57 protein-coding genes, 7 pseudogenes and 1 other annotated feature (1 of these 65 running past the window's edge) are annotated in these 115,343 nt (G+C 59.5%); of the genes and pseudogenes, 21 read left to right on the top strand and 43 right to left on the bottom strand.

All coding sequences use genetic code 11. The annotated features are described in order from the left end of the window. Positions 1 to 652 carry the start of an FAD-dependent oxidoreductase gene (locus AAGS40_RS29770; RefSeq protein WP_345817802.1) on the bottom strand. It extends 932 nt beyond the left edge of the window, so only the first 652 of its 1,584 coding nucleotides appear in the window; the start codon lies at positions 650 to 652; its stop codon lies off the left edge, out of view. A 476-nt stretch (positions 653 to 1,128) separates the two neighbouring features. Between AAGS40_RS29770 and AAGS40_RS29765 the strand changes: the two genes are divergently transcribed. The 3 genes from AAGS40_RS29765 (at position 1,129) to AAGS40_RS29755 (ending at position 4,243) form a co-directional block, all read left to right on the top strand. Then, entirely contained in the window at positions 1,129 to 1,338 is a 210-nt protein-coding gene (locus AAGS40_RS29765) for a hypothetical protein (protein ID WP_345817801.1), read from the top strand. Positions 1,339 to 2,841: 1,503 nt separating this feature from the next. Beyond that, the gene (locus AAGS40_RS29760; protein WP_345817800.1) at positions 2,842 to 3,201 is read left to right on the top strand and encodes a hypothetical protein; all 360 of its coding nucleotides are present in this window, start codon (positions 2,842 to 2,844) and stop codon (positions 3,199 to 3,201) included. Between the two features lie 655 nt (positions 3,202 to 3,856). Next, positions 3,857 to 4,243, top strand: coding sequence for a hypothetical protein (locus AAGS40_RS29755; protein WP_345817799.1), 387 nt, complete (start codon positions 3,857 to 3,859; stop codon positions 4,241 to 4,243). A 2,244-nt stretch (positions 4,244 to 6,487) separates the two neighbouring features. Here AAGS40_RS29755 and AAGS40_RS29750 read toward each other — a convergent pair. Together AAGS40_RS29750 and AAGS40_RS29745 are read right to left on the bottom strand one after the other, a co-directional pair. Continuing rightward, positions 6,488 to 7,390, bottom strand: coding sequence for a winged helix-turn-helix domain-containing protein (locus AAGS40_RS29750; protein ID WP_345817798.1), 903 nt, complete (start codon positions 7,388 to 7,390; stop codon positions 6,488 to 6,490). A gap of 370 nt (positions 7,391 to 7,760) precedes the next feature. Continuing rightward, the gene (locus AAGS40_RS29745; protein WP_345817797.1) at positions 7,761 to 8,180 is read right to left on the bottom strand and encodes a hypothetical protein; all 420 of its coding nucleotides are present in this window, start codon (positions 8,178 to 8,180) and stop codon (positions 7,761 to 7,763) included. A gap of 762 nt (positions 8,181 to 8,942) precedes the next feature. Here AAGS40_RS29745 and AAGS40_RS29740 point away from each other — a divergent pair. Next, a protein-coding gene (locus AAGS40_RS29740) for an IS3 family transposase (protein WP_345817796.1) occupies positions 8,943 to 10,192 on the top strand; the annotation gives its coding sequence in 2 pieces (ribosomal slippage) (positions 8,943 to 9,309 and positions 9,309 to 10,192; 1,251 coding nt in all). 648 nt (positions 10,193 to 10,840) lie between these two features. On the opposite strand, the gene AAGS40_RS29735 is transcribed toward AAGS40_RS29740, so the two are convergent. From AAGS40_RS29735 to AAGS40_RS29690, 10 genes and pseudogenes are all read right to left on the bottom strand, one after another. After that, a complete protein-coding gene (locus tag AAGS40_RS29735) occupies positions 10,841 to 11,053 on the bottom strand; it encodes a hypothetical protein (RefSeq protein WP_345817795.1) in 213 nt (70 codons plus the stop codon). Positions 11,054 to 11,570: 517 nt separating this feature from the next. Continuing rightward, a complete protein-coding gene (locus AAGS40_RS29730) occupies positions 11,571 to 29,591 on the bottom strand; it encodes an S-layer family protein (RefSeq protein WP_345817794.1) in 18,021 nt (6,006 codons plus the stop codon). 366 nt (positions 29,592 to 29,957) lie between these two features. Further along, positions 29,958 to 30,116, bottom strand: a pseudogene (locus AAGS40_RS29725) (IS3 family transposase); the annotation flags it as partial. A 125-nt stretch (positions 30,117 to 30,241) separates the two neighbouring features. After that, positions 30,242 to 30,679, bottom strand: a pseudogene (locus tag AAGS40_RS29720) (AGE family epimerase/isomerase); the annotation flags it as partial. A 360-nt stretch (positions 30,680 to 31,039) separates the two neighbouring features. Further along, positions 31,040 to 31,498, bottom strand: a complete 459-nt coding sequence (locus AAGS40_RS29715; RefSeq protein ID WP_345817793.1) for a hypothetical protein — start codon at positions 31,496 to 31,498, stop codon at positions 31,040 to 31,042. Position 31,499: 1 nt separating this feature from the next. Then, positions 31,500 to 32,393, bottom strand: a complete 894-nt coding sequence (locus tag AAGS40_RS29710; RefSeq protein ID WP_345817792.1) for a peptidylprolyl isomerase — start codon at positions 32,391 to 32,393, stop codon at positions 31,500 to 31,502. A 205-nt stretch (positions 32,394 to 32,598) separates the two neighbouring features. Next, the gene (locus tag AAGS40_RS29705) at positions 32,599 to 46,497 is read right to left on the bottom strand and encodes a hemagglutinin repeat-containing protein (protein ID WP_345817791.1); all 13,899 of its coding nucleotides are present in this window, start codon (positions 46,495 to 46,497) and stop codon (positions 32,599 to 32,601) included. Between the two features lie 1,248 nt (positions 46,498 to 47,745). Beyond that, positions 47,746 to 49,494, bottom strand: coding sequence for a methyltransferase domain-containing protein (locus AAGS40_RS29700; RefSeq protein ID WP_345817790.1), 1,749 nt, complete (start codon positions 49,492 to 49,494; stop codon positions 47,746 to 47,748). A gap of 88 nt (positions 49,495 to 49,582) precedes the next feature. Then, entirely contained in the window at positions 49,583 to 51,421 is a 1,839-nt protein-coding gene (locus AAGS40_RS29695; protein ID WP_345817789.1) for a peptide transporter, read from the bottom strand. Between the two features lie 552 nt (positions 51,422 to 51,973). Then, positions 51,974 to 61,636, bottom strand: coding sequence for an ESPR-type extended signal peptide-containing protein (locus AAGS40_RS29690; RefSeq protein WP_345817788.1), 9,663 nt, complete (start codon positions 61,634 to 61,636; stop codon positions 51,974 to 51,976). Between the two features lie 1,064 nt (positions 61,637 to 62,700). Here AAGS40_RS29690 and AAGS40_RS29685 point away from each other — a divergent pair. After that, complete coding sequence (locus tag AAGS40_RS29685; protein ID WP_345817787.1) at positions 62,701 to 62,991, top strand: hypothetical protein; 291 nt, start codon at positions 62,701 to 62,703, stop codon at positions 62,989 to 62,991. Positions 62,992 to 63,628: 637 nt separating this feature from the next. Here AAGS40_RS29685 and AAGS40_RS29680 read toward each other — a convergent pair. The 6 genes and pseudogenes from AAGS40_RS29680 to AAGS40_RS29655 form a co-directional block, all read right to left on the bottom strand. Then, complete coding sequence (locus AAGS40_RS29680) at positions 63,629 to 64,648, bottom strand: IS110 family transposase (RefSeq protein ID WP_345817786.1); 1,020 nt, start codon at positions 64,646 to 64,648, stop codon at positions 63,629 to 63,631. A 90-nt stretch (positions 64,649 to 64,738) separates the two neighbouring features. Then, positions 64,739 to 65,853, bottom strand: a pseudogene (locus AAGS40_RS29675) (IS3 family transposase); the annotation flags it as partial. 2,386 nt (positions 65,854 to 68,239) lie between these two features. Then, a complete protein-coding gene (locus tag AAGS40_RS29670) occupies positions 68,240 to 69,262 on the bottom strand; it encodes a replication initiator protein A (protein WP_345817785.1) in 1,023 nt (340 codons plus the stop codon). Positions 69,263 to 69,308: 46 nt separating this feature from the next. Beyond that, on the bottom strand, positions 69,309 to 70,190 hold the full coding sequence (locus AAGS40_RS29665; RefSeq protein ID WP_345817784.1) for a ParB/RepB/Spo0J family partition protein: 882 nt from the start codon (positions 70,188 to 70,190) through the stop codon (positions 69,309 to 69,311). Further along, a complete protein-coding gene (locus AAGS40_RS29660) occupies positions 70,187 to 70,999 on the bottom strand; it encodes an AAA family ATPase (RefSeq protein ID WP_345817783.1) in 813 nt (270 codons plus the stop codon). The genes AAGS40_RS29665 and AAGS40_RS29660 overlap by 4 nt, the downstream gene beginning before the upstream one ends. A gap of 976 nt (positions 71,000 to 71,975) precedes the next feature. Beyond that, entirely contained in the window at positions 71,976 to 72,296 is a 321-nt protein-coding gene (locus AAGS40_RS29655) for a hypothetical protein (RefSeq protein WP_345817782.1), read from the bottom strand. Positions 72,297 to 73,146: 850 nt separating this feature from the next. Here AAGS40_RS29655 and AAGS40_RS29650 point away from each other — a divergent pair. Both AAGS40_RS29650 and AAGS40_RS29645 read left to right on the top strand, forming a co-directional pair. Further along, positions 73,147 to 73,941 carry an EAL domain-containing protein gene (locus AAGS40_RS29650; RefSeq protein WP_345817781.1) on the top strand — a complete coding sequence of 265 codons (795 nt, stop codon included), beginning with the start codon at positions 73,147 to 73,149 and terminating at the stop codon, positions 73,939 to 73,941. A 537-nt stretch (positions 73,942 to 74,478) separates the two neighbouring features. Continuing rightward, positions 74,479 to 75,390 carry a winged helix-turn-helix domain-containing protein gene (locus AAGS40_RS29645; RefSeq protein ID WP_345817780.1) on the top strand — a complete coding sequence of 304 codons (912 nt, stop codon included), beginning with the start codon at positions 74,479 to 74,481 and terminating at the stop codon, positions 75,388 to 75,390. A gap of 525 nt (positions 75,391 to 75,915) precedes the next feature. Here AAGS40_RS29645 and AAGS40_RS29640 read toward each other — a convergent pair. From AAGS40_RS29640 to AAGS40_RS29610, 7 genes are all read right to left on the bottom strand, one after another. Continuing rightward, positions 75,916 to 78,654, bottom strand: a complete 2,739-nt coding sequence (locus AAGS40_RS29640; protein WP_345817779.1) for an EAL domain-containing protein — start codon at positions 78,652 to 78,654, stop codon at positions 75,916 to 75,918. Positions 78,655 to 78,913: 259 nt separating this feature from the next. Beyond that, positions 78,914 to 79,657, bottom strand: coding sequence for a hypothetical protein (locus AAGS40_RS29635; RefSeq protein ID WP_345817778.1), 744 nt, complete (start codon positions 79,655 to 79,657; stop codon positions 78,914 to 78,916). Positions 79,658 to 80,284: 627 nt separating this feature from the next. Beyond that, positions 80,285 to 82,006 carry a ShlB/FhaC/HecB family hemolysin secretion/activation protein gene (locus AAGS40_RS29630; protein ID WP_345817777.1) on the bottom strand — a complete coding sequence of 574 codons (1,722 nt, stop codon included), beginning with the start codon at positions 82,004 to 82,006 and terminating at the stop codon, positions 80,285 to 80,287. Positions 82,007 to 82,509: 503 nt separating this feature from the next. Next, positions 82,510 to 82,791 carry a hypothetical protein gene (locus AAGS40_RS29625; protein ID WP_345817776.1) on the bottom strand — a complete coding sequence of 94 codons (282 nt, stop codon included), beginning with the start codon at positions 82,789 to 82,791 and terminating at the stop codon, positions 82,510 to 82,512. 545 nt (positions 82,792 to 83,336) lie between these two features. Beyond that, entirely contained in the window at positions 83,337 to 84,968 is a 1,632-nt protein-coding gene (locus tag AAGS40_RS29620) for a ShlB/FhaC/HecB family hemolysin secretion/activation protein (protein WP_345817775.1), read from the bottom strand. An 800-nt stretch (positions 84,969 to 85,768) separates the two neighbouring features. After that, positions 85,769 to 86,005 (bottom strand): LPXTG cell wall anchor domain-containing protein, encoded by a 237-nt coding sequence (locus tag AAGS40_RS29615; RefSeq protein WP_345817832.1) that lies wholly within the window; start codon positions 86,003 to 86,005, stop codon positions 85,769 to 85,771. A gap of 349 nt (positions 86,006 to 86,354) precedes the next feature. Further along, positions 86,355 to 86,648 carry an H-NS histone family protein gene (locus AAGS40_RS29610; RefSeq protein WP_345817774.1) on the bottom strand — a complete coding sequence of 98 codons (294 nt, stop codon included), beginning with the start codon at positions 86,646 to 86,648 and terminating at the stop codon, positions 86,355 to 86,357. 513 nt (positions 86,649 to 87,161) lie between these two features. On the opposite strand from AAGS40_RS29610, the gene AAGS40_RS29605 reads away from it, so the two are divergent. Continuing rightward, positions 87,162 to 87,374, top strand: a complete 213-nt coding sequence (locus AAGS40_RS29605) for a hypothetical protein (protein ID WP_345817773.1) — start codon at positions 87,162 to 87,164, stop codon at positions 87,372 to 87,374. Positions 87,375 to 88,415: 1,041 nt separating this feature from the next. On the opposite strand, the gene AAGS40_RS29600 is transcribed toward AAGS40_RS29605, so the two are convergent. The 8 genes and pseudogenes from AAGS40_RS29600 to AAGS40_RS29565 all read right to left on the bottom strand — a co-directional run bounded on the left by AAGS40_RS29600 (position 88,416) and on the right by AAGS40_RS29565 (position 95,177). Next, a complete protein-coding gene (locus AAGS40_RS29600) occupies positions 88,416 to 88,862 on the bottom strand; it encodes an SET domain-containing protein (protein WP_345817772.1) in 447 nt (148 codons plus the stop codon). Positions 88,863 to 90,170: 1,308 nt separating this feature from the next. Continuing rightward, positions 90,171 to 91,082, bottom strand: a pseudogene (locus AAGS40_RS29595) (SMC family ATPase); the annotation flags it as partial. A gap of 101 nt (positions 91,083 to 91,183) precedes the next feature. After that, a complete protein-coding gene (locus tag AAGS40_RS29590) occupies positions 91,184 to 91,642 on the bottom strand; it encodes a hypothetical protein (protein ID WP_345817771.1) in 459 nt (152 codons plus the stop codon). A gap of 27 nt (positions 91,643 to 91,669) precedes the next feature. Next, positions 91,670 to 92,425, bottom strand: a complete 756-nt coding sequence (locus AAGS40_RS29585; protein ID WP_345817770.1) for a hypothetical protein — start codon at positions 92,423 to 92,425, stop codon at positions 91,670 to 91,672. Positions 92,426 to 92,523: 98 nt separating this feature from the next. After that, on the bottom strand, positions 92,524 to 93,021 hold the full coding sequence (locus AAGS40_RS29580; protein WP_345817769.1) for a hypothetical protein: 498 nt from the start codon (positions 93,019 to 93,021) through the stop codon (positions 92,524 to 92,526). A 242-nt stretch (positions 93,022 to 93,263) separates the two neighbouring features. Beyond that, a complete protein-coding gene (locus AAGS40_RS29575) occupies positions 93,264 to 93,716 on the bottom strand; it encodes a hypothetical protein (RefSeq protein ID WP_345817768.1) in 453 nt (150 codons plus the stop codon). Then, the gene (locus tag AAGS40_RS29570) at positions 93,716 to 94,105 is read right to left on the bottom strand and encodes a hypothetical protein (RefSeq protein WP_345817767.1); all 390 of its coding nucleotides are present in this window, start codon (positions 94,103 to 94,105) and stop codon (positions 93,716 to 93,718) included. Before AAGS40_RS29570 ends, AAGS40_RS29575 begins: the two co-directional genes overlap by 1 nt. Before the next feature lie 607 nt (positions 94,106 to 94,712). Continuing rightward, a complete protein-coding gene (locus AAGS40_RS29565; RefSeq protein ID WP_345817766.1) occupies positions 94,713 to 95,177 on the bottom strand; it encodes a hypothetical protein in 465 nt (154 codons plus the stop codon). Positions 95,178 to 95,976: 799 nt separating this feature from the next. On the opposite strand from AAGS40_RS29565, the gene AAGS40_RS29560 reads away from it, so the two are divergent. From AAGS40_RS29560 to AAGS40_RS29530, 7 genes are all read left to right on the top strand, one after another. Continuing rightward, complete coding sequence (locus tag AAGS40_RS29560) at positions 95,977 to 96,201, top strand: hypothetical protein (RefSeq protein WP_345817765.1); 225 nt, start codon at positions 95,977 to 95,979, stop codon at positions 96,199 to 96,201. A 156-nt stretch (positions 96,202 to 96,357) separates the two neighbouring features. Beyond that, positions 96,358 to 96,888 carry a DUF1173 family protein gene (locus AAGS40_RS29555; RefSeq protein ID WP_345817764.1) on the top strand — a complete coding sequence of 177 codons (531 nt, stop codon included), beginning with the start codon at positions 96,358 to 96,360 and terminating at the stop codon, positions 96,886 to 96,888. 47 nt (positions 96,889 to 96,935) lie between these two features. Further along, on the top strand, positions 96,936 to 97,286 hold the full coding sequence (locus tag AAGS40_RS29550) for a DUF1173 family protein (protein ID WP_345817763.1): 351 nt from the start codon (positions 96,936 to 96,938) through the stop codon (positions 97,284 to 97,286). A gap of 241 nt (positions 97,287 to 97,527) precedes the next feature. Continuing rightward, the gene (locus AAGS40_RS29545; protein ID WP_345817762.1) at positions 97,528 to 97,827 is read left to right on the top strand and encodes a hypothetical protein; all 300 of its coding nucleotides are present in this window, start codon (positions 97,528 to 97,530) and stop codon (positions 97,825 to 97,827) included. Between the two features lie 525 nt (positions 97,828 to 98,352). Beyond that, positions 98,353 to 98,484, top strand: a complete 132-nt coding sequence (locus AAGS40_RS29540) for a hypothetical protein (protein ID WP_345817761.1) — start codon at positions 98,353 to 98,355, stop codon at positions 98,482 to 98,484. A 30-nt stretch (positions 98,485 to 98,514) separates the two neighbouring features. Further along, entirely contained in the window at positions 98,515 to 98,655 is a 141-nt protein-coding gene (locus AAGS40_RS29535) for a hypothetical protein (protein WP_345817760.1), read from the top strand. Between the two features lie 79 nt (positions 98,656 to 98,734). Next, positions 98,735 to 98,875: a hypothetical protein gene (locus AAGS40_RS29530; protein ID WP_345817759.1), complete on the top strand. Its 141-nt coding sequence runs from the start codon at positions 98,735 to 98,737 to the stop codon at positions 98,873 to 98,875. A gap of 217 nt (positions 98,876 to 99,092) precedes the next feature. Here AAGS40_RS29530 and AAGS40_RS29525 read toward each other — a convergent pair whose 3' ends face one another. Continuing rightward, complete coding sequence (locus AAGS40_RS29525; RefSeq protein ID WP_345817831.1) at positions 99,093 to 100,217, bottom strand: integrase domain-containing protein; 1,125 nt, start codon at positions 100,215 to 100,217, stop codon at positions 99,093 to 99,095. A gap of 1,261 nt (positions 100,218 to 101,478) precedes the next feature. Between AAGS40_RS29525 and AAGS40_RS29520 the strand changes: the two genes are divergently transcribed. From AAGS40_RS29520 to AAGS40_RS29505, 4 genes and pseudogenes are all read left to right on the top strand, one after another. After that, a complete protein-coding gene (locus tag AAGS40_RS29520; RefSeq protein WP_345817758.1) occupies positions 101,479 to 102,498 on the top strand; it encodes a PRTRC system protein D in 1,020 nt (339 codons plus the stop codon). Next, positions 102,495 to 102,878, top strand: a complete 384-nt coding sequence (locus tag AAGS40_RS29515) for a hypothetical protein (protein ID WP_345817757.1) — start codon at positions 102,495 to 102,497, stop codon at positions 102,876 to 102,878. The genes AAGS40_RS29520 and AAGS40_RS29515 overlap by 4 nt, the downstream gene beginning before the upstream one ends. Before the next feature lie 233 nt (positions 102,879 to 103,111). Beyond that, entirely contained in the window at positions 103,112 to 103,351 is a 240-nt protein-coding gene (locus tag AAGS40_RS29510) for a hypothetical protein (protein ID WP_345817756.1), read from the top strand. 151 nt (positions 103,352 to 103,502) lie between these two features. Next, positions 103,503 to 104,866, top strand: a pseudogene (locus AAGS40_RS29505) (IS3 family transposase). 356 nt (positions 104,867 to 105,222) lie between these two features. On the opposite strand, the pseudogene AAGS40_RS29500 reads toward AAGS40_RS29505, so the two are convergent. Then, positions 105,223 to 106,199, bottom strand: a pseudogene (locus AAGS40_RS29500) (IS3 family transposase); the annotation flags it as partial. Beyond that, positions 105,802 to 105,918 (bottom strand) — a sequence feature (AL1L pseudoknot). (Overlaps the previous pseudogene by 117 nt.) 78 nt (positions 106,200 to 106,277) lie before the next feature. Between AAGS40_RS29500 and AAGS40_RS29495 the strand changes: the two are divergent. Together AAGS40_RS29495 and AAGS40_RS29490 are read left to right on the top strand one after the other, a co-directional pair. Next, positions 106,278 to 107,641 (top strand): IS3 family transposase gene (locus AAGS40_RS29495; protein WP_345817755.1). Its coding sequence is split into 2 segments (ribosomal slippage): positions 106,278 to 106,752 and positions 106,752 to 107,641, totalling 1,365 coding nucleotides; the frame shifts between segments, so codons are not numbered across the junction. A 603-nt stretch (positions 107,642 to 108,244) separates the two neighbouring features. Then, entirely contained in the window at positions 108,245 to 108,433 is a 189-nt protein-coding gene (locus AAGS40_RS29490) for a hypothetical protein (protein WP_345817754.1), read from the top strand. A gap of 428 nt (positions 108,434 to 108,861) precedes the next feature. On the opposite strand, the gene AAGS40_RS29485 is transcribed toward AAGS40_RS29490, so the two are convergent. The 7 genes and pseudogenes from AAGS40_RS29485 to AAGS40_RS29455 all read right to left on the bottom strand — a co-directional run bounded on the left by AAGS40_RS29485 (position 108,862) and on the right by AAGS40_RS29455 (position 115,011). Continuing rightward, entirely contained in the window at positions 108,862 to 108,957 is a 96-nt protein-coding gene (locus AAGS40_RS29485) for a helix-turn-helix domain-containing protein (protein WP_345817830.1), read from the bottom strand. A 209-nt stretch (positions 108,958 to 109,166) separates the two neighbouring features. Beyond that, complete coding sequence (locus AAGS40_RS29480; protein ID WP_345817753.1) at positions 109,167 to 110,738, bottom strand: IS66 family transposase; 1,572 nt, start codon at positions 110,736 to 110,738, stop codon at positions 109,167 to 109,169. A 30-nt stretch (positions 110,739 to 110,768) separates the two neighbouring features. Further along, positions 110,769 to 111,116, bottom strand: a complete 348-nt coding sequence (tnpB, locus tag AAGS40_RS29475) for an IS66 family insertion sequence element accessory protein TnpB (RefSeq protein ID WP_345817829.1) — start codon at positions 111,114 to 111,116, stop codon at positions 110,769 to 110,771. Further along, a pseudogene (locus tag AAGS40_RS29470) lies at positions 111,116 to 111,409 on the bottom strand (transposase); the annotation flags it as partial. The gene tnpB and the pseudogene AAGS40_RS29470, both read right to left, overlap by 1 nt. Before the next feature lie 343 nt (positions 111,410 to 111,752). Beyond that, a protein-coding gene (locus tag AAGS40_RS29465) for an IS3 family transposase (RefSeq protein WP_345817752.1) occupies positions 111,753 to 113,002 on the bottom strand; the annotation gives its coding sequence in 2 pieces (ribosomal slippage) (positions 111,753 to 112,636 and positions 112,636 to 113,002; 1,251 coding nt in all). 21 nt (positions 113,003 to 113,023) lie between these two features. Next, a complete protein-coding gene (locus AAGS40_RS29460) occupies positions 113,024 to 113,182 on the bottom strand; it encodes a hypothetical protein (protein WP_345817751.1) in 159 nt (52 codons plus the stop codon). A gap of 635 nt (positions 113,183 to 113,817) precedes the next feature. After that, positions 113,818 to 115,011 carry a replication initiation protein gene (locus tag AAGS40_RS29455; protein ID WP_345817750.1) on the bottom strand — a complete coding sequence of 398 codons (1,194 nt, stop codon included), beginning with the start codon at positions 115,009 to 115,011 and terminating at the stop codon, positions 113,818 to 113,820. Positions 115,012 to 115,343 lie beyond the last annotated feature (332 nt).

The raw sequence follows: 115,343 nt of genomic DNA, 5'->3' as shown, positions 1-115,343 counted from the left end.
TCGCGGATCCGCCTCCGATGGTTGCCAGCCGCTGCCCCACTGTCTTCAGCGCGCGCAGCCACCAGATGATCCATTCCGCGGCATTCAGATTCTCTGGAATCATGTGATAGAAAGTGCCCGTATCGCGAAGCTTCGTCAGCGCCAGATGGCTCAGGATGCCCTCGGACGATAGCGCATTCCAGAAGCCCATTTCCCACAGCGGCTTTCCGCGAAATTGTGCAAACCGGCGGATTCGCCGGTAGTCGTCTTCCCCGAGGCCGTCGATCCATGCCTGATCATCCGGCTCGCGAGCCATAAGAAGCATGATGCCGCGCCTGAGCAACTGCAGGGAATCAAGTCCGTTTTCTTCCGGAGGAAGATCATAACTGGGCGCGTCCACCTCCTCTGCCTCGGGGCCACTGAAGTCAATCAGTTCAATGTCCAGTTCGTTGCAAAGAGCGGCGAACCGCGGTTGTAGCGTCGGCTCGAAGCGCATGGGCCCGTACTCGGCAACAAAACCGTCCATCTCTTCGGTTTCAATGCGTCCGCCCCAACGGTCAAGCGACGCCTCCAGCAATAAAACGCGACGGCCTAGCTCTGCCAGTCGCCAGGCACAATAAAGGCCGGAGATGCCACCACCGACAATGACTACTTCATGAGAATTTGAATACATATTAAAAGCTTGACCTCACTGACATCCGCATCACCCCGCGCAATGCGAACCATGCCGAGCGCGCCATCGTTTCATATTTCCCGTCCTGACCATATCGGAAGTTATCCCATCAAGGATATTTTCCCGGCCGTGTCGTGCATCAAGGCCCGAGACGGAGCATCGTGCGACAGGGAAATCGCACCGCAGATTCCAGATGCTCACGCTTGCGGATGACGAACGTTTATGCACGCAGCCGGATTTTGAGGTAAGCCTTTGATTCGATGCGCTCGCTCCTGAACGCGAGGCGTGTAGCGCATCTGGAAGATGCTCGACATGGCTACCAGACATCCGCAGTGACAACGAACATCTCGGACAGACGCGGTACCGCTCGAAGCATCCCGCCCTCAACCTCTGAAGACAATCTTTGCAATGATTTTTATTCGTTATTTGTTATGAGATAAAAATAATCGGGCGGGAAGTGGATCCATACTCGCTTCATGAACACTGGAATCGACCACATTGAGGGTCCGCATGGCCCCATTCTTCCTGCCCGCGCAATCAGCCTGGCGGTCAGCGCCATTCGCAGGGCGCAAGGGAAACTGCTGCCGCGCGATTGCGCACCCAACACGCCCCAATGGTTCAGCGTGATGGAAGATTTCGCTCTCGACGTAACGAGGGCATTGGACGCCATGGATGCAGAACAGTAGACGGAGCGCACCGGCCACGGGCTGGCCTGGCTAACATCGCTGCGGACAGTCCACTGATTTGTCTGTGCCTATGCTGCGCGGTGCTGCAGGCGGCACCTTGTAAGCAGTAACTGAGCTCAACCGCATACCCGCCATTCCTGCTTATGAAATGTTGTGACCCGGGCCTGGCACGCGCTCTTCTGAGGGCATAATAATTTTGTCGGCAAGCTTGCTGACAGTGCCTGTTGCAGGGCGCACTGGCGGCCCCGCCTCCCTCCAGGTTCCGGGGCCGCTCCCATCGACGGCACAGTCAGGTCGATCAACAACCGCACTCGCAATCCCCCTGAAGATTTGTATGTCGCAACGGAACGGGTTCTGGGCCGCGTCTCGCGTATCCAGCTGCGCTCGACGTGCCTGCGCGACAACCGCTGCCCGCAGAGTTCCCCGCCGTAGCATGAACCGCTCGCCAACGGCGCGGTCAACTCCCCCTTACATGGCAAGCCCTGCGGCCGAATAGTGAAATAGTTATGGCGCGCGAGCGAACAGGCAGCGATCGCGCGAGCATTTATGCAGCACCCGTCGCCATGCCCCATCCGGACACGCACCTCGCGCCCTTTCGGACACAATGCGCCGAATTTGCCAGCGAAGCCAAACGCCCGGTGTACATGCACCTGCCTTGGACCGTCCTGACAGGCAGGCCAGGAGTAAACGTCAGGACCTCCGCCAGGCTCCCGACCCAAGCTGTCTCCATATTCTTGCAGTCAACTGGGGGCCTCCCCCTTCCGCTGCCGGTGCTCCCGCACGAGCCACCCAACGCCGGGTTCATCAGATCGGGCCAACATATTTCCCAACTCGGTAACAAGCTGCCTGCATGTCTATTGTCATCTCCGCCATTGCTGCCCCTGGCTACCCTTTGCTATTCGATCTCAAGGCGAAGATCGCGCGCAGCGTCCAGCACCGCCACCGTGAGAATGGATACTTATCCTCTTACCCGACGAGGCCGTCACGCGCTGTCTTCAACACTGCGTGACAACGTCTCCAATCGACTGGGACCGACCTAACTGGCTCAGGAACGACCTGCCCGCCCGATCCATGCCTTTCCATCAAATGACGATGAGGGCATGACGAGACCGGCTCAAGGCAACTGTCCACTATGATCAAACCCTATTTTCAGATCCGTCCAGACAGTTCAATGTCAGATTGAAGTTTTTTCTAATGATTTGAAAACCATGCAATCGATGTGGACGACGACCCGAAAAAAGATAGATAAAGCATGGCCAGTCTAAAGTCGCTTTCGATGTGAATTATGAAGGCTCTTGCTGAATTCCTCGCAGCAGGCAGGCTCACCCGCGAGGCTGCGCAGTCATTCGCAGGCAATCGGACGCCCCGGTTGTCGATCGGCAGAGGTATGCGACGTGTCAAGTCCATGACCGGGAACGGCCTCACAACTAATCACATAAATTTCATCTGATCAGGGCCAGGATATGCTTAGGCATCGGCATACCAATATCTTTTTGAACGATCATGAGTCAGCAACCTTCCTTCAATGGATTGCGGCCGGTGTTCGAAATCGGAGGTCGCATCCTCTTTAACGCCGACACCAGGGAACTCTCTGATCTGCGCGGCCATTGTCCACGGCAGTCGTTATCAACGGAGCAGGCTGGTCTACTCTTTTGTCTCGCCAGATCGCCGTTTATCATCGTGCGTTACAACTGTCTGGACCGTTCAGCCGTCAGTGCTGCTACCCAACTCAATAACACCCGTACAGTGCACGCGCTGAACAGAGCACTTTGGCAAATCGATCCGGCCTGTGCCCATATCCGGGTGATTCCGCGTCTCGGCTATGTCCTTATCGCAACGGCCATGCAGCGTAGCAGAACCTGATTTGAGGAGCCCATAACGCATCCTTTGCAGTTGCCGGATGTATGCGGAATTGCGGAGAGTTACGGACAACCTGTTGTAGAAGGAGTTGCAGCGCCCTGATGCCATGTCGAACGGTATGTTCGGGCTAGCCTGCGAAACTTTCCGACACTTCCGACGCCGGGAAAATAATGGCGGCGTCGAGACATTGGACGGCGTTAGTGGCATACTTTTGGCCCTGCCGTTTGGGTACAGCGAATCCATAAGAACAAGCCCGCTTCCAGACTGCCTGCCGTACCTATCAAAACAAAGGAAAACAGGAGATGGCGATCAGATATATTCTCTTGCCGCGTTTGACATTCGGTCGGCGGCCCACGTTGCCAAGGTCTGCGTAGAACCAGGCGGATATTCTGCTGCGCGCCTGTTTCCTTATCTCGCGGTCATGAAGCGATAGCGCTCAAGGTCGTTGCCTGCACTGCTGCCAGTGCCGGCATGGACACATACAGAAGTCAAGGGACACCGGCTGCGAGAGTTCCTGAAAAGTTCACGCACAGTCAAACGGCGAGATATCAAAAAGCCGTTGCGCGTTCATGGCTCGCGGGCGCAGGGGCATCTCGTCAGCCTTCAGCATGATTAAAAATTCAAGGTTTAATAACAACGCCTTTCAATAGGACCGCTGATGAACAATGAAACCTGCTGCGACATTCTTCAAAGTTTCCGGCTTGGTACGCATGTAGTCTTCGACGCTGCGCGTCTGCGCCTGTTGCATACAAGCACAGCGGTCAAGCGCCACCGTGACCTGAGTCCCGTCCAGGCCCAGGTACTGTATCGCCTCGTCAGATCTTCCTGGGTGATACTTCCGCAGAATGAACTTCTCTCTTCTGCACCTGCCCTGTCCGAGGGCACCTGGTCAGCGTCGGCCGATGTCGCGCAGGTCGTGCTCGAGTTACGCCGCGCACTTGAGCATATTGACCCGTCGACCTGCTATATCCGGATCCTGCCTCGCCTGGGTTATGCACTAACTGCGAATGTATGGAGTGCAAACAGTCAACCACGCCTACCATGAACATTTACGGGTGCTGATCTGGGTAACAACGAAGCCTGGATTCCAGCGCGGTGTCAAAAAAATCTCTGCGATTCGAGCCTTCTTCGTCAGTGGTTTGGTCCCCTCCTGAATTTTGTGCGCGAGCGCTTCATTACACGGACACCAGATGCCTCTCAGGTAAAAACGTGTTTGAGAATGTGTTCAGGCCTGGGCAAAATGTGGAAATCGTTGGAGTTGTGACCGACAGAGGGCGCCGGCGTCGGCGCCCGATTCACGAGAATGGCAGTCGTGCAGGAAGCTTCGGGCGCTAATAACGGCTTCGCCGTTGTCCGTCCACACGGCGTCAATCCCAATCTGTTGCTTGCATGTCATAGGCAAACGGGAACGGCATCCTGATTGCGATACAGGCTGGAGAGAAGTTGTAACAAGCCTCACAACTCACGGAAGCAATGGAGGAGACCTGCGGACTGCAGGGCTTTTCCTGACAGACGACGTAGGAGGCGGACGTCACGGTTCGGCACGCAGCACTCAGACGCTCCCAACAAGGGGCTGTCGGAATATCATGATAGCGCCAGGGAATGGATCTACAGATCGAAGATCGCCGTGCTGCTGATTCTGATGGATCGATATCGCCAATGCAGGCTTCAAATCCAGCAGGCAATGAGGATGTCGGCCACACCGTCGGCACGGCATGAGGCGCGCAGACCTCTTGCAATACCGCTTCAATCGCACTCCATGTCTTAACAGGAAGAAACTTACAACGCGTGCAACATTAGGCACGATCGCTGACAGAGCTGCGGCATCAAGTCTGGCGGCAGCGCGACATTTTTTGATAAGTTGCAAAATAGCAGCATCTGTACAATCCGATCTGACAAGAAACTGACCATACGGCGGGGTAAGCCCTTTTTGGGTGACAAGCGGTGACATCTTTCCAGGAGTGGCACTGACTCAGAGTGCGCCGCGTGCTGGCAAGTGTCAACGACGCCCGAATATCGGATCACGGCAGCCGGGCAAAGGGACGCCCCTCCAAAGACGGTGGCGATAGCTCTGGCGCACTAGCTTGCGCGAATATTGACAGCGCTCCTTGCTTCACAAGGCTCCTTGCATACGGACGGCGCGATAAAACGGCCACCCGGAGCGCCCTGGCCGGCGCAGGTACTCTTGCTGTCTGGCGGCCCATGCATGCATAAAGTTTTATAACAATGTCATTGTGTAGCACATGTCCAATATGAATTTACGCGATTGCTTCGGTTCGAATGACAGGTCAGGCTAGATCGGGTACTGGTCGGACCCGACTTGCAGTGAGAGCTCGAGCCACTCTGACAAAAGGATGCCAATCAGCGGATTCGTGATGGCGAGCAACGGCGATCTCTACAATACACCGGCGGGATCAACAGTTGCCGCCCATATTGCTCGGAAACGCCTATGCAAGGTCATCGGGAAGAATGCGTTCGTAGGCGCTACAACGGAAGCCCCCGCATGCGTAAATGAACTACCGTTATCCGGTACGATTCCGACAACCCGTTGCATCATCGACTGGCTGAGCCCGACTGTCTGAATCCACCGCGGCATCTCCACCCGGTTCTGTCCAATAATTTGCTCCTTGACCATACCAATTCGCGCCTGCGAGACAGCCTTTGCTGCCAGATACGACAGCCAGGCATGATGTCTCCGACAATATCTATTGAAAGCACACCCAAACCGGTCTTGCGTTCTCGCACGATGACGTATAAACCCGGGGGGAGCACGGCACATCCATGCCAGTAGTGTTGTAGCAAACTGCTTCTTCCGCAGCTCCGCTGAACTTGTTTGCCGCAGGCAGCGGAACAGCTGGATATGGCGCCCTTGATGACGAAGCGAAGCGGCAAACGCGGCACCTGGCTTTGGCCGGTTGTCCTGGGCAAGGTGGCCAGGATAACCGCAGTGGTCGAAACTCTGGAATAGCCGGTCAAGTGATGACCGCCCAGGCTAAATGCTATAGCCGGATCTCGGAAAGGCCAGGGACAGTTGGGGCAAAATAGACCGATACCACGTTATGAGGCATTGCCGACGCAGCGGGTGATGCGGTGAAAAACCAGCTAGTCAGACTTTGATCAAGGCGCGATACGAGGCAGATCCTGTCCTGGATAGCGACTAACCTGTCCGACTTTCAACCCACAAGTCGGCCGGACGGGCAGACTGCCAATACGACCCTGAACACCGTGCTCTACTTGTGCACTGACATTGGATGGCAGCGAGCAAAGGACCACCGATGATCACGACGCGTCAGGCAGCTACCGCAAACAGCGAAGGACGGGTCACCGCGCTATCGAGAGCGGTGCGCAGAGCCTGCCGTGCTGCCTCGGTCCATGCTTCACGGTTTTCATATCGACGCTGCGCAGTGCATGCCTGGCCAACTGCCACCACTGGCTGTGGCGCGGTCCCAGGTACGCGACCATGGGTGCGACCAGTTACCGTTGTCTGAATATCTCGAGCTACGCAGGCGCTCCCCTGCCAGTCCGTCTCGGGCAGCAAAACTGCATATTCGCTGGCGGAGTAATGGGCAGCAAAGTCGCCCGCGCGATGAATTCTCGAAGTAATAACCTCTTCGATGACCGGGGTCATGCCAGCGGCATCAACAAAGCCACCCTGGCTGTGGAGGCCAACCATCAGCAGCGAAAGCGGCCGGCGATTGCGCAAAGCGCGGCGCCACTCCTGCTCAGAGACAATGTCAAACAGTTCGCGCGCCGCTAGCTGCGGCTTGCAAGCCGCCGGCATGCCGGAAGCAGCATGCTGCGGCAAAGAGAACGCAGGGGTTGAAGCACCGGCAGGAACCGAAGCCTCGTGTGTCACATCTGCGACCAGACAGTAACCGATGCGCGGTACCGTCCTGATCGTAGGAGCCAGTGGCCCCAAACGCGCAAAACTCGCCCGAAGCGAGCAGATGACCTGGTTGAGACTGTTTTCACAAACTTCAAACCCGTAACACCGCCATCCTTCGTCGAACAGGCGCTGTCTGGAAAAAGTGTACAAGGGGTTGCGTACCAGAACGCCAAGAATTCGCGCATCGATAGGCTTGAGGCAGACTGCAAGACATGGATCGTCGGTCCGACCGATACTCCCGGTCATCTCATCAAAAATCCACTGTCCATTAAGCTCAAAACGTTCATGTCGGGTTATGGTCGTCACGATTATCCACCTGTGCCTGATATGAGAGCAGCCAGCCTACGCAGCCGTATTATGGGATAAAAGCAAATATTTTCAAATATAGTAAACGCTACGTATTTTTTACTTAAGCCATTTTAAGGACGCGATGCTTTAAAAAGCACAATCGTACTTTAATTTTACGCTCGAAAGTCCCAGCCATGGGCTGACCCGCGCCCCCTTAAGTCCGGGTAAGATCAGGTGATCTTGGCGAATGCCAGCGAGGCGAAATTTTATTTATTTGCTTTACTAATCAAATGGCTGACGCGGTTAGGGCCGAAACCGAGGTGAGAGAGGCTGCTAAACGGAGGCGCCAGCCCTGCCGCCCCGCCAGCGGCTGGATCACCTCGCGGAACTACCTCAGATGGTCAGGCAAAGCGAAAGCTTCTCCACCAAGCACAAGACCAATAACATTGCGCACCATCTCACCTGGACAATCCCGGCGAAAAAAACCCGCGGCGCCCGCTTTTAGCACGCGTCGTGGAACATTCAGACTGTTACTGGCTGAATTGCAAACGAACGCAACCTGCGGAAATCGTGCCTTGGTAGCGGCAAACGATTCGGTGTCGTCGTTAAACAACGCTTCCCAATGGCAAACGACCATATCGAAGCGGTGCGGGTCGGCTGAGAGTTGCTGCAGCAGTTGCGCCTTGGTCGATGCATGCTCGACGAGCGGCGGCGCCACGGGAGTAAGATCGATCTGCGCGACGGCCGACATAATGAAATCCCTAAAAGCCGCGCTCTCCTCAATCACAAGTATTTTCAGTGTTTCCATCACATCTCCCCGGTCAGGTTTTAAACGCAGCGGCGCAAATTATTCTTATATGGTAGTGGTTGTGATTCTGTCGGCACTAGAGCGGTACGTCGACAGTAAGCGGCCCATTTCTTTCATTAACACTACATCCTAGGAAAAGATCGTACCACGCGCACTGTTTTTGTGAATGATCACCATCCATATGAAACGAAAAAAGTATTCGAGCTGCCCTGGAAATACGCCGCGAAGCCGCGGTAACGGAAAAGCGCAGCGGCCATCCTTCACGATGTGGTTCTACCTGAAGGTATCCCAGGCGCAGAGTTCCAGGAAGTCGGAACGAGGCGCGCACACCTTCGCCGAGATCGATCCTCCCATCAGCAGCGCTTTGTTAGTAGCGCTGACATAATAAGGATGAAGCATTTGCGCGACAGATAAAAACCTTGGAAGAGATGTCTCAGCTGGTCACTAAATACTATCGAACCACAATATCCGAATTCTGTAAGCAATTCATGCGCTGCACTTTCACGATATTTAGGGGTCGCCTGCGACAGCGCAAGCTTCCGACCGATTCCGAATCTTGCACGCGGTATGCACCCAGTTTGATAGTTACAATCTTACCTGGTCTTTCACCCCGCATATAGCTTTGCTATCATCACTTTTTGCGAACGCTTGAGCTAAATACTGCTTTAGAGGCCAATGGGCTTTGTGCCCGCTTGCGAACGATATATGTTCACGCTGATTGGAGCGGCCCCACGTATCTGAGGACACAAGAACTCTCTTAAAATGAGGGATAGTCTTGTGCCTATCAATAAGCCTAGTCATTACGTGGAACCCATCGAAATTCTGACCGAGCCGGAGCGTCGTCGGCGGCGCACGGCCCAGGAAAAAATCGCCATCGTGCAGGAAACGCTGGCGCCGGGCGCATCGGTATCAGCCGTAGCGCGGCGGCACGGCGTGAACCCGAACCAGGTCTTCGGCTGGCGCAAGCAATACCAGGAAGGCAGCCTGGCGGCAGTGCAAGCGGGCGAAACCGTTGTGCCTGCATCGGAGCTGGCCGCCGCCATCAAGGAAATCAAGGAGCTGCAGCGGCTTCTCGGAAAGAAGACGATGGAAGTCGAAATCCTGAAAGAGGCCGTCGAGTGGGGCCGCTCAAAAAACCTGATTGCGCGCTCGCCCTTGTTGCCGGGGGACGACCATTGAAAACGGTCTGCGAAGTTCTCGGCGTGGCGCGCTCTGGTATGGCGGTGAAACAGTCTCGCTCGTCCGATTGGCAAGATGGTCGCCGTGCCAAGCGGGCCGACGACACGGAACTGGTCGAGGAAATTCGGGCTCATGTGGGGCACTTGCCGACCTATGGCTATCGGCGTATTTGGGCGCTCCTGCGACGCAGTCGCGAGTTGGTCGGTGCGCCGTGCATCAACCACAAGCGTGTCTACCGCGTGATGCGCGAGCATCAGTTGCTGCTGCGCCGTCCCGGCGTGCGTCGAGATAAGCGGCGGCACGACGGCCGTGTGGCCGTTGACCAGAGCAATACTCGTTGGTGCTCCGATGGCTTCGAGTTCCGGTGCGATGACGGCACGCCATTGCGCGTGACATTCGCGCTGGACTGCTGCGACCGGGAAGCGATTAGCTGGGCAGCGACGACCGGCGGGCATAGCGGCGACGTGGTGCGCGACGTGATGCTGACTGCCGTCGAACAGCGCTTCGGCACCACACAAACGGCGCGCTCCATCGAATGGCTGACGGACAACGGCTCGGCTTATATCGACCATCGCACACGCCGCTTTGCACGCGAGCTGGGCCTGGAACCGCTGACCACGCCTGTGCGTTCGCCGCAGAGCAACGGCATGGCCGAGTCGTTCGTGAAGACCATGAAGCACAATTACGTCGCCTATATGGACAAGCCCGACGCGCCAACGGCGCTCTCGCGTCTGGCTATTGCGTTTGAACATTACAACGAGCGTCACCCGCACAAAGCCCTGAAATACCGCTCGCCTCGCGAGTTCAGGCGCGCTGCGGCGTCATCAACCTAACGGTGTTCGCGTGTCCTGAGTTACAGGGGCAACTCCAGTGATCTGGACACCGAAAAGACGACAGCAACTATGGTTGCAGAACGAAGCCAATTAAGGAGCGCACGAACGCAAGGTGGGACAGCTTATTACGAAGTTGGACCTGCCTGATCAAGCCGAGGCTTCGTCTCATAAGCGACAGCGCATCATCACCAATTGTGCCGGATCAGCATCCGGGCCCGTTCACTCCGAACGTGCCATCACCTCATCAGCCAGCACCTGTTCGAGGAAGTCAAGATAGCGAAGCGCGTGTTCTGCAGCCATCTGGCCGAGGTGCGCAATCTGTGCCGTCAAGTTCAGCAGGTTGTGCTGCCTGACAACTCAGTCAGTCATTCGAGTTGTGGTGCCATGCGCATACCTCCTGTGCGCGGCAGAACGTGTGTTAAACGGGCAACCGGCGCTGCAGCGGTGTGCTTCACTCCGGCTCGCGTACAGCGACTCTGGCTTCGGGTGCTGATGTCACGTAGTGTCCGTTGTGACCGATCGTCCCAAGTAAGGTGCCGGCAGTGGCGGACGACGCAGCCACTAATTGCAACACCTCGACTTTGAACCCATTTGCTAGTGCCGTGCACTCGGATGTTGACGACGTCGCGCAACCACAGTCAGATACGCTCACCGCACACGCCGCAGTCGGCTATGAAGTCCTGCTTTCTTGAGCATTGAAACCGTGGCACCCGGAAGCTGTAGCGCAGATATCCGCTCGTACGCGCGATCTTGCCCTTCAAGTTTGCGCAGAACACGGGAAACCTGACTGACGTTTTCCAGTTGCCGGGCCAGTTCGAGCATGCGGACCTTGGCGCAAATGACTTTCTGTTCCTGAGTCATGGCGGACTGCTTGCGGTTCGTCGCGCGCGTTACCGCCTCGCGCTACGCCCTCCGGGCAACGCGCATCAGCAAAAGAACCCGACCACTGCCAGATTCAGTCTGGTCTATTGAAGATCAGCAACGCGCTTGCCGCAGCAGCCTTGTGCTGCGTCGCGCTTGGACGCAAAACTATCTGCCTTCCGCTCCAACATCAGTGGCTAATTGGGCCCGCACAATTAGTTGGGCAGCCCCTGCAGGCTCACGAATTCCACTTGCGTGCCGACGTGGAAAACGGGTCGCATCTTTGATAGAAGATCTTGCGCATCAGGAAATTACTGCCTGGGTAGAGCTGACAAACACTCCCTCATCGGCCACCCACATTCTAAACCGAGAAAACCTGGATAGCCGGAACGATCGTGCCCACGATAGCCATCTTGGGCACAATCTCCCTTGATCCGTCGAACTCTGGGAAACCATCACTATCGTGCTCAACGAAGAAACGATCGGGCCGGGTCGCGCGGAGTGCAACATCAGGCGCTTACTTCGCAGGCGCGGCCTGTGCGCTTTGCGTGCCGTGCACCCGGGCCCAGCCGTGCGCGCTCAGCCGGTACTGCTGCACTGACTGCGCCGGTGCACCCGCCTCACCCACCTGCTCGGTGTAGAACACACTGTGCGTCTGCGGGTTGAACACGAACTCCGCCTTGCGGCTGCCGTCGGCCGACTCGTAGCGATAGCGCTTCGCGCCATTGCTGCTGTCCACCAGCTTCATCGGCTGCCCGAAGCCGTGTCCGTACTGACCGTCGCCCAGCAGCCGCACCGTGTCGCCCGCCCGGTCAAACTGGGCCTCAAACGTCAGCTCCGTGTCAGCGCCTACCGGCGGTGTGCCGTCCACCTGCATTGCACCATCCCACAGCTCACCACCATTGTGGAACGCGAGGAAGCCCATGCCCGCGACACCCAGCGCAGCCAGCCCGATGCCACCGGCGGTGCCTCCGCTACCGCCACCGTCGATGGTCGCGCCCGTGCCCGTGGCTGAAGCGCCGCCCGTGCTGCCGCCAGAGCTCGCACCCGAGCTTGCACCACACGTTGACGCGCTGCCTGTCAGGCCGATCACCGTACCCTCCAGGCATCCGCCCGAGGAGTTGATGATCAGCGGATGACCCGCAAGCATGCTGCCGGCGTCCGTGTTCACGGTACCGCCCGTGAGCGTCGTCGTGCCATTGCTGCTCACGTTACCCGAGATGTTCAGGTTCGCGGCTGTAATGTTCGTGCTCGTGTTGCCTGCCACCGTGCTGTTCGATGACGACGTGAAGTTGCCATCGCTGTTCGACGTCACGTTATTGCCGCTGACATCGCCACCCGAACCGATGGTGGTGTTGCCCGTGGTGTTCAGTGTCGTGTTACCCGTGCTCGTGTTGCTGCCCACGTTGCCCGAGATGTTCAGGTTCGCCGCCGTAATGTTCGTGCTCGTGTTGCCTGCCACCGTGCTGTTGGCGTCCGAGTTGAAATCACCGCCGCTGTTCGACGTCACGTTATTGCCGCTGACATCGCCACCCGAACCGATGGTGGTGTTGCCCGTGGTGTTCAGCGTCGTGTTACCCGTGCTCGTGTTGCTGCTCACGTTACCGGCGATGTTCAGGTTCGCTGCCGTGATGTTCGTGCTCGTGTTGCCCAGCACCGTGCTGTTGGCGGCCGAGTTGAAATCACCGCCGCTGTTCGACGTCACGTTATTGCCGCTGACATTGCCACCCGAACCGATGGTGGTGTTGCCCGTGGTGTTCAGCGTCGTGTTACCCGTGCTTGTGTTGCTGCCCACGTTGCCGGCGATGTTCAGGTTCGCGGCCGTGATGTTCGTGCTCGTGTTGCCTGCCACCGTGCTGTTGGCCGCCGACGTGAAGTTGCCCGTATCGGTCACCGTCACGTTGTTGCCCGTCACGTTGCCACCTGCGGCCACCGTCGTCGTGTTGCCCGAGATCGTGGTGTTGCCGTTGCTGCTGGCGTTACCCGCGATCGTCGCGTTCGGCGCCGTGATGTTCAGGCTCTGGTTACCCGAGAGCGTGCTGCCCGGCGTCGTGTCCAGCGACGTACCGGCCACCAGCGTCGTGTTGCCACCGGTCACATCGCCCGACACCGTCACGTTGCTGCCCGCAAGCGTCGTGTTGCCAGTCGTCGTGTTGCTGCCCACGTTACCGGCGATGTTCAGGTTCGGCGCCGTGATGTTCGTGCTCGTGTTGCCCCGCACCGTGCTGTTGGCCGCCGACGTGAAGTTGCCCGTATCGGTCACCGTCACGTTGTTGCCCGTCACGTTGCCACCTGCGGCTACCGTCGTCGTGTTGCCCGAGATCGTGGTGTTGCCGTTGCTGCTGGCGTTACCCGCGATCGTCGCGTTCGGCGCCGTGATGTTCAGGCTCTGGTTACCCGAGAGCGTGCTGCCCGGCGTCGTGTCCAGCGACGTACCGGCCACCAGCGTCGTGTTGCCACCGGTCACATCGCCCGACACCGTCACGTTGCTGCCCGCAAGCGTCGTGTTGCCAGTCGTCGTGTTGCTGCCCACGTTGCCGGCGATGTTCAGGTTCGCGGCCGTGATGTTCGTGCTCGTGTTGCCCAGCACCGTGCTGTTGGCCGCCGACGTGAAGTTGCCCGTGTCGGTCACCGTCACGTTGTTGCCCGTCACGTTGCCGCCTGCGGCCACCGTCGTCGTGTTGCCCGAGATCGTGGTGTTGCCGTTGCTGCTGGCGTTACCCGCGATCGTCGCGTTCGGCACCGTGATGTTCAGGCTCTGGTTACCCGAGAGCGTGCTGCCGGCGAGCGTGTTCAGCGTGCCATTGGATACCACCGTGGTGTTGCCACCCGTGACATTGCCCGGGATCGTGATGTTCGTGCCCAGCAGCGTCGTGTTGCCCGTCGTCGTGTTGCTGCCGACGTTCCCACCGATGTTCAGGTTCGGTCCGATGATGGTGAGATTCTGTGTGCCCGTCACGTTGCTTGTGGGCGCGGTCGTCACGCTGGCCGTACCAATCAGCGTCGTGTTCACACCCGTGACATTGCCGAGCGCCGTGAGGTTCGCACTTTGCGCGGTGATATTGCCGCCACTCACGTTGCCCAAGGACAGGTTGTTCAGGCCTGTGATGTTCACCGTACCGTTCGGGTTGTTCGCCACTGCGTTGACCACACCGCCGAAGCTGTTGTTCGCATTGGCGAGGATCACGTTGCCCTGCGTGGCGTTCAGGTTGCTCGGGCCGCTTACATTGACCGTTGCGTTACCCAGCTGCCCGATGCTGCCGCTCGTGGCGCTCGCGTTCAGGCTGCTGCCGCTCACGTTGGCCAGCGTCAGGTTGCCCCCGCTTGCCAGCGCCACATTACCGCCGGCGCTGATATTCGGTGCAACGAAGGTCGCGTTTGCGCCTTGCGTCAGGTTCACGCTGCCCGGTGCGGTGATGGTCGACGCCAGCCCGTTCAGGTAGCCCGAGACCGAATCCAGCGCAATGTTTCCGCCCGTGATGTTACCGAGCGTCAGGTTACCCATGCCGGTGATGTTCACCGTACCGCTGGTGCTGTTCGCCAGCGCGTTGACCAGACCGCCGAAGCTGTTGTTCGCATTGGCCAGGATCACGCTGCCCTGGGTGGCGGTGAGACTGCTTGCCCCGCTCACGTTCACCACCGACCCCGCCGTCTGGCCGATCGAGCCATTGCCCGTGCCCAGCGTCAGCGCCCCGCCCGACACGTTGCCCAGCGTCAGGTTGCCCAGACCCGTCACGTTGATCACACCCGAGGGCTGCGCCGCGGTCGCACTGATCGCACCGCCAAACGTGTTGTTCGCGCTGTTCACGATCACGTTGCCCGCGCCCGCGTTCAGGCTGCTCGCGCCCGTCACGTTCACCAGCGCGCCCGCTGCTTCCACGATGCTGCCCGAGGTGGAGGTGGCCGACAGGCTGGCCGCGCTGATGTTGTTCAGCGAGACGTTGCCCCCGCTTGCGAGCGTCACGCTGTTGGCCGTGATGTTCGGCGCCACCAGCGTCGCATTCGCGCCCTGCGTCAGGTTCACCGAATTTGCCGCAATCGAGGCATTCGCACCCAGGATCTGCCCGTTGATCGCGTCAGCCACGATGCTGTTCGTGGCGGTGACCGTGGCCAGCGACACGTTGCCGCCGCTCACCAGCGTCACGTCGGCCGCCGTCACATTTGGCGCCACCAGCGTCGCATTCGCGCCCTGGGTGAGGCTCACTGTCCCGTTCGGCGCGCTCAGGTTACCCAGTGCGCCCAGCAGCTGCCCGTTGCCCGAATCCAGCGCAATGTTGCCGCCCGTGATGTTGCCCAGTGTCAGGTTACCCATGCCGGTGATGTTCACCGTACCGCTGGTGCTGTTCGCCAGCGCGTTGACCAGACCACCGAAGCTGTTGTTCGCATTGGCCAGGATCACGCTGCCCTGGGTGGCCGTAAGACTGCTTGCCCCGCTCACGTTCACCACCGACCCCGCCGTCTGGCCGATCGAGCCATTGCCCGCGCCCAGCGTCAGCGCCCCGCCCGACACGTTGCCCAGCGTCAGGTTGCCCAGACCCGTCACGTTGATCACGCCCGAGGGCTGCGCCGCAGTCGCACTGATCGCACCGCCAAACGTGTTGTTCGCGCTGTTCACGATCACGTTGCCCGCACCCGCGTTCAGGCTGCTCGCGCCCGTCACGTTCACCAGCGCGCCCGCTGCTTCCACGATGCTGCCCGAGGTGGAGGTGGCCGACAGGCTGGCCGCGCTGATGTTGTTCAGCGAGACGTTGCCCCCGCTTGCGAGCGTCACGCTGTTGGCCGTGATGTTCGGCGCCACCAGCGTCGCATTCGCGCCCTGCGTCAGGTTCACGCTGCCCGGTGCGGTGATGGTCGACGCCAGCCCGTTCAGGTAGCCCGAGACCGAGTCCAGCGCAATGTTGCCGCCCGTGATGTTACCGAGCGTCAGGTTACCCATGCCGGTGATGTTCACCGTACCGCTGGTGCTGTTCGCCAGCGCGTTGACCAGACCACCGAAGCTGTTGTTCGCATTGGCGAGGATCACGCTGCCCTGGGTGGCGGTGAGACTGCTTGCCCCGCTCACGTTCACCACCGACCCCGCCGTCTGGCCGATCGAGCCATTGCCCGTGCCCAGCGTCAGCGCCCCGCCCGACACGTTGCCCAGCGTCAGGTTGCCCAGACCCGTCACGTTGATCACACCCGAGGGCTGCGCCGCGGTCGCACTGATCGCACCGCCAAACGTGTTGTTCGCGCTGTTCACGATCACGTTGCCCGCACCCGCGTTCAGGCTGCTCGCGCCCGTCACGTTCACCAGCGCGCCCGCTGCTTCCACGATGCTGCCCGAGGTGGAGGTGGCCGACAGGCTGGCCGCGCTGATGTTGTTCAGCGAGACGTTGCCCCCGCTTGCGAGCGTCACGCTGTTGGCCGTGATGTTCGGCGCCACCAGCGTCGCATTCGCGCCCTGCGTCAGGTTCACGCTGCCCGGTGCGGTGATGGTCGACGCCAGCCCGTTCAGGTAGCCCGAGACCGAGTCCAGCGCAATGTTGCCGCCCGTGATGTTACCGAGCGTCAGGTTGCCCAGAGCGGTGATGTTCACCGTACCGCTGGTGCTGTTCGCCAGCGCGTTGACCAGACCACCGAAGCTGTTGTTCGCATTGGCCAGGATCACGCTGCCCTGGGTGGCGGTGAGACTGCTCGCCCCGCTCACGTTCACCACCGACCCCGCTGTCTGGCCGATCGAGCCATTGCCCGTGCCCAGCGTGAGCACCCCGCCCGACACGTTGCCCAGCGTCAGGTTGCCCAGACCCGTCACGTTGATCACGCCCGAGGGCTGCGCCGCGCTCGCATCGATCGCACCGCCAAACGTGTTGTTCGCGCTGTTCACGATCACGTTGCCCGCACCCGCGTTCAGGCTGCTTGCGCCCGTCACGTTCACCAGCGCGCCCGCTGCTTCCACGATGCTGCCCGAGGTGGAGGTGGCCGACAGATTCGCCGCACTGAGGTTGTTCAGCGAGACGTTGCCCCCGCTTGCGAGCGTCACGCTGTTGGCCGTGATGTTCGGCGCCACCAGCGTCGCATTCGCGCCCTGGGTGAGGCTCACTGTCCCGTTCGGCGCGCTCAGGTTACCCAGTGCGCCCAGCAGCTGCCCGTTGCCCGAATCCAGCGCAATGTTGCCGCCCGTGATGTTACCGAGCGTCAGGTTACCCATGCCGGTGATGTTCACCGTACCGCTGGTGCTGTTCGCCAGCGCGTTGACCAGACCACCGAAGCTGTTGTTCGCATTGGCGAGGATCACGCTGCCCTGGGTGGCGGTGAGACTGCTTGCCCCGCTCACGTTCACCACCGACCCCGCCGTCTGGCCGATCGAGCCATTGCCCGTGCCCAGCGTGAGCGCCCCGCCCGACACGTTGCCCAGCGTCAGGTTGCCCAGACCCGTCACGTCGATCACGCCCGAGGGCTGCGCCGCAGTCGCATCGATCGCACCGCCAAACGTGTTGTTCGCGCTGTTCACGATCACGTTGCCCGCACCCGCGTTCAGGCTGCTCGCGCCCGTCACGTTCACCAGCGCGCCCGCTGCTTCCACGATGCTGCCCGAGGTGGAGGTGGCCGACAGGCTGGCCGCGCTGATGTTGTTCAGCGAGACGTTGCCCCCGCTTGCGAGCGTCACGCTGTTGGCCGTGATGTTCGGCGCCACCAGCGTCGCATTCGCGCCCTGCGTCAGGTTCACGCTGCCCGGTGCGGTGATGGTCGACGCCAGCCCGTTCAGGTGGCCCGAGACCGAGTCCAGCGCAATGTTGCCGCCCGTGATGTTACCGAGCGTCAGGTTACCCATGCCGGTGATGTTCACCGTACCGCTGGTGCTGTTCGCCAGCGCGTTGACCAGACCACCGAAGCTGTTGTTCGCATTGGCGAGGATCACGCTGCCCTGGGTGGCGGTGAGACTGCTCGCCCCGCTCACGTTCACCACCGACCCCGCCGTCTGGCCGATCGAGCCATTGCCCGTGCCCAGCGTGAGCACCCCGCCCGACACGTTGCCCAGCGTCAGGTTGCCCAGACCCGTCACGTTGATCACACCCGAAGGCTTTGCCGCAGTCGCACTGATCGCACCGCCAAACGTGTTGTTCGCGCTGTTCACGATCACGTTGCCCGCACCCGCGTTCAGGCTGCTTGCGCCCGTCACGTTCACCAGCGCGCCCGCCGCTTCCACGATGCTGCCCGCGGTCGAATTCGCTGTCAGCGCCCCTGAGCTGATGTTGCCCAGTGTCAGGTTGCCCAGAGCGGTGATGTTCACCGTACCGCTGGTGCTGTTCGCCAGCGCGTTGACCAGACCACCGAAGCTGTTGTTCGCATTGGCCAGGATCACGCTGCCCTGGGTGGCGGTGAGACTGCTCGCCCCGCTCACGTTCACCACCGACCCCGCTGTCTGGCCGATCGAGCCATTGCCCGTGCCCAGCGTGAGCACCCCGCCCGACACGTTGCCCAGCGTCAGGTTGCCCAGACCCGTCACGTTGATCACGCCCGAGGGCTGCGCCGCGCTCGCATCGATCGCACCGCCAAACGTGTTGTTCGCGCTGTTCACGATCACGTTGCCCGCACCCGCGTTCAGGCTGCTTGCGCCCGTCACGTTCACCAGCGCGCCCGCTGCTTCCACGATGCTGCCCGAGGTGGAGGTGGCCGACAGGCTGGCCGCGCTGATGTTGTTCAGCGAGACGTTGCCCCCGCTTGCGAGCGTCACGCTGTTGGCCGTGATGTTCGGCGCCACCAGCGTCGCATTCGCGCCCTGGGTGAGGCTCACTGTCCCGTTCGGCGCGCTCAGGTTACCCAGTGCGCCCAGCAGCTGCCCGTTGCCCGAATCCAGCGCAATGTTGCCGCCCGTGATGTTACCGAGCGTCAGGTTACCCATGCCGGTGATGTTCACCGTACCGCTGGTGCTGTTCGCCAGCGCGTTGACCAGACCACCGAAGCTGTTGTTCGCATTGGCCAGGATCACGCTGCCCTGGGTGGCGGTGAGACTGCTTGCCCCGCTCACGTTCACCACCGACCCCGCCGTCTGGCCGATCGAGCCATTGCCCGTGCCCAGCGTCAGCGCCCCGCCCGACACGTTGCCCAGCGTCAGGTTGCCCAGACCCGTCACGTCGATCACGCCCGAGGGCTGCGCCGCAGTCGCATCGATCGCACCGCCAAACGTGTTGTTCGCGCTGTTCACGATCACGTTGCCCGCACCCGCGTTCAGGCTGCTCGCGCCCGTCACGTTCACCAGCGCGCCCGCTGCTTCAACGATGCTGCCCGAGGTGGAGGTGGCCGACAGGCTGGCCGCGCTGATGTTGTTCAGCGAGACGTTGCCCCCGCTTGCGAGCGTCACGCTGTTGGCCGTGATGTTCGGCGCCACCAGCGTCGCATTCGCGCCCTGGGTGAGGCTCACTGTCCCGTTCGGCGCGCTCAGGTTACCCAGTGCGCCCAGCAGCTGCCCGTTGCCCGAATCCAGCGCAATGTTGCCGCCCGTGATGTTACCGAGCGTCAGGTTACCCATGCCGGTGATGTTCACCGTACCGCTGGTGCTGTTCGCCAGCGCGTTGACCAGACCACCGAAGCTGTTGTTCGCATTGGCCAGGATCACGCTGCCCTGGGTGGCGGTGAGACTGCTTGCCCCGCTCACGTTCACCACCGACCCCGCCGTCTGGCCGATCGAGCCATTGCCCGTGCCCAGCGTCAGCGCCCCGCCCGACACGTTGCCCAGCGTCAGGTTGCCCAGACCCGTCACGTTGATCACACCCGAGGGCTGCGCCGCGCTCGCACTGATCGCACCGCCAAACGTGTTGTTCGCGCTGTTCACGATCACGTTGCCCGCGCCCGCGTTCAGGCTGCTCGCGCCCGTCACGTTCACCAGCGCGCCCGCTGCTTCCACGATGCTGCCCGAGGTGGAGGTGGCCGACAGGCTGGCCGCGTTGATGTTGTTCAGCGAGACGTTGCCCCCGCTTGCGAGCGTCACGCTGTTGGCCGTGATGTTCGGCGCCACCAGCGTCGCATTCGCGCCCTGCGTCAGGTTCACCGAATTTGCCGCAATCGAGGCATTCGCACCCAGGATCTGCCCGTTGATCGCGTCAGCCACGATGCTGTTCGTGGCGGTGACCGTGGCCAGCGACACGTTGCCGCCGCTCACCAGCGTCACGTCGGCCGCCGTCACATTCGGCGCCACCAGCGTCGCATTCGCGCCCTGGGTGAGGCTCACTGTCCCGTTCGGCGCGCTCAGGTTACCCAGTGCGCCCAGCAGCTGCCCGTTGCCCGAATCCAGCGCAATGTTGCCGCCCGTGATGTTACCGAGTGTCAGGTTACCCATGCCGGTGATGTTCACCGTACCGCTGGTGCTGTTCGCCAGCGCGTTGACCAGACCACCGAAGCTGTTGTTCGCATTGGCCAGGATCACGCTGCCCTGGGTGGCGGTGAGACTGCTTGCCCCGCTCACGTTCACCACCGACCCCGCCGTCTGGCCGATCGAGCCATTGCCCGTGCCCAGCGTCAGCGCCCCGCCCGACACGTTGCCCAGCGTCAGGTTGCCCAGACCCGTCACGTTGATCACACCCGAGGGCTGCGCCGCGCTCGCGCTGATCGCACCGCCAAACGTGTTGTTCGCGCTGTTCACGATCACGTTGCCCGCACCCGCGTTCAGGCTGCTCGCGCCCGTCACGTTCACCAGCGCGCCCGCTGCTTCCACGATGCTGCCCGAGGTGGAGGTGGCCGACAGGCTGGCCGCGCTGATGTTGTTCAGCGAGACGTTGCCCCCGCTTGCGAGCGTCACGCTGTTGGCCGTGATGTTCGGCGCCACCAGCGTCACATTCGCGCCCTGGGTGAGGCTCACTGTCCCGTTCGGCGCGCTCAGGTTACCCAGTGCGCCCAGCAGCTGCCCGTTGCCCGAATCCAGCGCAATGTTGCCGCCCGTGATGTTACCGAGTGTCAGGTTACCCATGCCGGTGATGTTCACCGTACCGCTGGTGCTGTTCGCCAGCGCGTTGACCAGACCACCGAAGCTGTTGTTCGCATTGGCCAGGATCACGCTGCCCTGGGTGGCGGTGAGACTGCTTGCCCCGCTCACGTTCACCACCGACCCCGCCGTCTGGCCGATCGAGCCATTGCCCGTGCCCAGCGTCAGCGCCCCGCCCGACACGTTGCCCAGCGTCAGGTTGCCCAGACCTGTCACGTTGATCACACCCGAGGGCTGCGCCGCGGTCGCACTGATCGCACCGCCAAACGTGTTGTTCGCGCTGTTCACGATCACGTTGCCCGCACCCGCGTTCAGGCTGCTCGCGCCCGTCACGTTCACCAGCGCGCCCGCTGCTTCAACGATGCTGCCCGACGTGGAGGTGGCCGACAGGCTGGCCGCGCTGATGTTGTTCAGCGAGACGTTGCCCCCGCTTGCGAGCGTCACGCTGTTGGCCGTGATGTTCGGCGCCACCAGCGTCGCATTCGCGCCTTGCGTCAGGCTCACACTGTTCGTTGCGCTCAGGTTGCCCAGTGCACCCAGCAGCTGCCCCGCCACCGAATCCAGCGCAATGTTGCCGCCCGTGATGTTACCGAGCGTCAGGTTACCCATGCCGGTGATGTTCACCGTACCGCTGGTGCTGTTCGCCAGCGCGTTGACCAGACCACCGAAGCTGTTGTTCGCATTGGCGAGGATCACGCTGCCCTGGGTGGCCGTGAGACTGCTTGCCCCGCTCACGTTCACCACCGACCCCGCCGTCTGGCCGATCGAGCCATTGCCCGTGCCCAGCGTCAGCGCCCCGCCCGACACGTTGCCCAGCGTCAGGTTGCCCAGACCCGTCACGTTGATCACGCCCGAGGGCTGCGCCGCAGTCGCACTGATCGCACCGCCAAACGTGTTGTTCGCGCTGTTCACGATCACGTTGCCCGCGCCCGCGTTCAGGCTGCTCGCGCCCGTCACGTTCACCAGCGCGCCCGCTGCTTCCACGATGCTGCCCGAGGTCGAATTCGCTGTCAGCGCCCCTGAGCTGATGTTGCCCAGTGTCAGGTTGCCCATGCCGGTGATGTTCACCGTACCGCTGGTGCTGTTCGCCAGCGCGTTGACCAGACCACCGAAGCTGTTGTTCGCATTGGCGAGGATCACGCTGCCCTGGGTGGCGGTGAGACTGCTTGCCCCGCTCACGTTCACCACCGACCCCGCCGTCTGGCCGATCGAGCCATTGCCCGTGCCCAGCGTCAGCGCCCCGCCCGACACGTTGCCCAGCGTCAGGTTGCCCAGACCCGTCACGTCGATCACGCCCGAGGGCTGCGCCGCGCTCGCATCGATCGCACCGCCAAACGTGTTGTTCGCGCTGTTCACGATCACGTTGCCCGCACCCGCGTTCAGGCTGCTCGCGCCCGTCACGTTCACCAGCGCGCCCGCTGCTTCAACGATGCTGCCCGACGTGGAGGTGGCCGACAGGCTGGCCGCGCTGATGTTGTTCAGCGAGACGTTGCCCCCGCTTGCGAGCGTCACGCTGTTGGCCGTGATGTTCGGCGCCACCAGCGTCGCATTCGCGCCTTGCGTCAGGCTCACGCTGCCCGGTGCGGTGATGGTCGACGCCAGCCCGTTCAGGTAGCCCGAGACCGAGTCCAGCGCAATGTTGCCGCCCGTGATGTTACCGAGCGTCAGGTTACCCATGCCGGTGATGTTCACCGTACCGCTGGTGCTGTTCGCCAGCGCGTTGACCAGACCACCGAAGCTGTTGTTCGCATTGGCCAGGATCACGCTGCCCTGGGTGGCCGTGAGACTGCTCGCCCCGCTCACGTTCACCACCGACCCCGCCGTCTGGCCGATCGAGCCATTGCCCGTGCCCAGCGTGAGCACCCCGCCCGACACGTTGCCCAGCGTCAGGTTGCCCAGACCCGTCACGTTGATCACACCCGAAGGCTTTGCCGCAGTCGCACTGATCGCACCGCCAAACGTGTTGTTCGCGCTGTTCACGATCACGTTGCCCGCACCCGCGTTCAGGCTGCTTGCGCCCGTCACGTTCACCAGCGCGCCCGCCGCTTCCACGATGCTGCCCGCGGTCGAATTCGCCGTCAGCGCCCCTGAGCTGATGTTGCCCAGTGTCAGGTTACCCAGACCGGTGATGTTCACCGTACCGTTGGTACTGTTCGCCAGCGCGTTGACCAGACCACCGAAGCTGTTGTTCGCATTGGCCAGGATCACGCTGCCCTGGGTGGCGGTGAGACTGCTTGCCCCGCTCACGTTCACCACCGACCCCGCCGTCTGGCCGATCGAGCCATTGCCCGTGCCCAGCGTCAGCGCCCCGCCCGACACGTTGCCCAGCGTCAGGTTGCCAAGACCCGTCACGTTGATCACACCCGAGGGCTGCGCCGCGCTCGCGCTGATCGCACCGCCAAACGTGTTGTTCGCGCTGTTCACGATCACGTTGCCCGCACCCGCGTTCAGGCTGCTTGCGCCCGTCACGTTCACCAGCGCGCCCGCCGCTTCAACGATGCTGCCCGAGGTCGAATTCGCCGTCAGCGCCCCTGAGCTGATGTTGCCCAGTGTCAGGTTACCCAGACCGGTGATGTTCACCGTACCGCTGGTGCTGTTCGCCAGCGCGTTGACCAGACCACCGAAGCTGTTGTTCGCATTGGCCAGGATCACGCTGCCCTGGGTGGCGGTGAGACTGCTTGCCCCGCTCACGTTCACCACCGACCCCGCCGTCTGGCCAATCGAGCCATTGCCCGTGCCCAGCGTCAGCGCCCCGCCCGACACGTTGCCCAGCGTCAGGTTGCCCAGACCCGTGATGTTGATCACGCCCGCGGGCTTTGCCGCCGTCGCACTGATCGCACCGCCAAACGTGTTGTTCGCGTTGTTCACGATCACGTTGCCCGCACCCGCGTTCAGGCTGCTCGCGCCCGTCACGTTCACCAGCGCGCCCGCCGCTTCCACGATGCTGCCCGACGTGGAGGTGGCCGACAGGCTGGCCGCGCTGATGTTGTTCAGCGAGACGTTGCCCCCGCTTGCGAGCGTCACGCTGTTGGCCGTGATGTTCGGCGCCACCAGCGTCGCATTCGCGCCTTGCGTCAGGCTCACACTGTTCGTTGCGCTCAGGTTGCCCAGTGCACCCAGCAGCTGCCCCGCCACCGAATCCAGCGCAATGTTGCCGCCCGTGATGTTGCCCAGTGTCAGGTTACCCATGCCGGTGATGTTCACCGTACCGCTGGTGCTGTTCGCCAGCGCGTTGACCAGACCACCGAAGCTGTTGTTCGCATTGGCGAGGATCACGCTGCCCTGGGTGGCGGTGAGACTGCTTGCCCCGCTCACGTTCACCACCGACCCCGCCGTCTGGCCGATCGAGCCATTGCCCGTGCCCAGCGTCAGCGCCCCGCCCGACACGTTGCCCAGCGTCAGGTTGCCCAGACCCGTCACGTCGATCACGCCCGAGGGCTGCGCCGCGCTCGCATCGATCGCACCGCCAAACGTGTTGTTCGCGCTGTTCACGATCACGTTGCCCGCACCCGCGTTCAGGCTGCTCGCGCCCGTCACGTTCACCAGCGCGCCCGCTGCTTCCACGATGCTGCCCGAGGTGGAGGTGGCCGACAGGCTGGCCGCGTTGATGTTGTTCAGCGAGACGTTGCCCCCGCTTGCGAGCGTCACGCTGTTGGCCGTGATGTTCGGCGCCACCAGCGTCGCATTCGCGCCCTGCGTCAGGTTCACCGAATTTGCCGCAATCGAGGCATTCGCACCTAGGATCTGCCCGTTGATCGCGTCAGCCACGATGCTGTTCGTGGCGGTGACCGTGGCCAGCGACACGTTGCCGCCGCTCACCAGCGTCACGTCGGCCGCCGTCACATTTGGCGCCACCAGCGTCGCATTCGCGCCCTGGGTGAGGCTCACTGTCCCGTTCGGCGCGCTCAGGTTACCCAGTGCGCCCAGCAGCTGCCCGTTGCCCGAATCCAGCGCAATGTTGCCGCCCGTGATGTTACCGAGTGTCAGGTTACCCATGCCGGTGATGTTCACCGTACCGCTGGTGCTGTTCGCCAGCGCGTTGACCAGACCACCGAAGCTGTTGTTCGCATTGGCGAGGATCACGCTGCCCTGGGTGGCGGTGAGACTGCTTGCCCCGCTCACGTTCACCACCGACCCCGCCGTCTGGCCGATCGAGCCATTGCCCGTGCCCAGCGTCAGCGCCCCGCCCGACACGTTGCCCAGCGTCAGGTTGCCCAGACCCGTCACGTTGATCACGCCCGAGGGCTGCGCCGCAGTCGCACTGATCGCACCGCCAAACGTGTTGTTCGCGCTGTTCACGATCACGTTGCCCGCACCCGCGTTCAGGCTGCTCGCGCCCGTCACGTTCACCAGCGCGCCCGCTGCTTCCACGATGCTGCCCGAGGTGGAGGTGGCCGACAGGCTGGCCGCGCTGATGTTGTTCAGCGAGACGTTGCCCCCGCTTGCGAGCGTCACGCTGTTGGCCGTGATGTTCGGCGCCACCAGCGTCGCATTCGCGCCTTGCGTCAGGCTCACACTGTTCGTTGCGCTCAGGTTGCCCAGTGCACCCAGCAGCTGCCCCGCCACCGAATCCAGCGCAATGTTGCCGCCCGTGATGTTGCCCAGTGTCAGGTTACCCATGCCGGTGATGTTCACCGTACCGCTGGTGCTGTTCGCCAGCGCGTTGACCAGACCACCGAAGCTGTTGTTCGCATTGGCCAGGATCACGCTGCCCTGGGTGGCAGTCAGGTTGCTCACGCCGCTCACGTTGATCTTCGACGCGGCCAGCTGCCCGACACTACCATTGACCGAAGTCACAGCGAGACTGCTACCCGTTACATTGGCCAGCGTGACATTGCCGCCGCCGGTGAGCGAGACGTTGCCGCCGGCACTGATATTCGGCGCAGAAAGCGTCTGGTTAGTGCCCTGCGACAGCGTAATGTTGCCCGGCGCGGTCAGGGTGGCGGGCGTACCGGAGATCGCACCTGCGGTCGAAGCAAGCAGCAGGTCGCTCGACGAGTTAAGCTGCCCGGTAAGCGACAGATTGCCCGCGCTGGTAGCAGAAATGTTTGCCGCCCTGATATTTCCCAGCGTCAGCGCATCGCCACTGCTGATGCCCAGCGAACCGGTGGCATTGAAGTTGACGGTCGAACTGCCATTCAGCACGATCGGTGTACCGCTCGCACTGGTGCCGTTCATGTTCAGTGTGCCGTTACCGCTTTGCACGAGGGTGCCGCCGGCCACGGACAGTCCGGTGCCCGACGATGTCGCCACACCCGTGATGTTCAGAACGCCAGAGCCGCCCTGCGAGAGATTGCCCCCGGTAAGCGACACCGCGGCTCCACCTGCCGACTGGCCGTTCAGGCTCATCGAGCCATTGCCGGTCTGGGAAATCAGGCCGCCTACCTGGCTGACCCCAGGCCCTGTCGCCGTCGTCGAGGTACCATTGATCATGATGGCACCCGAGCCGCTTTGCGAGATAGTGGCGTAGGGCTCAATAGCCAGGCCCGCCCCCACAGTGCTCAAGCCATTGATCGTGATGGTGCCGTTGCCTGTCTGCGCGATCGTTGAGTTTCCGACCGACGGGCCGACGTTCGAACCGATAAATACGGCTGCATTGACAGCACCCGCCGTCGAGTTCTGGTTCAGGTTGATGGCGCCCGCCCCCGACTGCTGGATCGAGCCACCGGACACGATCAGCGCTGCGCTGTTTGTGCTCGCATTACGCGCATTGATGTTGATCGTTCCGTTGCCTGACTGGACGATCGAGCCCATGCCGTTGACGATTCCGTAGCCGGAGTCCGTGCCCAGCGCAAAGCCGTTACCGGTGTTGCTGGTACCGTTGAAGTTCAGGGTGCCCGGACCAGTCTGAGCGATGGTCGCATTGACAATCTCGATACCGTCATACTGGTTTGCCGTGCCATCACCGCCGGCCACCCCCGTCAGCGTGCCGCCATTGGCCGTCACGCTGGTCTGGCTGCCGTTAAGGAAGATGGCGCTGCTAAGCGTGTTCGTGGTATTGGCCGAGATGTTCAGGCTTCCGCCACCGGTATTGACGGTTGCGTTGTTCAGCGTCACGGAGCCCCTGCCTGCTGCGCCCTGATCGGCCAGCAGGTTGACATCCATCGCGCCGGCCGTGCTCGTGATACTGCCATTGAGCGTGATGCTGCCATTGGCTGCAAGCGTCACCGATCCATTGGCAGCGCCTGTTCCGGTCACTGCTGAACCGGCGCCCTGGGTGATATTGGCGCCACTCACCAGCGTGACGTTTGACGCGCTGATATTACCTAGCGCAAGATTGCCGTGATCTGCAATGCTTACCGTGCCATTGGCGCTGTTCGCCAGCGCGTTGACCAGACCACCGAAGCTGTTGTTCGCATTGGCCAGGATCACGCTGCCCTGGGTGGCATTCAGGTTGCTCGCGCCGCTTACGTTGAGCGCGGAGCCGGCAAGTTCAGTGATGCTGCCGCCGGTCGCCGTCGTCGACAGATTCCCCGCCGTGACGTTGCCCAGCGCAACACCCGCGCCGGCAATGGTCATGTTCTGGGCACCGCTGGAGACGTTGCCAGCGAGGGTAATATTCGCACCGCCCGAGATGTTAAGCGCACCAGCCTGACCGTTAGCGACCGAGGTCAGCGTGCCTCCCGACGCGACGAGCAGGTTGCCCGTTACATTCAGGTTGCCGACGCCGAGCGTGCCACCATTGTTCACGGTCACGTTCGATGAATTGATCGTCCCGACCGTGTAAGACCCTCCTGTGGCATTCGATCCGCCCACCCTTCCATTGATGACGATGGTGGGCGCACTGATTGTCGCCGATGAAGCTCCGAAGAGATTGACAACGCCGATCTGGTAGCCCGCGCCGGCATTAACACCACCGCTTGGCGCGTATGGGCCCACGTAGAAGCTGTTGTTCGCGGTGAGCGTGGTAGGCAACGATGACGGGCGCGCGTCCAGAAACCCGAGGATGGAAATGTTGTTTGCGGTGATGTTCAGGCCATTCAGGCCATTCGAAAGGCCGATGGCACCGTTCGCATTGATGGTAAAGTTGTTATCGGCGTGGATGGTCAGCATAGTTGCTGACCCGGTGCCGAGCAGCCACCCATTGAATGCCACGTCCCCGGCGCCAGCGCCTGCGCCCGAGGTTGTGATGGTCACATTGGACGAATTAAGCGCATTCTGCAACGTCCCGATATTGACGTTCGCACTGCTTGCATTGCCGGTGCTGAAGCCGCCGGTCAGATTGCCGTTATATCCGCTATCGGCGGCGGAACTCACGGTTACATCGGTCGGGTCGATCAGCCACTCACCGTATTTACCATTCGGGGCAGCGCCGGTGACATTGCCGTTGACGTTCAGGTTATGGCCGGAGGTTTCCACAAAGCCGCCGTCGCCATGCGCCGAACCCATGCTGACCGTTGCGCCCGCATCGACCTGCGTATAGTTCGCGAGGCCAATCTCGCCGACCATGCCCGCGGCAGCGCTACCCGGGATCTTGTGGAGGTTGTCGCCCCCGATGATGACCTGGCCACCTGCGGCATCACCCGAGGCGTCAATCGAGGCATTGCCAAAGAGCCCCACGCGGTCGCCCGAGAGCACCACCGTGCCACCCTTCGTGCCCGCAGCCCTGCCCGCCACGTCAATGGCGCCCGTCATCACCACGTCGCCGGTCGTGCCGCCATCGAGCACCACCGCGCCGGAGCCTGCGGCCACCACGCCCGAGAGGTTGATCACTGTCTGCAGCAGCGTATTGGCGCCGCGCGCGCTCAGCTGCACCGTGCCGTTAGCGGCCTGGATCTGCCCGCTGCTGTCCACCAGCGCCTGCGCACTGGCGCCCGTCAGGTTCAGCTGCACGCCCTGGCCATTGGCCAGACTCACCACCGCCGTGTCACCTGCGGCGAGCACCACGTGGCCATTGTCGGCGCGGATGCTGCCGCTGTTATGCACCTGGTCGCCCATCAGCACCACATAGCCACCGGGGCCCGCCGTGATGCTGCCGTCATTGCGCACCGCGGCGCTGGTGCCGCTACCGGTCAGCTTCAGCGCATTGCCCGCCATGAAGTCGGTGGCCGACACCTGCTTGGTGGTGGCAAGGAGCGACCCCACATCCACCACCGCACCGCGCCCGAAAATCACGCCATTGGGGTTCTGCAGCAGCACCTGGCCATTGGCCAGCAGGTGCCCGAGAATCGTGCTGGTGGTGCCACCAATCACGCGGTTCAGCGTCTGCGACTGGGCGTTGGGCTGCACGAACTGGACCGTGCTGCCCTGACCGATATTGAACGAATTCCAGCTGATCACCCCGCGCTGCGAGCCCTGGGTGATGATCATGTTCTGGCTGCTGCTCGAGCTGATCGTGGCCTGACCGGTCACCACCTGTGCCCCGGTAGGCAGACTCTGCGCCAGCGCAGCCTGCCCCCCGCCCACCAGCCAGGCCGCGAGGGCAAATGGCGTGAGCGCCAGCAGGCGGGTTCTGACCGCGCCCAGCCCCGCGCCCATGCGTGCGCCGGCCGCCTTGCCGTCGACCGTCACATCCTCGCCCACCGCCACCAGCATCCCGTGCTTCCTGCTGAAAACAAGCTGGTACAGGTTCTTGTTCATCTCGATACCTTTCGTTCAATGAAAGTTAGGGTTACCAGCCCTCTTCACGGGAAAGATCAGCTTGGAAAGCCGTTCCTCTCATGTATGGTCGACAAAGGTGTCGACCGAGTCGACGGGCCAGCACAGCCAAGCCCGCGGTCGCCCAAGCTGCGTCCACCGGATACATCGTGGATTTATGGATAAATGTTCCATGCGACTGACTGCACGGAATGAGCAGATATGAAGGCGTGAACACCACGACCGACAGAGAAGCGCCTGAATGAAACCGTTTAGTGGCAACCGTCGTAGACGCCGTCACATGCGCTTATCTGTTAGCGCCGATGTAAAAATGACCCTGGGGGGGTGCGGACAAATTCTTGGACTGATTTATGCCGCGATTCCAAGACTCTGCCGGTATTCGATGGGGCTGAGGGAGCCGAGCGAAACCTTGATCCGTTTTGCGTTGTACCAGCGGATGTACGAGTCAACGATCTCGATGAATTGATCGATGGTCGTGGCTCGCCAATCACGAGGATAGAACAACTGGGGGTGCGGACAATTGTTGGACTACCTGTAGGTAGTTCACCTTCTCATACGAAGCTCGCATTCCAGCGGTTCGACTTTACTTGAAGCTAGGCAAGCGCATCGGAGCTACCATTCGGTAACTAGGCTATGAGCGAGGAGACTTCATGCATCTGCGGCAGTGCGGCGCAGTCTCCAGATCGTGCAGCATATTCGGCGCAAGCAAACACAATGAAAGCTTGAGTGTAGAGGTCCTTTGTGGTGTCGAGCGGATCGCCGTTGGCGTCAACGCTGTAAAACCATCCGCCATGCCTCCTGTCCCTGAAACGGCGCTTAAGGGAGGTGCACAGCCGGTGGGCATGTTCTATTTCACCGGCCTGAGCAAAGACGAACAGCTGTCGGGCACACGCCATCGATCGATATCTGAAGTTAGGTAATGGCGAGCAGCCGTTCGCAGACAAGGCTTCATAGGGCAAGCCGAGTGCTGGATTGAAGCCCACGCCTCGCCAGAGCGGCAACACGATATCTCTGAAGTGTGCTCGCAATTCGTTGGCAACACCGGCGCAGCCACCAGGTTTTTTAATCATGACGCTAACCCGGCGTAGGGATGACGGTCGGTCCCAAAGTGGGGAGCTTATAACTTTACTGGCCAGCACGGCCAGAGAATTTCAGATCTAACATCCAGTCAGGCTGGCAATCATGCAGCGATCGTCCACGCGAGGCGGCTGCTTACTCGCTTTGTCCGCATAATGCTTGTCTAAGGCACGCTCCTTCAGGTATGTGACGATCTCCCTCGGAGCGCGAGAAAACTTCTGAAGCGTACGCAGAACGGAAGACCTGATCCAGACACATACCGTTGGGCCAGGCACTTAATGTAATGGTCCACGATACCCGTCAGCCGTTGAACCTCTTAAGGCATCCTGGAAGTGGCATCCCCCTGGCTGCCCCTATCGTCCGCGCTTCCTGTTCAGACCGAACGGCAAACCGGATTTAAATCTCCGCAGCCGCTCGCCAGCCTGTACCACGGCAGACAAAGGTGCTTCCCGAAGCTGCTGGTCGTAGAGGGTGACGATGATCTCGAGGTAACGTGATGCGTCCGAACCGAGCAACCACTTACCAGTAAGGCTGCCCTGCTCGATTGCTTCACAAACTGCCAGCTCGGCCGCTGTAAACTGCTCAGGCTCAAGCTCGCCGAACCCGGCTTCGACCAGGAAGCCAGTCAGCACAATTGCCTCCAGTAGGTGCTGCGCAGCAGTAAGGGAGCCTTGGCCTGCCCGCATCGACGCGAGCGCGATGTGGTTGCGAAGACCCAACTCGTCAGCCTGAGCCTTTTGCATCGGTAATAGCAGCGCCTTACCAAAACGGGATCGCACCACGCGCTCAGCACTTGAATAGGATCGCTGCATGTCACTGCTGGATCGTTGCGGTTTTCATCAGCTCCGCGGTGAACTGTGTCGCTGCTTTCTCAAGGGCAACCCCTTCCAGCTCCTCACGGATCGATTCCCTCGCTTCCTCAAAAGACGGTATCTGGGTCGGCCTGACAGCGTCGACTTTCACAATGGCGTACGGTGCACCCCCGTCTTTTCCGAGCGCAACTGGCTGCGATGTCATGCCGCCAGCTGACAGTTTTTGAATTGCCTGGGCAACTGCCAGAGGCAGGCCCTGAGTCTTACCCTCTTCTGCAGGAGTCTTGAAGCTCACCCAGGGCATTTCGCCGCCACTCTGCGCGTTCGCAGACTTGCTGAGCTGTCTGGCCACATCATCAAACGCCTGTCCAGCTTTCAGCCGATTGAACGCCGCCGTCGAAGCGGCAAGATCCGGCACAACGATAATACGCGGCTTATACTCATTCTTCCCGAGACCCGCCACCAACTCGTCATAGCGTGCCCTAATCTGCAAGTCCGTTACAGTCTCTGGCTTGACGTTGTCTTTCAGGTACAACTGCGTCTCAGCATTTATCTTTGCGGCCTCGATTTCGCGCTCTACCTCAGGTTTTATACCGTACCCTGCTTTCTCGGCATTCTGACGGAAGAGCTCGCGAGCAATCAGTTGCTGCTTTATTGCGAGTCTCAGTTGGGGCGTATCAGTCTCGTGCGTAAGCTCAGATGCTGCGCGAACTGCATCGTCAAGCTGTGCCTGGCTAATGCTCGCTCCGTTCACGAGGGCGATGACACCAGATGGCATGGCCGTCGCCGACTGTGGCACATCGGCCGCCATTGCGCTTATCGCCGATATCGCTAATGTTGTAGCAATACAAACTGCGCCACACGCAGCACGCAACGTCTCTTTCTGAGTCAACATTTTAAATCCCAAATTTACGTTAGTCTTACTTGCCACACGCCTGGTGGCCCCAATATCCCAATCCGTGCAAGGCTGTGATTACTTATCAAACGACCCATGCATCGAAACCAGCGCGCGTACCAGCGCTATGTGTGGTGCACAGTCACACAAATTCCACTTCATAAGGCCGCTGTTTTCATTTCCACATTGCGGGAATGCAAATGCATCACGGCGCCTGTGTAATGTCTTTCTCCGCGAAAGCATTCTCAAGCAGTGTGGCGGGCTCTACCGGGTGAGTTTGCACAGGGCTGACTCCTGCAAAGCCGCGAGTGCGTGTTCCATCTGGTCGAATAGAGTGGACAGCCGCCGTCACGTAGGTTCCGGCTTCCCCGGCTTCTACCATGGCCTGAGCTATACCATTGCTTTCCAGAACAAATTGCGAGAGGCCACCGGTATAGAGCGCGCCTAGCGCGAGTCCCAAATACGCTTTGTTGCGAGCCGAAGTCAGGATTTGATACTTCCATCTACGCGTAATGCCGTCAGTTATCCCTTTCGACCCACTCGCCAGTTGTTGGCCCAGCTGGCCCCGCCAGTCCAAATCGTTGAACTGGCGCTGAAGATAGAAATGTGCCTGCCTCTGGTAGTCGCTTTGTGCCTCCCGCACGACCGGTAGCTCCTGCTCCAGTCGAACTGTACGACTACGGATCTTTCCGATATTTGACCGGAAGCTGCCGTCCGTCGATGCAGGTTTAAGCTGTGCATCCTCAAATTCCCGTTGTGTCTGCTCGATCTTCGCCGGAATCGCGTGAAGCTCCTCGGCGTACTGCCGCAGTTTGATGAACCCGTCAATGCGCGACTGGTTTGCCAGCTTTGCCTTTCCAGATGGAGTGTGCGATACAAACGGATGCGGTCCAGTGATTAACACGAAGTCTATGCCATCGATCAAAGCATTCTTTGCCAATAGATCGGCCGAGAACTCCCGCGCCAGCGAGAATATGCGTGCCGGACTTACATCAACTCCCCGCGCCTGCAAGGCAGCCTGAAACGCTGTCGTGACATTTTTTGGTTGTTCGGCAGGCGCGACAAACGCGTACAGCAATGCTTCGATACCTCCCTTCAAGGCTGTATCAATTACGGCCTGGCGTGTCGGGCTGCTATCGCCTGCCTCGGTGTATGCCTGAATTGCTTTCATCAGGCCCATACCAGCAGACAGCGCTTCGTCATTTGATGCAATTCGGGCAAGAAGTTTGCCCTTCAACACATCCGCCCGATCCTCAAGCGCGCCCTTTTGCTGAGCTAACTCTAGCGCTGTCGGGTTTAACGCCTCGACAGCTGCCCGACCTTGCCGGATTTCTTTTTCCATCTCGCTGACGTCCGCCGCCTGCTTTATCGTGGTCGGTATCAGGACCCGGTCGATAAACCGCTTATAGTTCGCCTGATCTGCACTTTCAAAGTGGCTTTGCACATATTCAGCGATAGACTGAAGCTGGTGGTCGACGAACTGCGGATCTGTCTGATTCGGAGCGGCGGCAATTGCATCTGCATACTTCTTCAATGCGATTTTTGCGATCGCTTTGGTATCCATTGCCAGATGCAGAGTCTCCCGCACCTGCTCCATGAGAGTGTACGAAACAAGCGACCAGGATTGTTTTACGGCCGCCGCGGATAACGGATCTACAGTGGCCAGTGCCGCCCCAAGCGCGACCTTGCCTGCGCTATCAAACACCTCAGCAGCGAAGGTTACAGCGGCGTCCATCCTGGCGCGATCGCCTGGGTGCATGAGACGTTGCTGCTGCATATAGTCATCAACCAGAGCTTTTAGCTCATCGCGCGTCGACTGAAGGTTTTTAACCACACCCGAAACCTCCGCTGCGTCAAACTCGATACCAGGCTGCTCGTCGGCAAGCAGCTGCTCAAAATTCTTGATGATCGAATCCAGATTACGCAAAGAATCTTCGTAAGCGTTACCTCCTGTAGGATAAAGCTTTGCCCGAAAAGCCCGCGCCCTGCTTGCAAGGTCGATATTGCCGCCGGTCAAGATAGTGGTGTAGTGGCCCAGTCCGCGCCCTAGTCCTGCTACTTTTCCTACCTTCCATTGCGCATCTTTCCAGCTGGCGAGTGCCTCCTCGTATGACGTACTCGACCCGAAATCCGCTTGTTTGGGCTCAGGATATAGCTCTGCAAACACGGAAAGCGCACTTTGCGTGATCAGCCGCGTTGGATAATTTACCGCCTGCTTCGCTAACGTATTTATCCCCACATCAACGACGTTTCCAGATTGCGCCTGCTCAATCTGCTCGGCCGAGGCTCCAAAGAGTGGGAGCACTTTTCTCGCATCGCGGCTGTTAAGGTCATCTATCATTGTCGCCGAGTCACTCCCGGTCGCTGCGTTATCCTGCAGCTTCTTGAGGAGCATATCCAGCTCGGGCCTCACTGCCTGCGCGTCAATGGGCACGACATTCTTCGTCGCGCCTGATAGGCGTTCCATGGCAAGCGTCCTGGACTGCAGTGCAACGCCATCCCGGCCGTCGGACAAACGCATAAGCGGATTTTGCGAGAGCGCCATTACACGCTCGGGCATACCTTGGAGACTTGCAAACGGTGAAATCAGACCGGGTAAGATTTTGGCCGAGTCGGTCATTAGATCGACGGCGTGTGCTGCCAGCAGCCGTGTCGTCATTTCTGGCAAGTTATCCTTTTCTGTGAGCATGCTCGTCTTATCCGGCATCCCGGGACGGAGCGGCGCATCGAACGATGAGCTGCCTGTGTCAAGGATTGTGGTGGGCAATGGCGCCGATCGGTCCAAAGCCGCACCCGCACCCGCGCTCGATCGCTTGCCAAGAAGAACTTCATCAGTTTCCGTCAGACTGTCGTCCGCGACCGGGCGCACAACACCAGTGGGCAGATGATATGCGAGGTCGGTTGTAAAACCAGTGACCTGGGCGCCGACACCACGCTGCTGCAGGGCGTTCTGCACTTTCTGAGCAAACGATGGGTCGCCTTGGATACTGCACCCTGTCCTGCAGCCGGCCAGCAAAACGTGTGTCGTGTCCGGCTGAACAAGATCCGCAATCTGCGCAGGCGTCAGATCGCCCAGCGTGCCGCTGCCCGCATCATGGTGTCCAACGAAGCGCTGTACGCCGCGTAGCGGTGAATACGGCTCCAGAAGGCTGTTTTTGTCCGAACTCGCTAGCGACTGCGTCGCTGAAGAAGCCTGACGCTGGTCTGACACGTTCTCTCGCCCCTCGCCATCTGACGGGACAGGATCTGACGACGACGTACCTTCAGCAACTTTCCGGGTGTCAGTCAGGATCGAACCGTTGTGTTCGGTCGCGCTGACATCAGCCGCGCGGGCGGACACGGCGGGAAACCCGGTCTCCCCCGAGCGCACCGCAGAATCAATTCCAGACGAAAGCTCTTGCGCCGGCTGGACAGCATGCAGCACCGGCGCGGATGGCTCTCCATAGCCAGGCGTCTGAGTTGAGGACAATGTCGTCAGATCGCTATGCCCGCTCGTTTCCCTGCCTGGCCCCGGATCGAGAGCCTCTGGAGCCGGCGCCGTCTTCGCCGATCCCGTTAATGCCTTTTTGACTACTTTCCCGGCTTTAGCCACCTTCGACCTGATTGCCGCAACAGCGCCGGGTAGATCACCCGAACGGATCGCATCCCTCAGCCGCGGCGCTGGGGGCAACGAGACATTTGATGCTGTTGAGTCAGTTGTCTCGCCTCGCCCAATCTGCTTTTCTGTCTCCTTCTGCAGCGCGCCAGGTTTCAGAATGCTGCGCGTTGTGGGGCCGCCAGCAGCGACCATTGCACCGACCAGCTGGTCTGCTCCGAAGGACGAACTCAGGTCACCCTGGCCGGGGCCGACACCCTTCACCCAACTGACATTGTCTGGTACCCCCGCAAAGAGCACGGTATAAAGCTGCCCGAAAAGGTTTGACCGGTTCACGTTGCTCGGATCGCCAAGCAGGGTTCTCCAGGCGGAGCCCGTCTGCGCTGCGCTCATGCTGGCCCGCGTGCCGTCCGCCCCTTTGGGCCCAACACCGAAGAGTGTCGGATTGAAGCCAATTTTCACGTCCAGCTTCGCATTGCCCTCGTAATGTGCTTTGCTAACCATACCCACTGTCGTCTCGATGGTGTTGATCATCGAGTTCATGACGCTCTTGTCGAGCCCCGTGACCAGTCCTGATTCCGGGTTGAACGTACCAGACTTGCTGTTATACCCGTAGCCCTGCGAAAAGATGTCCATACCCATGCCGCCTGCGGTTTCGGCGACGTAGGCACCTATGTAGTTTGCACGGTTGCGACCGTCGGTTGCTCCAGCGCTTTCGACCGCCGGAGGTTTAACGATCTCGGGTTGCGGTTGCGGCGCAGGCCGCGGAGGGACTGTCTCAAGCGGGAAAACGTCCGCTGCAACCGCCTTGCTCCACGCATAGACCTGGCCGTCGACGTAAGCGGGCGCGACAGAATGCGCAAAACTCGGGGCAGTGGCCGTTGCCCCCATTGCGGCGGCGCCTCCTAATGTACCGACTCCGATCAGCAAACGCTCCACAACACTTTTCGTCGCCTGTTTTGACAGATCCAGTGCGGCTGACTCACGGGCGTCCGCACTCAGCCAGCTCGCCTGATCCAGCATCTTCATGCCTTGTCTGTAATCGATGATATCGCTGTGGATACCGAAACCCACGGCCGCCAGTGGTACCGTCATTGTTGCCGCACCAATGGCCATCGATGCGGTAGGCGCGACGACAGAAAGCGCCGTCAGTCCGTAGCGAGTCAGCTCCCGCAGGCCGGTGGTCGCGCCAGACACGAGCGTCTCGCGCGCGGCGACCACGGGCAGGATATTGGCCACGTTAGCAAGATCGTCTACCGTTGAAAGCGGAGCGATTTCGGTAGCCTTTCCGCTCGCAACCTTCGTCTCCACAGCAGCAGCCTGCGTCCTCGCCTTGGCGATCTCCCCGGCCTGCCCGGCTGCAGCCTCGTGATTGACCGGCTGGGTATCCTGCGACACGCCATTATTGAACGTGAAGCCGATTTCGCTCGACGTGTGAACATCCTGCACAGCATTTGTAACCAGTGCGCCACCGGCCACTACCGACGCCGAACCAAGCACATTGCCGTCCTGTACAACATCCTGCTTTGCCTGCACCTGACTCGTGCCGCCGACCTTAAGCGTAGCGAGCGTGTTGGTCACGTCGTTGGAGTTCTCCTTGTGGAAACTGCCGTCCACTGACGTCTGCTGTGCATCTTTCATCCCTGCACTCGACACATCGAGTTGTGCGTCAGAGCTGGCCGCCGTGGCTGTGCTTTGAGCCGCCAGAAACTTCACATTGCCGCCCGTTGACACAATGCTCGAATTGCCACCGACCTGGATCTGCGTGCCCTCAAAAGCGACATCGTCATGGCCACGGATGGATGAATTGCCTCCAACCGTTACATTTCCGACCTGTGCCGTGGTGCTCTGCTGGTTCTGGCTAGCAAACCCGATCTGGCCAGAACCGTTCACAAACGTGCCGTCTGCCAGATGTTCCGGATCGATCTGAACGCCAGCGCCCGCGCCAACGCTGCGGCTCGAAGAACTCGAGACCGACGTGTCGTGGGCCGCATCCATAAGAACCTGACCGGCAGAGTCAAGCTGCAGATTTTTCGTAACATTCAGATCCGTACCTTCGAATCGCATGTCGCCCTGCGTGGTCGTCACGCTCAGGTTGCCCACATTGACATTGCCCACAATGGCATCACTGCTGGACATGCTGCTGTTTGCCTGGTCGTGCTGCACGCTTGCGTTAAGCGTGGCCATCGGGCTTACACTCGCCCCGCCCTGCGTCATCATCCCCGCCTGAACGCCGACGCCCCCCGACAGCCCGACGCTGGTACTTGACGACTGGCTCGTCGCCCAGCTCGTATCGTGGGCTGCTTCATAGTCGAGCTGCCCGGCACGGATCGTCAGATCACCCGTACCACCCGTGCTCAGGTTCGTACCTTCAAGGGTGGCCTTGCCGCCCACATCAAGATTGATGCCGCCCGATCCTGCGTTGATCGATCCGACGACGGCCTGACTTGATCCCATCGCATAGCTGTTTTGTGCCCAGTTCGCCCCGGCGTCAAATCCGACGGTCGCCTGCGCCCCCGCGCTACCCTGGGCGACGCCCCCGGGTTTAAGAAGGCCGCCCCCACCGCCGGACTGCACCGACGTGTTCCCATCCAGGCTCACCCCGAGGTTAAAGCCCTGCTCGCTGTGACTACTGCTCTCGGTATGCGTATTTGCGGCCGCGAGAAAATCAAGCGTCTGCGCCTGCAGCGATACACTGCCATCTGCACCTGTCTGGATCTGCGTTCCCTCGTTCAGAATGCGCTGACCAGCGGTCTGCGTCACATTTTTTCCGATGATCGTGTTCACCACTGCAGTGGTGTCACGAACACTCTGGGTGTCGGAGCTGCTGCTGTCGCTGAAGCCGAGCGTCGCCTTGTTGTCTGCCGATGCACCCGTGCCGTATGTCGTACCGGTGATGGTTGAGGACATCCCTGCATGAGCACTGCCGTTGCTCGAGCCGCCCAACGCCAGACCAAAGGCGCTCTGCTGTGACGAGCTTGAGGATTGGGAGACGTCGTTTGCGGCTACGTTCAGGATATTTCCGGCCTGCTCCACGACATTACCGGTGCCATTGCCTGCATTGATTGCACTCGCCTGGGACGTCAGCGTTCCACCGGCAACCACGCTGATGTTCTGGCCATTGAGTTGCGTTCCGTGGTTCTTGATCTGGAGTGTGCTTTCGCTGCTCGAACTCTGGGTCATCCCAAGCAGCAGTTGGCCGGATGCGCCTGCCTGTGCTGTTGCTTTAGCCGAAATACCGTTTTCCACATAACTCTTCATGCCCTGAAGAAAATCGTTCAGGTTATCGGGCGTAGCGGAGGCCGTGCCCGTCGTCGCCATGCTGACGCTACCCGAAGAACTCAGTCCAATCGAGGTGCTTTGGCTTTGCGTGCTCGTCGTGTGCACATCCTGTGCAGCCAGCAGGTTCACGTTTGCGCCCTGTATCAGCACATTGCCGCTTGTCCCCGCCTGCACGGTGGTTCCGACTGACGTCACGTCGCCCGTTGCCGCGACGGTGACATTGCCACCAGCGGACAGTTGCGATGCCCTGGCCCACGAATCGTAGGTGTTCGACTGGGTCGACGTGCTGCCATAGAACTGCAGCGGAGCGCTGAAGAGCGATGAAGACTGGGTGCTCGCGCTTGTAGTCTGCGTATCCTGGCCGGCAAGAAGCTTGACATTCTGCCCGGTTACCGAAAGGTCGCCTCCCGCATTGACTGCGGCTGCGCGCATCGTTAACGTCTGGCCAGATTGCAGGCTTGCGTTGCCTCCGGTCTGGATTGTCGTACCCGCGCTCTGGCTGAAGGCAGCATCGGTTGTGGTCGTCTGGTGATTCATCCAGTTGCCCGAGCCACTCTGACTGTGAACAGTTGCAGTGTTCTGTGCGTCCAGCACATCCAGATTGCCCGCCGCAACCATCGAGAGATCGCCTCCGGTTTTAACCGTGGCATCGGTGAGCGTAGTGTTACGCCCGGACTGGGTGCCCAGACTGCCGCCCACCTGCAGAATCGAGCCCTGATTCTGTGTAGCTGTCGTCTGAATGACAGTACCCGGCTGCGGCCCTGAACTTGTGGAAGAGGTCGATGTGACTGCGGTCGACAGGACCAGATCTCGTCCCGCAACGATGCCGGCATTGCCACCTGCTGTCACCGACGATCCTTTGAGCACTATATCCTGCCCTGCCTGGATGCCGAGCGCCTGGCCTGCGTTGATCTGCGCCGTGCTACCCAGCAACGTCCCGCCCTGATCGAGCGTCGTGTTATTGACGGATCCACCCACCGAAGCGAGGGAGACGTTCTGCCCCGTAATCGCGCCCCCGACGTTATTCAGGTCGCCCTGGACCTGGATCTTCTGTAGCTGGGATGCTGCGATCGTGCCGCCCTGGTTGGTCAACGAATCCAGATTCAGACTGGTATTTGCCGCCATGATGACAGCGCCGCCGCCCGGTAAAGACTGATGCGCGCCCGGTGCAAGATACAGCATGGGCACCTGCACGGTCTGACCGTTGACCTGGGTGTCCACGGCCCACACGATGTCCTGCTTCAGTTGTGCGACCTGGGCGCCCGTTAGTGGGACCCCGATCTTCAGACCAAGCGCCGGCGCCTGCGCCACCGCATTGTCCATCAGGCCTTTCATCTGGTCTGCCTGATTCACGAACGCCGTCTCCAGAGACAGGCCTGTCTGTGCTGCCATCTCCTGCGATACCAGCGACGCTTCGTAGTTTGCATCGCCCAGCAGCTTGACAGTCTGGGTGGCGGTATAGCCGTACAGCTGCTGGATCAGATAATCAGTACCAACGGACTGCGTGCCCAGCAGATAACGCGGGTTTGTTTCGACCACGTACGATGCATTCGAGCTGCGGTCGGGGACGAATAACCCATTCGGATTCGTCGGCAGGTTCACTACCGCCCCGGCCAGCCAGAGCTGACCATTACCGAGGTCGAGCGCGACGTCCACGCTCGGCGGCGTCCGGTAGCTCACCACCTGCGTCCCATTGGTCGCCACCGTGATTCCGTTTTTACCTGCTGCCGCCTGCAGCGAAGCGCCCTGGGCGGCATTTGCCCCGACGGTCGATGCGCCGCCGGTGGTGACCGCGAGGTAGGCCGATCCGGCAGGCGCAGCGGGCGTTTTAAACACCGCACTTGCCAGCTGGTAAGGTGTGCTGCGGTTCGTCAGGCTCCAGTTGCCCGACGCGTTAAGCTGACCAGCGTAGATTGCTGCCGTCAGTTGAGCCTGGGCATCCTGCTGCGTGAGCTGCGATGAGATCTGCAGGTTACCTGGAGAAGGATCGTAATAGGTGCAGAAGATGAAACACGAAATGTGCTGGACCGTATCCCAAGTGGCGGTGTAGTCCTTTCGCAGCAGCGCGAGATTGTCATTTGTGAACGTTGCGCCTGAATTGCCCGTCAGATTGACAGTACGTCCCGAGAGTACGGCTCCCAGATTCTCTCCGTGGTCGAAGTTCTGCACGGTCAACGTGTTGCCGGCGACAAACTTTGGCTGGTAGGTCGGCGTGCCTCCGGCGTAATACTGCGTGTTCGTCAGGTTGGCCTGGTAATAGCGCTCCGTGTACGAATCAAACAGGCCGCTATCCCAGTGCGTCTCGCTGGTCTCTCCGTATCCCGACCCAGCGCCGACCTGCACGCCGAGGACCTGTGCACCGTTTCCGTCATTGTTATATGACACGACGTCAGGCGTCAGCCACTGGCGCGTATCGCCCCCTGCTACCGAATTGCTGAACTGGGCAGCACTCACCGTGGCGTTGCCCGCCACGTTGATTTCGCTGTTGTTATTGAAACTGTTCGCAGTGACCGTCAGGTCGCCATCCGAGTCGATCTGGCCAATGCCCTGACTGAGCGTTCCAACGTTGGTCACCGTTCCAGCGTTGAGATTGATCGCCTGATGGCTATACAGTTGACCTGCATTGATGATGTCACCGGTACCTGTGTCGACGTTGAGCTTGCCGAGAGCCGAAATGGCACCCGTCTGCGCGTTGTTCACCGAGCTTGCATTGACCGTGAGATCGCCGCCAGAAAACACAAGGCCAGGGTTATTCAGTGCTCCGTTCACATTCAGCGTTGCCTGACCGCCCGACTGGGCCAGTAGCAGACCCGCGTTAGCCCCGCCAAACGTGAGCGCGGTAGTGGAAATGTCGGCATTGCCCACGCTCTGCATCGTCCCACCGTCGGCAACACCGACGCTTGTCGCGTTCACGCCAAGCGTGCCGCCGGATGCGACCAGTGCGCCGTTGCCAATGTCGAGCGTCGACGTGCGCAGTTGCAGGTCCTGCTGCGCTTCAAGCGTGCCATTGTTATTAATGACTGGCGCGCCCACGTCGCCCTGACCCAGAACCGTTGCGCCGGAATTGTCGAATTCTTTCCGGGCCGTAACCTGCGCGGTCCCCATGTCCTGGAAGCGCCCCTCATTGCTCAGGGTGCCGGCCGTCACTGCGCTCTGTGCGCCCGCATCCTGGGCGAGCGTCAGGGTACCGCCCGCCTGATTATCCAGCGTCCCGCTTACCGCAAGAGTGCTGCCATGCAGCCCCGCAATCGACCCTGAGTTGGTAAGCGTGGAGAGGTTCAGGTTTAGCGTTCCACCCTGCACGGTTCCCTGAGCCGCGGCCTGCTGCGCGTTGCCCGTGTTGGTGGCCGTATTGCTGGCCGCGTTGGTGAGCGTTGCGTTACCGCTGCCGTTCTGCCCCTGAACGGTCAGCTTCTGCCCGGCGATCAACGTACCGCTCGCAGCGTTGGTGACCGCAAGCGTGCCAGCCGATGCACCCGTCAGACTCAGATTCCCCTGTGCGCTTATTGTCCCGGCGTTTGTCACCGAATTGCTCACAAGCGTCGCGTCCCGGGTATTCGACACCAGTTGCGCACCGGCCTGGTTGGTGACGCTGTCCGCGTTCACCTGGAGCGCGTTCTGTGCGCCCAGCTGACCAGCGTTCGTCAGATTGCCGCTGACCGAGGTCGTCAGGCCCTGGCCCGCATACAGGGTACTCCCCGCCTGGTTCGTCAGCTGCGCCGCCGTCACCGTGCTGTCGCCACTCTGCGCGCCAAGATAGATCGTACCGCTATTGGCCAGTTGACCCGCAGCCGCCACGTTACCGCCCACGGCCGACTGCACGGAACCACTGTTGTTCACCGTGCCCGCAGCTACCGACAGACTGCCTCCCGCGACCAGCTTGCCCGTGTTCGTCAGCGACTCGCTGCTACCGCCGCTTGCGTCGCTTACCGTGACATTGGTACCCGTAACCGAACCATCGTTGCTGACTGAACCCGCGCTATGCACAACCAGGTTGCCCACCGCCAGCACAGTACCGGTCGTGCTGTTCGACAGACCACCCGCACCAGCGCTGACGTTCATCGCACCAGTGCCTTGCAGTACGCCCGAGTTATCGATCGTGCCCGCAGCCACCGTGCTTGTGACCGCACCGGTCGTACCACGGTTAAGTGCGAGCAGTGCGCCGGAATCATTCCGGAGCACTCCACTTACGTTCACCTGGCTCTGAGCGCTACCTCCGGTGATCTGCCCGCTATTTGCGAGTTGCGCCAGCCGAAGATCCAGTGCATCGCCCTGCACGGTTCCCTGAGCCGCGGCCTGCTGCGCGTTGCCCGTGTTGGTGGCCGTATTGCTGGCCACATTGGTGAGCGTTGCGTTACCGCTGCCGTTCTGCCCCTGAACGGTCAGCTTCTGCCCGGCGATCAACGTACCGCTCGCAGCGTTGGTGACCGCAAGCGTGCCAGCCGATGCACCCGTCAGACTCAGATTCCCCTGTGCGCTTATTGTCCCGGCGTTTGTCACCGAATTGCTCACAAGCGTCGCGTCCCGGGTATTCGACACCAGTTGCGCACCGGCCTGGTTGGTGACGCTGTCCGCGTTCACCTGGAGCGCGTTCTGTGCGCCCAGCTGACCAGCGTTCGTCAGATTGCCGCTGACCGAGGTCGTCAGGCCCTGGCCCGCATACAGGGTACTCCCCGCCTGGTTCGTCAGCTGCGCCGCCGTCACCGTGCTGTCGCCACTCTGCGCGCCAAGATAGATCGTACCGCTATTGGCCAGTTGACCCGCAGCCGCCACGTTACCGCCCACGGCCGACTGCACGGAACCACTGTTGTTCACCGTGCCCGCAGCTACCGACAGACTGCCTCCCGCGACCAGCTTGCCCGTGTTCGTCAGCGACTCGCTGCTACCGCCGCTTGCGTCGCTTACCGTGACATTGGTACCCGTAACCGAACCATCGTTGCTGACTGAACCCGCGCTATGCACAACCAGGTTGCCCACCGCCAGCACAGTACCGGTCGTGCTGTTCGACAGACCACCCGCACCAGCGCTGACGTTCATCGCACTGCCGGACTGAAGCACTCCGCTGTTATTGAGCGTGCCGGCGCTTACCGAATCGGGCACCGCCCCGCCTCCCTGGCTAACGGTAATGATCGCGCCCGACTCATTGTTCAGCTGGCCTGAAACAGCGATCGCACCGGCCGCAGTCGCGCCGGCAATCTGGCCGGCGTTGGTAAGAGTGCCCAGTCGCAACTGAAGTCCATTAGCGACCAGTTGACCGCTGCTTTCATTGGTCAACGCCGTACCAGCGGCCGACCCACCATTGCCGATCGACAATGTGCCTTTCTGGGCACTGATTCCCCCGGCATTGTCGATCTGGCCGACGTTCAGCTGAACGTCGCTGGATACAGAACCAACGGCGCCGCTGTTGCTCAGGCTCGAACTGTTCGCGCGCAAGGCGTTCTGTGAGGCAATTGTGCCGCTGTTGCCGAGCGCCCCCGCAACCGTGGCGTCAAGGGTGTCCAGTGAGCGCAACGTACCTGAGTTAGCGAGCTGTTGTGCGACAACAGTGGTTGCCCCGTTACTCTGCACCGCTCCGCTATTCATAAGCGTGCTGGCATTCATGTCCAGCGTGCCGCCAGAGGCAATCGAGCCAGCATTTGTGACCGACTGCGTGCCACCACCCGCAGTGTCGCTCACTGTGATAGCGCCGCCTGCGGATAGCTCTCCAGTATTGGTCAGCGGCCCCGCACTCTGGACGGATAGTGAGCCCTGCGTTGCACTGACTGTACCGGCCTGATTCAGCGCTCCGGCACTGACTATCGAGACCCGTCCGTTCTGACTTGCGACGGCTTGTCCTGCCCCCCCGTTGTAGGTAAGGCCACCTTTGCCTGCAGCCAGGGCGATATCGCCGGCAGCGGCCACCGAAGACTGACCCAACGCCAGAGTGTCGGTCGCACCGATATTGACCGTCTGACCGGCGACATTTGTACTGGTACCAGCAAAGTTAACATCACCGCCTTGCAGCGAAAGCGAACTTCCGGCCTGATATCCGACGTTATCAAGAACAGTGGCGCCTGTGGTACTGAGCTGCACCAGGCCACCTGCGCTGCGCGTATTGTTTCCACCCTGGGTTGCGCCACTCGCGTTATCGCTGAGGGTAGCGGCATTCACTGTCAGATTGCCGGCTTTGGCCTGCAATTGTCCGCCAGTGATATTGACGCCGCCCGCAAGAGCGCTCACTCCAAGATTCTGACCCGCGGTCAGCTGCGCCCCTGAGAGGGAGACAGCGTTAGCGCCGCCCGAGGTGCTCGCCAGCTGCACATTCCCCGATGCAGACATCGGGCCCTGCACCGTCAGCTGCCCGGCAGACTGTACGGCAACATCCCCGGCAGTTGCCGACACCGGGCCAGCCATGCGAACGCCAACGCCTGCTTCGGTCGACACGATCTTGATGCGGTCGGCATACATGCCGCCTAGCGCGGTGGAATCGATCGCGAGAGCCGGTGCGCCGCTCGAGCTCGTCGTCGGTGTCATGACGCGGCTATCCACACTGAACGTACCGTTGCCCGTCGCGATCGTGACGTCGTGGCCATTGACCTGGCCGTCCAGTTTGATCGAACGGGATACGAGATCGAGCAGCGCTGGATTGGTCGCGTCAAGCCCCGTACCCTGCACCAGGATATCGCCGCCAGTCACATTGAAGCCAGCCAGCGCGCCATTGGCACCCAGCACCGGGGTACCGGTGGTGAGTGTTGCATGCCCGGTGTTGATGAAGCCGCAGCCATTACAGGTGATGCCGTAGGGATTGGCTACAACGACGTCAGCGCGCTGGCCGGAAACCTCGGTGTATCCAGCGAGGACCGAGCGGTTAGGCGATACGACTTCGTTCAGGATGACGGTAGCCCCGGTTGTCAGGTTCGGGTTAGTCAGCATGGAACCGGCCAGCTGTGACGGATTCGGCGCGACCATGCCGCCTGTAACAGGAGTCGGGTTGTTGTTCAGTACAAGCCCGCGCCCGTCGACGTTGTACTGGGTGTACTGGTTGTAGGAGAGCCCCGCGCTATTCGGCTTCGCAATATCGACAACAGATACGCCGTTTGGATTGGTGTAGACCTGGGTCTGGCCACCTGCCTTCGGTGTGACCTGAGCAAGTGCGCGCAATGGAACGGCCCACACCTGTCCCATGATGACTGCCCAGGCCACGATGCGACGCCACTGCGGATACCGCCGGTTCGAACTGTTCTGCACGGGAACACCTGCTCTCTTGTGAAGGAAGGTCTGCACTTGGTGCGCACGCGGGTCCGTACCACCTGACTCGCCAGGGCGAGCTGCAAAGTGGTTCGAAAATTAGCATGTGGTTCGGCGCTCATTCATTTTTACATCTGAGCAAAGCTGATCTGATCTGCGACCGTCACTGCTTTTTTTAGCTAGGGCATTGACTGCTCAACGGATGCCCGCCAGACCATCAGGGAAAGCCCGCATGTTGGATATAAGCGTCTTGACGCACGACACAACCGTTGCCGCGCTTACAGGAGCGGCCCCCAGACCGGGCAACGATCGCAGGCGTGAGATGTCACGGTGCCACAGCAGCTGCCGGAGGGAACGCCGCAGGATCTGCAATACAGACCGCTATGAGCGATACGCCGGAAGACCTCGGACCTGCCGCGTTCGGACCAGGCAGATCGGCAGGCGTCCCTTGACTGTAGGTATGCGGGCAGAGGCGACCGTCTCTGCATTGAGGCTGATGCCTCTTACTGGCCAGTGTCGCCCCCGTCAGGTGAACCTTCCCGTCCATTGCGTATTCCGTCGGGTGGAAGCTGCTCCAGGGAGCGCGGTGTGCAGCTGTTGCCCATCCGGTAGCAGCCCGGCGCGTGGCCAGAATCCTCATGGTCGGGCGGCGTCTGAACGTTTTTTTAACGGCTAATATCGCAGCGTCGCAATCCTGGGCATGCCATGAACCGCACGTACGGCCGTAGTAAAGGGAAGGGACTGCTATAGAAGGTGACGGTTAGCGTTGGCGGCAAGCTACCGGTGCAACCCGCGACTTATCAGGACGATTTCAGAAGCGAAAGCGAGGCGACTGCATGGGGTGCGTGCGCGGCACACTAGTGTTGCGCACGCACCCGCATTTTCTCGCAGCGTGGGCCCACGAGCGGCCCCGTCGCTCTCCTCTGCTGTCGACTTCACGTCCCATGTCTCAGCAACGGAGATGGAAAATGGGATCAGCCAGTTCTCCGCTTGCCGGCAAGACCGACGCTGCTGAAACTGACGCGAAGATGGCGTGATACCCGTTTCATTCCCGGCAGCGACCGCATACTGACTACAGTCCGGCCGGTCGCTGCGCATTGCGGACACGCACCGTCTCAAGCGTTGCACCGCAACGCGGTAAGCGGCCAGCGGCGCACACATGCAAGCACGACGGGTTATTGGGTCGGTTCGTCACGGCAAGGCGGTCTGTCGCCACCGCGCCCCCCGATTTGAACGGGTTTGCAGGAATTATTTCTCACGGACCGACAGCATCATTTCATGCAATCCTGCCTTAACCTCACTGAGGACACCACTCCAGTCTGCAAGGCGCGCCTGTCGGAAGATGCGCAGCCTGTCGTACCACGGGCTATCCTGCCGTCCGAGCATCCAGCGCCAGTCACTCACGGTGGGCAGCAGCAGCCAGACGGGCTTGCCCATGGCAGCAGCGAGGTGTGCTACCGAGGTATCCACAGAAATGACCAGGTCAAGGCATGCAATGGCAGCCGCAGTATCGGAGAAGTCAGCGAACTCGTGGCCCAGAGCGTGAACGGCCGTGTTCTGCGTTGCCAGCTGGCGAGCCTCCTCTTCGCCACGCCCCTTCTGCAGCGTGACGAAGTCGATGCCCGGCAGTTCAAGAACCGGCTGCAAAAGAGCGAGCGAACCGAACGAGCGGAACGCATCGTTTTCATGCGTGGGATTGCCCTGCCAGACGATTCCCACCTTCAGCGTGTCTGCCGGCAGGTTCATCTTTTCCGACCAGCGCAACCTTGCAGCGTTGTCTACCTTGACGTAAGGCGCCCGCGGAATTGCGTCGACCTGCAGGTCCAGATAAAGCGGAATGGAATGGGGAAATACCCAGAAGTCATGCTCGGGTAACGATGCGCGCATCGAAACCGGCAGCACCAGATCAGCGCCAGCCAGACCATCCCTGAGCGCAGGATACAGGGGGTCCTGGCACAGGACCGAAACGCGCGACGCGCCGAGTTTATGCTTCAGTTCGCCGGCGAAGCGGGCAAACATCAGCTCGTCACCCAGACCGAATTCAGTCCAGATCACAATCGATCGGCCGGCGAGGCTTTGCCCCTGCCACCGCGGGTACTCAACATCCGGAGCGGTTGGAGTGCGGCGCGCATCTGCAATGGAGGCTTCGCGGATTCGAAAGCCCTCGCGGTAGTTTCCGCGCTGCAATAGAAAAAGAGCGAGGTACATACGGGTCTGCTGCCCCGGCATCCTGCGTGTTGCCTCACGCCACAGCGCTTCGCATTCGTCCAGACGACCCTGCCGGCTTAGCAGATGGGCGAGTGCGTTATAGGCATCAAAGGATGGCGGTTCGAAAGCGCACGCACGACGCATCGCGGCCTCGGCAGATTGATCGTTGCGATCCTGATGTTCTGCGATCAGCCCTTCCGCGAGCCAGTCGGCCGCACTTTTCCCGGTGACAGGCGCAGCCTCGCGCTTGCGCCACACCCATTCGATCGCACATTCCGCATCACCCAGGCTCTGGTCAACCCCCGGCGCCGCGTGATCGTCGAAATCATGCCGGAGTTGAACGACACGCTCACATTCGGCCACCTGCGAAAATTCACGGTACAGATCAAGCACGTTCAACGAACGGGGCAGCGGCGACTGGGGTTTGTAGACGGTGAAGCTCCACTTATGCGTAGCGTTAAACCACGACGGCCAGTGGCCCCGTTCGTAAAGATCTTCATCGGGCACCGTGACGATCAGGAACCCGCCAGGCTTGAGGATACGCAACCAGTGTCGCAACGCCTCGCGCGGATCTTCCAGATGTTCCAGACAATGGCTCGAATGCACGAAATCGAAAGATTCATCCTGCACGCCGGCCATGAACTGAGCGTCGCCGTCAACGATGTCCCAGCCTCGCACGAGTCCCATGGAAGGGAAACGGTCCGCAAACAGCGATAGAGGTGTCTCTCCGCATCCAATGTCGATCCCTTCGCCTGCAAGATAGCGCTCGCAGAAAAGCGGGTCGCGCATGCGACGTAGCACCGCCTTCTCAGTTTCTCTCATGCACTCCCCAGCTCGTAATCTGTTATCTGCCGTCAAGCGGTCATAGGCACGGCGCTCATGCAGTCGTGCTTCGCTGCATCCACAGGTCGTGAATACGCTCTCCGAGAATGTGTTTGCGCCCTGCGAAGATGACATGCTCGATTGCCTTGGGCCCGCTGTACTTTTCTCTCAGCTCGAGACGCTCCTGCCTGTCGTTCACAAGGCGCAGCGCTGCCTTGACATAACTGTCCTGATCGGTCGTAACCATCCACGATGGGAATCCAAGACGACTGAACATGCCTTCATCAATATGCTCGTGCACCTCCGGACCCGTGCGGCATATCCCGACCATACCAGCAAAAACAGCATCGACGATGCCATTGGTGTTGCCGAATGGGAACGGATTGACGAACAGGTCGCAGTCAGCGAGCACCTGCATATATTGCCCATACGACTGATGTGCGTAGACAACGGCGCGATCACCAAGAAAGCTGTGCACGAGACGTCTGACCTGGGGAAGGATCAAGCCGACCGCCTGACCCACAAGAAAGTGGAACTGGACAGGCACCGATGCTTCATTAGCAATGCGCGCGCAGGTACTGAGAAATTGTGGGTTCAATTTCATCGTCGTGGCCGCCACCGCAATGCGCACGGTTTCTTCGGACTCGTCGCGTGTCCGCGAAAGCGTAAGGCCCTTCATCCCTTCTGGCGCCCGGTAGGGCATGCCATCCGGCGGCAGCACAAGCAGTTCTTCACTGAAACATGCCGGGTCGCCCAGATAATCCTCTTCAACCACGACGTAGTCCATCACCGTTGAATGCGATGTAGCGGGATGACCGAGTGCCATGAGTTGCAGGGGAGCAACGCGCAGATTGGACTGCAGCATGGTCAACGGGAACATCCCCACACTGGGCATGTATAGCACCTGAACATCCCGGTCGACGCAAAGGTCGCGGATATGTGCGATGTCGTCCCACACATTACCCGACTTCAGCTCGACGAACTCATCAAAGACCGCACGGCCGGTTTCATCGACCTGAGCGGCGTAGCCCAGCCCGATCACATGGAAATGCTTCCGCATGCCTTCCATTGTGAGTGAGTGAGTGCGATAAATAGAGTGGCCCGCTGTGAACCACTCGAGTACGACCGCAAGCACAGGTTTGCCGTTTTCCGGTGCGCGTGCGGGGTGACGCAGATCATCGAGGCCATGGGCGTGCAGTTTCCGACGGATCAGCTCGTTCAGGGGTCGCTTGATGTCGTGTTTGCGCGGGTAGTCCGCGTAGCTGCAATGCATATAGACATCGTGCAATATACCTCCGGGCAGGTCGTCAAGCTCGACCTGAGCCAGACGCTCTGGCAGCCACCTGAGCAGCGTCTCGCGCTTGCTATGCGCAGCTGGCGTACCAAGAAAGCGGGGCGACATCAGCGCCAGTGCCAGGCCCGCAGTCAGCTTCCTGTCGTGCTCCCACAGCCCATCCACGTCGACGGGGATCTCGGACTCGGGGAAGTAAAAAATCTCGAATTTACGCAGCTTCGCGTTTTCGACGCTGAAAGGTTCGATCCCAGGCGCCTGTTGACCCAACGATCGCAGAATATGGTCCCCGTTGCGGAAGGGGCTCGCAGCAAACATTGCCGATAGCCACCGATGCAGATTCAGGGTGGTTGCAAAGCCACTGTCTGAAAACTGGAACGCGGGGTCCGTTGCGAGCGTCGTAACAGCGGCGACCAGTCGGGCGAGTAAGTGTTCGTCAATCGCATCTGCGGCCTGAGCCGACTGCGCGGTGGCCTCAAACTGGCCCGCCATCTGACCGTACTGGCTATCAATTGCATGCAGTAACCCGACCAGTGCCCGGCCAGCCTGCTCATGCTGGCGGTTATAAACCGCGTATTCAAACTCTTCCAGCCTGAAGCTCATATCGCTCTCTCATGAATCGGTTTTGCTGTCAGGTCACTCCAGAGATATCCGGGTATGTGCACGCCGGCTCGACCGTGAGGCGGGGACCAGCGAGGCTGCACGGGGGTAACCGCAAGACATGCTGTAATACCTGAACCTGACAGATTCAGGATTTCAATTTCCCATACCTGCAGATGATCGGAAATGAGCAGATGTGATCGGTCGGGTGCGGCACGCCAGGCGGGGCTGCGAAAGCAGAAGTGAACCTCAGCGGTTCAGGGCGTGCCACGATATACGCGATGAGGGATGAATACTACGGTTATAGCCGTGTCGGCAGCGGCAGCATGGATCGGGAGTGAGGGTCGCCCGCCGCCTTACAGCAAGGCGCCACGCAGAATGGGACGGGACAGGAGAGATCTGGATTGCAGGTCCGGGAGGTGTCCGGCTTTGCGATGCCGGCCGATGAGTCGCTGCCTGATTCCGGCTCTATTGCAATGCCAGCTGATGAAGCGGTGAACACCGGGAAGAGAGCGATCCCTCCCCGGTGTTTCCGCCAGGTGTTACATCAGGCGCTTACTTTGCAGGCGCGGCCTGTGCGCTTTGCGTGCCGTGCACCCGGGCCCAGCCGTGCGCGCTCAGCCGGTACTGCTGCACCGACTGCGCCGGTGCACCCGCCTGGCCCACCTGCTCGGTGTAGAACACACTGTGCGTCTGCGGGTTGAACACGAACTCCGCCTTGCGGCTGCCGTCGGCCGACTCGTAGCGATAGCGCTTCGCGCCATTGCTGCTGTCCACCAGCTTCATCGGCTGCCCGAAGCCGTGTCCGTACTGACCGTCGCCCAGCAGCCGCACCGTGTCGCCCGCCCGGTCAAACTGGGCCTCAAACGTCAGCTCCGTGTCAGCGCCTACCGGCGGTGTGCCGTCCACCTGCATTGCACCATCCCACAGCTCACCACCATTGTGGAACGCGAGGAAGCCCATGCCCGCGACACCCAGCGCAGCCAGCCCGATGCCACCGGCGGTGCCTCCGCTACCGCCACCGTCGATGGTCGCGCCCGTGCCCGTGGCTGAAGCGCCGCCCGTGCTGCCGCCAGAGCTCGCACCCGAGCTTGCACCACACGTTGACGCGCTGCCTGTCAGGCCGATCACCGTACCCTCCAGGCATCCGCCCGAGGAGTTGATGATCAGCGGATGACCCGCAAGCATGCTGCCGGCGTCCGTGTTCACGGTACCGCCCGTGAGCGTCGTCGTGCCATTGCTGCTCACGTTACCCGAGATGTTCAGGTTCGCGGCTGTAATGTTCGTGCTCGTGTTGCCTGCCACCGTGCTGTTCGATGACGACGTGAAGTTGCCATCGCTGTTCGACGTCACGTTATTGCCGCTGACATCGCCACCCGAACCGATGGTGGTGTTGCCCGTGGTGTTCAGTGTCGTGTTACCCGTGCTCGTGTTGCTGCCCACGTTGCCCGAGATGTTCAGGTTCGCCGCCGTAATGTTCGTGCTCGTGTTGCCTGCCACCGTGCTGTTGGCGTCCGAGTTGAAATCACCGCCGCTGTTCGACGTCACGTTATTGCCGCTGACATTGCCACCCGAACCGATGGTGGTGTTGCCCGTGGTGTTCAGCGTCGTGTTACCCGTGCTCGTGTTGCTGCCCACGTTGCCCGAGATGTTCAGGTTCGCGGCCGTGATGTTCGTGCTCGTGTTGCCTGCCACCGTGCTGTTGGCGTCCGAGTTGAAATCACCGCCGCTGTTCGACGTCACGTTATTGCCGCTGACATCGCCACCCGAACCGATGGTGGTGTTGCCCGTGGTGTTCAGCGTCGTGTTACCCGTGCTCGTGTTGCTGCCCACGTTGCCCGAGATGTTCAGGTTCGCGGCCGTAATGTTCGTGCTCGTGTTGCCCGCCACCGTGCTGTTGGCGTCCGAGTTGAAATCACCGCCGCTGTTTGACGTCACGTTATTGCCGCTGACATTGCCACCCGAACCGATGGTGGTGTTGCCCGTGGTGTTCAGCGTCGTGTTACCCGTGCTGGTGTTGCTGCCCACGTTGCCGGCGATGTTCAGGTTCGCCGCCGTGATGTTCGTGCTCGTGTTGCCCAGCACCGTGCTGTTGGCCGCCGACGTGAAGTTGCCCGTGTCGGTCACCGTCACGTTGTTGCCCGTCACGTTGCCACCTGCGGCCACCGTCGTCGTGTTGCCCGAGATCGTGGTGTTGCCGTTGCTGCTGGCGTTACCCGCGATCGTCGCGTTCGGCACCGTGATGTTCAGGCTCTGGTTACCCGAGAGCGTGCTGCCCGGCGTCGTGTCCAGCGACGTACCGGCCACCAGCGTCGTGTTGCCACCGGTCACATCGCCCGACACCGTCACGTTGCTGCCCGCAAGCGTCGTGTTGCCAGTCGTCGTGTTGCTGCCCACGTTGCCGGCGATGTTCAGGTTCGCGGCCGTAATGTTCGTGCTCGTGTTGCCTGCCACCGTGCTGTTGGCGTCCGAGCTGAAATCACCGCCACTGTTCGACGTCACGTTATTGCCGCTGACATTGCCACCCGAACCGATGGTGGTGTTACCCGTGGTGTTCAGCGTCGTGTTACCCGTGCTCGTGTTGCTGCCCACGTTGCCCGAGATGTTCAGGTTCGCGGCCGTAATGTTCGTGCTCGTGTTGCCTGCCACCGTGCTGTTGGCGTCCGAGTTGAAATCACCGCCGCTGTTCGACGTCACGTTATTGCCGCTGACATTGCCACCCGAACCGATGGTGGTGTTGCCCGTGGTGTTCAGCGTCGTGTTACCCGTGCTTGTGTTGCTGCCCACGTTGCCGGCGATGTTCAGGTTCGCGGCCGTGATGTTCGTGCTCGTGTTGCCCAGCACCGTGCTGTTGGCCGCCGACGTGAAGTTGCCCGTGTCGGTCACCGTCACGTTGTTGCCCGTCACGTTGCCACCTGCGGCCACCGTCGTCGTGTTGCCCGAGATCGTGGTGTTGCCGTTGCTGCTGGCGTTACCCGCGATCGTCGCGTTCGGCACCGTGATGTTCAGGCTCTGGTTACCCGAGAGCGTGCTGCCGGCGAGCGTGTTCAGCGTGCCATTGGATACCACCGTGGTGTTGCCACCCGTGACATTGCCCGGGATCGTGATGTTCGTGCCCAGCAGCGTCGTGTTGCCCGTCGTCGTGTTGCTGCCGACGTTCCCACCGATGTTCAGGTTCGGTCCGATGATGGTGAGATTCTGTGTGCCCGTCACGTTGCTTGTGGGCGCGGTCGTCACGCTGGCCGTACCAATCAGCGTCGTGTTCACACCCGTGACATTGCCGAGCGCCGTGAGGTTCGCACTTTGCGCGGTGATATTGCCGCCACTCACGTTGCCCAAGGACAGGTTGTTCAGGCCTGTGATGTTCACCGTACCGTTCGGGTTGTTCGCCACTGCGTTGACCACACCGCCGAAGCTGTTGTTCGCATTGGCGAGGATCACGTTGCCCTGCGTGGCGTTCAGGTTGCTCGGGCCGCTTACATTGACCGTTGCGTTACCCAGCTGCCCGATGCTGCCGCTCGTGGCGCTCGCGTTCAGGCTGCTGCCGCTCACGTTGGCCAGCGTCAGGTTGCCCCCGCTTGCCAGCGCCACATTACCGCCGGCGCTGATATTCGGTGCAACGAAGGTCGCGTTTGCGCCTTGCGTCAGGTTCACGCTGCCCGGTGCGGTGATGGTCGACGCCAGCCCGTTCAGGTAGCCCGAGACCGAATCCAGCGCAATGTTTCCGCCCGTGATGTTACCGAGCGTCAGGTTACCCATGCCGGTGATGTTCACCGTACCGCTGGTGCTGTTCGCCAGCGCGTTGACCAGACCGCCGAAGCTGTTGTTCGCATTGGCCAGGATCACGCTGCCCTGGGTGGCGGTGAGACTGCTTGCCCCGCTCACGTTCACCACCGACCCCGCCGTCTGGCCGATCGAGCCATTGCCCGTGCCCAGCGTCAGCGCCCCGCCCGACACGTTGCCCAGCGTCAGGTTGCCCAGACCCGTCACGTTGATCACACCCGAGGGCTGCGCCGCGGTCGCACTGATCGCACCGCCAAACGTGTTGTTCGCGCTGTTCACGATCACGTTGCCCGCGCCCGCGTTCAGGCTGCTCGCGCCCGTCACGTTCACCAGCGCGCCCGCCGCTTCCACGATGCTGCCCGACGTGGAGGTGGCCGACAGATTCGCCGCGCTGATGTTGCTCAGCGAGACGTTGCCCCCGCTTGCGAGCGTCACGCTGTTGGCCGTGATGTTCGGCGCCACCAGCGTCGCATTCGCGCCCTGCGTCAGGTTCACCGAATTTGCCGCAATCGAGGCATTCGCACCCAGGATCTGCCCGTTGATCGCGTCAGCCACGATGCTGTTCGTGGCGGTGACCGTGGCCAGCGACACGTTGCCGCCGCTCACCAGCGTCACATTTGCGGCCGTGACGTTCGGTGCCGAAAGCGTCGCATTTGCCCCCTGGGTGAGGCTCACTGTTCCGTTCGGCGCGCTCAGGTTACCCAGTGCGCCCAGCAGCTGCCCGTTGCCCGAATCCAGCGCAATGTTGCCGCCCGTGATGTTACCGAGCGTCAGGTTACCCATGCCGGTGATGTTCACCGTACCGCTGGTGCTGTTCGCCAGCGCGTTGACCAGACCGCCGAAGCTGTTGTTCGCATTGGCCAGGATCACGCTGCCCTGGGTGGCCGTGAGACTGCTTGCCCCGCTCACGTTCACCACCGACCCCGCCGTCTGGCCGATCGAGCCATTGCCCGTGCCCAGCGTCAGCGCCCCGCCCGACACGTTGCCCAGCGTCAGGTTGCCCAGACCCGTCACGTTGATCACACCCGAGGGCTGCGCCGCGGTCGCGCTGATCGCACCGCCAAACGTGTTGTTCGCGCTGTTCACGATCACGTTGCCCGCACCCGCGTTCAGGCTGCTCGCGCCCGTCACGTTCACCAGCGCGCCCGCTGCTTCCACGATGCTGCCCGAGGTGGAGGTGGCCGACAGATTCGCCGCGCTGATGTTGCTCAGCGAGACGTTGCCCCCGCTTGCGAGCGTCACGCTGTTGGCCGTGATGTTCGGCGCCACCAGCGTCGCATTCGCGCCCTGCGTCAGGTTCACGCTGCCCGGTGCGGTGATGGTCGACGCCAGCCCGTTCAGGTAGCCCGAGACCGAGTCCAGCGCAATGTTTCCGCCCGTGATGTTACCGAGCGTCAGGTTGCCCAGAGCGGTGATGTTCACCGTACCGCTGGTGCTGTTCGCCAGCGCGTTGACCAGACCGCCGAAGCTGTTGTTCGCATTGGCGAGGATCACGCTGCCCTGGGTTGCGGTGAGACTGCTCGCCCCGCTCACGTTCACCACCGACCCCGCCGTCTGGCCGATCGAGCCATTGCCCGTGCCCAGCGTGAGCACCCCGCCCGACACGTTGCCCAGCGTCAGGTTGCCCAGACCCGTCACGTTGATCACACCCGAAGGCTTTGCCGCAGTCGCACTGATCGCACCGCCAAACGTGTTGTTCGCGCTGTTCACGATCACGTTGCCCGCACCCGCGTTCAGGCTGCTTGCGCCCGTCACGTTCACCAGCGCGCCCGCCGCTTCCACGATGCTGCCCGCGGTCGAATTCGCCGTCAGCGCCCCTGAGCTGATGTTGCCCAGTGTCAGGTTACCCAGACCGGTGATGTTCACCGTACCGTTGGTACTGTTCGCCAGCGCGTTGACCAGACCACCGAAGCTGTTGTTCGCATTGGCCAGGATCACGCTGCCCTGGGTGGCGGTGAGACTGCTCGCCCCGCTCACGTTCACCACCGACCCCGCTGTCTGGCCAATCGAGCCATTGCCCGTGCCCAGCGCCAGCACCCCGCCCGACACGTTGCCCAGCGTCAGGTTGCCAAGACCCGTCACGTTGATCACACCCGAGGGCTGCGCCGCGCTCGCGCTGATCGCACCGCCAAACGTGTTGTTCGCGCTGTTCACGATCACGTTGCCCGCACCCGCGTTCAGGCTGCTTGCGCCCGTCACGTTCACCAGCGCGCCCGCCGCTTCAACGATGCTGCCCGAGGTGGAGGTGGCCGACAGATTCGCCGCACTGAGGTTGTTCAGCGAGACGTTGCCCCCGCTTGCGAGCGTCACGCTGTTGGCCGTGATGTTCGGCGCCACCAGCGTCGCATTCGCGCCCTGGGTGAGGCTCACTGTCCCGTTCGGCGCGCTCAGGTTACCCAGTGCGCCCAGCAGCTGCCCGTTGCCCGAATCCAGCGCAATGTTGCCGCCCGTGATGTTACCGAGCGTCAGGTTACCCATGCCGGTGATGTTCACCGTACCGCTGGTGCTGTTCGCCAGCGCGTTGACCAGACCACCGAAGCTGTTGTTCGCATTGGCCAGGATCACGCTGCCCTGGGTGGCAGTCAGGTTGCTCACGCCGCTCACGTTGATCTTCGACGTGGCCAGCTGCCCGACACTACCATTGACCGAAGTCACAGCGAGGCTGCTACCCGTTACATTGGCCAGCGTGACATTGCCGCCGCCGGTGAGCGAGACGTTGCCGCCGGCACTGATATTCGGCGCAGAAAGCGTCTGGTTAGTGCCCTGCGACAGCGTGATGTTGCCCGGCGCGGTCAGGGTGGCGGGCGTACCGGAGATCGCACCTGCGGTCGAAGCAAGCAGCAGGTCGCTCGACGAGTTAAGCTGCCCGGTAAGCGACAGATTGCCCGCGCTGGTAGCAGAAATGTTTGCCGCCCTGATATTGCCCAGCGTCAGCGCATCGCCACTGCTGATGCCCAGGGAACCGGTGGCATTGAAGTTGACGGTCGAACTGCCATTCAGCACGATCGGTGTACCGCTCGCACTGGTGCCGTTCATGTTCAGTGTGCCGTTACCGCTTTGCACGAGGGTGCCGCCGGCCACGGACAGTCCGGTGCCCGACGATGTCGCCACACCCGTGATGTTCAGAACGCCAGAGCCGCCCTGCGAGAGATTGCCCCCGGTAAGCGACACCGCGGCTCCACCTGCCGACTGACCGTTCAGGCTCATCGAGCCATTGCCCGTCTGGGAGATCAGGCCGCCTACCTGGCTGACCCCAGGCCCTGTCGCCGTCGTCGAGGTACCATTGATCATGATGGCACCCGAGCCGCTTTGCGAGATAGTGGCGTAGGGATCAATAAGCGAGCCTCCCATGGTGCCTGAACCATTGATCGTGATGGTGCCGTTGCCTGTCTGCGCGATCGTTGAGTTTCCTACCGAGGGGCCGACGTTCGAACCGATAAATACGCCTGCATTGACCCCACCCGCTGCCGAGTTGCCGTTCAGGTTGATGGCACCCGTCCCCGACTGCTGGATCGAGCCGCCCGACACGATCAGCGCTGCGCTGTTTGTGCTCGCATTACGCGCATTGATGTTGATCGTTCCGTTGCCCGACTGGACGATCGAGCCCATGCCGTTGACGATTCCGTAGCCGGAGTCCGTGCCCAGCGCAAAGCCGTTACCGGTGTTGCTGGTACCGTTGAAGTTCAGCGTGCCCGGGCCAGACTGCGAGATCGTCGCATTGACAATCTCGATGCCGTCATACTGGTTTGGCGTGCCATCGCCGCCGGCCACCCCCGTCAGCGTGCCGCCATTGGCCGTCACGCTGGTCTGGCTGCCGTTAAGGAAGATGGCGCTGCTAAGCGTGTTCGTGGTATTGGCCGAGATGTTCAGGCTTCCGCCACCGGTATTGACGGTTGCGTTGTTCAGCGTCACGGAGCCCCTGCCTGCTGCGCCCTGATCGGCCAGCAGGTTGACATCCATCGCGCCGGCCGTGCTCGTGATACTGCCATTGAGCGTGATGCTGCCATTGGCTGCAAGCGTCACCGATCCATTGGCAGCGCCTGTTCCGGTCACTGCTGAACCGGCGCCCTGGGTGATATTGGCGCCGCTTACCAGCGTGACGTTTGACGCGCTGATATTACCTAGCGCAAGATTGCCGTGATCTGCAATGCTTACCGTGCCATTGGCGCTGTTCGCCAGCGCGTTGACCAGACCACCGAAGCTGTTGTTCGCATTGGCCAGGATCACGCTGCCCTGGGTGGCATTCAGGTTGCTCGCACCGCTTACGTTGAGCGCGGAGCCGGCAAGTTCAGTGATGCTGCCGCCGGTCGCCGTCGTTGACAGATTCCCCGCCGTGACGTTGCCCAGCGCAACACCCGCGCCGGCAATGGTCATGTTCTGGGCACCGCTGGAGACGTTGCCAGCGAGGGTAATATTCGCACCGCCCGAGATGTTGAGCGCACCAGCCTGACCGTTAGCGACCGAGGTCAGCGTGCCTCCCGACGCGACGAGCAGGTTGCCCGTTACATTCAGGTTGCCGACGCCGAGCGTGCCACCATTGTTCACGGTCACGTTCGATGAATTGATCGTCCCGACCGTGTAAGACCCTCCTGTGGCATTCGATCCGCCCACCCTTCCATTGATGACGATGGTGGGCGCACTGATTGTCGACAATGAAGAGTTGAAGAGATTGACAACGCCGATCTGGTAGCCCGCGCCGGCATTAACACCACCGCTTGGCGCGTATGGGCCCACGTAGAAGCTGTTGTTCGCGGTGAGCGTGGTAGGCAACGATGACGGGCGCGCGTCCAGAAACCCGAGGATGGAAATGTTGTTTGCGGTGATGTTCAGGCCATTCAGGCCATTCGAAAGGCCGATGGCACCGTTCGCATTGATGGTAAAGTTGTTATCGGCGTGGATGGTCAGCATAGTTGCTGACCCGGTGCCGAGCAGCCACCCATTGAATGCCACGTCCCCGGCGCCAGCGCCTGCGCCCGAGGTTGTGATGGTCACATTGGACGAATTAAGCGCATTCTGCAACGTCCCGATATTGACGTTCGCACTGCTTGCATTGCCGGTGCTGAAGCCGCCGGTCAGATTGCCGTTATATCCGCTATCGGCGGCGGAACTCACGGTTACATCGGTCGGGTCGATCAGCCACTCACCGTATTTACCATTCGGGGCAGCGCCGGTGACATTGCCGTTGACGTTCAGGTTATGGCCGGAGGTTTCCACAAAGCCGCCGTCGCCATGCGCCGAACCCATGCTGACCGTTGCGCCCGCATCGACCTGCGTATAGTTCGCGAGGCCAATCTCGCCGACCATGCCCGCGGCAGCGCTACCCGGGATCTTGTGGAGGTTGTCGCCCCCGATGATGACCTGGCCACCTGCGGCATCACCCGAGGCGTCAATCGAGGCATTGCCAAAGAGCCCCACGCGGTCGCCCGAGAGCACCACCGTGCCACCCTTCGTGCCCGCAGCCCTGCCCGCCACGTCAATGGCGCCCGTCATCACCACGTCGCCGGTCGTGCCGCCATCGAGCACCACCGCGCCGGAGCCTGCGGCCACCACGCCCGAGAGGTTGATCACTGTCTGCAGCAGCGTATTGGCGCCGCGCGCGCTCAGCTGCACCGTGCCGTTAGCGGCCTGGATCTGCCCGCTGCTGTCCACCAGCGCCTGCGCACTGGCGCCCGTCAGGTTCAGCTGCACGCCCTGGCCATTGGCCAGACTCACCACCGCCGTGTCACCTGCGGCGAGCACCACGTGGCCATTGTCGGCGCGGATGCTGCCGCTGTTATGCACCTGGTCGCCCATCAGCACCACATAGCCACCGGGGCCCGCCGTGATGCTGCCGTCATTGCGCACCGCGGCGCTGGTGCCGCTACCGGTCAGCTTCAGCGCATTGCCCGCCATGAAGTCGGTGGCCGACACCTGCTTGGTGGTGGCAAGGAGCGACCCCACATCCACCACCGCACCGCGCCCGAAAATCACGCCATTGGGGTTCTGCAGCAGCACCTGGCCATTGGCCAGCAAATGCCCGAGAATCGTGCTGGTGGTGCCACCAATCACGCGGTTAAGCGTCTGCGACTGGGCATTGGGCTGCACGAACTGGACCGTGCTGCCCTGACCGATATTGAACGAATTCCAGCTGATCACCCCGCGCTGCGAGCCCTGGGTGATGATCATGTTCTGGCTGCTGCTCGAGCTGATCGTGGCCTGACCGGTCACCACCTGTGCCCCGGTAGGCAGACTCTGCGCCAGCGCAGCCTGCCCCCCGCCCACCAGCCAGGCCGCGAGAGCAAATGGCGTGAGCGCCAGCAGGCGGGTTCTGACCGCGCCCAGCCCCGCGCCCATGCGTGCGCCGGCCGCCTTGCCGTCGACCGTCACATCCTCGCCCACCGCCACCAGCATCCCGTGCTTCCTGCTGAAAACAAGCTGGTACAGGTTCTTGTTCATCTCGATACCTTTCGTTCAGTTACGGTCATCTGTCGCTCCAGCCGGAGCGGCAATCTCATACTACTTAGTTATCCGAATGTTCATTACAAGTCCAAATTGCGCAGAATTTTGGACTTGACTCAAGCAACAGCCATAAAACTGGTTAGTCCTTGACTACATAGCAATAACAATTCACTTCCTGGGATGCAAATACGCTCGTGATGCCGGCTAGCTTCTGTTTATGAAATCGATCTGCAACCATCAAGACATCACCATGACCAAAGACTTCTCCATCGTCATCCCGCATGTCGCATGTCGCTGGGAGCGCAAGCATTGCACCTTGGCCTGCAGCAGGCTCATATAGTGTCCGCAAGCGCTGGAGCGGTTGCTCAGGCAGGACCTGGTGTCCATACTCATGCGGATCTTTCGATGGCCGACTTGCGGCAAGCCTGCAATGCGGTACTCCACAGCAACTGCAACCCGTAACTACCTTCGCCTGGTACTTTCCTAAACTACGCGCTGGTAGTACGTGAAAGCAGACTATCAGCATGAACCGCCAGAATCATGATGAGATGTGAATGACGGGTTGGCGCAACAGCGATTAACTTGGTGCACAACCGTGGAATGTGCGGCAGGTTTGTAGAGGAGGCTTTGCGAGCGCGATATGGAGTCCGGCGTTAAGCCACTTACGAATTGACTACCGCCAGATCTGTATCTTTAAAAAACGCATCCGCAGCCATAGAAGGCAGAAGCTGCAATCTGGATTCTGTCCCTGCTTCGAGCGGTGCCTTCGGTCATCAAACCTTGCAGCAGACAGGCCCAACGACTCATCGGCCGTTTAAAAGCAGGCTCCGGCAGACGAAGGGCCGCGATTTCATGAACGCTCATGCCAATGAAGGCGATCCCACCTACAGTAGCTGCTGGAACGTGGATCGTAAGCGTTCGATGTAAATCACTCGTTCTGCGACAAACCTGCTTCTGGTAACGCGAACGGACCTAGCTATATTTGAGCAATTATTGCCCGTTGTACCGGATGCTCTAGCATCGCTGTTCGACGACGTTTCAGTTTTGATCCTGCCAGTCGTATGAATCGACGCTTATACCTTTATCAGGGATTTGAAATCGGCGTGGTGCCTTTGATAATCCCGTCGACCCCGAATTCCAAAAAGTACTATCGGTGCGTTGTTTCGATCCGTAACCTGGCCGACGACAGCTGGCTGGAGATTTTCCCCCATGGGTTCCCTGCTACGTTCCGCTTTCAAACCGAGTTTGATGCTGTCCTTGATGGCTGCATTGCTGCGGAGCGCCGTATCCATCTTCACCATGCTTATCGCCAGGGTTCCGCCTTTCAGCATGCAAGCGCAACGACGACATAAGTAGCAGGCAGCCGAAGAAATGGCGGCTTTTGCAGGCTCAACCAACACAGCTCATCATGCTGCTCAAGGGTCCGGTAAGGAACCGAACCCACTTGCGGGCGTGTTCATCTCGCAGTTATAGACTACAACTGTATCATTGCAGCAGGTACGAGGTAAGCGGTCTGTCCTACTCCGGACTATTCGCGCTTCGCACGAGACCTGTGTGTCTCTATTGGAGTTGACCCTGTAACTCAGGACACTCGGACACCGTTAGGTTGATGATGCAGCAGTTCGCCGGAACTCCCGGGGCGAACGGTACTTCAATGCCTTATGCGGGTGACGCTCGTTGTAATGTATATGAACGCCTCCCTTTGCGAGAGGCTTCGGTCGGGCATTCCAGAACAAGACGGGCTGCAGCTGTATATCCGGCCTATTTGCAGTTCGGACTACCGCTGCTGGCCACTATGAAATCCGCTGACTCGCACCTCATTGCTCAAACGAGCTCGAAGCTCTCACTACAACACAGGTTCAGCGAGCCTCGGTCCTACCTGTTCTGTCATTCCAGATGAAGCGCCTGCGCAACCTCTTGATGGTTCACGTACGACACGATGATGTTGATACGAAACTCACTGATTCCACGGCGCACCGGCAAACGTGCTCAGACTGGCCGAACGCTTGCGTAACCCTTTTCATACGGGCGTCCGTGTGCAAGGACTGCCCAGATGATCCGTGCGAGCTTGTTCGCCAAGGCGATTACTACCACGTTTGCCGGCCTTCGTTTTTTCAGTTGCTCGACCCAGAGGCCCGGGTCCTTGGCATTTGCCAGGACGCAGCGCGCACCGTGAGTCATGAGCGTGCGTAAATAGGTGTCGCCCCTCTTGCTGATTCCAAACAGACTTACCTTTCCGCCCGAACCGTGCTGCCGCGGAACGAGCCCTAAAAACGCTGCAAATTCTCGCCCAGATCTGAACGATTTGGGATCGGCCATTGTGGCCACTGCCGCCGTTGCGGTGAGCAGACCAACGCCAGGAATTTCGGCTATGGCCGAACAACTTCTGTCTTGCTTCAGCCAGACGCGAAGCCGTTGCTCGATCCTCGCGATTTGCTCGTCCATTCTTGCAACTTCGTTCCACCTGTCACGCAGCGTGTCGATCAGCATCGCCGGCAGACGTTCCGAGAGTCGGTGCAAAGTGCCTGGCATTTCTCGTTCCAGGACCGCGCGGCTTCTCCCCATTACCTCGCCGTATTCAGTCATCAGGCCGCGCAGCGCGTTTATCTGCATCGTGCGCATCTTCACCAGTTGCTCTCGCATCCGGTGCATGGCGAGCACCGCCTGCTGAGCTTCGGTTTTCACTGAAACACACTTGCCTGGCTGTTGGACAGCCAGCCAGATTGCTCGTGCGTCCGCCGCGTCACTCTTGTTGCCGATGTTGAATGCCTTGACGAATCTCGATGAGAGCAGCCTAACCTGATGCCCCAGCTTTGTCAGTTCACGCGCCCAATGCTGCGCGCCCCCACAGGCCTCCATTCCAATAAGGCAGGGGGCCCGATTTGCGAAGTAGTGCAGAAAGCTGGCGCGCTTAATCGCCTTGTTGATGATCTGACCCGTGTCCGCGTCTACATGGTGAACCTGAAACACCGATTTCGCGATATCAATCCCAACAGGAGTGAGCAGCATAGCGATCTCCGATTTTACCAAGACGCCTTGGCCCTATCACTATAGTCCGGCCGGCGCGGCCAACTTTGGTGGGAGGCGTTCATATCATTGTTCAAACGCAATAGCCAGATGCGAGAGTGCGGTTGGTACATCAGGCTTGTGCATAAAGGCAATGTAATCGTGCTTGATTGTCTTCACGAACGACTCGGCCATGCCGTTACTCTGCGGCGAACGAACGGGTGTAGTCAACGGCTCCAGACCCAGCTCGCGAGCGAAACTGCGCGTGCGATGGTCGATGTAGGCAGAGCCGTTGTCTGACAGCCATTCGATGGTTGCGCCTGCCTGCGTCGTGCCGAAGCGTTGCTCGACCGCTGCGAGCATCACATCACGTACGACGTCGCCGCTATGACCGCCAGTAGTCGCTGCCCAGCTGATAGCTTCCCGGTCATGGCAGTCCAGTGCAAACGTCACGCGCAACGGCGAGCCATCGTCACAACGGAACTCAAAGCCATCCGAGCACCAGCGGACATTACTCTGGTCAACGGCAATGCGTCCGTCATGCCGGCGGGTATCGCGACGTTGACCAAGGCGCCGAAGGAGCAACTGATGGTCGCGCATGACGCGATAGACCCGCTTGGCATTCACGCACGGCGCACCAGTCATTTCGTGACTACGCCGCAGCAGCGCCCAGACTCGCCGGTATCCATAAGTCGGCAAGCCCGCCACATGCTCGTGGATTGCAGCGACCAGCTCCGTGTCGTCGGTCTGTCGGGCGCGGCGGCCGTCCTCCCAGTCCGGGGAGCGCGTTTTTCTGACTGCCAAAGCAGAGCGCGCCACGCCGAGAACATCGCAGACCGTTTTCATTGGTCGTCCCCGGGCAGTAAGGGCGAGCGCGCAATCCAGTTTTTTGAGCGACCATACTCGACTGCTTCCTTCAGGATTTCCGCCTCCTGCGTCTTCTTGCCGAGCAGACGCTGCAGCTCCCTGATTTCCTTCATCGCTGTGGCTAACTGGGAGGCGGGCACCACGGCTTCTCCAGCCTTTACCGCAGCCAGGCTGCCTTCCTCGTATTGCTTGCGCCACGCAAACACCTGGTTTGGGTTGACCCCGTGTCGTCGGGCAACCGCTGAAACCGTTGCTCCCGGCTCCAGGGTTTCCTGCACGATGGCCACTTTCTCCTGGACCGAACGTCGACGACGGCGCTCCGGCTCGGTCAGAACTTCAATGCTTTCCACGATTTGCCTAGGCTTGAAACTAGTCACAAGATTCCCTCTTATTTTAAGGGGTGTCTCGTGTCCTGAGAATCAAGGGGCTACTCCATCTATTCCGACGTTAATATGACGCCTTGAGCGCGCCGTATGGAGCAGGGCGCGGCCATGCTTGATGCTTCCAAATTGGAAGCTCGAATCTAAGCAGTCCACATTTTTCGGTGTCTAGTGATCGGTTCGTTTGCGTCCTGATCGACGGTCGGCGTGCCGCCTGCACGCGCCGTGCGCCTGAGCTGAAACCATCATATTCCCCCCATGTGCATCGTAAATTCGTTCAAATTCTTACGCTGCGGGACTGGCGAGAAGCGGCTTTCCGGACTCGCCCGTAAGATATGAACGGTACTGACTTTCCACTTACTTCACACTCGTAAAGAGGCAGGCCAACAGACGGCGTTGCGTGTTCCTAACAAATTCCGCTGGCCTAACCGAGTTGCCGCAACCCGGGCCGCAGTGCAAACAACCTGTGTGAAGATCAGTCTTGTACTGATCGATGATGCACTTCCGCTCGGCCAAAAACATTGCGTCACGATCCGCAATGATGTTTGCTTGCCAGAGCCGCATCTATCACCATTCTGATGAACTGACAGAGCGGATACGCCGAATGACGTCCATACATAAACACACCACGCGGCGGTGTGACTGACTGCTTATGGGGATAACTTCATGTTAACCGTTAAAAGAATGTTAACCCGCGCGCGTGTTAACGAAAATTATCTAGCTGAATTATTCTTAATATCAATGTCTTACCGGCTAGCCTCGTGGGTGAAAACACGATTCTGCCGTGGGTAAAAACACGGGCGCCACGTGGGTGAAAGCACGTGCTTCCGTGTGCGAAAACACGGTGTGGTTCATTGCTTTACGCGCGCGTGGGTGAAAACACGAGCAGGATCTCCGCGAACCGGAGACGGGATATGCCGTCTCATGATCTGAGTGCTCTGAAAAGGACCATTCAGGTTTGCTTCCAGCTGGGAAGGGGGCAATGCCGTACGTCACAGCTCCGGGTCGCCACGGGAAGTCAGCTATCTGACGGCCAGCACGAGGAGCTGGGCTTGCAGCGACGGGGTGTCAGCATAGTTGGGTGCGTAAATCGGGCTACAACGCGAGTCCCCCAAGGACGCCCGTCCTGACGCCTCCTGTTCACATGCAGACGACTCAAGCGGTCTGGAAACTCGATCTGATCTGGCGCAAAGAGGTCGCCGACAATCCGGTCGTCTTCCCGACCGTTCAAGACAGTATCGACGTGATAGTTATTCCTGGCATAGGAGACATGCCTATTCGAAAGTGCAAATGCATGGCAACGTCGCAGCTGTCGACCAAGGGGATATGGGTTTCGAGAGCCCGACGTGTCTGTTGCTACGACGAAATCCGGATTGCTACGCTAGTGTCTTGAAGGGTGCCGTACTTCGCAATCAGTTTGCAATAGCACGCACAGCCGTCTCCGGAGAAGCGCTGTCCGTCGCACTAATGCCTGCCCAGATGCAGACGACCTGTCGTCTGGAGGACACCGTCAGGGCCGCAACGGTGGTTCTATCGCCCGGTGAGCAGCCGAATGCAACAGGACCATCTCTAACGGATCGATACGTGGCTTGCGGCGCTGCTTTCCGGGTCCGGCTCTTTTCAGAAAGCCCAGTTTCGCCGACTAACGCGCCGGCGATCACCCTCATTGGCGCCGCAGCCCGTCGTTGCGCTGCGCTGGAGGCGAACTCGCGAAGTCAGTATGGTCTCCGTTATCGTCGGTAGGCCGCCACAGCCGCAGGGCCTTCGCTAAGTTTTTGGTTTTTGCACGATGAGCCGGCTGGAGTCACCGGCAAACGTCGTCTCCAGCCTACTGACAGCGATCACACTCGTTACTGATGCCGCCCGGACACTTGATGCGCCGCGGATTGGTGGTGCGCCGCGGTTTGCGGACTCTCTATGGTGCATCTGCTCTCTGGTAAGAGAGTCGTCCCACCCGAGCTGCGGTCAAACGACAAGGAACAACTGGCCCGGACATTGACGTCGGGCGACGATCGCCACGATCACGGCATCATCGTGGGCACCGTACGTCAACGAGAGCTCCAGTGGACGCATTTCGCCAAATCCGCAAACTGGAACTCAACATTTCGGGTCCCGACTACTCAGCGGTGGCCAATACCCTGATGCCGCTTCCCAATGGAATCCATTCACTGTTGAGCGCATAGACGTCAATTCCTCGAAAGTGACGGCGAACACGGTGTCATGGCGATGGGAGACCGCCTGAGAAAGATGAAGAGAGAGGCCTGCGCGCCGGATGCGACCGATAACGCCGCTGCCCCTGTCATTATAGAAGCCTGAGAGTGTGGGTGAAAACACGATACCGGAGGCACTAGCTGCTTCCCACCGTTTTGAGCGCTGCAGCGGTGAGGCGCCGCATGTCTCTTGTGTAGAAGATGACCCGCCTGGCCTTTGCATCGTAGGCGGCTCTGTAATCCGGAAGGCAGTCCGCCTGTACAATTTCTTTAACCAGCCTGCGAAATTCCCGTAGCGTTCCGGTGGAGCCGCTTTTCTTGAACAGGATTTCCTCACTGACTGCCCAGCATGCCTGATTGCCGCAGTGCTTGCGCGCCAGCTCGTACAAACGCTTTTCCAGTCCCCCCGTCAACCGGAAGTATTGCTTGTTGATTGTCAGAACTTCGAGCGCCTGAACGGCGTTGTAAAGCCACTTTGACAGGGTAATTTCGACAGCAACCATCCTTCCGTCCCTGCCGCGTTCGACGATTTCCCAGTCCTCGATCATTCCGAAACCGCGCTTGCGCCGCTCGCCGCCGGTTGCGATGTTGGTCTTGATCTGCGTCCCCTTCAGTCGTTCGAGGGTACGCTCCAGAGACTCATACTCCGCGCCGCTGGTGCCGCGATTTGTAGAGACGAAATAATCGTATGCTGTGAACCTCACTGTTCGGTTTGTCACGTCAGTACGCCCCTCGTTAATCCCCTGTACCAGTTGACTCGTGGCGTAGATCAGCAGATCCTTGTCCCAGATGGTTGCAAGACCCAGCACGCTTGGTGTGATGGTGATCTCAACGTTATTGTGCTCGTAAACCCGGATCGTCGTGTCCGGACGCTTCTTCAGACTGAAAAGCGGATGCTCCATCGAATGACGATCATTCTTCTGCGGGACATCAACAAAATCGGCAGTGAAAAAATCGAGCTGACGGTGACGCTCATCAGAAAGCATCCTGGCAGACTTGCGTCGCACCGCGACCGTTGTTGCGGTCCTTCCCGAGTCAGTGTCATTCTGACCGCCATCCTCGGCTGGGCCGATGGTCGGCGCAGCATCCTCACCCCGACGAGCGCGCGTCCGCATCCTTTCTTCCAGTGCCCGTGCTTTTGCTAATGCGTCGCCATCCATCCCAAGTCCTGATTCAGGATTATGTCCAAAGTTTGGACGTTAAGAGCTAGTCAAGAAGCTCGACGACAAACCGTTGGATCCTATCCATCTGCTCTTCTGAAAGCGCACTGATGCTGAGTTTCACGATGAACTTGCCCTGATGACGTGACACTGTCCCAATCTTCGCGGCGCCCTTCATGACAGGAATCGGCCTGGACGGCTCGACCGGCTTTGTGTCTGCAAGCAGAATCATGGAGGCGATCTTGGTCTGGTCGAGCCGACCAGCCTCAAGCTGTCGCCACGCTTCGCGAAGGCGGGCGTGAGCATTAACGTCGTCCCCTGCGTCCTTGAGCGCCTTGACGATGTCTGATGCTGCCGAACGTGATAACAACTTCGGTTGCATGACGAGCCGTTCACGGACGAACTCTGGCAACTTCGAATACGAAAGATAACGATAAAGATCTGATCGCTGGATTCCCAGTGACTCCGCGAGCCGCGTTCGCCTTGGAAACTGCTCTTCTATCCTGCGGATGCCTTCCCCCACCTCAAAATCAGACAGATCCTCACGCTCTATATTCTCGGCAAGCGCAAGCATCGCACTAGTCGCGTCGTCCACGTCCAGGATGATTGCTTCGATCGTGGGTTTCCCGAGATGCTGGTGCGCTCGCAGGCGACGTTCGCCCGCCACCAGTTCGTAGCCGTCGCCCACCACGCGGACACTTACCGGTTGCAGCAGACCAACGGAACTGATTGATGCTGCCAGTTCGTGAATCTCTGATTCGACAAAAGCAGTCCGTGGCTGGTACGGGCTCGCACTGATCTTTTCGAGTGGGATCTTTGTATGATGCCGGCCGGCGTCAAAATCGTCGCGGTAGTTTGCATCCCGATGTCGCAGGGTATTCTGCTCAGCCTTGATTGCGAGTTGTGCCTTAAGACTGCGGCGGCTCACTGCGTACCCCCAACAGGCATCTTCAGGCCAAGGGTATCGATCAGCCCGGTCGCAAGCCGGCGGAACTCTCTGGCAACCTTTGAGGTTCGATCGAGGCAATGCACGCTCTGCTGCATGACGGCAGCCTGATTTACCTTAGTGCTGGCTGATATCTTCACGGGCAGGATCTGCCCGAAGGTTCTTGTCGCTGTCGTTTCCAGGAGCTTGCAGACCGTCTGTCGTTCGTCGTGTTTAAGAAGGAGAGCACCTAAGAGCATCACTTTCGGATTGATGCGTCGGATCTTTGCCACATGCTTTAAAAGATCATCCGCGCCATATAGGCCATATTGCGAGCCGGATTCGACAGGCACGATGATGTGAGTTGCCGCCGCCATGGCGTTGCTTGTAAGAAGCTTGAGGCTCGGAGGACAGTCAATCAGGATAATGTCGTACACGCCGTCCGCCGGTTCGAGCTTGCTGCGCAATTCCTCGGAGGGTCTGGGCGTAACGTCCTTCAGCTCATCTTCTGTTTTTCCGAGGGAGAGCGAGCCGTATATCAGTGATACTCCTTCGAGATGGGTCTGCTCATGGATCGCATGGGGGAGGCTGGACGGTTCGCCTAGCAGCAACTCAGCGCAGGTGAAGTCAACCCGGCTGGGATGGGTTGTTCCAATATGCAGGCTTGCATTGGCCTGGGGGTCCATGTCGATAACAAGAACCCTGAAACCCATTCGTCCGAATTCGGCAGCAAGATTGATGATCGTCGTCGTTTTCCCGCAGCCGCCCTTATGGTTCGTTATGGCTACGACTTTTGATTGCGAAAAAGACATCGACTGATACTCCCGGGTCATATTCCGTCCAAACTTTGGACAACTAATCGCATTGCTTGGTACCACATGCTGTCCGAGAGATGGATGCACCTGATTGCGGCTGTCGGGTAATGTGCCTGCAATTGCGGTTCAGCTTCGATGCCCCTTCCCGTGAAAAGACCAGGATACGATGCCTGACAGCGACCTTCAGTGTGACATGGCGCGCGGTCCTCATCCAGCAGTTCACGCTTCACTGAACATTCAGGCCTGCTGCAGCCGGGCGTGTGGAAATGACAACTGCTTTTCAACAGCAGCGTGTGCCTGCCATCGCCTGAAGATCTGCGCTTCCTGTTCAAGAAACCGGGCTACCCTTGTCAGCCAGTAGGCGTCGAAAGATCACACCGGATGACTCCCCATCTGTTATCGACGTTAAGGGAACTGTAACCATTGAGCCGGTTCGCAGTTGCACTATCGCGCGGATAATGGGCCACAGGCCTCGGTGGAATCGCCGGATTCGACGAATGCATGCGGAAGTGTCGCGTTCACTTCCGCCGGATCCCAGCGCTGACCGCCGATCATCGCCAGAAGCATACCGACTGTCATACCTTTTGGAATACTTCATTCTTTGTCATTTCTTTGCGTGACTCCCGCATACACATGCCGGCAAGCTGGGCCGGATATCGTATCGGCATGCAGCCGTACCAAAACACGTTCAAGGCTTCGGATACGGCGCGACACGAGGCGCCCGGCGTATGCGTCAGCTTCAGGTAGCGGCAAGCTCCTGCAGTCGAAGGGGCAACAGCGGCTGACAGATGCTGCCCATCTATCCAGCAACCGCTTGAGCCCAGGATCACCATCACACCTGTCAGGCATCCGCTAATCCTGCAGAAGGTATCAAACCGATGATCCTGAATTGTTATTTATTGTGATCAAGCTTTTCATGCGACATTGGCGATCATTCTAAATATCGCAAGTACTGCTCCAGGCTGTAGCACGGTCACCTGAACCAGGCTGCAACCGTGATGCCGAACCCTAATCCAAGTACCAGTCCGATCAAACGGCCACCAATAGTCGCGCGGACATCTTCGTCCAGCACAAAAGGAGACCGACGCGATTTCCACACTGTCAGGTCGAAGAGCGGTCGCCAGAGGAGAATCAGCATGCCGCAGAGCACGGCACCCAGCAACGCCACCACCATTTCAAGGCTCGATGAGTCAACCGATCGGGCGACCAGCATCCCAGCGGATGCCAGTGCAGACTCAAGTACGAGTCCCTGCAGGGATCCGCGCAAAAGATAGTCGCTGGAGGTAGCAAGCATGTTGATGATCTCGTCACGTTCTAACTGGCAATCGATGTCACGGTATGGCTTCGGAAGCAGCGCACATTCATTATTACATCTCCTTTGGTGCCCGTAGCCGCCCAGCGTCCTTCGTCATAACTTTTCATATACATCTTTAGAGGAGATCTGGACACGTGAAAGATGCCCGAATGGCGCAATTTTGCGATCTGATTAAATGGCGTTGTTGCCTGATAGATCTGCAGGCATTCTTTAAGCTTTTGAACCTGAGTGTGAGGTGTTCCCGACCGCCCTCAATGACGACTTACTGGCCGCCCCTCTGGCGTTCCGCTGTCAACCGTCGCGAACTCCTTCGAGTCATCGTCGCCGGCACCACCTATCCGGAACCCGGCCGATCTTCGAAGGATCAAACACAACGCCGGAGAAAAAACCTGCGAAGCTGGCGGGCGCGTTGCCTGGCGCGACACTGTCGGTTAACGCTGATCATGTGCGCCGACACACCGTCATTTTGAACATAATTGGGACGCCGGTCTGTACGCCCTGAAAGGAGCCCACACCGCAAGGCGTAATCGTGTATATGTCTTTGCGCAAACAGCTAACGGGCATTTTTACTCAGTATGTACTAACAAATCATTACGTTACGGCATGTGTCGTCATACGGAAAACGGCTACAGTATTAACATCCCTTCTGACTGCTAGAGTTGCAGGACCTCCAGGAATTGACTTATAAAGGAATGATATCGTGGCAGATGCATTGACTGGTCGGAGATGAGGCTCTTGCACCAGAATGAAAGCCGTCTCACGATGCGTGCTCGCCCGGTTAAATTGCCGCAACACTGGTCCATCAATGGCCAGACATTGATGCCAGATCATGACAAGCTCACAAATCCTAACCTCAGACATGCATCACGCACTTTCCAATCGCGAGATGCGCCTGCTTTACCAGCCGAAGTACGATGTGCAAACCCACGAGATCAGGAGTGCCGAGGCGTTACTCAGGTGGGATCATCCAGCATACGGCGTATTGCCCCCGGAAGCTTTCATACGGATTGCGGAGCGCAACGGGATGATCATAGACATTGGCGACTGGGTAATCAATGAAGCTTGCCGACAGATGGGCGAATGGCGCACACACGGAATTGCCGAGTTTGGCATTGCCGTAAATGTCTCAGTGCGTCAGCTCGCGGGTGACCATCTCTTCTCGGTCGTCTGTGATGCGATCAGACGTCATGGCATTGAGCCTGGTCTTCTCACGATCGAACTGACGGAAACATCGGCAATGCACGACTTTGCCGCAAGCATTGAGATACTGCAGAAGCTGGTTGGGCTTGGAGTGCGCATTTCTATCGATGATTTTGGGACCGGCTATTCGAGTCTGATGTATCTGAAAAGGCTACCTGCTGCAGAACTCAAGATCGATCGGGGTTTCATGGTTGACGTACCCAACGAGGGTAGTACGATTGTCGCTGCGATTGTGGCGCTAGGCCGGGCACTCAAGATGCAGGTCGTTGCAGAGGGTGTCGAAACACATGCACAGCAAGCTTTTCTCAGTCGTCTCGGTTGCCACGCGATGCAGGGCTTTCTTTTTGGCAAGCCTGTGGCACCGGATGCGTTGATGCAGATACGAAGAAATTTCGCAGTGAACGGTGTCTACCCCGATAGATAAATGTCTGCCTGCCTGCTGTTGTGGCAGATGTCTACCTTGCGCCAGTCATCCGGCTGTTTGGCTCCATGGGTACACTCCCACCCATACTGCGCGCAGTTCATCGCATGGCAGGCTCGAGTTAACACCTGCACTTCGGCACTTGCGATCAGGCACGGCAGCGTGCGTGACACCAGCCTGCCTCAATAATCTGGCCATTGCGATGTCCTGCCGGATCATCGTCTCCGGCGAGGCGCACCTGCGTTCTGCAACCGTCGCCGAGGGATGGCCGCTCATCGGAGACGACGCCAGATCTGTGACCGTTGCGCACCCGCTACGAAATGCCCTCACGACGTTGGTCTTCAGATTTGACGGGTCCGGTGCGACGAACGCGGTGGATCGATATATTTGCCAACGGTTCACACCGATAACGACCAAGGCGAACACTGACCCAACACTTCCTGCGTCGCTCCTCGAAAACACCAGCATCCCGCTTTACTCATATTTCATCATCCGGCGCTGCGCAAATAGTGTGATAACTCAGTCAAGCCGAGGATAGTCATGAACAGCATTGGAATACAGCGCTTTGTCCTTAACGGACGATGGGTTTTCGACGAGACAGTCAACCAGGTCACGAGCCTGACTGGCGCGACGCCGTCTATTGCTCTTCCAGCCGTGGTCACACGTCTGCTTGGTGTTCTGGTTCGTTCACCGAATGAAATTTTCAGCCGTCGCCGGCTTTTCGATGAGGTATGGCGCCGTCACGGTCTTGAGGTTGGCGACAACAGTCTGAACCAGGTCATCCACGGCCTGCGAACATCGTTCGAGCGTCTCGGCGAAGGCGCACCGATCGTCAAGACTGTTCCTCGCGTAGGGTACTGTCTTATCGCCAATGTGACCATTGGGGACGCAGCGACAAACGAGCGCAAACCGCTCCATTCGGTCGAACAACCGTCAGCGCCGGCCCTCCAGCCGGCGTGGAGCGCTTCCCCGCCACGCATCCTCCTCGACGCGCAGACATTCCGCAAGTGTACAGAGCTCGAATGGCGTCGTGCATTGCGCAGCGGGTTGCCCATGTCGCTGCTCATGCTGAGCCCTGATGTACATACCGGAATGACGGCCGATCCGATAGCTGTCACTGAGGTCATCGAGACAACGATCGTTCACCGGCTTCGCCGACCCGGCGATCAGGGAGCGCGGTACTCGGCGACCGAACATGCTGTCCTGCTTCCTGACACTGATCGTCAGGGCGCCGCACATGTCGCGCAGGAGATTCAGCGCGCCATTCAGACGGGCGAGTACTGGCAGGGCTTTGGTCCGCCGCCGCGTGTTCTGGTCGCTGTCGGGCAGGCATGCACGGCACAGCGCCGTTACGCCACGGTCGACGACTGGATCGAGACGGCACGAATGGCATTGCTGGAGGTGCTGGGAACTCCCTTGAACCGTGCGATTCCGCGGTTCAAGGGAGACTGATTGCCTGCCTGCGGATTCGCCGGCTCAATGCCACGAGAACCATGACCAGCGAGGCTTCTGCCGAAACCCGGAAGAGTCCGTTCTGCAGAAAAGTCTTCTCCTGGGCAATGAAGGCCTGTCGCCGCCCCGCTTTTCGTACAACCACCGCTCAACGCGACCCAGCGACCCAGCGACCCAGCGACCCAGCGACTAAGGTATCGTCTTCCTGGGCGCCGCGAACCGGATGCCCGGATGCTGACGCAGAGTCACGCAGTGACCGGAACAATGCGTGTCTGACCTCTCATGACGATGCACACAGTGGTATTGGGCGTCTACTTCGAAATGCCCGGACCAGTGAGGCAGTTTGGCAAGAGCCTTGCCGGGGGAAGCACGCAGCAATACGCGCGACACGACGCCGTCAAGGCACCGGGCCTTGCAGATCGATGTAGCGCGACGGCTTTATGGCCGGGTTCCGCCCTCAGGCGTAATTGCATCGTAAGAGCTGCAAGCGCGTGCGAGTCTATATCATCATATCCACACCGGTCCTCATGCGTGGCAATCAAGTGCATCAAAGGAGTCGCTGCCCGGATCCCGATGCAGTTCCTCAAGGAGCTGCCGGTCTGAGATAAAGTCGACTGCGGCGTGGGCCTCGAGAATGTCTTTGGCGAGTTGCGGTTTTGCGATGATAAAACCCTGCACATAGTCCACGTTGATCTCGCGAAGAATCTGGAGGGTTTCGACGTCTTCGACTGACTCCGCAATGCTGCGCATGCCCAGATTTCTTGCGAGCGACACGATCGCCTCGACGATCGCAACGTTGGCCGGATTGCCCGGCATGGAACGAATGAATTCGCCGTCGATTTTCAGGGCGTCCGCCGACATGTCCTTCAAATATCGGAACGACGTGTAGCCTGCGCCGAAATCATCAAAAGCGATTTTTGCACCGAGCTCATGTACCCGGGAGATGAACTTCTGCGTATTGGCGAGATCGTGTAGTGCGATTGTCTCGGTGATTTCCAGACACAACATGGTGGCGCATGCGCGGTGCCGCTTCAGCAAAGCGCAAACGTACTCCACGAATTGCTCGTCATTAAGCGACCCACCGCTCAGATTCACGCAGATGAACCGGGTGTTCCCCAGCGCCTTGCGGTTGATCTCGATCCAGTCAAGCACGCTGGTAAGCACCCACCGGTCGATTGCAGCAATGTGACCGGATTCTTCCGCCGCAACGATGATTTCGCCAGCCAGTTCAACCGTGCCATCGGGCGCCCTGCGTCGAAGCAGGACCTCGAAATTAAGCGAGTCGCCGGGCTGCGCAAGCGACATGATCGGTTGCATCATGAGAAAAAGGCCCGATGGCAACCTGTTCTGCCTGAGCATCTCAACAAGTCTCATCTCCCGGTTGTATCGCTCGAAGATCGGAGCGCCGGCACGATAGACCATCATGCGCGAATGCGGATGCTTCTTGGCCTCGCGGCATGCACAGGCCGCGTGAGAAAGCGCATCCTGCGCACGGGTGACCCGCGTACATTCGACCACGCCCAACGACGCTTTCACCTGGAGCACGCGGTTGCCCGACCGGTACGGCGTGTCATTTAGCAGCGTGTAGAGCTCCGTGCATCTTTCGAGAACGCTATCAACCGATAAATCAGACACAACGCATACGAACTCGTCCCCCCCGATACGGGCGAGCCGGGTGTCAGCGCCAAAGTGCGTACGCAAACGGGCCGCAACCTGCCGGAGAACCTGGTCGCCAGCCTGATGCCCGAACAGATCGTTGATAAGCTTGAAGCGATCCAGATCGATATAGGCAAGCGCCCAAGGCGCTGACTGTCTGGACATTGCGTGGATCGCCTGTTGCAGACCACGACGGTTAAGCAATCCGCTGAGGGAATCGTGATCCGCGAGGAACCGAAGGCGTTCCACAGCTTTCGAGCGCTCGGTAATATCCTGCAGCGAACCTTCCAGGCACCCGTTTGAGCGGATGATCTTCAGCAGAAAACAGCGGTCGCGGATACTGAGGAAAGTGTGCGGATGGATCTCTTTTTCTACCGGTCTGCCAGTCGTTGCCTGCGCATCGCACTGGGGCAGACAGCCGGGCTGAAAATAGTCCTGCCAGTACCGGTGACGGTAGCTACCTTCGCGCATCTTGAGCATGTCGCGTAATGCAGCATTGGTTTGCAAGAACTGGCCGTTCCCGTCGAGCGTAAAGAGCCCGACAGGCGTGACATCGTACGTATCGCGTAACCGGATTTGCGCTCGCCTGTTTTCATCACGCTCCGCCCGGATTTTCTCCGCAATGGCGACTGCCGCCATCAGGCTGGACATCAGCACCGTGACCACAGGATCTGCGTCACCCAACGGCAACTTCACTCCGAACGCCGCACTACAGACCTCCGAAAGGATGGACCCGAGCACCGTGGTCATGGAAGCTGCATACCATAACACCGTGCGCGTGCGGCTTCGCCAGATGATAAGCCCGAGCAGGAAGATCAGCACACAGATTGCAATAGCACTGAGTGTCCACAATGCAGGGATGAAATAGCGATACGGCAGAACCATTGCACAAACCAGCAGCGGCACGCTTGCGCACCTGACAAGCTTAAGCGCGGCCACATGCCCGACAGACCTGAGCTGATCGCGGAAAAGGCGTTGGAACAGTTCGATCGTAATGAGGTAGTACGCTGCGAAGGTGAGTTCCCGCAGCACGGGCAGAATGCCAGGCGGAATCGGGTAGCCAAACCACTGTGAATCCCAGCCCATCGCATTTGCACAGATGCGCATGTTGCCGATGAGCCATGCGGCAAAGATCACATAGGTCCACTCGCGATTTATCAGTGCGGTGAGAAAAACGAAGACTGCCAGCGTGGTCAGTCCGCCAGCGATGATCGCCGCGTTATCGTGAAACTGTCGTGCGGATCGTTGCAGGTCGGCTGCGCGCCAGGCGATGGCTTCAATATAAGCGGGTCCCATAAAGGTTCCGCGACACAGGAGCCGTTCGGAAGGGGTGATATGGATCGCAAACCCAGCCTTGACAGGATAAAGGTTGCCGGCCACTTCAAGCCTGCTCCCACTACCGACTGGCGCCAGGTTCGTGGCATCCCAGCAGGTAACGGTCTGCGCGTGACGCGACGGTAGTTCAACGACTGATGCCGTCTGCATGCCAGATAAGAAAGGCAACGCAGAGTCAACGACAAACCACACGGGTGTTTCGGCGAGCCGCGTGCTGTATCGACGGGTTGGCAGTGCGTCGCGCAGTGCGGCTAACGCCAACGCCGGGGTCATGATGCCAGCTGGGTCACTCACCGCCCGCAGGACCAGTGGGGAGAAAGAAGGCGCTCCCACCCTTGCGGGCGTACCGAGCAATGCCACAAGCGACGCCACGACGACGAACAGGGGAACACCGCATACCGAAAAAATCCGGAGCAGCCAGTCTTTGCGCTGACACCATAGGGAAGATCCTGATCTCATTTGCCTGTGATCCCTTGTCCGGTGCATCGGCGGCGGCCAAACCCGCCGCCGATGCACACTATTTCGCCGTCCGTTAGTCTGCTGACGTTACGCCATGAAACGTTTTCAGCCTGTTTTCATCGAGGCTCTGGACGTCGATATCCGGATGCTCAGTAAGAAAAAAAAAGCGGTACAACGGATGACTGGCCTGCTGCCAGCGCTCCCGGGCAAAAGCAACCTGCTTTGCCATCAGCCGGTGAGGCATACCGCCAACATGCGTCATAGGGAAGAACTCCTTCTTTCCACTCACATCGTTGAACAACATTTTTTCGTATTCGCGATCAAGCGGGCTGCGAGCGGTAATCACCATCCAGTCCAGCCGCCTGATTTCGCAATACATGAACAGGGCTTTGCACAGCGCCACCTTCACCAGGCGTCCCACTGTGCCACCAGCAACGCCAAGACGCGTAGCCTCGGCAAGCCTGCAGCTTTTCAGCCAGCCCGGAAGTTCGATCGACCGCTCAAGGGCAAGAGGCTCGTAAAGGTTGGTCTGGATGCGCATCGTTCCAAGCGGACCACCATCCAGTTTGGATTCGGCGATCAGCACGACGGTGCCAGGCCTCTGGTCAAGCTCTTCCGGCACAAACGTTGAAGCGAACTCGGGCAGGTGTCTTCCATAGGCAAGTCTGCGCATCTCGACCGCTTTCAGCAACTCAGCCTGAGACTGAACGATGCGGATTACAAATGGTAGTCGCTGCTGCGCTGATGTGGAATCCTCATCAGCCTGAACAGGTACAGCTACGTTTGAACCACAGGCTTTCTTGTTATCTTGCATCATGCTTCATCTTTCCGTTAGACAGGTTATGCGACGCGATGTTGCGACGCACTACGAGCCTCCCACAGACGGTCAGCGATTGACGCGCGAAAACTATGGCCTTTTCACGAATATGAATGCAAAACGCCCCATGTTAATCATCCATAAAAAAAGATTGATTAAAATAACAACTGATCACAAATATGGGCTCCATATTGAGTAGCTTCATGAGAAGCTTGGGGGGCTGTAACGTGTGAATGAGCGATCAGCGGGCGTTGTGTAAATGATATCTTTTGCCTCGATTTCCGTATCAAGTGGTCCAGAGCGTTGATCAGAGATATAGCCAGCGAACCCTTCTTCTGCTAGTTGTCGCGAGCCGTGGGTGATGGAGCAAAGCGCCGGGCAAGCCACGAACGGCTTGCCGCTGCAACTGTCAGAGGCGAACCTCGGCGGGATGTCGATGACCGTCAGGCATGCTGATCATGACATGGTGCAAGGGGATTAAGAAAAAATACGGATCTCTCGGTTCGTACCACTGAAATGCAATGCCTGACGGTATGACGTTGGGCTCAGGCAGTCCGCAACTGTCTGGACCGGATGGTTATACGTTGTCCGGAGCCTGCATGCGCTGCGTCAGGTCCGTGTGCCTGTCTAGAGGTTGAACGTGGCCTGGAGATAGACGAGCCCCTTCTCGCGCGGGACGAATTTCAACCACGGAGCAGGAGCTGAATAGAACGCATCGAGGGAAATGCGTCCTGCGCTGTAGCGCACGCCGACTGTCGTGCCAATCAGCGTCACACTGGTGTCGGTCGCTGAATTTGCGCGCCAGATCCTGCCCGCATCAAGCCCTATGTATGGGGACAGCAGTGTTGGCATGCCCCAGACAGAGCCATGGGAAAGCCAGCCCAGTTCATTGCGCATGTAGACACCTGTGCTGCCGGAAGCGGTATTCCTGTCGAACCCGCGCACCGTGTAGGGACCGCCAATGAGCATCTGGGATGAAGGGTAAAGCTGGTCCTGTGACCATTGTCCCGAGTAGCTCGCGGAATATGTGAATTGCTGTGCACCGATTGCAAACTGTGTAGTCGCACTGCCAACACTGTGAAACACGGTGTATTGCGCCCGTGGACCTGTATTGCCACTGTCAATCGTCGCATCCAGTCCGTGCAGACCCTCGGAAAGGCCAAGCGACGCCTGGAGCCATCCGTTTTCGACGCGTCGTTTCACGATGACATCACCATCAAAGACAGCCAGATGGGGACTTTGCAGTGCAAGCTCCTGCGCTCCAAATGAAGTAGAGTCGCGCTCCGCCCTTAGTTGTCCGGATACAACCAGCTGCGTATTCTGATCCCGGTATAACAGACGCTCCCCTTTGATAAACAGACTGCCCAGCGTCCCATCCGTCTTGACGGCGCTTCCCGATGGCAGCGTCAACGTCTGGCTGTAGCGACTCGTCTGATACCCGACGGTAAAATCGTTGTAACCGAACGGAATGTTGTAGAGGGTAGAGAAGCTGAATGACCGGTACGGCTGAGGATTCCAGGGCGACGATCGGCGCATGGAGGTCGACAGGGAGTCTGCCAGTCCTAGCGGGTTGTCCAGTGTAAGGCCTGCCACACCTTCGGCGCGACCTGTTGCGCTATTGCCCAGCGTATCGACGGAGAAGTAAGCGCGCCAAGGCGCCTGCGTCCTCTGGTTCTGAAGGCGAACGACGCTGCCCCCTGCGGCCGCCCCGGGTTCAATCTGTGCCGTTACGTTGTTCGACGCAAGAGCATTCAGGTGATCAATGCCTTCCTCAAGGTCGCGAAGGTTGAAGATGTGCCCAACCGTCATTGGGAAAACCGTCGAGAGCGGGATCGAACTGCCCTCCACCGCATAACGTTCCAGGATACCCTCAACAACACTGATGCTGAGTACATCCGGCGCAAGCGGATCGGGTCGTCGCACATAGGCATGCGTCGTAACGTAGCCGTCTTCGAGATAGTGTCTCGTGATTGCTGCGGCCAGTGATTCAGCATCCTGTTGGCTCAGACACCGCCCCAGAAAAGGCGCAATCAGCGCATCGCGGTAGATCGGCCGAAGGTGATCTGCGCCGTCAATGCGGATCTGGCGATACTGATGGCATTCGCCAGCAGGTCCATGCGTCACGGGGGGTACCACGGCTTCGGGCGCTGGTGTTGGAGTGCGAAACGGATTGGCATCCCCGTTCTGCAATGACCGGTCACGATCGAGCTGCTGCTGCTGCAACTGGCCTTGCCGCTCGAGCTGCAATCGAATGTCGGGGCCCACCGTTTGCGCATACCCCTGCTTTACACCACATGCCAGCGCCACCAGGGCGCACGCTAGCCTACGCAACCGTTTCCGTTCGTACATACACTGACTTTTCTGCATGTTTCCAGAATGTGGAGAATGGCTTGACGAAGGCGCAGACTGACGATCTTCAAGCGCGGGCGCGACCGGTCCGTACCATTCCTGTCTCGAACCTGCACCAACGTGATGTCACCGGAACCAGAAGTGCTGGAACGACATCCTCAACCTATTAATCGGCCATTCGGGTGGGGCGAACTTCATCACCTGCCTGCCGGGACTGCCAGGGTCACTTCTCTGTCCGGTCCGTAGTTACGGTTGGACGAAGTACCTCGATGCCGGAAATCGTGTCTTGATTGCAGCACATCGATGACTGCCACCAGCATAGACAGGTTGCTGGCACGAGATGATCTTCATTTCTGAGGAAAGATTTTTATTTCTTAAACTGCAACGAATAGATCCTGCAATAAATTACGCGAGATGGAGACAACCGTCAGGCTTGCACCCGCATAAAGTCAGTAATGCCAGGTGATATAGTCAGACTTCATGAAACGTCACCTGCCGGTTTGCTAATGCGCCCTTCCAGTTCCAGTAGTGATCGCCCGGGCGATCCGGCACGTGAGCATTACTGGCACTATCAAGGGCCACGCCGCGGCGACCATAAGCTCGACACCGGCCTCTTCCGGCAGGCTGAAGGTGTCAGGCTTATGTTTCAAGTGAACAACGTGCAGGAACAGGTATAGTCCAGCGAGGTAGCTGAATTCGACAATCCACGCCGAGAGATAGCCTAGTATTGAAAAGCACGTGCAAGTGGTTCCGATCAGAAAAGCAAAGGCGATCAGTGTCGACATGATTCACTCTCAGGTCGCGGTGGGTCTTGAAATTTGATAACTGCCCAGTCTGCGGGTACAAGTGGGGTAAGAGAACCATTCGCTACCTTGACGGATCTGATGACCTTCATAACTAACCGTCGTTGAAGCTTTGCCCCGTAGCGATGCCCGACTCTTGCGCCCGGCATCGCGTTCTCCAACGTCCGCTTTCGCCCTGGACCTTGCTGCATCGTCTGCCCGGTTCAGTTGCTCAGACTCCATCATCGCGGCGACAAATCGAGAATTTCGCCAATTATCAGGTTCAGTCGGCCTGTCTCGCAGACGGTTCCTGATGCCCACAGACGATGCACAAAAAACGGCGCATAAGATCCGTGTACGCACATGTCGCAGCTGGCCGGCCTGTGGCAACGCTTTTTGCCTTTTAAATCGGCGGCCGCCGGAACCTGGTCCCCTGCATTCCATGTGGCGAGTCTACGACGTCACTCAGCGGAAAAAATTATGGTCTATGAATCACCTTCGGAACGCTCATCATTTTCTCCCCCGAGCCAGGCCCGAGTAACGCACACTTAGTGTTTCCAGGTGAAGCTAAGCCAGAAGCGCGAGCGCGCACTTCCCGGTGCGACCCAGGAGTCCTGCGCGAACGGGAAGCGCCGCGCCCACGCAACTGAAGTGGTAAAACCATTCGTGCTGACCCAATCGATCGCCAGACCATAACCTGCAAGTACGCGCCGGTTAGTCACATTGCTGACCGTTGGATATCCCGCCTGCCAGCCTGGCCACGGGTCGCGGTTGAGCTGACCCAAAGCGAAATCGACGAACGGACCGGGCAGAATCTGACCTCCTTTGGGAAGCACCCATCGCCAGCGCAGGTCAAGCGAAGCAATGACGCCCTGATCAACCGAGCCCTCGTCCGCCCTGTAGGCGCGAACGCCGTTCAGGCCGCCGAGGGATAACATTTCGCTGTAGTCAAGATTCTTGCTCGCCAGCTGGCCACGCACGTTGGCCACGGCGAACAGGTTAGTCGACGAGGTCAGATTCTGTCTGCGCATCAGGTCTGCTGACAGTTTCGCGTAACGGCCCGCGCGCTGTGGACCGACATCCTGGGCGTCGTCGTTTGACTGATCGCCTACAGTCAGTGCAACACTACCCTGCCACTGGCTCAGACCGAGTTGCTGTGCGCGATCGCCGTTGTTGCCGGAAAAGGTCAGGCGGGATGCGTAAAGATGGGTCTGAACGTCAAATCCGAAATCCGGGTAGCTCGTCTTGGTGTGAGTGTCGAGAAGGTCAAACGCCCCATAAACATTTGCGTCCAGGCCCCGCACGAAGGGATACACCAGGCCGGTGCTGACCGTGTCGGCAACCGCCTTGACCTGAACATCACTATTGATTGAATACAGGGCGCGTCCAGCTGCCAGTGACCACCGCAGTCCGCTGTAACCGATTGGTCCGCTTGCACCAAGGGTGCCGCTCCACATGTGCTTGTTTGTTGTGTAGAGCGCGGCGCTGTACGAATCGCCTTCGCCAAGTATGTTGTTCGCGGAAACCGTTGCGCCCAGGCGCAGCAGTCCGGTAGCGTCGGTGCCCTGGTTATCCGCGATCGCATCGTAACTCACCGCCTGACCGACCGGTACTGTCTGTACTGTCATGTGCGTCTGCCCGGTCCCGACACCTTGACTGTCGAGAGCGGGCGCGCCCCCAAGGGTCACGCCGGGAATGTCCTGGACAAGCTGGGTGGCGCGTTCAAGTCGCGAAGATTCAAGTACACATCCCTCGCCAATGCCCCGCCCCTTGTCACACAACGCGTGTTCAAGCGTGCGTTTAAGACGCGCCTCCTTGACCCGGGATGAGTTGTCGACGTCGAGCCGGCCAATCTGGCCGAGGTAGACGGTGAACTGGAGTACATGGCTTTGCTCCGCGCGTCGGGCGTCCTCGGCGGTGACCAGCACCTGGCCGATAGGATACCCGCCAGCGTGCAGAACCTCTGTCAATCTCGTGGACCAGGCCTGGATATGGCTGCCGTCAGCAGTTTCCCCTTTCCACGCATCGACGAAGGGTTGCAGCATTGCCGTAATCTGACCCGGCGTTCGCTCGTGATCAACGACGTGGTAGGTGAATCCTTCCGCGGTCGTCTGCGCATAGGCTGCACCGGCCGGCCAGCACGGGATGGCGAGTGCCACCAGCACGGCTGCAATGCGCATTCTGCCCGCCTGTTCGCACCATTGCGCGCGACTTAACATGATGTCGGCCTGGCTGCGACTGTGGCCGCTCTTTCGCTTCGATCCGTTCTGCACCCTGCCCCCTGGCTGTTGCTAGCTGTACTTTCCCTGCGTAGATCGGGTCTGTCAGATGATTCTGCATATCGCAAGGTGACCGCAGATGAAAAGATATGACGGCGGCAATTCCGTGCAGGTCACAATTACCGGATTCAGACTTCATGTGGCCAGCCGGGGGCGGGCACTGTTCTCTGGATTGGGCGCAGGAGGGCGATAGACATCAATGTGTTAGGCAGCCCTTGCCTCGCCAGAAGTGGCTGGCGACAATAAGCCGTTGCCGTCATGCCTTCTGGGCGCATAAAGGTAATTGATGTGTCCAGTGGCTTTTGATGCGTTCTGTCGAGGGCGGCGATAGGGGCGAAGGGAGTTGTCCCGGACCATTTCCGTTCTTTTTGCCTTGCTGGAAGGCATGAGAACGCAACGTGCCCGATACCATGGCGCACAAGTCGTCGCCAAACCTGAATTTCGGGAGATTTCAGCTCTTGACTAAAGATCCCCGTTCCAGATGCGTGGCGCGAGCCCGCCTTCTGCGGGAAACCGATCGGGGGGATCTTCCCTTCGTCACCGGCGAAGATGGTCACACCGGAGGTGTCCCCCTTTCTGGCAGTTGCCGGGGCGCGAAACTTCCTTCTTCCAGGAGGTTGAGACGACTTGTCCTGACTGACTCGAAGAAGACCATCATGCTGACACGGATCGCGACCCCTGACCTCGAGGCACAACTACCATTACTTCCTTTTCGCCCGGCTGCGTTCGATCTCCCTGAGCTCAAGGCTGCGGTAAGCGACAAACATCTGTTCGCGCATTCTGCGTTTCAGCAGACGCTTTGCCGATAGTGTGTAGCCCAGAAGAGCGACGGCGACGATTACACAGATAAAACCAATCCACGAGCTGACATTCATGTGGTCCTCACCAGTCTCCGCTAATTCTGTTTCTGGAAATGTGCAGCACTGAGTGGCATCCAGGGATAACCCACAGGTCCGTTATGGAAGGCATTATGCGTGGGCATGTGACAGCAGGAATGTGCCCGCTAACGTGCCGTGTCCATCGTGGGACCCCATTGAACTGCGCAGTCTTGAAAAAACGTACCAGCCACACATGTCGATCCAGGCTGGGCGATAACAAGGCTTTAACAGATCAGGCTTGACCTGCACGCTGAATGATCGGTCCGCACGGGCCTTTACTGGCACCACCTGGCGGTCACTCATGGCCCGCAGGCAACCTGCTGAGATCACGTCCCATCAATAGCGGCCTTGCAACTCAAGTTCCATGGCGGTTGACAGCGACGCGTCTCGCGAAACCCAACGTCAGGCGTTAGTCACGAATGAGAAACCGCTCGTAAGGCTGCCCTTTTATCCATGCGGGCTGGCGCCCTACCCCGCTCCACGTCGCTCCTGACATTGGATCGCGATACTTTGCCGGTCGTATCCCCGGCTTCGGACCACGCTTGCCTGTAGCCTGGCCGAACACCTGCGCAGGCGTGAGCGAATATTCCTTGATAATCGCGCGCACGTTCCTTACGACTTCGTCGAGTTCACTTTCTCTCGCCGCGTCTATCCGTTGCTGGAGTGCATCGCGCTGTTCAAGAAGCTCACGATAGCTTGCCATTTTGATCTCCATAGCGCCGCTAATTTGCGGAAAAACGTTTTCCTTGATTGACCATGCTGTCCTGACCTCTTTGCAGGTCAGACCGTCGGCTATAGCCTCACTGCATTAGTAGGTTTAACGATTAAGCTGATCTGTATCAGATTCAGAAACTGATCTGCTAATTGCATTTTGTGTTCTCAATGCAGCGGCCAAACTCCGGTTTACGTCATCATCGCTCATCAGGGCGTCCAAAGGGCAGCCGATTTGTTTTTTGTTATGAGTTGTCAGGTTCCGCATGTTTGCATGAAGACCTGCCTGAATGAAAGACATTATCCCGGCGTGGATGCTGCCTGCGAGAGTCGCAATCTTGCGGGAGCAAGCAGGCTAACTTTCGGACTATCCTCGCCTGGAACGGGTTAAGCCATGCCAGCGCGTAATGTCAGCTTCAACGCCAGTCCTGGATTAATCATCAGAAGCGTAGGCGGCGCTGACAGTCAAAATCCGACAGGGACATAAATCGTCAGGTCCTCAACCATGCCCGGCTATTACACTGAATTACTCCTTTATTTCATCGTCTACGACGGTTACGATTGCTTCGACTATATGTATCATCACAATGAGCAGATTCAGGAACGACACGTAGGCGAGATGGCCCCCGAAATCTGGTGTTTCGTCAGGCTTGCCAGGAGATACGAAGGTACTTACGCTGTTTTAATGGCAGCCGCAACGTCGGTTGCGGAGCGCTGAGTCCCAGCAGGCCTGCGGACATCACGGCAACGCATAGGCAACAGGCGAGACATTCGCATGAACGTCTTTTCCTTCGCCTGGCTGTAGTCTGGCGCCAGCTGGACAGCTGCATGCGCGCATTTTTGCATGGAAGCCGGGGGCGACGGCAGACGTTTCCATCCGCGGCATGCGCCATGCATGCAAGTACTTGTAGCGACTCCACATGGAAGAATGAACTGATCGACGTGTTTGCCCCGAGCGTCGATGTCGCGACCGTTCGCTTCTGGAACCGCGTCAAAGGAGACACAATTGAGAGGCTCCGAAAACGAATGGCATCAACGTGCCAAAGTGGAACTGCGACTCAATCGCTTGAAGAATCCAGGCCCCCGACGACTGCTGCGTATTACGCGAGGCGGCATATGCCTCGTTTTACAACGAACCCAAAGCCGGCCAGTTAATGCGGCGTCCCCTCTGTTGATCGCCGTCGTTACAGTCCTGATGAAGGGGTCGATTGCCTGCAACGTGGCTTGCGCTGACTCGTCGCGCCGGCGACGGCGTCCACCCGTTCCTGCCTGTTCATATTTCGTCCGTCTCCTGGCTTGCGATGCAGCCTGCCTACTCCGTCGGTCCGTCGGCATGCAACTTTCCTTCCGGCGTGGACGCGACGGACGGAGCGGCCAGTGCCGATGTCAGCCGCCAGGGATGACCTCGGACGAGATCGCCGCTTAACTATTGATAACTGCAGTTGGTAACACTGCCTTTAACGCATGAATTCGGACTAGCGAAACTCAACAGACCGTGCTGACGTTCAATCCACTTGTTTCGGCTTCTACTGCTGCATGGCCAGCCGCTTGCTGCTGTCGCCCTGACGGGCGCCTACAGCTGCACCGCCTTCACCGCACTTCGTGCATTCGTGCGGTGCGTGCCGCTGGCGACCATGCGCACGTGTGAATAAGCGAGGACAGCAGTGGAGTGCGCCCACCGTCCATTGCAGAAAAGGATCACGAGTTCAGAACAAGAACCGCCATTGCGAGCGCTTATGCAAGGCCGCATGGGCGCTCGTTAAGCGCCGACCATCGCCAGCATCGAACCGGTACATCGCTTCGTTCCACAGAGACATGAATAGTCGGCCGCCAGTTCTGGAGTAACCGCTTCACCGATAGTCAGCCCGTAGGCGATGAACAGCTCCTCACCCGGCTTCACTTTCCTGAGCGTCTCGATGAAAACCCTCCCCCGCTCGTCCTCGATCGCCTCGCAGTTCGGTTGACAGGAGTGGTTCAGCCAGCGGGCGCTGTTGCCACCGACGCTGCCGTCAATGACGCGCCCGTCAGCCAATCCAAAAATGAATGTGTGACCGCGCATAGCGGATCGCCGGTGCCGCACGGAGGCCCGGTGCCACAATGTCACCTCACCACGATATTCGAAGATCCGCTGGCCGGCTGGAATCGCCTGCAACGCGAAAACACCTCGCCCATGAACCGATGATTTCCTGACCGTCACGCGTCGCACTTCTGGCTCCTGATCTGTTAGGCTATGAGCATAGCGAGCGGCACGGTGCACGGCAACTGACACCGTCAGAAAAGGCTGGTCTGCTGGGATCGGTGGCGGCGGCCGGAGAGGTCATTCCGCCTGGGTTTATCCAGTTTGCCGCGCTTGCCTTACCCGCGGTAGTCATGCCGGCATCAGACATTCCGCTGCCCCATCATTGACGCGCAGATCTGATATGCCGGTTTCGCCTGACGGACACGGTGCCGAGGCGCGGAAGGGCAGCGCAGCGCCGGCGATTCGCCCGGGCGATCATCTGCGTGCGACTCATGTTCGACCAGCAATCTGCCATGAAGCGTGTCACAGCCCGGGCACGGACTCATGCGCGACGCCCTGTAGAGGTGTCGCTTCGCCGGGCGGGTAAAGAACAGCCATGCAGTTCATTTTTGTGGTGGCATGTACCTTTGCGTTCATACCGCTATTTCTGATGCGTTGCTGGTCTGAGGCCCGTGCTGTGTGGGACGAACTTGTGGACGCCATCTCTTCCGGACTTCGACCGGCACGACCGGCGCTCTGGCTTCCCGCGCATATGCATGTCCGGCTCGCGGGTTGCGCCTGCTGATACAGACTTCGTTCGTATCGGCCAGCACACCTGCATGAAGTCTTCGAAGGGTATGTTCACCGATTTTTTGGGCAAACCGGTCAAGGCGCGTCTTTATAAACAGGTATCAGAATTCTGTCATGAACAAGGGCGTGACATTGCCCCTGGACAGTACGTCCAGATTCCAGAGCCGCGAACTATGCTTCAGCGGAATTCCAGTTGGCTGCGTCGCGAAGTAACGGCTAATTCAAATAGGAAATGCGCATGCCCTCCACCGAGACTGATCAGCCTGCCGTCCGGACAACGACGAGAGTCGCCGGGGCTCACCTCGCGGTGCCTGAACGACGACTGTGGGGCGTGCGCTTACGGCGCGTGCCTGTGGCTGCGCAGTGCAGGCGCAAAGCGACGAGCCTGTTGCTCCAAGCAGCAAAAGGAGGTTTTCCGTCGTGGATTCGGGGAAGGATCGTGCTCCGCTTACGCGGTGCGTGAACTGCAGGGATTGCCCGCGTGGACAGTGACCCACTTGCCGTCGATCAAGACGTCACGCAATAGCGAGCCGTTCAGAACGTAGGTGTGAGTGGTACCCGAGCGAGGCGAGGCAGGACGGGACGATAGCGTTACCGCTTCATCGCGTCCCTGAATGGCTCGAACAGTTGGCATAGGCGTTTCTCAATGTGATAGCGGGAAACGCCCCGGTGGGCGTTACCCACAGGGTTAGAAGGATGTGCGCGTCATGCGGCCAGCGCCTGAATGTCGATTACCGCAACGGCTTCTGCCACGAGGTCGGGCGTTTGCGAGATGAAAAACTCGCGCTCATAGCCGCCCTGCTTCAGCACTTCCCGCTTCATCCGCATGAACTGCAGCTTGCGCTGCGGATCAAGCGGACCATCGGACTCGTCACTGAAAAGCGTCTGGTAGGGCTGGCCCGTGTTCTGTGCCTGGTACAGCGCAATGCCTCGCGTGAGACATTCGTTGATCCAGACCTTCTGACCACCGGACATGACCGACACAGACTTCGTGCTGTCAGCTTCAGCGTCATGCACAAGGATCTCGAACCCCTCACGCAGCTCGCCGTTTGAAAGCGCGCGCTGCGTTCGGATCTCGGCCGTGAAACGCATGCCGTAACAGGCGAGCAACAGCCGGTTGACGGTGTCGGTCAGTGCCGGCCCCGCGTCGTCGATCGTCAACGCGATGACACCGTCGTTGCCAAGCCCTTTCGCCAGCAGCTTCCACTGCGCGATCTCATCGGAGAGCCGGTCGGCGCGCCGCTGCGTCGCAGAGAAGCCCTCCAGTTCAGTCGAGAGCGCGCCCGCTTCTGCCTGTAGCACGGTCTAGGCGCGGATTGCACCTTCGATCCTGCCCTCAAACGCCGCTACAGCTTCGCGATTCGCGGCCAGCTTCCGGTCAGTCTCCGCGATCGCCGCCGTCACATCGACGGCTGCAAGCTGCTTCGACTCCTGCTGGATTCTGGTCATCTCTGCGGTCATCCGGGCCTTTTCGGACTCGTATCGCGCAGACCGCGCAGCGGCTTCGCTCGCAACGTTTTCCAGGTCCGCGTGAGCGGTCTCAAGACCCGCTGCGGCAGCGTCCAGGAGAGGCTTGCTGGCAGCAAGTTCAGTCGCCGCCTGCAGATCACGCCTCGCGTCATCGCTTTTTCGCATGGTCTTACGCCGGCAGCGAGAGGGATGGGCGAAAAAAACCCGGCACGGAGCCGGGTCTGTCGAAAAGGTCTGGATGAAACTGATCAGGCGTGGTGAGCCGTCTGCGTCCTGGCAAGTATCGCCGGATGAACGCTCGCGGCCGCACGCGTCGCCTGATGGATCTCAATCACGTGCTGGCGCGCCTGCGGCGATCCAGCCGATTCCCATTGGGCCTGACAGGCTTCGTCATAGCCCGCCAGCGCAAAGATGCCGCGGCGACGCGCAGCAGCCCGCACACCGAGCAGCCTGATGCCGAACACCTCGCGCACCGTCTGCTTGACGACGCGATTGCGCTCGTCGGGGCAGTCCATGATCGTCAGCAGGTAATGCACGTCTCCGCGGTCAATCGCCTCGGAAATTTCATTGCCCAGAGCGAAAGTCTCGCGGCCATGCTCCAGTAACGCGATCTGCATCTGCAGATCGAACGTCCGTTGAGACATCCGTCCCGCCGACCGTTCAGTTCGCAAACGAGCGATCGCGGTGTCCCGCCGGCGGTCCGCCATATTCTGCCGGTACAACTCGGCAAACTTCTATACCGGCGTACCGAGCGGCACGGGGTTCGAATAACGGTCGGGCAGGTTATGTGCCTGCAGCAGCCCGTGACTGAACAGCAGATCATCGACCTCCTCATACGTCGGGGAGTTCGGCGCGAGACGCATGACCATCGCGAGCAGTGCCGCATTGGCAGAACTGATGCCGCCCTTCTCGCGCGACATCAAGCTTGCCAGCACTCGCGCCTTATCCGGCGGCATCGCGCCGCGCAACTCAGGCACATCAAGCAGTACCCTGCCCCACGTCATGTCGGTCGTGAAGCGGTCGGGCAACTGGCGATATTCATCCAGCACGGGCTCGGGAATCGGGCAGCCTTCTGCGAGCGCATACGCGACGTGCACTTCGTGCCGGCCGTTCCGCTGTCGCGTGTGGCCATATTCTGGCCCTGCGTAGCGGAACCCGAACCGGCGCTCGCACTCGCCCTGCAGCGTCTCGAACAGGTCGAGTCGGCCGCGCGCGTCGGCCGCCTCCCCGATCTGCTCCGAGGAGAAGATCAGTCGCGGAGTCGACGTGAGGTCGAACGCATCGTAAAGCAGCTTCCAGTGCGAGCGTCTGATCCGGCGCACGGTAAGCGAACCATTGTGGCGGATGACCTGAACCGGCTGGCCGCTTTGCATCAAAGTGATGTCCGACGACTCCAAGGCGAGCAGGCGGTTGTCGGTTCTGAAGACGGCGAGCACTTCGAGCAGTGTGCCGATGGAGAGGGAAAGACCAGCGAAGGAGAGTTGATACACGATTGCTCCGGGAAATAGAAAGCGGGCAATCGCTCCCTGTCGGGCCGAGTGCCCGCGAGGGTTGAAATGATGGTTGCGTCGTCTGACGTGAACGAGAACTACGTCCGGTCGATCGCGTGAGAGATAAAGCGCGCCAGTTGCCATGCCTGGTCCGCGACAAATACCTTCGCGCGCAGGAGCGGCAGGACGGCATATCCGCGGCCCGCGACGTCCGGTATTTCAGTGCGCGTGATCCAGTCGACATGGACGATCCAGCCCTCGGATCTGCCGATGTCAACGGAGACAGCCACACGGTTCCAGACGCTGTCAGCAGGGCAGATGCGGTCCATCCGGGCACCGCTGGTCGCTTCGTTGGGGTCATCAAGCATATTGGCGGTCACGAGCCATTCCGGCTCAAGCTCCGTATTGCGTAACACCTTGCAGAGCATCGAGCAGACTTCTCCGACGGTTCTGCCTTCGACGTCCAGCCGGTTGCCCTGCGGTGATGAATCGGCACGTGTACCGGCGATGATCGCCGCGAGGCTTCCGTTTTCTCCCGCCGACACGACGGCGACTGGCTGCTCGTAGCCCACGGGCTTCACAAAGGCGTGGTTCATTTCTGGTCTCCAAAAAGAAAAAAGCGCGCCCCGGGGGGCGCGCTCAGTAGTCAAAAAAGACAAAAAAAAGCTGCTCCCCGATGGGAACAGCCCGATACCTCTAACCCGGCACTACGCCGCGTGATTAATCACGTTTGCCAAACAGGCGCTCATGATCACGCTTGCGGCCATTGTTGTTGGTCCAGAGAAAGAACGCTGCAATGGACACGCCCACAACGAGAGTGATGAGGTTTGCAACCATTTCATTCTCCTTTCATTTCAACAAATCCGACGTACCACAATAGTACCGCAACTATTGCGAGGATCGCCGTGCCGGCAATAGTCGTCGAGTCCAGCCTGGATGCGGCGTGAACGTAGCCAACGAGGCCACCGATGGATGCCGCCGACAGGGTATGCAGGAAACGCGCATTTTGCTGCCGCTGATCCTTGGTGGGGTTCACTAGTTGCTCCAGGGCCGATTTTGGGTCGTCGGGCTCGCCGATCTTCCGAAATCCATCTGGATCCACCGTAACAGGGAACGACGAGCCGTTGTACTCCAGAACAAAAGACGGGGAGCACTCGGTTTCGTCCATCACGTGCAGCAGCGTCTGAAGACGCGGAGGCAGATGCACTTGCCCCGTTGCCGGATCAAGCGTCACCCGGTCCGTAATCGTCGTGCCGCACGAATATTCGACCTTGACGTTCGCAAGTTTCATTATCGACCTCCGGAGGAGGTGTCGATGCCACCGGCGAGGCGAAGGCCATCGAGGAACGAGTGATAACCACATGCGGTCTCGATCTGCTCGAGCGGCACATAGTTCTCACCGCCGCCCGTTAAAACCGAACGGCCGCGGCGCGTGCGGAAGCTGAGCGCCACCGGTTTCTGGCACGGCCGATCCAGCAAGTCGACAATCAGCGTCTCGGTGCGAAGCGACACGCGCCCCGGAAAATTCCGGCGCGACGGTTCAAAGACAATCTCGCGGGAGCGGAGGCGCAGGCCCTGCGCCACCCGGCGAAGAACGCGCGCGGCCTGCTGCTGGAGAGCAGCGGTAGCGCCGGCGCCGCCGGATCGACGATCCGTGTAGAACGACTTCGGGAATTTCATGCTGGACCTCGGAAAAACGGGGCAACTCCCTTACGGAGGGTTGCCCCGCAAGGGAAAGCGCCGTGAAGGCGCGAATAGTCATTGGGTGATACGGTAGCCGGGCCCGCTGGAAACAAGAAAACGTGTTCGCGGGAGCGAACTGCTGGTCATCGACCTGCGACACAACAACGGTCTGACCGTTGGCCCGTCGAAAAAAGACCTCGATGCCACTGTGACGTGACATCGCAGCGCTTACGTGCTGGGAAAAGAAGCCGGCGGCAGCACCCGACAGGGCACCAGAAATGTAGCGGCCGCGCCCGTTTCCGATGATCTGGGAGCCGAGAAAAGCACTGTCCACCTGTCACACCCAGCGGCGCGCGCTGCACGAGGTGTCGCAACGCCGCAGCGCGGAACATTGGCGAGTAGCACTCGCCTGCGCGCACGATGTAAGCGGATCGTCGGTGGTTAAGCCCTAAGTCCTGGTGACGTAGCGGGTAAAAAGATAAACGCGGTGACGGAGCATGCGGAGCATCCGATCAGTAGTGCTCACGCGAGGCCAGGTAGTCGGCACCGAACTCGCTGATAAACAGCGAAAGGGCATCGCCCACCTGATGCGAGAACTTGAACTTCATTTCTCGTTGTACATCACGATATCAGGGCCGCTTAGACACACCTTCTCGCGGGTTTCAAACTGGTAATCCAGCAGCCGCCCGTGCTTCAGCTCCGACGCTAGTACTTCAAATCCGGCGTGACCCGAGAAGGCCCCCAGACCGCGTGTGATATTTGCGACGGTCTGCCGCGATTGATAGGTCGGCCGGCGAGCGCTGGAACGGTGGCACGGTTCGCTCCAGCTTTCGTGCTTCCCGCACGATGGCGCTGGACGTCCGCTTGATCTCGGAGTTGGGGCGAATGTAGAACCATCGATGATCAGTTTCGCGGCCTGAACCAGGCCGATACGCTTACCGGCGTCGCCGCTGTAGGTGCGCTTCAGATAAGCCCAGAACGCGTCGAAGTCCGGACATTTGCCAGCCTGGAGCGCGCCGCAAATATCGATTGATGCGTTGTCGAACTCCTTGCTGTCGTCGATCTCCAACCGGCCGCCGTCTGGCGAGAAACGTCGGACCGCCTCTCTCACGAGCACATGCGAGAGTTGATTGCAGAAGTCGCTGAGTTCGCGCTCCGGAACTCGACCGGGACTCAGCAGCGCGGTAGCAATACTCGCCGTCGCCCGGAAACAGAGCGGTCTCAGCCGCGCCGACTTCCAGATAAGCGGCCGCAGCCTTTACCTGCGCATCCTTGAACTGCTGAATGAGTGCTGTGTACATGGTGTTTCCCTCAATGGAATTGACGGGACACCACGCCAGAGCGGGATGATTCCCCGTCTGGGTTGAATAAGCGTTCGCTAGATGCGGACATCACTTGGATCGCGCGTAAGCGCTAGTCGATGCCTAGAGCGCGGGTGATAGGTAAACGATACGGCGTGCATTGCCTGTCGCCGGTGACGGATTACGGCGATTTCAACCTGCCTCTCGGGGCTCGTCCGCCCAGCTTTATCCACAGAAATGTGAAGAAGTCTGTGGATAAGACGTCACTGCCGACGTCTCGCGACAGTCGCTGTCTCCACCCGCTCCCAGTCGGCTATCTGACCGGGCAATTGCCTTATTGGGCCGAACAGGCACAGCGGCTTATAACGCGTTACGGGACTATCCGGAGAATGATCGCTGTTTTGCCATCTCTTTCGCGCTTCCCCATTACGCCGCCCTTTCGGTCCACGCAGCCTGACCGAAGCAAATGCTCCGCTTTTTTCGGCTCCTTTAGGCGCCCGTCACTGAGCCATCCTACTGAAAATTGGCTGCATTGCTGCGCTTGCTGCGCGCTTAAATTCAGTGACCATGAAATTCAGTCAACGCGCCACGCTGTCCGTTCTCGCCATCGGCGTGCTCACGTCCGCGGCGACGCTCGGCGTCGGCGTAATTCAGTTGCGACCTCAATCCGCCGCGGTAAGCGTGGTGATCGATACGGCAATCGTTTCAGAACTGGCGGGCGTGTCGGATGCGATTCGCGATATGCCACCTGCAGTTCGTTCACGGGTTCTGGCCCGACCGCGTTCGTTCTGAACAGGCGTTAAACGAATCGCTTGCTGCACAGCGCGGGAATCTGGCGGCGAGCAAAGACTTTGAGCCCCGACGTTCCCGAACAATAATCCTCGACGACCGCGAGGTTCGTCTCTTCCGAATACTTGCCCACAAGACTGCCTGCAAAAGTGTCCAACTTTGCGGGGTCAGTTAACGCCGGATGGACTCAATGCCCGTCTCGACGTTGCACTGACTGTTCGTACGGTCGGACCGGTTAAAAGCCCGGGGCCGGCGAACGTCAGCCACGGTTCTACGTCGCGCCGGTCTGCACCGCTCCTCGGATTCCTGCAACGGGTATGGATGGACGCGGGCCTGAACTATTGGACCGGCGCAACGCAGCGCAATTGGGGCACCTGCAGCGCACAGATCCTTGCGGTGCTGGGCGAAGGGCAGCTGAATGGCAAGCCGGTCCAGGACGTCGTTCACGTCATGCGCCGGTACGAAGAAACGGAACTCGCGACCATAAAAGCCGAGTTCGACACCTTCCTGGACCGGATCCGGACGACACCGACTGAATCGCATCGCGGCGTCGTGATCGCGGAAATCAAGGCCAGCTATCCTTCCAGATACGTATTCGTCGTGCGCCTGAGCAGACGTACGAGGCTTTCTACGTTTCGGAACAACTGGTCAACGCGGCATGAAGTTCTTTCCGCCACGCATGGCCGATGATAGGCAGGCCACAAGCTCGCGTTGTCGCCGCAATCGTCGTTGAACGCATGAAGGACGGAAATCCACGCGCAATCGATCTTGCGCTGCAGCTCTGCAACCGCGCCTTCATCCCCTGCGACTCGAGCTACGAGGTTGAGATGGCGAACCGTCTTGTGCAGGAACGCCGGCGCTTTGAGAAGCCCTTGCGCCGCAACGATGGCGACGACATGCTGCCCGACTTCCGCCTCACAGACACCGCGAGGCCAGCAGTGATCCAGGTCTACGGCATGGAACCAAACGACGCATACCAGGCACGCAAGCGAGAGAAGCAGGCGCTGTACGCGTCGCGCAACGAACCGTGCGTCGAATGGATACCGCCGTCGCCGCTCGCGTTCGTCGTGCTACCACCGGCGGCTTGACATGCGGGATATGCTTGTAGCCTGAGGCTATATCCGGCGTGAGGCCGGACACCCGGCTCTGCTGCATCTAATGCGATGAGTGCGGAAAGCGAACGCCGTGGATCGCTTTCACTGACGACAAGCATGCCGCGCTCGATGAAGCCTGAAAGATCTGGAATCAGCGTTCGAACCGCCCAGCCGCGACCGAGGGCGAACTGCTGGATCTGATACAAAAGAAAACTCGCCGATCGACGCACTCTACGTGCTCGACCTGCTTGCGCGCACAACGGAAGACTGGGAAAAGCGCGGTCCGATGTTCTCGATGCTCGCACAGAAGATCGTCGACGGAAAGATCACGACCCGGGACTTCTGGCCGATCGACCCGGTGCTTGACGACGCAGCGCGCTATCGCGAGTTGCAGCAAATGGCGAGATTCGTTTACATCGACGGCGTGGCGTCAGTGCGGTTCCCACGTATCCCGGCGACAGGTGGTGACGAGCAATGCTCGTTTGAAAACCGGGTATCGGCAGCCGTGGACAATCTACCTGATCGCAACCGCTGATGACTTGGCTTCGCGGCGGTCCAGTCATACTGGACTCACCTGCTCTCACCATCCCGGTGAGCGCACCATCCCCGGAGAAACTATGTCCCCCGTCGATTACATTCGCGCCGCGTACCGCCATCGCGAGAAGTTGTGGCCGCAGCTGCTAACACTATCGGCGCTCGCCATCATCGTCACGTACCACGCTCTCACAAGCCCGGCGCTAGCGTGGCTTCTTTGACAAAAGCGGTCGCCGCAAAGAAATTCGTTTATACACGTAAAACAGCGTTACAAGGTCTTGAGGCCTAAATCCTTGATTTTATTGCGATGTCATGTGTTGTGATTATAGACCAGCCCTAAAATCGCAACATTCGTGTATAAAAAAGGACAGTTGCTTTGTCACGCGCACTGTTGGGAGCAGATTGTCCGTGCGCGGCCAGCGCCGTGCAGTAGCGAGCTCAAAAGCCTGTACAAGGGCCTGACGCGACCGAGGGTGATCTGCTTGACCTTATTCGCAAGGAGATCTCGCCGATCGACGCGCCTTACGTGCTCGACCTGCTTGCGCGCACAACGGGAGACTGGCAGAAGCGCGGCCCGATGTTCTCGATGCTCGCGCAGAAGATCGTTGACGGAAAAATCACGACCCAGCACTTCTCGCCTATCGACCCAGTGCTGTAAGACGCGGCGCGATACCGCACGTTGCAGCAGATGGCGAGATTCGTCTACATCTACGGCGTTGCGTCGGTGCAGTTTCCGCGTATTCCGGCAACAGGCGGTGACGAGGATTGCTCGTTTGGGACCCGGGTATCGGCTGCGGTGGACGATCTGCCGGATCGTAACCGCTGGTGACTTGACTTCGCGCCAGCCGAGTCATACTGGACTCACCGCCACTCACTACGTCGGTGAGTGACCCAACCCCGGAGAAAACATGTCGCCAGTCGATTACATCCGCGCCGCGTACCGCCACCGCGAAAAGGTGTGGCCGCAGCTGTTAGCCCTCCTGGCGCTAGCCATCATCTTCACGTATCACTCACTGGCAAGCCCGGCGCTGGCGTGGCTGCTGAGGTGACCCTCCCGGAAACACTCGTCATCGCGTGTACACGTAAAACGCGTTAAAAAAATCGTATTTGTAACTAGCTGATTTTTAAAGGTTCGTTGGTGTAGCAAATTTGAAAATCGGATATTTGCTACAACTTACGTGTACAGAAAGTTCTTTCAGGCGCGATCATTTCGAGGCGAACGGACGAGGCGAACGGCTTTACGGCGACGGCAATTTTCGAACGAGACTAGCTCAAAATGGTGTAGAGCGCCTGCCTCGAAACTCCTAGAGCAAGCGCCGCGCGTGACTTATTGCCGCCGGACGCCGCGACTGCCTCCAGCGCCATGTCGCGCGTTATCAGACGCTTCTTTTTCGCAGCCATTGCGCTGTGCGTGGACAGGTAAGCGTTCGCCTTCGTCGCCCGGCTGTGTCCGGCTGCTTCGACAACGCGCTGCATTGCCGCCTTGTGAACGTCTCGATCTACCCGATTCGCCGGCTGCTTGATTGGCGCCTCAACACCGGTCAACCTCTCGTACATCTGCTGGAGGTATTGATGGCGCAGACCGTGACTGGTTACGCCGATGCCCGACTGAGTCACGCCATGTTTCTTCAGCACGTGGTAATAATGCTCCCGCCACTGCTGCTTCGTGTATCCATGAGGGATCGTCGACCCGGTAAACGGGTTCGAAAGCGTGGCCGCCTCGACAAGGACGGCAACCTTGAATTCGATCGGCACGACCCGCTCACGGCCGCCTTTTGTCCCGCGACTAACGTTCAGCAACCCGTCATCCCGTACAGCCTCGGCGGGGCGAAGCAGGAAGCTCTCTTCGACGCGTAGACCAAACGCCGCCTGTAACTTGAGTTGGACTGCAACGTTCGGATGGGTCACAGCGATTTCGTTGATCTTGCTTTCCGCGTCGATCCCATTGCCCTCCCATGACTTGTCCCGCTGCGCGACGTATGAGCGCACCAGATCGTGCTTTTCACGATCAACATAGTCGGCCAGCGTGCTGATGAGATTGGGCTTTTTCATCCACTCGCACAAGGCTCGAAGATGTGTCAGCTTGTTTTCGATTGTGCTACCAGTCTGTTTCGCGTCTACCCAAAACGTGACAAGGTACTCGATATGTTTTTGCTTGAGTGAATACGGGGACTGCAGTGCGAACCCGTTCTGGCGCAGCTCTTCGAACGACTTGCAGATGACGGTCGTGCGCCGCTCCTGCGTTCTGATCGAAAGTGGCCTTGCGCTGATTCTGGTCTTGCTATGAACGCGATTCACATTGTCCAACAGCAGCCGTTCCAATGCGCCCGTGAAGTCGGCGGGCAGCCGGTAGCCCCGCAGAACGGCGCGCACGTTCAAAATCGCTGACACGTCGATACCCCTTTCAAGATTGCGCCGCGCCGCAAGCGGCACAGCTACGCGTCCAGACGCCCGTCCGACGTCTGACACCTGTTCTCCCAGATCGCGCGCGTCAAACGCGGCCATCGTGTGCTGCGCTGCGCGCCGGACGCCGGGAGCCTATCCCCTGCATCAACCTGCCGCGCTGCGCGGTGCGTTCCCCGCCGGGTACTGCCTTCCTGTCCTTTAGCGATTCGATTCGATCAACCCCGCACGTGGAAGAGTCGTGCATGGACTGTCCAGTTGCTGCCTGCCGCCAGACGCCGCGCTACCGCGCGTTGCCTTGCCTGCGATTCTGCGTTCCCTGCCATCCTCGAACCGGATCTGCCTTTGCAGAGTCCATCGTCGTGGATCGGGTCCACCTGCCTCGCAGATCGGGCCGCGATGCTCCAAAGCTCCGCGTATCCGATTCGCTGACTGCTCCGGCTGCCGTGCCGGCCTGTGACACGCGTCGCGTGCCTGCGTGCGCCTGTCTCTCGACCCGCACGACTGTGGCCATCTGCCCGGCAATACCTGTTTGTTTCCGTTTCGTACAGGGATGCGTTCGCTTTGGCAGCGACCACATACCCCCACCCCCAAGTCCGTTCAATCCGCCGCTGTGTATCGGGCTTCATGCGACGGTCCCAGCTTCGTGTGCTGAAAGGGTGCGTCCATGCGCGATCAGGTCGTCGTGCGCAGACTCGGATTCGCTCCGACTGTCTGTCTTACACATCGTCTCTGTGCGCCAATCTGGGCAGAACCGCCCGCAAACCCAATCGACATCGCGTGTCGATGATCCTCTGTGTGGAGGATCGTGCACTTGATTTGATTCAGAAAAAGGCCGCTTCAGTTTGCGGCCGGTGACAGGAAGGGTTTTCGCCAGGCAAAGCGATCCCTTCGATAGTGCAACTCGGAGGTCGATGCGCTGATCGCGCGGTAGGTAATTAAGAGAATAACCGCGCTTGTCCGCCCTGCGGTTCCTAAAGCTCCCTAATATTGCGAGCTTTAGCTTCCTTGACTTTGATCGTCAGCCGATAGAGTTGGAACGTCACCCGCGGTTGGGGCCAAGGTTGACCCCTGCTTGACCCCAAGAACAGAAGACGTCATTGCTGGCAGCGCCCCTTGGTCCGTGTTTGGCCCCTGTTGGGACCAGGAGCACAAGCTGTCGTAGCGACAACGATGTTTGGGCCGTGTTTGGCCCCTGCTGGGGCCAAACGTGCAGTGAACTTTGATAAACAACTCTGGAGAGAGTCCAATGAAGGTATCGGTATTTGCGGTCGACGTCGGTTACGGCAACACGAAAAGCGCATTCCGTATGGGGTCGGACATTGCCACTCAAATGTTTCCCTCGGTGACGCCGATTGCGGTAAGCGAGGCGGTTTCGAGTTACGGACAAGGCGTGCTGCACGCGCGTAAGGTTTTGCCCATTGAAGTAGACGGCGCAACATACGAGATCGGCCCGGGCGTTGAACTGTCCTCCGCATACGGAAACGCAGGTCGAACGCTATCGGAAGATTTCTGCCTCACGTCGAATTACGCAGCGCTACTCGGTGGATCGCTGCAGTTTGCTGGCGTCACCGAGGTCGAACGCATGGTGCTGGGGCTCCCTGTTCACACTATCAACAAGTATTCAGCGCATCTGCGCGATGCGTTCACCGGAACGCTCAACTATGGCCACGGCAATATCCAGGTTCACTCCGTAAAGGTAGTACCACAGCCACTGGGATCACTCGTATCCTTTTCCGAGTACGGCGGCAGCCGCTTTGACCGGGAAAACGCCCATCTGGTGATTGATGTAGGCTACTTCACAACCGACTGGGTAGTCGCGCACGGCTTTACGATGAACGATCGCCGCAGCGGCGGCGCTCCGGGTGGTGCGTCCCAGGTCTACAAGAGCATCGCGACGTTAATCGCAAAAAACGAAAAGGAACCGGTCGATGACATCGAACGTATTGACAGGTGCCTGCGCGAGAAAAAGCCTCTCCTCTTCTACGGGAGGGATGTTGACCTTATCCCCTATCTGGAGCAGTCACAGGCCATCATCAATGCAACGGTCAAGGAATTGCAAAACCGCGTCGGCCGGACTGCGGATCTGCGTTCCATTGTTCTTACCGGAGGAGGCGCAGCTCTCTATGAACCTTCGATACGCGCAGCGTTCCCACGCGTCAATCTCGACGTGCTCGACGCGCCCTGCTACGCCAACGCCAAGGGTTTCCTGATCGTCGGCGAAGCAACTCTTGCCCGCGAACGTAAGGCGCTCGGAGCCGCTGCATGACTGAGAAGGCCGTAGTCAAAGTCACGCTCAATGAAGCGACGGACCCTGATCTTTTCGCCTTCATCAAACAGTTCGACAACGAGCGAATGCGGGCGGGCGCACTCAGGGCGCTCGCGCGAGCGGCGCTCAATGGAGGCGGGGCGAAACGTGTCGCATCCGGCGCTCCCGACGAGCCGGTCATGCGCGTGCCCGAACCGGCGACGCTTCTGCGGCGAACCGAGGCAGCAGCGATGGTTGAGAGCGATGCCGCACCGTTCTCCCCTGTCGATGCTGACGCGGCCGCAGCGTCACAGGCGCTCGAATCGCGCGCTGCCGGGCCGACGAAAAGCGGCACAGGCCGTTACACGGACGCTATCGCCGACCAGTTCGCAGACTTCTAGTCACGGCCGTTGTTCTTGACTTCGCGCGGCATTTGCGAAGATAGGTCATCGGCCTGCAATAAGAGGCGTCACTTACGGAGTAAAGACAATGGATCTGTTGCACGTACTCACCAACGCGGACTGGACTCGTGCCGCGCGCTTCTGGCTCCTCGTGACAGCAGGGGTTGCTGTCTGGGAGTCCGCCTATCATCTTCGCCGTGGGCTGCTTCAGTGGGTTCGCAAGGACCGTGATCATGCTTGAGAAATTTCTGTCTCTCGATCCACTCGCACGGCGTGCCGTCATTGCAGTCGGTCTTTTCGGCATGATGTTTATCGACCTTCTTTTCCCGACGTGCAATCTAACGGTCTGGGTGTTCTTCACGGTTTGCACTGCATTCCTATGGGCGACAGGCATCCTTCGTCCGTTTTTGATCATGTTGTATTACCTGTTGCGCACGATTATCAGACTGAAGACGCGGCCGTGGTGGTGGTGACCAATATCGGCGATTGCCTCGCAGGCGAAAAACCCCGGCCAATGGCCGTAATGCCGTTCACTTAAGGACAATGAAAAAGCCGCGCATCCTCACAGGAGTGAACTGCACCCCAATAGTTGGACACCCGTCCAACGATTTGGGGTGTTTTTTCATGAGCAGACATAGTGCGCAGTTCAAGCGTCGGGTTGTCAAAGACTATCTTTCAGGCCGGGTGGGTGGCAGCGCGGAGGTCGCGCGGCGGCACGATATCGATCACGGCACAGTACGCAAATGGGTCGCCGCCTGGCGGTTACACGGCGAAGCCGCGTTCAGAAAGAAGTTCAGTCACTATGATTCGCGCTTCAAGCTGAAGGTGTTGAGGCTTATGGTGTCGAAGGATTTGTCCTGCCGGCAGGTTGCTGCTGTGTTCGATATCCGTAATGCGGGGGTGATCGGCATCTGGAAACGCCAGTATGATTCGGGAGGTATTCAGGCCCTGGAGCCTCGCCCCCGAGGACGACCCGTGAAGCAACCCAAGTCATCTGTGCCACCTGACTCGACAGAATCCGACGAGACCCGCACGAAAGAAGAACTCCTTGCAGAGCTGAACTATCTGCGCATGGAGAACGCGTACCTAAAAAAACTCGATGCCTTGATCCGCTCGGAAAGCCCCAAAGCGCCGCGCAGAAAGCGCAAATAGTGGCCGGATTAAGGCATCGGTTTCCAGTTGAGGGTCTGCTGAAGGTGGCGGCCCTGGCGCGCAGCACTTTCTATTACCACTGCAAGGCATCGCTGGTCGCGGACAAGTACGCGCCGCTCAAGGCGCGTATCCGCTCGTTATTCGAGTTGCACAAGGGCCGTTATGGCTATCGGCGTATCACCAGCGCGATCCGGCGTCTGGGGATCGTTGTCAATCACAAGACTGTCCAGCGACTGATGCAGTTGATGGAACTGAAGTGTCTGGTGCGTCCGAAGAAGTACCGCGCCTTTCGGGGCACGGTGGGACGGATTGCACCGAACGTGCTGCAAAGACAGTTCGATGCCGATGCGCCGAACCGCAAGTGGGTCACCGACATCACCGAGTTCCGGGTGGGGGAAAGCAAGCTTTATCTCTCACCGGTTCTGGACCTGTACAACGGCGAGATTGTGGCTTACGAAACAGCCACCCGTCCGGCATTTGCGATGGTCGCGGGCATGATCAGGAAGGCCATGAGAAAGCTGAAGCACGACGACCGGCCCATGGTCCACTCCGATCAGGGCTGGCACTATTAGATGAGTGCCTATCAGGCATTGCTTGCCCGGCGCGGTCTCACACAAAGCATGTCGCGCAAGGGCAACTGCCACGATAACGCGACGATGGAGAGCTTCTTCGGCACGCTGAAGTCAGAATTCTTTTACCCGAATCGCTTCGAAAGCGTTGAGGCACTTCAGGCCGGTATCAAGGACTACATTCACTACTACAATCACCACCGCATCAAGCTCAAGCTGAAAGGGCTGAGTCCTGTGATGTACAGAACCCAGCCCTCACGGCACTAGCCAACAACTGTCCAACTTTGCGGGGTCGGTTCAGAGCGCGGTTCTTTTCTTTACTCTGGGCAAATTATGCGTCGAACTCAATCGCGGGCGACTGACTCATGTCGACGGCAGCGGTCCTTCAGTCCACTTCAAAGCGGCCGTTCGAACCTCCTACCAGCGACTGTCGATCGTAAGGATTGAACTGAGCGACCGACCGATATTTATTAATTGAATCAGCAACTTTCTTCGACTATCAAAAATCTGTTGCGATGCTGCTACCAGCACCCTCGTCTCATCGTAATTTACCTGAGCCGTTGGAGAAGGATTGATGCGAGCGCAACCGCCCCCCAAACGGAAGGCGACGTCGATGGGGCCGATATACCCGCCTCGGCCAAACGTTCGCTATACCGAAAGCCGACGTATTGGGACCCCCTGTCGGGGTGGTGTGTCAAAGTCCCGTCGTCGTCCGGTTGGCGAGCGTACAGCGCCTGTTCAAGTGCATCCAGAACAAAGTCCGTGCTCGTCGACGAACTGACGCGCCAGCCAACAATGCGACGGGCGAACACGTCGATTATTAACGCAACGTAAAGCCAGCCCGGCTATGTCGAGACATAAGTGGAATCTGAAACCCGGAGCTGATTCGGCCAGTCAGCATTGAATTGCCGGTTGACCCGGTCCAGCGGGCGCGGCGCGCTCGTATCGGGAGTCGTCGTGCGAACCCGCTTGCCGCGAACCGCACCACGCAGGTCTTGCAACTTCATCGGACGTCCGACCGTGCAGCGTGCCACCGCAATGCCTTCCCGGTTCATATGCTTCCAGACCTTCGGCACGCCATAGACCTGCATGTTGGCCTGCCAGACACGCTTGATCTCCGGTTGCAGAATCTCATCGCGTTTAGCGCGTGCACAGCGTCTGGATGGATCGCGAAGCTGCGCAGCATGGCGTCGGTAGCCCGACGGGGCGATCCGCAACACCTTACAGATCGGCTCGACCCCGCAGGTGTCGCGATACTGATCGACGAAGGCCTTCAGGACTTGAAACGGCGGTCGAGCTCCGCCTGGGCGGAAAACGCACTCGTTATCCTGAGAATCTCGTTGGCACGACGCAGTTCCTTGACCTCCCGCTTCAGAGCCTTGAGGCGCTCGCGCTCGTCGGTGGTCACGCCATCGCGCTCACCGTGGTCAGCCTGATCGCGCCTGATCCATTCGTGCAGCGTCTGCGGCGTGCAGCCAATCATTGGCGCAATCGATTCAACTGCTGCCCACATCGACGGATGTTCGCTACGCTGCTCGCACACCAGACGCACTGCGCGCTCCCGGACTTCCGGGGAAAACTTGGTTACCTTCTTGTTCATGGCTCCATTCTCTCAAGAGTTGGAGCCTCCACAAAATTGAACTGACCCCCGAGAGTTGGACACAACCTTGGAGGCTCCGTGAGGAAATTCGATGTAAAGTTTAAGGGGAAGGTGGTTCGCGAGTATCTCGCTGGCAAAGGGGGCTATAAGCTCCTTGCGGCGAAATTCGGTATTGCAGAAAGCATGGTGAGGCGATGGGTCGCGGCATATCGTCACCATGGTAACGCTGGGCTCATCCGCCAGCGTGGCGCTTACACCCTTGAGTTCAAGCTTGAGGTGGTGCACCGGGGCGTGGCTGAGAACCTTTCCTGTCGAGAGCTGGCTGCCATTTACAATATCGGCAATCCGCACAGCATCACGATGTGGCAACAACAGAAAGCACGGGGAGAGCTCCGTTCGCTAAAGGGCATGCGCCCGTCGGGACAGGATGTTTCGGTGCCAGCAAAGAAAAAGACCTCGAACCAGTCGTTGGAAGCTCCGCGATCTGAGGAGTCAGACCAACTCCTTCGTGAGAATCAGCAGTTACGCGCGGAGGTCGCGTACCTAAAAAAATTAAATGCCTTGGTTCTAGCAAAGAAGTTGGCGCGGCAGAAAGAGCCAAAATAGTGCTTGAACTGAGGCAGGAATTCCCCTTGTCCGACCTTCTCCAGGCTGCGGGGTTGCCACGCAGTACGTACTACTATCGGGCCAAGACGTTGGCCGCTCCAGACCGGCATCGTGGACTCAAGGCGAAGATTCAGGCTGTCTATGCTGCACATCGCGGCTTGTATGGCTATCGTCGCATCACCTTAACTATCCGCAGTGATGGCGAGCTAGTCAATCACAAGAAGGTGCAACGCCTCATGAACGAATTGGGAATCAGGTCGAGGGTGCGCCGGAAGAAGTTCCGGTCATACCAGGGCGAGGTCGGCGAGGCCGCTCCGAACCTGCTCAATCGTGAATTCACCGCATCGAGCCCAAACGAAAAGTGGGTCACCGATGTGACCGAGTTCCGGGTCGCGGGGAAAAAGCTGTACCTTTCTCCGGTCATGGACCTCTACAATGGGGAAATTGTTGCCTACGAGTCGAGCCATCGCCCCGACTTCCCAATGGTCATGGGCATGCTCAGGAAAGCTGTCAAGAAATGCGGGAATGCGGCTACACCGATGCTTCATTCAGACCAGGGTTGGCACTATCGCATGCAACCGTACCGAGTGGCACTGGCGCGCTACGGAATGAAGCAGAGTATGTCGAGAAAAGGAAATTGCTTCGATAACGCGGCCATGGAGAGCTTCTTTGGCACTCTGAAGGCCGAGTACTTCCATCTCACGGACTTCGAAGACGTCGACGCACTGAGGGTAGGCCTGAAGGGCTACATCGACTACTACAACCGGCATCGCATCAAATCGAAACTTGGTGGACTGAGTCCCGTGGAATATCGAATGCGAGCGGGAAAAAATTAACGCTTCAACGTCCAACTCTCGGGGGTCAGTTCAAATCCGGGGCGGTTCAGAACCGGAGCTTGACTGGGGTCGACTTCATGGTGGAATTGGTCATCACTATTAGAGGACATCGCCATGAAACGAACCTTCGCATGCGGGCACTATGGCAAGGGCAAGTTCCGCCATACCTGCGCCACCATCACCAGAACCCGGGAAGCCGAAACGATCGCTCGACAGCATAGGCGTCTTGCCAGAGCAGAAACCGCTGCGGCTGATCCGATCGACCTCTCGTACGTCGCCCACCTGCCGGCCGTCCAAAACGAGGCCAGACTGGCTCGCAAAGGTAAGAGACGGCACGCACCCCTGCGCGCTGAAGGGAAAACCGATCCGGTCCTCGAAAGGACAGATCCTGTCCGTCCCGGTCGGATACGCCTATCGGCTGATGTTCGACTGCGCGTCGTTGCGCCCGCTCCAGCTTCTCTCTCACGAGGCCTACAACCGTGCCGCCGACGCCCTGCGCGCGTAGATTGACGCAATCGGTGTTTTTTCCTGCCGTTTTGGGCAGTCGCGCAGGTCAGTGAACATTACAATCCAGATCAAATACACCAACCTTCAGGCAGCACCATGACCGATGAGCTGCTTGACGACGCAGCGCGCTACCGCAAGTTGCAGCAAATGGCGAGATTCGTTTACATCGACGGCGTGGCGTCAGTGCGGTTCCCACGTATCCCGGCGACAGGGGGTGACGAGCAATGCTCGTTTGAAAACCGGGTATCGGCAGCCGTGGACAATCTAGCTGATCGCAACCGCTGATGACTTGGCTTCGCGGCGGTCCAGTCATACTGGACTCACCTGCTCTCACCATCCCGGTGAGCGCACCATCCCCGGAGAAACTATGTCCCCCGTCGATTACATTCGCGCCGCGTACCGCCATCGCGAGAAGTTGTGGCCGCAGCTGCTAACACTATCGGCGCTCGCCATCATCGTCACGTACCACGCTCTCACAAGCCCGGCGCTAGCGTGGCTTCTTTGACAAAAGCGGTCGCCGCAAAGAAATTCGTTTATACACGTATAACAGCGTTATAAAATCTTGGATCCTAAATCCTTGATTTTATTGCGATGTAATGTGGTGCGATTATAGACAAGCCCTAAAATCGCACCATTTCGTGTATAAAAAGGGCCCGTCGTTGTCACGCGCACTGTTGGGAGCAGACTGTCCGTGCGCGGCCGGCGCCACGCAGTCACGAGCTTAAAAGCCTGTACAAGGCCTGACGCGACATGCCCAGCGCAACGGCCGCGTGAGACTTTACTCCGCCAGCGCTGGCCACTGCTTCCATCGCTTCCGCCCGCGTAATGGAGCGTTTCTTTCGAGCATTCATCGCTGCATGCGTTGACAGATAGGCGTTCGCCTTGGTCGCTCTGCTGTGTCCAACTGCCTGAACAATGCGCTGCATCGCAGCTTTGTGTGCCTCACGATCTACCCGCTCCGTGGTTTGCTTGATCGTAAGCGCTGCACGAGCGCCGTCTTGACAGGCGCGCGGGATCTTCAGGCGTTTGCGCGAAGCTGGTCCGCAACGACCCACGGCATGAGTTCGTCAACGCGGTTGATCGCGTGGTCGGCGATGCGTGCGAGCACGAAGCGCAGATACGCCTCGGGATCGACATCGTTGAGTTTCGCCGTGCCGATGAGGCTGTAGATCACGGCAGCGCGTTCGCCACCCGAGTCAGCGCCGGCGAACAGATAGTTACGTCGGCCGATGGCCACCCCGCGCAACGCGCGCTCGACTGGCAGGTTGTCGATTTCGAGCCGGCCGTCATCGCAATAACGCGTGAATGCCTCCCACCGGTTCAGGGCGTAGAGGATCGCCCGACTCGTGTCGGATTTGCGCGAGAGCGTTTCCAGCGTTGTTGTGAGCCACGCATGGAAGTGCTCGAGTAGCGGCCGCGCATGCGCCTGTCGATATGCCCGGCGCTCATCGGGTGGTTTGCCCCGGATCGTTTCCTCGATCTTGTACAACACACCGATACGCTCGAGCGCTTCGGTGTTCAGCGCATTCGGACGTGCCGCGTGCAACTCGTAGAACTGGCGTCGCGCGTGCGCCCAACAGGCTGCTTCAGTCACACGCCCGGTTTCGTAGATGGCCCGGTAGCCGCCGTACGCGTCAGCCTGCAATGTGCCGCTGAACGACTCGAGGTGCTGTTGCGGATGGATGCCCTTGCGATCTGGCGTGTAAGTGAACCATACCGCCGGCGGCGTCATATCGGCCGAGGTGCGATCATCGCGCACATACACCCACAAGCGACCGGTCTTCGTCTTGCTGTTGCCCGGCGCGAGCACCGGTACCGGCGTGTCATCGGCGTGGAGTTTCGTTGCCGCCATCACGTGACGACGCAACGCCTCGACGAGAGGTTGCAGGAGCGTCGCGGCGTGACCGACCCACTTCGCAAGTAGCGAGCGATCAAGCTCCACGCCTTCGCGTGCGTACATGACCGACTGCCGGTAGAGCGGTAAGTGATCGGCGAACTTCGAGACCAACACGTGAGCCAGTAGTCCGGGGCCGGCCAGGCCACGCTCGATCGGTCGACTCGGTGCTGCTGCCTGTGCGATGTGGTCACAACACGAGCAGGCGAACTTCGGTCGCACATGCCGGATCACGCGGAAGCTTGCCGGAACGTACTCGAGTTGTTCAGCAACGTCTTCGCCCAGGAGCTTCATCTTGCTGCCGCACTCCGGGCACTTCTCGCCCGACTCGGGCAAATACGTTTGAACGTCGCGCGGCAGATGTTCGGGCAATGGCCTGCGCGGTGCCTGTTCCGGTACCGTGAGCGTTGCCTTCGGAATTTCAACTGGCGTCGCGCCTTCGTCGGCTTCGAGCTCTTCGAGTCGCAGTTCGAGTTGCTCGATCTGCCGGTCCAGTCTCTCGGACTTGCGCCCGAACTGCATGCGGCGCAGCTTCGCGATCAGCAGCTTCAGGTGCTCGATCTCAGCCTTGCCCGTGGCGATGACCGCCTCCTGCGAGTCGACGACATCCTGCAGGCGTTCAATCCTGGCGTCGCGCTCGCGCAGCAGCGCTTTCAAGGCATCGATGTCGTCGGGAAGGGTGTCGGCCGAAGTCATGACCGACAGTTTACGTGTCGGCGCCGACGTTTACAACGCAGAAGTGGGTTGCGCCGTGCGCGTGGGCTGGCGCCAGTCGATGCCTTCGAGCAGCATCGAAAGCTGCGCGGGACTCCGGCAGACCGTTCCGCTCGTGGCTTGAGGCCACACGAAACGTCCCTTCTCGAGGCGCTTCATGAGCAGGCACAATACATCGCCGCTCCACCACAACACCTTGAGCAGATCGCCGCGTTTGCCCCGGAACACAAACACGTGGCCACTGAACGGATCACGCTCGAGAACGCTCTGTACCTTCGCGGCGAGACTGTTGAAGCCGGCGCGCATGTCGGTGACACCGGCGGCGAGCCACACGCGTGTGCCAGATGGTAGTCCCAGCATCATTGAGCATCACGCAGGCTAGCCAACACGACGCGCAGTACGTCGAGATCCGGGGTGCCTTCAAAGCGAACCCGAACCGCTCCGCGCTCCACCGTGATGGCCGGCTGCTGCTTCGACGACGGCGCGATCTGCACGGGGAGAAAGGACACTGGCGCCGGCAATAGAGCCGTCGATTGCGCAGGCGAACGTTCGCGTCGCCACTTTGCGACCATGTTCGCGTTCAGACCGTGTTCCTGCGCAACGTCGGCGATCGAACGCGCCGGGTCGTTAGCTTGCGCAACCACCATCTCCCGGAATTCTTGTGTTTAGTTCCTCGAGCCGCGTCGCCGGCCCGGTGCGCTCACTTCCATCATTCTGATTCCCACCAGATCTAGTGGGAATCAGAATGCCGAAGCCGCATCGTTATGAACAGACGGTACGGTGGACTCGCTTACGCTTGATCGGAGCCCGAACGCCGGTGATCCGCTCATACATTTGCTGCAGGTACTGATGACGCAGACCGTGGCTCGTGACGCCTATACTTGCCAGCGTGACGCCGTGTTTCTTCAGCAAGTGATAGTAGTGTTCACGCCACTGCCTTCGTGTATCCATGCGGGATCTGGAGTTGCCCCTGTAACTCAGGACACGCGAACACCGTTAGGTTGATGACGCCGCAGCGCGCCTGAACTCGCGAGGCGAGCGGTATTTCAGGGCTTTGTGCGGGTGACGCTCGTTGTAATGTTCAAACGCAATAGCCAGACGCGAGAGCGCCGTTGGCGCGTCGGGCTTGTCCATATAGGCGACGTAATTGTGCTTCATGGTCTTCACGAACGACTCGGCCATGCCGTTGCTCTGCGGCGAACGCACAGGCGTGGTCAGCGGTTCCAGGCCCAGCTCGCGTGCAAAGCGGCGTGTGCGATGGTCGATATAAGCCGAGCCGTTGTCCGTCAGCCATTCAATGGAGCGCGCCGTTTGTGTGGTGCCGAAGCGCTGTTCGACGGCAGTCAGCATCACGTCGCGCACCACGTCGCCGCTATGCCCGCCGGTCGTCGCTGCCCAGCTAATCGCTTCCCGGTCGCAGCAGTCCAGCGCGAATGTCACGCGCAATGGCGTGCCGTCATCGCACCGGAACTCGAAGCCATCGGAGCACCAACGAGTATTGCTCTGGTCAACGGCCACACGGCCGTCGTGCCGCCGCTTATCTCGACGCGCGCCGGGACGGCGCAGCAGCAACTGATGCTCGCGCATCACGCGGTAGACACGCTTGTGGTTGATGCACGGCGCACCGACCAACTCGCGACTGCGTCGCAGGAGCGCCCAAATACGCCGATAGCCATAGGTCGGCAAGTGCCCCACATGAGCCCGAATTTCCTCGACCAGTTCCGTGTCGTCGGCCCGCTTGGCACGGCGACCATCTTGCCAATCGGACGAGCGAGACTGTTTCACCGCCATACCAGAGCGCGCCACGCCGAGAACTTCGCAGACCGTTTTCAATGGTCGTCCCCCGGCAACAAGGGCGAGCGCGCAATCAGGTTTTTTGAGCGGCCCCACTCGACGGCCTCTTTCAGGATTTCGACTTCCATCGTCTTCTTTCCGAGAAGCCGCTGCAGCTCCTTGATTTCCTTGATGGCGGCGGCCAGCTCCGATGCAGGCACAACGGTTTCGCCCGCTTGCACTGCCGCCAGGCTGCCTTCCTGGTATTGCTTGCGCCAGCCGAAGACCTGGTTCGGGTTCACGCCGTGCCGCCGCGCTACGGCTGATACCGATGCGCCCGGCGCCAGCGTTTCCTGCACGATGGCGATTTTTTCCTGGGCCGTGCGCCGCCGACGACGCTCCGGCTCGGTCAGAATTTCGATGGGTTCCACGTAATGACTAGGCTTATTGATAGGCACAAGACTATCCCTCATTTTAAGAGAGTTCTTGTGTCCTCAGATACGTGGGGCCGCTCCAGGATCGTTGAGCCGGTATTGGGGTTCGCAAGCGTCGGCGGCTTCCTCGAGCACGGCGAGCTTGAATCCGATCGGCACGGCGCGTTCCCGGCCGCCTTTCGTGCCGCGCGTGACATTGAGCAAACTATCGTCGCGCACACCAGCCTAAGAAGATTTTGAAGTTAAGGGAGGTACGCGGGCTACGAGATCTTCAACTTGCAGCGCAAACCGCTCTGTAGGCATCTCAACGTCCACGCAATCAGCAGTTGTTAAACCGACTCGTGGGGGTCAATTCCCATGGCGTCGACGCAGGGTCATCAGCGGACCTCGTAGGGAGACGGCGGGCGAAAACGTTGAGGTGCACTTTCGCAAGGTAGGGCCTGTCAGCGCACCGGCTCTCGATTACTGGTCGCAATCCGCAGGGCGTGTCTCGCTCATTCGCCCGAAAGGACGCTCGCAATTGGGGCTTTTTTCTTGCAAGGTATATCCCAGCCAGAGAATCGCGGCGAGACACTCGGGTATTCCTCAAATCCTGCTTCGCCAGGCTATTGCGATCCAAAAGGTATTGACCGCTGAGGTAAAACTCGTTTGTCCGGGTGAACGTTTTACTTTCGGGCGGCAAAGCGAAGAGTTAGACTGATCGCGCTACTGGGTCGACGAACGTTCGCGGGCTTGCAGTGAGGTGGCTCGCTCGCTGCGTCGTTCATCAGGAAAGAAGGGATGGCTGCGCTTTAGTCTATAAGTGAAATGCTGAATGCAAGATTTCGCATGGCAGCGACGTAGTTGCCGCAGAGCTAATCCGCCGCCATTTTGGCCCGAAGCCACGCAGTGTAAGCGGTTCGCTCTAGAGCATTTTTGAACGTGCCGATGTCGTGTTGATACGTATTGCCCTTTCCCCCTTGCGCCATGTATTCGGCAGCGAACTGCTGCTTTTCAACCAGAGACAGCGCTTTGATCTTTTCTGACGTGCGTCGTGCTCTTTCGTCTGCGGATGTCTGGTCGCCAGAACCAAGCGGAGGTGCAGGGACCGCTTTAATTTGATTTTGCGGAGGCTCAATATTCGAGCCCTTTTCGAAAACTGTCCTTGCGTAGCCGCCGGCGTTACCTCGAATCTGTTTACGCTTGGCACGCTCCTCGACGTAGAGCGCCGTCTGAAGCGCCCTTTCGGGCTCTTGTTGAATCCAACTTATTGCAAGTCGATCTCCAACGCCCAGCTTCGTGAGGCGCCTGAAGGCCTCCGAGCTTCGAACAGCTTTCTGGTCTTCATCTTCGTCATTGTCCAGCATTGACCGCTGCGGGTTATCGTCAACAAGAAACCGGATTTGAACCACCCTCCTTCCCTCTCTCTTGTACTCTGGAGTGACGATGATGTTGGAGACATGGTTTATCTCTCTCACTGCCTTCTTGATGACCTCGCTTGAGAAATGCTTAAACTCGTCATACATGCTCGCGTCTGCACCAAGGAGTCGTCGCCATGTCTCTACTGCAATCCACCCGGTTGATCCCGTTCGTTTGAAGCGAAGGCAATTTTCATACAACGCGAGCGCGTAGCCGCCACTAAACTGTCGCTGGACGTTGATGTTTATCAGAGTATAGATGTCAGGATTCGCCAACTTCTCGGCGAGCCAGTCGCTATATTCGTAAGTGCAAGTGCCACCTTTGATGCTCGCGTAGGCAATAAGCGGAGAAGCCTCCCAATCTGTTTTACTCCCTTCGTGAAGCAGGTCGAACGAGATTGGCGTCGACATGACTTTTAGCAAGGCGCGTTTCAATGCGTCGTGGTTTTTGCTATCGAAGCCCAGCATCGTACATAGTATCCCTACCGGCAAGGTATGACGCTTTTTCGTGAGAAGCTCGTCGTAAGCATTCAGCAACAGTACATTGACAATCTTGCGCTCGAGCAATGAAAGTTCACCGCTCACGTGAACCGTAGCGACATGCTTCTTCAGTTCGCTGGGTGGAATTGCGAGCGGCTTCAAGTTTGCCAAGGTGTTCTCCGTTGCTGCGCAGATTCTATGTGGAAAAGGTCAGGCAAGCAATTCATTTGACTATGACTTTCAAACGCCACAGAAATGACGCGCATCCCTGCTCCCCATAAACCCTGACTTCTTCCGCCTCTCCTATCGCGTCCTTAAGCAAGGTAGGGTTTTGAAAGAGAAGTATGCGGAAGAACAACGCCTGTTTGTTGTTTCCTTTAAAAGACAACAACCTTTAAACCGTTTACAGCCGGCGAAGCCTTGATGGCTGAAGCTTGTAGGACGATACGGTCAGGTTTTATGGGGCGAAAGGTCAGGGTTTGTGGGTGAACGTAGGCCTTTAC

Origin of the sequence: Paraburkholderia sp. PREW-6R (assembly GCF_039621805.1) — a bacterium.
Taxonomy (GTDB): Bacteria; Pseudomonadota; Gammaproteobacteria; order Burkholderiales; family Burkholderiaceae; genus Paraburkholderia.
Note: the sequence above shows the minus strand (reverse complement) of the source record. Positions and strands in the feature narration are given on the sequence as shown.

Excerpts from the sequence above, each read along its gene's own strand:
- AAGS40_RS29765 (WP_345817801.1), top strand. The coding sequence starts at position 1,129 with ATGAACACTGGAATCGACCACATTGAGGGTCCGCATGGCCCCATTCTT.
- AAGS40_RS29760 (WP_345817800.1), top strand. The coding sequence starts at position 2,842 with ATGAGTCAGCAACCTTCCTTCAATGGATTGCGGCCGGTGTTCGAAATC.
- AAGS40_RS29755 (WP_345817799.1), top strand. The coding sequence starts at position 3,857 with ATGAACAATGAAACCTGCTGCGACATTCTTCAAAGTTTCCGGCTTGGT.
- AAGS40_RS29745 (WP_345817797.1), bottom strand. The coding sequence starts at position 8,180 with ATGGAAACACTGAAAATACTTGTGATTGAGGAGAGCGCGGCTTTTAGG.
- AAGS40_RS29735 (WP_345817795.1), bottom strand. The coding sequence starts at position 11,053 with ATGACTCAGGAACAGAAAGTCATTTGCGCCAAGGTCCGCATGCTCGAA.
- AAGS40_RS29730 (WP_345817794.1), bottom strand. The coding sequence starts at position 29,591 with ATGAACAAGAACCTGTACCAGCTTGTTTTCAGCAGGAAGCACGGGATG.
- AAGS40_RS29715 (WP_345817793.1), bottom strand. The coding sequence starts at position 31,498 with ATGCAGCGATCCTATTCAAGTGCTGAGCGCGTGGTGCGATCCCGTTTT.
- AAGS40_RS29710 (WP_345817792.1), bottom strand. The coding sequence starts at position 32,393 with ATGTTGACTCAGAAAGAGACGTTGCGTGCTGCGTGTGGCGCAGTTTGT.
- AAGS40_RS29700 (WP_345817790.1), bottom strand. The coding sequence starts at position 49,494 with ATGCGCGACCCGCTTTTCTGCGAGCGCTATCTTGCAGGCGAAGGGATC.
- AAGS40_RS29695 (WP_345817789.1), bottom strand. The coding sequence starts at position 51,421 with ATGAGCTTCAGGCTGGAAGAGTTTGAATACGCGGTTTATAACCGCCAG.
- AAGS40_RS29690 (WP_345817788.1), bottom strand. The coding sequence starts at position 61,636 with ATGAACAAGAACCTGTACCAGCTTGTTTTCAGCAGGAAGCACGGGATG.
- AAGS40_RS29685 (WP_345817787.1), top strand. The coding sequence starts at position 62,701 with ATGAATCGACGCTTATACCTTTATCAGGGATTTGAAATCGGCGTGGTG.
- AAGS40_RS29680 (WP_345817786.1), bottom strand. The coding sequence starts at position 64,648 with ATGCTGCTCACTCCTGTTGGGATTGATATCGCGAAATCGGTGTTTCAG.
- AAGS40_RS29670 (WP_345817785.1), bottom strand. The coding sequence starts at position 69,262 with ATGGATGGCGACGCATTAGCAAAAGCACGGGCACTGGAAGAAAGGATG.
- AAGS40_RS29660 (WP_345817783.1), bottom strand. The coding sequence starts at position 70,999 with ATGTCTTTTTCGCAATCAAAAGTCGTAGCCATAACGAACCATAAGGGC.
- AAGS40_RS29655 (WP_345817782.1), bottom strand. The coding sequence starts at position 72,296 with ATGCTTGCTACCTCCAGCGACTATCTTTTGCGCGGATCCCTGCAGGGA.
- AAGS40_RS29650 (WP_345817781.1), top strand. The coding sequence starts at position 73,147 with ATGACAAGCTCACAAATCCTAACCTCAGACATGCATCACGCACTTTCC.
- AAGS40_RS29645 (WP_345817780.1), top strand. The coding sequence starts at position 74,479 with ATGAACAGCATTGGAATACAGCGCTTTGTCCTTAACGGACGATGGGTT.
- AAGS40_RS29640 (WP_345817779.1), bottom strand. The coding sequence starts at position 78,654 with ATGACCCCGGCGTTGGCGTTAGCCGCACTGCGCGACGCACTGCCAACC.
- AAGS40_RS29635 (WP_345817778.1), bottom strand. The coding sequence starts at position 79,657 with ATGATGCAAGATAACAAGAAAGCCTGTGGTTCAAACGTAGCTGTACCT.
- AAGS40_RS29630 (WP_345817777.1), bottom strand. The coding sequence starts at position 82,006 with ATGTACGAACGGAAACGGTTGCGTAGGCTAGCGTGCGCCCTGGTGGCG.
- AAGS40_RS29625 (WP_345817776.1), bottom strand. The coding sequence starts at position 82,791 with ATGTCGACACTGATCGCCTTTGCTTTTCTGATCGGAACCACTTGCACG.
- AAGS40_RS29620 (WP_345817775.1), bottom strand. The coding sequence starts at position 84,968 with ATGCGCATTGCAGCCGTGCTGGTGGCACTCGCCATCCCGTGCTGGCCG.
- AAGS40_RS29610 (WP_345817774.1), bottom strand. The coding sequence starts at position 86,648 with ATGGCAAGCTATCGTGAGCTTCTTGAACAGCGCGATGCACTCCAGCAA.
- AAGS40_RS29605 (WP_345817773.1), top strand. The coding sequence starts at position 87,162 with ATGCCCGGCTATTACACTGAATTACTCCTTTATTTCATCGTCTACGAC.
- AAGS40_RS29590 (WP_345817771.1), bottom strand. The coding sequence starts at position 91,642 with ATGGCGGACCGCCGGCGGGACACCGCGATCGCTCGTTTGCGAACTGAA.
- AAGS40_RS29580 (WP_345817769.1), bottom strand. The coding sequence starts at position 93,021 with ATGAACCACGCCTTTGTGAAGCCCGTGGGCTACGAGCAGCCAGTCGCC.
- AAGS40_RS29575 (WP_345817768.1), bottom strand. The coding sequence starts at position 93,716 with ATGAAACTTGCGAACGTCAAGGTCGAATATTCGTGCGGCACGACGATT.
- AAGS40_RS29570 (WP_345817767.1), bottom strand. The coding sequence starts at position 94,105 with ATGAAATTCCCGAAGTCGTTCTACACGGATCGTCGATCCGGCGGCGCC.
- AAGS40_RS29560 (WP_345817765.1), top strand. The coding sequence starts at position 95,977 with ATGAAATTCAGTCAACGCGCCACGCTGTCCGTTCTCGCCATCGGCGTG.
- AAGS40_RS29550 (WP_345817763.1), top strand. The coding sequence starts at position 96,936 with ATGAAGGACGGAAATCCACGCGCAATCGATCTTGCGCTGCAGCTCTGC.
- AAGS40_RS29535 (WP_345817760.1), top strand. The coding sequence starts at position 98,515 with ATGGCGAGATTCGTCTACATCTACGGCGTTGCGTCGGTGCAGTTTCCG.
- AAGS40_RS29530 (WP_345817759.1), top strand. The coding sequence starts at position 98,735 with ATGTCGCCAGTCGATTACATCCGCGCCGCGTACCGCCACCGCGAAAAG.
- AAGS40_RS29520 (WP_345817758.1), top strand. The coding sequence starts at position 101,479 with ATGAAGGTATCGGTATTTGCGGTCGACGTCGGTTACGGCAACACGAAA.
- AAGS40_RS29515 (WP_345817757.1), top strand. The coding sequence starts at position 102,495 with ATGACTGAGAAGGCCGTAGTCAAAGTCACGCTCAATGAAGCGACGGAC.
- AAGS40_RS29510 (WP_345817756.1), top strand. The coding sequence starts at position 103,112 with ATGCTTGAGAAATTTCTGTCTCTCGATCCACTCGCACGGCGTGCCGTC.
- AAGS40_RS29490 (WP_345817754.1), top strand. The coding sequence starts at position 108,245 with ATGACCGATGAGCTGCTTGACGACGCAGCGCGCTACCGCAAGTTGCAG.
- AAGS40_RS29485 (WP_345817830.1), bottom strand. The coding sequence starts at position 108,957 with ATGGAAGCAGTGGCCAGCGCTGGCGGAGTAAAGTCTCACGCGGCCGTT.
- AAGS40_RS29480 (WP_345817753.1), bottom strand. The coding sequence starts at position 110,738 with ATGACTTCGGCCGACACCCTTCCCGACGACATCGATGCCTTGAAAGCG.
- tnpB (WP_345817829.1), bottom strand. The coding sequence starts at position 111,116 with ATGCTGGGACTACCATCTGGCACACGCGTGTGGCTCGCCGCCGGTGTC.